We start from the raw sequence: 113,154 nt of genomic DNA, 5'->3' as shown, positions 1-113,154 counted from the left end.
CAAACTTAAACGACTCTATCCTGCCGTGGAGTCCACCCAAAACTTGGCCACGTCAGCCGAAGCTGAACCTATCAAAACTTTTGCGGCTGCCCACTAGATGCCTAACTAATGATTATATGGCTCTGTATAACTCTGATTTTAAAGAAGTTATACACAAAATTACTCTGATCATAATAGGCATCCAATCGCCTAAAACCTGCTTCAGAGAATATGCGGTTCACGCTCCTCCCGCTTTGCCCTTTCCCACAAGGCATCCATTTCTTCCAGCGTTGATTCCACCGGAGTTCGGCCCTGTTCCGCCAGCCAGTGTTCAATCTGCCGGAAGCGCCGCTCGAATTTGGCATTGGTGCCGCGCAAGGCCGCTTCCGGGTCAAGCTGAAGATGGCGGGCGAGGTTGGCGACTGCAAATAGCACATCGCCCAATTCATCGGCCAGCCGTTCTTTCGGCGCTTGGGTGATGATTTCATGGCGAATTTCGCCAATTTCTTCTTCAATCTTGGCCAAAATCGGTTCCAGCGCACCCCAGTCAAAACCCACTTTCGAGGCTTTCTTTTGTAGCTTGACTGCGCGAGTCAGCGCCGGTAAGGCCAGCGGGATGCCTGCCAATGTACCGGCGGGCGGTTCGGCTTTTTCAGCTGCTTTTAATCGCTCCCAGGCGGCGGTTTGTTCGGCGGCGTTGGCGTAATGAGCATCGGCGAATACATGCGGATGACGGCGGGTCATCTTCTCAGCAATCCCGCGCGCCACGTCATTGAAATCGAAACGGCCTTCCTCGCGGGCGATCTGGGCGTAAAACACTACCTGAAACAGCAAATCACCCAATTCATCGCGCAATTCCGGCCAGTCCTCACGAGCGATGGCGTCGGCGACCTCGTAGGCTTCTTCGATGGTATAGGGGACGATACTGGCGTAGCTCTGCTCCCGATCCCACGGACAGCCGGTTTGCGGGTCGCGCAACCGTGCCATCACCGCCAATAAGCTATCCAAAGGCGACTGATCACTCATGAGCGGACGATTTCGATGGGGTGGGAGCGATAGGGGCAGCAGGCGGCATCCCGAACACTAGACTGTTGCCGGATGATTGCCCCAATGATTGCACCAGCCGCAAGGGCAACAACTGCGGATTGGCTTCGATCAACTTGGCAGCATTGGCGAGATGGCGCAGCGCCGCCGTTTCCCCTCTGGCTTTTTCCAGAATCGCCAAGCCTTCCTTGCGGGCGGTCACCACCTGCGCGAACACCTCTTTCAGCTTGCCGGGAAAGGTGATGTCCTTGATCTGCGCTGAAATCAGTTTCAAGCCGAGCGCCTGCGCCTTGGCGTCGGTCAATTCCAGCAGCTTCCTGGAAAACTCGCCTCGGCTTTGCAATACGGTGTCGATATCGGCGGCGCTGACGATTTCCCGCAGCGCCAGTTGCAGTTCCAAATACAGCGCCTGCTCGAAACTCTGCGACTGGTGAGTGGCAGCGAGCAGATCGGCGATTTCATAACGGGCGGCGAGGCTGATCTTTAGCGTAACGCCGTCGGAACTCAGAATTTCCTGGCCGGTGATTGAGATAAAACGCGGTCGAATATCGACTTTATGAATCACCGTCGAAAGCGGGCTGTGCCAGTACAAGCCTGGTTCCAGCAGTTGGTTGAATCGGCCGTTGGTGTAGCGCAAGCCGCGTTCATAGTCGAGAATCGTGGTGCGGCGAATGCCATATTTGACCAGAGCATAGAGCAGCCCCAGCACGACGACGATGGAAATCAGCGTTTTCATGAGTAAGCCTTTGATAAAACGCCGCCTCGGCAAACCTTCAACCCATGGCGGGGATTTTGCGTCCGCAAAGCCACGGATTGACTGCGTGATGGCTGGCTCGCCGAGACGGCGCGGGTGCAAGGTGTTGTGCCTTATGGAAGGCGCACACGCCAGAGGAAGGGTAACGCGGAACTGGGATGAGCACGCTCTCCGGGCCGATGCCGTCTTCCTCTTAGCGCTATTTTAGAGCCTAACCCTTCCAGATGTGCTACTTTAGAAAACGAAACTGACCGCCATCCTCCTGTCATGTTGAGTTCCACAACCTGGTTTTATTGGGCTTTCTTGTCTGCGGTGTTCGCCGCCTTGACCGCGATTTTTGCCAAGATCGGCATTCAAGGGGTCGATTCCGACCTGGCGACATTGATCCGCACCGCCATCATCCTGCTCGTACTGATCGCCTTTGTTGGGTACGCGGATAAATGGCGCAATCCGTTCGAACTGTCGGCTAGGACTTGGTTATTTCTTAGCCTTTCCGCGCTGGCGACCGGTGCCTCGTGGGTCTGCTATTTCCGCGCATTGCAGATCGGTGAAGCGTCCAAGGTCGCCCCGGTAGATAAATTCAGCGTGGTGCTGGTGGCGATCTTTGCTTTTACCTTTCTGGGCGAGCGCCCGACGTTTCAAGAATGGGCCGGGATCAGCATGATCGCTGGCGGTGTCTTGCTCCTGGCCTTCAGGGCGTAATTCAGCACCACACCGGTTAAGATCAGCGTCGTGTCAGCGAGCCTCGGCCCCAGCAGGCAGATGTGAAGCGAAGGCTCGCTTGCCACTGTTATCAGAGAGTCGAGCATTAGGCCATGCCCACCATTCTGGTTGTCGATGACGACCCCCACATCCGCGATGTTATTTGCTTTGCCCTCAAAAAAGACGGGTTCAGTGCTATTGAGGCGGAAAACGGCGAGCACGCCTTACGATTGTTTCGCCAGGCCCCGCCCGATTTAGTGATTTTGGATATCGTCATGCCGGAGTTGGACGGTACTGAAGTCTGCAAGGTGCTGCGACGAAGCAGCATCGTGCCGATCATTTTCCTATCGTCGCGTGATGACGAAGTGGATCGCATCCTCGGTTTGGAACTAGGCGGCGACGATTACGTCACCAAACCGTTCAGCCCGCGTGAACTGGTGGCACGGGTACGAGCGATCCTGCGGCGCGGCAAGGAGGAGCGGCGCGAGACGCCCGGAGCGGATGGCCACTGGCTCGAACACGGGCGCTTGCGATTGGATTTGGATCGCTACGCCGCCTTCTGGCAGGGTCAGGAAGTGGTGTTGACCCTGACCGAATTCGGCATTTTGCGCACCCTGTTGAATTACCCCGGCAAGGTATGCAATCGCGATCAGTTGATGGACGGCGGCTATCAGGATTATCGGGTGGTCAGCGACCGCACCATCGACAGCCATGTGCGCCGGTTGCGCGCCAAATTCAAAGCTGTCGGTGCCGATCCCATCGAAACCCTGCACGGCATCGGTTATCGGCTGGGGCCGTGCTGAATGTCGCCAGTGGCCCGACCCCGGCTCAAGCTGCATTACCTGTTGCTGGCGGTCAATTTGACGGTGCTGTGGCTGCCGCTGCTGGGGTTGGAAGCCCTGCGGCTGTACGACAGCGCGCTGGTGCGCCAGACCGAATCGGAACTGCTCGCCCAAGCCGCATTCGTCACGGCGAGCTACCGGGCGACCCTGACCCGGCTGGCGCCGCAAACAGCGACCGATCCGGCTTACGGCTTACCGCTCCCGCCGGCTTGGCGGAAAAAATACCTGCGCGAAGACCGCTGGCGGCCGCGCCCGGCCCATTTGGATTTGGCTGAAGAGGTCATCCAGCCGCCACCGCCTGATACCATCGCGCCGGTCGTACCGCCCGATCCTTATGCACAGGCGGTCGGCCAGGAACTGCAAGCCTTGCTGGTCGATGCCCAGGTGATGACGCTGGCAGGAATCGCCATTGCCGATATGCAAGGAACGGTTATTGCCACTACCGGCCCCAGTCTGGGCCGTTCCCTCATGCCGTTTGCGGAGGTGCGCCGTGCGCTGGCTGGTGAGCCGGTCAGCCTCTTACGCCGCCGCATTCCCGACGCGCCACCGCCTGCTATCGATTCCATCAGTCGCGGTACTCTGTTGCGTGTCTTCGTCGCCGCGCCGATTCTCCAGGGGGAGCGCATTGTTGCTGTGGCGCTGCTATGGCGCACACCAGCCTCACTGTCCCAGGTATTGCACGGCAAACGTTATCATCTGTTAGCGGCGGTGGGCTTATTATTGGTGACGGTTATCGCGATGTCGGTGTTGACCTCATTCACGGTCGTGCAACCGCTGCGCAAATTGGTGCAACAGGCACAACGCGCCACCGCTGGCGAGAAGGGCGCAGTAACGCCGCTGGCGCGTCCCATCACGCGGGAAATCGCCGATTTATCCCACGCGGTGACGACGATGGCCGGTCATCTGGAGCAGCGCGCCGATTATATTCGGACCTTCGCCGCCCACGTTTCGCACGAGTTCAAGACGCCGCTGGCGGCAATCCGGGGGGCGGTGGAGCTGCTGCGCGATCATCTGGAGACCATGACCGCTGCCGAGCGGGAACGCTTTCTCGGTAATCTTGATGACGACGCCGCCCGCTTGGAACGCATGGTACGGCGGTTGCTTGATCTGGCGCGCGCCGATGTGCTCCAGGCTGCATCCAGCGACCGTGCCAGGGTCGATGAGGTGATTCGCCGCCTCGCTGCCCGTTACCGAGAACTCGGTTTGCCGGTGAGCGTCGTCGAGCCGCTGGTCGCTGGTATAGCTGCAATCAATGAAGATGTGCTGGAATCCATTTTGAGCAATCTGCTCGATAATGCCCGCCAGCACGGAGGGGCTGAGGTCACAGTGACCGTGGCGTGCGCCGATTTCGGCATCGGCGCCAAGGCGATGCTACGGATCAGCGTCAGCGACGATGGCCCTGGCGTTTCCGCTGCAAATGCCACTCGCGTCTTTGAACCGTTTTTCACCACCGCTCGCGCCCAGGGTGGTACCGGATTGGGTTTGGCGGTCGTCAAATCGCTGCTGGCCGCACATGGCGGCGCTATCGAATTGGTCGCTGGTGTAGGCGGGGCGCAATGGTTAGTCACCGTGCCGCTGAAGCCGCTAGAACCCTGACGAAAGGAGTGTCCGCGCTATGTCGGCTTTTGCCGCACCGATTCCGTTGAGCCTGTACATCCATATTCCGTGGTGTGTGCGCAAATGCCCCTATTGTGATTTCAATTCCCACGAAGCACGCGGAGCGGTGCCGGAACGGGCTTATGTTGATGCACTGCTGGCCGATCTGGAGCAGGATTTGCCACGGGTGTGGGGACGCCGGATCGACAGCGTTTTCTTTGGTGGGGGTACGCCCAGCCTGTTTTCAGCCGAGGCACTGGATCGCTTGCTGTCCGGGTTGCGGGCGCGGTTGCCCTTGCGCCCGGATGCAGAAATGACCTTGGAAGCGAATCCCGGCACGGTTGAGCGGGGCCACTTTGCCGAGTTTCGTGCAATCGGTATCAACCGCCTGTCGATTGGTGTCCAGAGTTTCCACGACGAACACCTGGCGCGGTTGGGCCGAATTCACGGTCGGCGCGATGCCTACGCCGCCGCCGAAGCGGCCCATGCGGCCGGGTTGGCTAATTTCAATCTGGATTTGATGTTCGGCTTGCCGCAGCAGACCGTCGAGCAAGGCTTAGCCGACATCGCCGATGCCATCGCGCTGCAACCGGCGCATCTATCGTATTACCAACTGACCATCGAGCCGAACACGGCATTTCACCATTCGCCACCCACTTTGCCGGCGGAGGAGACGACCGATAGCCTCCAGCAGCGCGCTCATTTGGAACTAACCCGACACGGCTACGCCCGCTATGAAGTGTCGGCTTATGCGCGCGAGGGGCGGCATTGCCGACATAATCTAAATTACTGGGAATTTGGCGATTATCTCGGTATCGGTGCAGGTGCGCACGGCAAGTTGACCGATCCCGCGAGTGGACAGATTCATCGGCTTTGGAAACTCAAGCATCCGCGTGATTATCTGGCGCACGCCGGCACACCGGCCGGTGTTGGCGGGGATGGAATGATCGAGAGACAAGATTTGCCGGTAGAATTTTTGCTGAACGCCTTACGCCTGGTCGATGGAGTACCGGCAGCGCTGTTTTACGAGCGTACCGGCTTACCGCTGGCTGCGCTGGAACCGGCGCTGACCCAAGCCCGTGAGCGGGAATGGCTGGAGGCCGACCCATCGCGCTTGCAGCCGACCGCTTTAGGGCTGCGTTTCTTGAACGATGTGCTGCAAGTCTTCATGCCGGGCTAGCTTCCCTCTCCCAGAGAGAGAGGGGTATTTTCGTATAGGCTCTCAGTCGAACAAGCCACCAACCGACAAGTAGCGCTCTCCGGTATCGTAGCAAAAGGTCAGGATGCGGCTATTGTCGGGAATTTCCGGCAATTTCTGGGCGATGGCGGCCAGCGAAGCTCCTGACGAAATCCCAATGAAGATGCCTTCTTCCTTGACGCAGCGCACGGCGAACTTGAATGCTGCTTCATGCGGGACTTGGACGATACCATCCAGAATCTTCACGTTCAGCACGCCCGGCACGAAACCGGCGCCGATCCCTTGAATCGGGTGTGGGCCGCGCTGGCCACCGCTCAATACCGGTGAGGCGGTGGGTTCGACCGCGAAGACTTTTAATTTTGGGAATTTTTCCTTCAACACTTCAGCACAACCGGTGATGTGGCCGCCAGTGCCGACGCCGGTGATCATGTAATCCAGGCCATCGGGGAAATCCGTAAGAATTTCCTGGGCCGTGGTGCGACGATGGATTTCGGTATTAGCAGGATTTTCAAACTGTTGTGGAATCCACGCATTCGGCGTCACCGCAGCCAATTCCTGCGCTTTTTCAATGGCACCCGGCATTCCCTTTTCCTTGGGCGTGAGTACCAGTTCCGCGCCCAGTGCCGCCAAATAGCGGCGCCGTTCCAGCGACATCGATTCCGGCATGGTCAGGATCAGGCGATAGCCTTTGGCGGCTGCCACCAACGCCAACGCGATACCGGTGTTGCCGGAGGTCGGTTCGATAATCACGGTGTCCGACTTGATGACGCCACGGCGCTCGGCGTCTTCGACCATCGCCAGTCCGATGCGGTCTTTGATGCTGCCGCCGGGATTGGTTCGTTCCTGTTTCATCCAAACTTCAACCCGGCGGTCTGCGAACAACCGGTTGATGCGTACATGCGGAGTATTACCGATGGTTTCGAGAATATTGTTCGCCTTCATGTCTGTTCGCTCGCTCGCTGTTGCAGGAGAAGATCCAAAATTTCGGACCTGTTGGTTATTAACAGTAGCAAAAAAACTTATGCGACAAGCATAATAAATCGGAGCTTGCAAATAACATTTTCTTATAAAACAAGTCTCATGCTGAGCGAATCCGCGAAGTTGTCTAGCCGCTAATGCGGGATGACCACCGCTTGTGCTATAGGCCCCGTCTGCTGGACAATCGGTCCGGCCACTACCGTTGTCACCGTGCCGCAGGAGAGCCAACCCCCATGTCAGAATCACGTTTTCGCGGGACCGAGCAGTACATCGCCACCGACGATCTGATGATGGCGGTGAATGCCGCCGTCACCTTGGGTCGGCCCTTGCTGGTGAAAGGCGAGCCGGGCACCGGTAAGACGCAACTGGCTGAGGAGGTCGCTCGATCTTTGAACCGGCCGTTCCTGCAATGGCATATCAAATCCACCACCAAGGCTCAGCAGGGGTTATACGAGTATGACGCGGTGTCTCGGCTGCGCGATTCGCAGTTGGGCGATGCGCGAGTACACGACATCGGCAATTACATCGTCAAGGGTAAGCTGTGGGAAGCGTTCACCATCGATGTCCAGCCGGTGTTGCTGATTGATGAGATCGACAAGGCCGACATCGAATTTCCCAACGACTTGCTGCACGAACTCGACCGCATGGAGTTCTTCGTTTACGAGACGCGGGAAGTGATCAAGGCCCATCATCGGCCGATCATCATCATCACCAGCAATAACGAGAAGGAATTGCCGGATGCGTTCCTGCGCCGCTGCTTTTTCCACTACATCCGTTTCCCCGATAAGGAAACCATGGAGCGGATTGTCAATGTCCATTACCCGAATTTGAAGAAGCGTCTGCTCAGCGAATCCCTGGAAGCGTTCTTCGAGATTCGCGACGTACCGGGCTTAAAGAAGCGGCCATCCACGTCCGAATTGCTCGACTGGATCAAGTTACTGGTTGCGGAGGATATCCCTCCAGAGGCGTTGCGTGGCGATCAGCACAAGATCGTCCCACCGCTCTATGGTGCGCTGCTCAAGAACGAACAGGATGTGCATCTGTTCGAGAGGCTTCTTTTTATGTCACGACGCAAAAAGGACTAAGCGCGGCGTTTTCGATCCTGTTGCACAGAACGGTTTGCAGGGGAGAGCCACCGATGATGACCGATTTCTTTCTAAAACTCCGTCAGGCCGGTATCCCGGTCACCCTGACCGAGTTTCTGACCTTGTTGGAGGCGTTGAGCCAGCGCGTAACCGCTCACAATGTCGAGGAATTTTACTATCTGGCACGGGCGGCGCTCGTAAAGGATGAGCGGCATTATGATCGCTTCGATCAAGTGTTCGGTAGTCATTTCAAAGGGTTGGAAACCTTGTTTGATCAGGTGATCGGTGCCAAGGTGCCGCTGGAGTGGTTGCATAAACTGGCGGAACTCACTCTAACCGATGAGGATAAGGCACTGATCGAATCGCTGGGTGGTTGGGAAAAGCTGATGGAAACCTTCGCCAAGCGGATGGCGGAGCAGGAAGGCCGCCATGAGGGTGGTAATAAATGGATCGGTACCGCCGGTCGCTCGCCCTTTGGCACTTACGGCTATAACCCGGAAGGCATCCGCATCGGTCAGCATGAGTCCCGCGAGCGGCGCGCGGTCAAGGTGTGGGATCGACGCGAATTTCGCAATCTGGATGATACGGTCGAACTCGGCACCCGCAATATCAAGGTGGCGCTGCGCCGTTTGCGTCGCTTTGCCCGTGAGGGAGCGGCTGAGGAGTTGGATTTGGACGATACCATCCGCTCCACGGCGCGTAATGCTGGTTATCTGGAGCTGAAAATGGTGCCGGAGCGCCATAATGCGGTGAAGGTATTGCTGTTTTTGGATATCGGCGGCTCGATGGATGATCATATCCGCGCGTGCGAGGAGTTATTTTCGGCGGCTCGGAGCGAATTTAAGCACCTGGAATATTTTTACTTCCATAACATGGTATATGAAGGCTTATGGAAGGATAACCGGCGGCGCTATACCGAAAAGACTGAGACCTTGACCGTGCTGAATACCTTCGGTCACGACTACAAGCTGATCCTGGTGGGTGATGCCACCATGAGTCCCTACGAGATCACCTACCCCGGCGGTAGTGTTGAGCACTTCAACCCGGAAGCGGGCGAGGTCTGGCTGGATCGGCTGTTGCGGACCTGGCCACGGGCCATTTGGTTGAACCCACAATCACAAAAGCGCTGGAGCTACGTGCCGTCCATCCAGATGGTGCGGGAGCTGATGGGTGAGCGGATGTATCCGCTGACCCTGGAGGGGTTGGGGCAGGGCATCCGGGCTTTGCAGCGAATCCGTTGAAAGCCTGTGATCCGTATCTACCGCCCTGTGAGGGAAAGGTCACTCACTTATCTTTCCTGAACAAACTCAACAACATAAGTCCAGTCCAGCGCCTTGATGTCGTTATAGACGATCCACACTTTCTGGCCATCCTGGTCAATTTCGCGGTAGCTGGATTTCCCTGCTTGCAGATCAGCAACGATGTCAGAATACGGATAAAGCACCGGTTTTTCGATGCTGCGCGCTTCGATTAAGTTAGGATCGTCATGCCGGTCGCTGGAGCGAACCACGATACGGCCTTCCCGATCCAGCAGAAAGCTTTCTCGCACCCGCTGGCCTGGGATGCTCATGAATTGCTCAATGACATAGTCGAGGGAGACGTCGATGCCCGCCACGCCCAGCAGTTGCCCCGCCCCATCCAGTAAAGGCATGCTGCAAGAAAGTAATACACCCTGCCCCAGCCGATCCCGATAGGGCCTGCCCCAGAATTTGCCGCTCTTCCCGGCCACATCCTGATACCAGGGATGCTGGAGGGGATCGTAATCGGCGGGCAGATCAGGACTGGCCTGACCGGGATACATCACTAGCAGGCCCTCGCGCAATGCAAAATAAGCCCATACGAGCGGCCCGCGCTGTTCACCGATGATCTGGTGAAGATCAGTCGTTGGTGATTGGGTAGCCAGCAGCGGGTTATGAAACCTGCGACTGAGCAGAAACATCCGCTGAAAATAGCGACGCACAGGGGCAAGGCGCTGCATGGTGTCCCGTAACCCCGGACTGGCCGCAGATACACCGGGGGCCATGATGAAAACGGGGTATTCCGTGCTGATCGGCCTACCGCCATAGCGACTGGCGGCGGCCAGATCAGACGGGGGCAGGCCCCGTGCCCGATAATCCTTGAGCAGATGGACCGATTCTTTGGAGGCCGCACCATTCAATCGCGCCTGCATCACGGCGCTGGACAGCCCCTCCAGAAGTTCCTCAAAAAACAGAAAATGGCGATCAATGGTGTGGCTGCTTTTGGCTACACTGGTCAGATAAACACTCAGCCGCTCCTTGTGTGCCTGGATTTCAGCAAGCGAGCGGAAGCGTTGATAAAAATCCCAGCCAATCGCACTCAGGGCCACCAGGAGCACCGCCATCAGCAGTTGCAAGGTAGTCTGTCGGTGCCGCCCAATCCAGCGCAGTATTCGCTGGGACCAGGTATCCGGTAACGCCGTAACCGGCTCGTCTCGAAGAAAGCGACGCAGGTCATCAGCCAGTTCAGTGACGGCCTGATACCGCGCCTGACGCCGGGTTTCGGTGGCTTTGGCGATGATCGCACGCAGTTCGCGAGGTATTTTCAACGCGGCTGAGGGGTCTTTTAAAGGCTGTTTGTCGCCGCGTTGCGCCATTTTAAGCGCTGTTTCAAGTGATGGTGCGTGCAAGGCCCGTTGCAGGCTGATCAGCTCAAAAAGAATGAGGCCCAACGCATAAAGATCACTTCGAGCGTCAAGGTTTGCGTGATCACCGCTAGCTTGTTCTGGCGACATATAGCTGGGAGTGCCCATGATATCGCCAAGACGGGTCTGGGTAGCGGTCGGATCGTTGCTTCTCAACGATATTGATTCCCTCGAGTCAGGTTCTAGCATCAAATCCGGCGCATGAATAACCCGAGCTAGTCCCCAGTCCATGACGTAAACTTCGCGAAACTGGCCGATCATGATGTTGGAGGGCTTGAGGTCACGATGCAGCACACCCCTCGCATGGGCATAGGACATCGCGTCGCAGACCTTAAGGAAATGATCAAGCAAAGTTACACGGCTCAGATCCGTTGGCAGAATTCGCCGTTCCTGAATGCAACGGTGTGCTTCCCGGAGAAGACTGGCCAGAGTCTGCCCCCTCACCAGTTTCATAGCATAGGCAAAACGTCCTTCTGCGATCTGCTCCAAGGCATAAACCGGGACTACATTCGGATGATCGAGTTGCGCCATGACCTGGGCTTCCAACAAAAACCGCTGCACTAGGCCTGGTCTGGTTTCTAAACCTGTTAGTAGTTGTTTGTAGGCTACCTTGCGGCGCAGGTCACGGTCCTTTGCCAGATGGATTTGGCCCATGGCGCCAGCATTGAGTCGGCCTAAGAGGCTATACTGGGACGCTGCGCGATCAAGCGTAGCGGTAGCCAGACCAAGGCCCTGGATCTGCTGGCGAGAGTCGGAACTTGAGGGGGGGGCAGCAACCTGTACAGTGCTTCCGGCGCTTTGTTGCAGTACAACGGTTGTGTCTGAAGAAGATTTTTTATTCGGACGAGCAACAGTAAGTTCGATTGTTTCATCAGAGCGATAGCGGCGCGCTGCCGCATCATCCAACAGCCCCTGAGCGCGCAGGCGTGCTAGAAACAGGTCAGGATCAACCATACCTTCAACCGTCGCAAGCACATCATAGAGACTACGAGCTGCGCTACGCCGATCAGGTGCGATCAGTTCCGAAAAGTCCTCAAAGTAAGCCACGGTTTAAGCCGCTGTTAGGTAGAGGTGTTTCACTTGTCTTCGACCGGTTTCTCTATTGGTAGGTTACCGTGATTTGCGGCACGATTTTAACGCCCGGTTGCTTGGCGAGAAAATCGTGCAGGAAGGCAGCTAAGCGCTTTTCGCAGAGCGCGACCACAGCCGGATCGGAGGCTAGCGCCTCGCCTTGCTGCTTGGCGGTTTGCGAGGCTTCTTCGTACAAACGCAGCACCGCACTTTGTTCGTCGGTGAACAAGCCGCCCGCAAGGATCTTGTAGCGCAGGTTGGTGACTGCGGGCGTTGCCACTAGGGCCGGTTTTTTGACGCGGATCTCGATTCCCGAATCGGTGGGCTGTACATCGTAGCTGTCGGGTTGCAGGTCAAAGCCGAACGAATATTCGACCGAATACCAGATGGCGACCGTGCCATTTGATGGCAGTCCCAGCAGCGATTTTTCGATAACCTGGGTGACGCTTTCCTCGCGCACCATGGTCGCGCTCAACAGCTTCATCTGTTCTGCGAGCGATTGCTTGCCGATGGTCAGATAGCTGGTGTACTTGGTGTATCCCAACAGCTCTGATTCTTTGCGCGAGACCTCTTTTTCCAGCGTCGAAACCATAGCGTAGGCATTGCTTAGGCGCCCGTTCATCAACGAATACGTCAGCCCGGTCGCAATGCCGCAGCCGAGCACAAAGAGGATCAGATAAAGGCGCATAGTGTGGCGTCTGCTCGGTCAGGATGGTGGTGCAGCGCTTAGAGTGGTAAACAGTGCGCCAAGTTGCCGAATCGATTAAATAACCCGGGAAAACCGTCGGTTGACCTGTTCTCGCAAGTATCGGTCGAACACCATGCAGATATTGCGGATCAGCAAGCGACCGGCTGGCAATACACGAATTCCGGTGCTATCGAGCGCCAACAAGCCATCGCTCGCCATATCGGCCAATTCCGCCAGCTCCACAACGAAATAATCGCTAAAGCCGATATCGTGCTTCGATTCAATAGTGGCGAAATTCAGGGCGAAGTGACAAATCAGCTCGGTGATGATGGCTCGCCGCAGTCGGTCATCGGCATCCAGCCGCACGCCGCGAAAGACCGCTAATCGATCCTGATCAATCCGCTCATAATACGCTTCCAGTCCTTTCAAATTTTGGCTATAGCTGTCCCCCACCATGCCGATAGAGGTCGTACCCAAGCCGATCAGGTCGCAGTCGGCGTGGGTGCTGTAGCCTTGAAAGTTGCGGTATAAGGTGCCGGCGCGCTGTGCCAGCGTCAGCTCATCATCGGGCTTGGCGAAATGATCCATGCCGATGTAGACATAACCGGCAGCGGTCAACCGCTCAATGGTCATCTTGAGAATATCCAATTTGACCGCTGGCGGGGGTAGGGCATCCGAATCAATCTGGCGCTGGGTTTTGAACAGGTCCGGCAGGTGTGCGTAATTGAAAACTGAAACCCGATCCGGGTTTTGCGCGATGATGTCGTCGGTGGTGCGGCCAAAACTGGCGACGCTTTGCAGCGGTAAGCCGTAGATTAAATCGACGCTGATCGATTTAAAGCCCTCGCGCCGCGCGGCGTCCATCACGTTGAGCGTAATCTCCCGCGACTGGAGCCGGTTAACGGCTTTTTGCACTATCGGCTCAAAATCCTGTACCCCCAAACTCAAACGATTAAAGCCCAATTCCCGCAGCAGCGCGATGGTGTGCTCGTCGGTTTCGCGTGGATCGACCTCAATGGAGTACTCGCCGCTGTCATCGTCAAGCAAATGAAAATGTTCGCCAGTAACCCGCATCAAGTCGCGCATTTCGCTGGGGCTGATGAACGTCGGTGTACCGCCACCCCAATGCAATTGCGTCACGGGCCGGGCTTGCGCAAACAGTGCGCCTTGCAGGGCAATTTCCCGGTGCAGATGATCAAGATAAGGACCGGCGTGGCGACGGTTCTTGGTGATGATCTTGTTACAGGCGCAATAGAAACACACCGTGTCGCAAAACGGGATATGCAGATACAGGGAGAGTGGTTTGCCAGTCGCGTTACCGGCCAGCGCCATGTCCCGATACTCGCTGTCAGTAAACCCCTCGTGGAATTGGACAGCGGTCGGATAAGAGGTATAGCGGGGACCGGCCTTGTCGTATTTGCCGATCAAAGCCGAATCGAAAACCAGGTCAGCATTCATACAGCGTTGCTCCATCTCAGCGGCCTACCAAAGGGTCTGGCGGGTTCGTCGCCCAGTAGTCGCGCAGTTGCGAGGCGTTTAGAAGAAAAACGCCCTGTCCCCCCCGTTCGAATTCCAGCCAGGTGAAAGGGATGTCAGGGAATGCTTCACACAGGGCGTATTGGGCATTGCCGACCTCCACGATCAGCAAGCCGTCGTCGCTAAGGTGGTTGGTGGCTTGATGGAGGATTGCCTCAACCACATCCAGCCCTTCCCGACCGGCCGCTAGCCCCAGTCGAGGTTCGTGTTGATACTCAGAAGGCAGGCTGTCAAGTTCCTCTGTCCCCACATACGGTGGATTGCTGATGATCAACTCATAGCTGCGACCTTGTAGCGCCGTGAACAGATCGGAGCGGATGGCGATGACTTGATCCTCCAAACCGTGCTCGCTGATATTGCGCCGCGCAACCTCCAGCGCCTCGGCGGAGATATCGACCAAATCCACTTCGGTATCGGGAAAGGCGTAAGCGCACGCGATGCCAATGCAACCGCTGCCAGTACCGAGATCCAGAATGCGTTCCACCTTGCGCGCATCATTGAGCCAGGGGGCAAAATGTCGCTCGATCAGTTCGGCTAAGGGCGAACGCGGCACCAGAACCCGTTCGTCCACATAGAAAGGCAGCCCCATGAACCAGGCTTGCTGGGTTAGGTAGGCGGCGGGTTTGCGCTCGGCAACCCGTCGCATCAGCAGATCAATCGCCGCCCGTTTTTCGGCTAGCGTCACGTTCGCTTGAAAATACTCGACATGCAAGTCCGGCGGCAGATGCAGCGTGTGTAAGACCAGAGCCGCCGCTTCGTCGAGGGCGTTGTCGGTGCCGTGACCGAAATGCAGACCGGCCTCGTTCATGCGGCTGGCACCCCAGCGGATCAAGTCGCGGAGGGTGTGCAGGTCGGATAGGGCGTCGTCGTGATCGGTCATCGAAGCCTCGGTTGGGAATGGCGATAGCTGAAGCGGTTAGACTGGGTTTAATGTCCGTTGATCCCGCCTGCTGCGGGGCTGAGGGTGTTTGAGTGGGATTCTACCGTTTCGTCGGCGGAGCGGGTATGCTCGCTAAACAATCCTGGCCGGTTGGCTTAAAAGGCCGGTCGTCTGTCATTGCGTTATTAAGGCGGAGGAATATGACCCAGCGGGCAACGATGATTGGTTTAGTCTTGGTCGGCGTTTTAGCGTTGGCTGGGGGCTGGGGGCTGGGGGTATGGCTGTTCGGCGAGCGCACCGCACCGGCACCGGAGATCAGCGGTATTTATCTACGGGATTTTCAGCCGCTTGATCAGTTCCGTTTGACCCATCACAGTGGTCAACCGTTTACCGGCGCTGATTTGCGCGGTCAATGGAGCTTTCTGTATTTTGGTTACAGCTTTTGTCCAGATGTCTGCCCGCTGACGCTGGCCGAGATGGATCGCTTGCAAAAGGTTCTGGCCGCGCAGGGCGCTGATCAAGAGACGGCTTACCTCTTTATCTCGGTGGACCCCCAACGCGATACTCCAGAGCGACTTAGCGAATACGTGCGCTTTTTTAATCCCAAGTTCCAGGGCGTGACCGGCCCGGATGGCGAACTGGAGCGCTTGGCCAAGCCTTTGCGGGTGTTTTATCAGCGCGGGTCAAATCCAGAAAAAACCAGCAACTATACGGTCGATCACACCTCGACGATCACCTTGATTGATCCGACCGGCCGTCCCCGCGCCATTTTCACCCCGCCGCAGAACCCAGAACAAATGGCGGCCGATTTCATCAAGATTCGCCAGGCTGCGCCTTAAAAGTCGGCCAAGCCTCAGCCGTATTTTCATCAAACTAAACTCTGGTTTGAAATCTCCCCCTTATGCTGTTGCGCCCGGTCACGGGCGTGGATTGAAACATGACCGGATTTCACTGTGATGCCTGATGTTACCGATCAACCTGCTGTTACCTTGGGCGACTATCTGCGCAATCTACCGCAATACCTATGGCCCCAGCGGTTACTAACGCGCTTAACGTATCGCTTGACTCGCGTCCGGCTGCCTTGGTTTAAGAATTGGCTGATCCGGGTTTTTATTCGGGGTTTTCAGGTCAATTTGGCCGAAGCACTCCAGCCTGATCCGCAGGCTTATGCGGATTTCAATGCATTTTTCACCCGCGCGCTTAAGCCGGGTGCGCGACCGATTGCAGCCGGTGCCGGGGTGGTGTGCTGTCCGGTGGATGGTGCAGTCAGCCAGATCGGCCTAGCCGCAAGCGAGGCCTTGTTGCAGGCCAAGGGGCAAACGTTTTCCCTGACGGCGCTGCTGGGCGGTGATGCCGAGCGGGCACGGCCATTTCGGGATGGGTCTTTCGTCACCCTCTATTTATCGCCGCGCGATTACCACCGCATCCACATGCCGCTGACCGGTCAATTGCGAACCATGATTCATGTGCCGGGCAAGCTGTTCAGCGTCTCGCCCCTGACTGCGCGCACCGTACCCAACCTGTTCGCCCGCAACGAACGAGTGGTGACCTTGTTCGAGACGCCAGCCGGCCCGATGGCGGTCGTGTTGGTGGGGGCGATCAATGTTGCGTCTATGGAAACGGTTTGGGCTGGCGCCATCACGCCGCCGCTGGGCACGACGATCCGAGCGTGGAGCTATCCATCGGATGGCCAGGACGCGGTGCGGCTGGAGCAGGGCGCTGAGCTGGGTCGCTTTAATATGGGTTCAACCGTGATCTTGCTGTTTGCTAAAGACGTGGTGCGCTGGGAATCAACGATGACTGCGGAGGCGACGGTGCGTATGGGGCAACAGATCGGGTCGTTGGCCGTACCGATTTGACCGCCCGCTTCAGGCGCGATCCAACGGAAAGGCCAGCACCGTAGCCAGTGAGTCGGTTCCTGCCGCCAGCATGACCAGGCGGTCGAAGCCAAGGGCTACACCGGCGCAATCCGGCAGGCCGGAGGCCAATGCCGCTAACAAGTTTTCGTCAAGCGGCATGACTGGCAGACCCAAAGCCTGGCGCTCAGCATTTTCCCGCTCGAATCGGCTGCGCTGTTCGGCAGCCTCACCCAGCTCGTGAAAACCGTTGGCCAGCTCAATTCCGTTCAGGTACAACTCGAAGCGCTCACCAACTGGCGGATCATCCGGTCGTAACCGCGCCAGCGCTGCCTGTGAGGCCGGGTAGTCGTACACGAACGTCAAGTGTCCTTGGCCGAGCTGTGGCTCGATGCAATGCGTCAGCAACAAATCCAACCAAGGATCAGGATCATCGACTGGCATCCCAGGGGGAATGGAAACCCCATGCGCAGTAGCACAAGCGGTCAGCTCGGCCACGCTAGCGCGATGCGGGTCGATCTGCAAATAGCGGTGGAATAGCGTGCGGTAGCTAGAGCACTCAACTTCCGTGGCCAAGGGCAAGCGGTCAGCCAGCAACTGAATGACCAGTTCCGCCACCTCCGCCATCAGTCGGTGGTGGTCGAATCCCAGCCGATACCATTCCAGCAGGGTAAATTCAGGATTATGGCGGCGCCCGGCCTCGCCGAGCCGAAAGACGGGGGCGATCTGATAAATGCAGCCGCTGCCAGCCGCCAGCAGCCGCTTCATCGAAAACTCCGGCGATGTGCGCAGATACAGCGTCTGGCCATCCAGAGGCCCCGGCCCGGAATAGCGCGTGCTGAAGCTGGCCAAATGAGGATCGGGGATCGCTGCCGCCGACAAGATGGGCGTCTCAACTTCCAAAACCCCGCGCGCCGCGAAAAAAGCCCGAATCTTCGCTAATAGTTCGGCCCGCAAGCGTAGGGTGCTTAATTCGGCCTGGGGTCGCCAGAGGTTTGCAGCCACGGATCGCGTTCGTGGCCCAGCGCGCTATTCTTTAACGCGGGAAACATACTCCCCGGTACGGGTGTCTACCTTGATGATTTCGCCACTTTGCACAAACAGCGGCACTCGAACGACGGCGCCGGTCTCCAGAGTGGCCGGTTTGCCACCGCCGCCCGACGTATCACCGCGCAGGCCCGGATCGGTTTCCACGATGGTCATGATGACGAAATTGGGAGCAGCGACACTCAACGGTATGCCGTTCCAGAGAGTCACCTGGCAGATCGCTTCTTCCTTGAGCCATTTGGCGGCATCGCCGACGGCGGCGGCATCGGCGGTGAGCTGTTCATAGCTTTGCTGATCCATGAAATGCCAATACTCGCCGTCGTTGTAAAGGTATTGCAGCTCGACATCCGCCACGTCGGCGCCTTCGGCGGTATCGCCCGACTTAAAGGTGCGCTCAATCGTCCGGCCGGTTTTCAGGTTGCGCACCTTGACGCGGTTGAACGCCTGGCCCTTGCCGGGCTTGACGAATTCGTTTTCGACGATGGTGTAGGGATCACCATCCAACATGATCTTCAGCCCGCTTTTGAATTCGTTGGTACTATACATCGCCATGCGGCAGTCCGCCTTAATGAAAGGGTTGAGTGAAAACAACGTATGATACCGGTAAACGCGCGTCGAAGGCAGGTGCCGTGCTGGCAACGAGAACTCGCCCAGGCGATCCGCGATCCGGCCGAATTGCTGCAAGAATTGGCGCTTGATTCGGCCCTGTTGCCGATAGTTTGGCCGACGCAGTTCCCTTTGCGAGTGCCGCGCGGCTTCGTGGCCAAGATGCGCAAGGGTGATCCTGATGATCCTCTGCTGCGGCAGGTCTGGCCGCTCGCAGCGGAATTGATCCCTGTACCGGGTTTTGTCACCGATCCGGTTGGCGATCAAGCCGCGCAAGCCGTGCCGGGGGTCCTGCACAAATACCAGGGTCGGGCGTTACTGATCGTCACGGGGGCTTGCGCAGTCCATTGCCGGTATTGTTTCCGCCGGGAATTTCCCTACGCCGAGGCACAGAGCGACCTAAGAGATTGGCGATCAGCGCTGGACTATCTGGCCGGCGACACCAGCATCCGAGAAGTGATTTTGAGCGGCGGTGATCCTTTGTCGCTGTCAAATCAGCGCTTGGGTACGCTGTTGGCAGGTTTGCAGCGAATTCCTCATCTGGTGCGTTTGCGCATTCACAGTCGCCTGCCGATTGTCTTACCGGAGCGGGTCGATGAGGGTTTGTTGGCGCTGCTGGCTTCGACGCGGTTGCAGCCCATCTTGGTGGTCCACGCCAACCACCCCCGAGAAATTGATGCTGCTGTCCGCACTGCTTTACAGCGATTTCGGGCAATTGGTGTTACACTATTGAATCAGTCGGTGCTGTTGCGAGGCGTCAACGATGAGGTCGAGCGGTTGGCTGAGCTGAGCGAAGCCCTATTCACCGCCGGCGTGCTGCCCTATTACTTGCATCTGCTCGACCGGGTGCGCGGTGCGGCCCATTATGAGGTGAACGAAACCGAGGCATCCGTTATCATGAAAGCATTGCGCGAACGGTTACCGGGCTATTTGCTGCCCCGCTTGGTGCGGGAACAACCGGGTCAACTGGCCAAGACACCGGTGTGGGAGTAGCACGAATCATGGCTTTCGGCCGGGATGCTGGCCATCAGTAGAGGTTGCAACGCGTGTCTGAACCTTCTGTCATTAATCTGCTGGTCGTGGATCGCGCCAAAGCGGATATCGAGCATATTGTCAAAACCCTGCGCGGGAATGACTACCAGGTCGAACTTACCGAAGCCGATGCGGGCGAAGCAGCCCGCAATGCCATTGATTATCAGCCGTTGGACCTGGTTCTGCTGCGGGTGGCCGAAGGGTTGCCAACGGTGGCCGAAATCCGGCTCATGGTGGCGGAATCGGGGCAGGCGATTCCACTGATTGCGCTGGTTGATGAGAGCGCGCAACAGCAACACAAACCCGCTCATCTTTTATTCGAAGGCGCCGATAATGTTGCGCCATTGGCTGACGCTGATCACTTGCTGGCGGTGATCCGCAAGGAACTGGAGCAGGCCCGGCTGCGGCGGATCGGCGAATCCTTTGAAACCCGTTTTAAGGAAAGCGAAAACCGCACCAAGGCGTTGCTGGAAAATACCCAAGAGGCCATCGCCTATATTCACGAAGGTCTGCACGCCTACGCCAACCCGGCTTATCTGCGGTTATTCGGCTATGAGGGTAAGGAAGATCTGGCCAATATCCAATTGCTGCACATGGTGCCGCCGACTTATCGGGATGCGCTAAAAAGTGTCCTGCGTCGCAGTATCCGCTCCGGCAAGGCGATTGAGCCGGTCGAACTACTTGGGGTGCGCAGCAATGGGACGATGTTTCCGATTTTTTTGGAGTGTGCGCCGACTCGGATGAACGATGAGCCTTGCACCCAGATCATCGTGCGAGATGCGACGCCGGACAAGCAAGCTCACAACCAGCAACTGGAAGATTTGCTCAAGTACGATGAGGTGACCGGACTCTACAGCCGTCGGTTTTTCCTAGAAACCCTGGAAATTGGCCACGATGGCAGCCTCCTGTATGTCTTGCTGGCTGATTATGCCACTGTCCGCTACAACATGGGATTTGAGGCGGTCGAGCAATTTGCGCGTGAAGCTGCCAACTTGATCAAAGGCTTACTGTCTTCTGAAGATATCGCTGCGCATTTCGCCAGCGGGGTGTTCACGATTTATATGCCCGCGAAATCTCCCGCCGATCCAAAAGATCTGGCTGAGCGCATCTGTGCAACCGTCGCCGCGCACACGTTCCAGATCCTCGGCAAAATGTTCAGCACCACCTGTTCCATCGGTATCTACAAGGCCAGATCTGGGGAGGAGACCACGATACAAATCCTCTCGCACGCGGATCGTGCTTGCGAGGCGGCTCGCCAGAAAGGTGGTAATCAGGTCGAGATTTACGTACCGCCCCCGTCCGATAAGAAAGGCTCAGTTAGCCCTCAGGATGAGGCCATCATCCGCATGATCCGGGAAGCGTTGACTAAGAAGGGCCATTTGAGCCTGCTTTATCAGCCGATTGTCAGCTTCGAAACTGCCGAAGAAGCGCGTTACAAAGCTTATTTGCAGATCACCGACGAAGAGGGCGGTAACCTGCAACCCATGGACAAGGTGGGTGCGGTCGCGGCGCGTTATGGCGCCATGGGTGCTCTGGATAAATGGACCATCATCCGAGGACTATCGGTACTGATGGAAACCCAGCAAGCCGGTACCAAGCCACCGATCCTATTCTTGAGGATTTCGTATAACTCTATACTAGATAAAGAATTTTTTGATTGGCTTAGTAAACGGGTCAAAGAAAGCCGATTGTCGGGACATCACTTGGTGCTGGAGATCAAGGAAGACAACGCCGAGGAGTATTTCGAGGAGGCGAAGGCGCTGCGCACCCGCTTACGAGAACTGGGGTGTGGGATTGCGTTGTCGCATTTCGGCGGTAAGCAGAATTCCGAGCGCCTGCTAAAGGAAATGCTGCCCGATTTCATCAAGCTCGATGGGAGCTTGATTGAGAAGCTGGCCAAAGCCAGAGATGAGCAAAGCCGCCGCTCTATGGCGACGTTGGCCGGACAAGCCCAGGAGTTGAATGTCCGGGTGGTCGCGGCCGGGGTGTCTACAGCACCACAGATGGCGAGCATCTGGCAATTCGGCGTGACCCTGGTGCAAGGCAATATGGTCGCAGAAGCCGGAGCAGAGCTGGATTTCGATTTCAAGCAATACGCAAGCTGACATCCTCGTCTCTTGCGGGGAACCGGGTGCCTTAGTGGGCCGGCTGCCGGTTCCCCTGGTGGCTATCAGGTTAACCTTGCCGACGCAGCGCCTCGATACGTTCTTCTAACGGTGGATGCGTCATCAACAACCTGCGCAATCCATCCCCCAGTCCACCGTTGATGCCGAATGCGGCCATCTGCGAAGGTAACTGTGACGGTTCGTGCAATTGCCGCAACCGCTCCAGCGCCGCGATCATCTTGCTACGCCCAGCCAATTTGGCCCCACCCGCGTCGGCGTGAAATTCCCGGTAGCGGCTAAACCACATCACGATCAGTGAAGCGATGAACCCAAACAGCAGTTCCAGCACCATGCTGGTCAGGTAATAGCCCATGCCGGAGCCTCGATGATCTTGGCCACGCGATAGCGCCTGATCTACCACAGAGCCAACTACCCGTGACAGGGCGATAACGAAGGTGTTGAGTATCCCTTGCAATAAAGCCAACGTCACCATGTCGCCGTTGGCAACATGGCTCACCTCATGGCCCAGCACCGCTTCCGCTTCCTCGGCCGACATCTGTTGCAACAGGCCAGTGCTCACGGCCACCAGTGCGGCATTGCGGTTGGCGCCGGTGGCGAACGCATTCGGTTCAGGTGAATCGTAAATGGCGACCTCCGGCATTCCGATGCCAGCAGCCTGCGCTTGGCGCTGGACGGTATCGACCAGCCAGCGCTCGGTTTGGCTGGTGGGTTGTGCAATCACCTGAGCGCCGACCGACATTTTGGCGATGGACTTGGACATCAGCAGGGAAATGAGCGAACCGCCCATGCCGAAAATCGTGGCAAAAACCAGCAAGCTGGTGAGATTAAGCCCCGATTCGTTTAGAAAGCGGTCCACGCCCAGCAGCCGGGCGATAATTCCCAAGAGTACGACAACCGCCAGGTTAGTGGCGACAAAGAGGAAAATGCGTTTCATAGCAAGCTCCAGCAGGGTAGTGCATGACAACCAACGATGCCGACAACTGTAGGGGCTAGCCAGCGGCAATTGCAACCGTGTCGGCGACGACTGGGTAATTGTGTCTTGGGGATTGGTTTAGTTGTGCGGCGCGCGAGTGATAAACATGGCATCACCGTAGCTAAAAAAACGATAACCTGCGGCCACCGCATGGCGGTAAGCCTCCAGGATCGCGGCCCGTCCGGCAAAAGCCGCCACCAGCATCAATAGCGTGGATTCGGGCAGATGAAAGTTGGTGATCAGCGCATCGACGCAGCGGAAGCGATAGCCGGGATAGATGAAAATGCGTGTTTCATCCGGCCCAGGTTGGGGGACACCTTGCTCGTCACTGGCTGTTTCTAACGCCCTGAGCGTGGTGGTGCCGACCGCAATCACCCGTCCGCCACGTTCCTGGGTAGCGCGGATCTGCTCGCACGTCTCCGGCGTAATTGCGAAGCGTTCGGCGTGCATGACGTGCTCGGTAATCTGTTCCATGCGGATCGGTTGGAAAGTGCCGGCGCCGACATGCAAGGTGATAAACGTGCTGGCGACGCCCATCTCACTGATCCGAGTGAGCAGGGCTTGGTCGAAATGCAGCCCGGCGGTGGGTGCTGCCACGGCGCCCGGTTGCCGGGCATAAACGGTTTGATAGCGTTCGGCGTCATGGGCGGTCGGTTCGCGGGTAATATAGGGCGGCAGGGGGAGCCGACCGTGTTGCTCCAGCCAGGTCGGTAGGGGCTGATCGATATCGACGCGGATTTCAAACAGATCCTGCTGCCGGTCAACGACGATAGCGGTGCCACCCGCATCAAATACCAACAGGCTACCTGGCTTGGGTGCTCGATTTGCCCGAATCTGTACTAAAGCCCGCTGCTCGTCCAAAACGCGCTCAACCAGCAGTTCAACCCGGCCACCGCTGGCTTTGCGGCCAGACAAGCGGGCCGGGATAACGCGAGTGTCATTAAAGACCAGCAAATCATCTGGCCGTAACAATTCCAGCAGATCGCTGAAGCGCTGGTCAGCGACCTGGCCGGTCGCACCATCCAGGGCCAATAACCGGCTATCACCGCGCTGTGCGGGGGGCTGTTGGGCAATCAATTCAGACGGTAGGTCGAAATAAAAATCTTGGCGCTGTAGCATGGGGGTCAATTTTGCCGGATGGGTCTAATCCAGTTTTGTAAATTTCAGCCGATCCTTCTGGAACCCAGACGGGTGTCGGCCCTCTCAATTCATTATTGTCGCTATCTATAAGGTATTGAAAGATGCGTAAGACCTTGCTGTTCGTCGCTGTTCTCTATGCTGTCGGTGCCTTGGCCGCCGATCCGACACCGCAAACGCCGCCCGCCGATCCCGCACCGGCGGCGACCGCCAAGCGACCCGATACCACCCATTTACAAACTGTTCTAAAGGGTGAGAAGCCTGACAGTATCACGCCGAGCGCCATTCCGGGACTCTATGAAGTCGTGCTGGGCGGGCAAGTGATTTATCTCAGTGAGGATGGCCAGTTCGCAGTCCAAGGCGAAATCGTCAATCTAACCTCGCTCGATAATCTCACGGAGAACCGGCGTGGCCAGTTACGCGGCAAGGCGATTGATGCCCTGGGTGAGCAAAATATGGTGATTTTTAGCCCCGAAGGCCCGGTTAAGCATACCGTGACGGTGTTTACCGACATCGATTGCGGTTACTGCCGCAAGCTACACACCCAGATGGAGGCTTACAACAAAGAGGGGATCAAGGTGCGTTACCTCTGGTTCCCCCGCGAGGGCATCGATTCGGAGTCATACAAGAAGGCGGTGGCGGTCTGGTGCGCCGATGATCGGCGCGCGGCAATGACCAAAGCCAAGCGTGGCGAGAATATCGAACTTAAAAGCTGTGATAATCCAGTGAAGCGAGAGTATGAGCTTGGGCAGAAATTGGGGGTACGGGGGACGCCGAGCATTATTTTAGAATCCGGCGATATGATCCCCGGCTATGTTTCGCCGACTCAACTGGCGGAGATGCTGGCGGAGGTCAAGAGCAAGACCGCCAAACCCCTTGGCCAGCCTTAGATAAAAATTGCGCTTTCTCGCAAAGCGTTTCGGGTTGCTAAGCTCAGGGCCACGCTATGTTTTTTGGCCAGAAAATTCATCCCCTCAATTTTGATCGTGCCGAGCGATTCCACCTTGATGGCGAGGCCGTAAAGCTAAGCGGCCCCGGCATGGCGTTGCGGGTCGGTTGCGAAACCGTCATGGATGGCTGTTGCCGCCTGCGCTTTGAAAATGGGCAGGTGGCCGATTCGACCCAGTATTCAGACGCAGTACGGCCCGCTTATCGGCGCGGTGCGGTTGCGACGCCCAGGCTAGAGGCCGACACGGCGCGGTTTGTAACCGCTATCGGCCAGATCGAACTTCAGCCCACCCGGCTGCGGGTAGCAATGACCGAGGTCATGCTGGAAACCGTCGCCGATGGGATCGGCTGTTGCGGTGAGGCGCTGTTGCTGAATTTTGCCCTGACCGGCGTCAACGGTTGTTACGGCCTGGGGGAACGGGCCGGGCCGCTCAACAAACTCGGCCAGACGGCTGATTTTTTGAACGTGGATGTAGTGGCGGTGTTTCGGCACACCTACGCCCGCGACGATTATGATCCCACCTATGTCGCCATTCCATTGGCGATTCTCAAAGTCGGCGAGCGCTTTTTAGGCGTGTTCTTCGATAATCCCCACCGCGTGGTGATGGATGTGGGCAAGACCCGGCCGGGGGAGTTTTGGTATCAAGCCTTCGGCGGCGTGACTGACCTCTATCTGTTGGCCGGGCCGACCTTGCGCGAGGTGACGCGCCGCTATGCCGCGCTAACTGGCCGTGCGCCCCTGCCGCCACTGTGGGCGCTGGGTTATCACCAGTGCCGCTGGGGCTATCGGCATGAGCGGGAATTTCGGGCGCTGGCCGAACAGTTCGCCGCCGCCGATGTGCCAGTCAGCGCCTTGTGGTACGACATCGACTACATGGACGAGTACCGGCTGTTTAGCTGGGATCGGCTGGATTTCCCCGACCCAGCGGGGTTGAACCGCGAACTGAAAGACGCTGGCATCCACGCCGTTACCATTGTCGATCCTGGCGTCAAACGCGAACCGGGCTATCCCGTCTACGACAGTGGCCGTGAGAAGGCGGTGTTCTGTCAGACCGCCAGCGGCCGTGAATATGTCGGCAAGGTATGGCCGGGTGATACGGTATTTCCCGATTTTAGCCTACCGGCCGCCCGCGCTTGGTGGGCAGCTTATCTGGCGGATTTTTTACGGGACAGCGCGGTGGATGGGGTCTGGCTGGATATGAACGATCCAGCCACTGGCTACAGCCGCACCGAGGAAATGTGCTTTCAACATGGTCAAGCGCCGCATGAGCGCTATCACAATCAGTACGCGCATTTTATGGCGTTGGCCAGCCGCGCGGCCTGTGAACAGCGCGATCCCGACGGTCGGCCGTTTCTGTTGACCCGCAGTGCGTGCGCTGGAACTCAGCGTTATACGGCGGTGTGGACCGGCGACAACGCCAGCAATTGGGATCATCTGCGGATGGCGCTGCCGTGCTCGCTGAACCTGAGCCTGTCCGGCATCGCCTTCAACGGCCCCGATGTCGGCGGGTTTATGGACGACACCAACGCCGAATTGCTGGTGCGCTGGCATCAAGCCTGCTGCCTGTTTCCGTTTTTCCGCAATCATTCCTCGCGGGATTCCCGCTTTCAGGAACCGTGGCAATTCGGCCCTGCCACCTTGGCGGCCATTCGGGGTGCGATTCGGCTGCGCTATCGCTTGCTGCCCTATCTTTACCAGTGCTTTTTTGCCCATTGGCGCGATGGCGACCCGGTGATCCGACCGCTGCTCTATCACTACGACCATCCCGAATATGCCCATTTGGGCGATCAGTATTTGGTTGGCGATGCGCTGCTGGTTGCGCCGATTCTGCACGGCGAGGGCCAGGGGCCGGAATCGATCCAGCGTGGTGTGAAATACCAGGAACGAAGGATCGCGTTGCCAGCGGGCTGGTGGTTCGACTTGAATCATGGCGTCTGGGTACAGGGCGGACGGGTGCTGCATTACGCGGCCGCCGCCGATGAATTGCCGCTGTTTGCCCGCGACGGCGCGGTGCTGCCGTATTACGCCGGGCCGTTGCGTAACAGTTTCATGCATTTAAGCGCCATCGAGCTGCATCTGTTCTGTCATGACCAGCCCGCACAGTTTGAGTACACGCTGGATGATCGGGAAACGCGCCGCTATGAGCAGGGCACTTGGGGCCTGGCCCAGGTGACGGCGGAAGTGCGGGAGGAGCGCACGACGGTCAAGATTGAGGAGAGCGGCGATTATCCGCGCGAAACCGTGCGCTTTACGCCGGTGGTTTATGGCCACCCGGAGGTACGGAAGCTGGAATTGACTGTCAACGGCCGGGCTGAAGAGCGGAAACTGCGAACCGAGCAACGCGAATGGCTGTGTCGGAATTTGATGGTGCAAGCTTGAAGTTTTCTAATCCGTTTATCGAATATTTTGAGTGAGTTATGAACAATAAGAATGTTGCAAAAATCTTTGTGGCGGCTATCGGGGCTGTTTTCGTAGTCGCAAGTACGATGACTTATGGGCAGGATTCCACCCGCACCAGCGTGGATTGGCACGGCTATTACACGGGGACGGTGCCTTGCGGCAGTTGCTCAGGGATCGACACCTGGCTGTATCTGAATGAATTTGATGGTAAAACGAAATATAACCTGGTCGAAACCTATCAGCAGGATAAACCGGAGACGTTCCGCGCTTCCGGCAGGGCCAAATGGCAAAAAGATGGTCCGACCCTGGCACTCAAGGGCAAGGATGAAAACCGGGTCCTGTTCGTCAGCGAGGGTTATGTCGAGTTTCTGGGCGAAGGCAGCAAGCCCTCCGGCGGTAAATCCGATTACACTTTATGGAAGCAGGATGCCTATGCGGGTCAGGGTCAACAGTTGCTAGTCAATCCGCGCAAGGTCAAAACCGAGGGTCAAAGCCAAGCCCAGCGCGTGAGCTTTACGGGCCTGATGAATTTTGAACACGTCACTGAGGGCGGGCATAAGTCGCTGCGCGCTCGTTATGTCATCGACTGCGGAAAAAAGACCTACGAAATGCCGGAAATCGCTTACTTTGCCAAGGATTTCGCCACCGGCAAGAAAATTCATGCGATGAAAAACAATGACAATCCACCGCAGCCATTCAGCGGCAAAGAGGATGTCATGGCTCAAGCAGCAGCAGCCTATTGCGGCCGGTGACGCCGGTTACGCCCTTGTTTTGTGGGTGATCGCTTTGCCGTGCGGTAACGTTGGATGATGCGCCTTTCGTTTCGTCAATCCCTAACCGTGCCCTATGTGGTGCTGGTGCTAGGGGTAGCCGCCTTGATCGGCTGGCTATCCTACCGCGCGGGCAGCCAAGCGGTGGATACGGTGGCCGATCATTTGCTGCGCGAAACCGTCGAGCGGATCAGCCAAGCGGTAGATCGTCATATCGTCGGTTCAAAGGCCGTGCTTGAGGCCGCCTTTCCCCCAGGGATGGTTGCGCCGGAGGCTATTGAAACTCATTTTGACGAGTTGCGCGCTCGATTCTGGATTGCTACGTCCTTGTATCTGGACCCGAACAATTACGTTTACTACGGTTCGCGGGAAGGCCAATTTTTTGGCTTGTGGCGACACTCGCTACAGGAAGGGGAGTTGCGCGTTAAAATCGATTCTGCCGCGCCACGTTCCTTCTATCGCTTCACCGGCATCCAGGGTCCTCTGTCTGCGCCGGTCGTGGAATCCAAGGTGCTCGATCCGCGTGAACGGCCCTGGTACAAGGTCGGTGAAACCCATCCTGGCTATGCCTGGACCCCGATTTATATCGATTTTAGTAGCAACGAACTGGTGGCGACCTCAGTTCGGCCGGTGCTCGACGTACAAGGCAGTTTGGCGGGCGTTGTCGCCTCGGATATTTCCCTGCGTCAGCTCAACGATTTTGTGCGCACGCTGAAAATCAGCGAACACTCGCTGGCGTTCATTATGGAAGTCGATGGCAAACTGATCGCTTCGTCCCGCACCAGCAATATCAAAAGATTGGCCGATGGCACCAGTCAGCGCCTCAGTGTTAGAGAGAGCGAAGATGCCTTTCAACTTGCGGCTTTCGAGCGCGTGCGGCGTGACCTCAATGGCTCAATGATCACGCCGTCACAAACTCTGCACTTTGATGCCGGTGGAGAAACAGTCGAACTGGCTTATAGCCGACTCAGCGACGCGGTGGGATTGGATTGGGTTATCGTGGTGGCGATGCCACGCGCTGATTTCATGCAGGGCGTCACCGAGAATGTGCGAAGAACGGCGATCATCGGCGGGGTGGCAGCGCTGTTGGTGGTGGGGATTGGCTTGAGTATCCTGAGCTGGGTCAGCCGAGATTTGAACAAATTAGCCGCCGCCGCCCGCGAAGTGGGACAAGGCCGACTCGATAGTCCGTTACCTGATCACCGGAACGATGAGATCGGCGATTTGGCCAACAGTTTTCGGCAGATGCAGCAGCGATTGCGAACCGATTCGCTGACCGAACTGGTCAATCGGGAAGGCATTCTGCGCAGTATTAACGACCGTATCCACCAACATCGGCGCCAAACGGACGATAGGCCGTTTGCGGTGTTCTTTATGGATTTGAATAACTTCAAACTCGTCAACGACCGCCTGGGACATGACGCGGGCGATCAAGTGCTGATCGAAATCAGCAAGCGCTTGCGTGGCTCGATTCGTTCCGGCGATTTGGTGGCACGTTACGCCGGAGATGAATTTGTTTTGCTGGCCAACGATATTCCCAATGCGGCTATTGCAGAGCAAATGCGTTCTTCTCTGGAGCGGCTGTTACGCGAGCCGATGAGCAGCATCACGACCGCCCAGCATTTAGTTAGCAGTGTGTTGGGCGGGTCGGTTGGTGTGGCCTGCTATCCAGGCGATGCAGAAACGGCCGACGAGCTAATCAAGCGGGCAGATGCCGATATGTATGCGCGTAAAGAGCGCAGTAAGGCGAATTTCTAAGCTGGAGTCAGCATCACGACCGCCCACCACCCAGCCGACACAGCGCCGTGCGCCACGACCCACCGCTTTGACGAGTGTTTCCCCTGCTGGATGAGTTAGCAAAAAACTTCATTCATGTCTGCGATTAAGCCGTACCAGTGGGTCGGCTTCGTGCGGAGGCCCGTTGGAATTTGTGCGATTTTATAAATAATTAGCATAAATTTATGGTGAAAAAATACTTTGTTTGCATATAGGCCGATGGTAAGGTCTCGTTTTGGCCGAACCCCAGCCCGCTTTGCCCGCAGCCCGATCACCGAATTTCCAGGCGAGGATTTACCCCGATGTATCAGTATGACCAATACGATCAAACCCTGGTGGATGAGCGCGTGGCGCAATATCGCGGTCAGGTCCGGCGCTATTTAGCCGGCGAACTGAGTGATGACGAATTTCGGCCCCTGCGGCTGATGAATGGGCTTTATCTCCAGCGCCACGCGCCCATGTTACGGGTGGCGATTCCCTATGGCTTGCTGTCATCACGACAACTCCGCGCTCTGGCTGATATTGCCCGCCGTTATGATAAAGGCTTTGGCCATTTCACCACGCGCCAGAATATCCAATACAACTGGCCTAAGCTGGAAGAAACACCGGATATTCTGGCTCAACTGGCCAGCGTACAGATGCACGCCATTCAAACCAGCGGCAACTGCATTCGCAATGTCACCGCCGACCATTTGGCTGGTGTGGCCAAAGATGAAATCGAAGACCCGCGCATTTATTGCGAGATCATCCGCCAGTGGTCCACCTTTCACCCGGAATTTTCCTACCTGCCGCGCAAGTTCAAAATTGCGGTGACCGGGGCTGCTCACGACCGGGCGGCTGCCCAGGTTCACGATATCGGTTTAAATTTATTGCGAGACGACCAGGGCAAAATCGGCTTTCGGGTGCTGGTGGGTGGCGGTTTAGGCCGGACCCCGCTGATTGGCCATGTCATCCGCGAATGGCTGTCGCAGCGCGATTTGCTGTCTTATCTGGAAGCCATCTTACGGGTCTACAACCAACACGGTCGGCGCGACAATCTGTTTAAAGCGCGCATCAAGATTCTGGTCAAAGCGCTCGGTCCGGAAAAATTCCGCCAGGATGTCGAGGCCGAATGGAGCCAGATCCGAGATACCGGTTTGGTGTTGGACCCGGCCGAAGTTGAGCGGGTCCGGCGCTTTTTTGCGCCGCCATCGTATGATCTTGAGGCTGCCCGCGATCTTAGTTTTGAACGATGGCTGAAAGAGGACAAAGATTTCGCTACCTGGGTGCGCCACAATGTCGCTGAGCACAAAGTGCCGGGCTATCGTAACGTCTATCTGGCACTCAAGCAGCCAGGAACCCCACCGGGCGATATCACTGCCGAGCAGATGGATGCAGTGGCGGATCTGGCCGACCGCTACAGTTTCGGCCAAATCCGCTCCACTCATCACCAAAATCTGTTGTTTGCCGATGTGTGCCAAGCCGATCTGCATCCGCTTTGGCAGGCCCTGGTCAGGCAACATCTGGCCGCGCCGGTCATCGGTACGCTGGCCGATATGATCTGCTGCCCTGGCTTGGATTATTGCAGCTTGGCAAACGCTAGCTCGATCTCAATAGCCCAGCAGATCAACGAAAAATTCGACCGCCTCGATTATCTGTACGATCTGGGTCGCCTCCAGCTCAATATGTCCGGGTGCATGAACGCTTGTGGTCATCACCATGTCGGCCATATCGGCATTCTGGGCGTCGATAAAAAGGGCGAGGAGTGGTATCAGATTTCGCTAGGCGGTTGTTCGGAGAACGATGTCTCATTAGGCGATATCCTGGGGCCGTCGGTGCCCAAGACGGAGGTCGCCAATACCCTGGAACGGATTCTTTGGGTGTATCTGGAACGGCGGGAAGATGGCGAGCGGTTTATCGATACCTTCCGCCGGATCGGCTTGGAGCCGTTCCGGCTGCGGGCCTATACGCCCGGTAGCAACGAAGCCAAACAGGAGCAGCAGCGCTATGCCGTCGGTTATTAAAAACCGGGAAATTATCGAAGATCATTGGCATCCTGCGGCCGATGAGGGCGATCTACCTGCCGGGCCGGTCATCGTCTCGCTGATCCGTTGGCAGCGGGAGCGGGATACGCTGTTAAAGCGCCAGGAACCGGTCGGTGTCCGGTTACCGAATACGGCGAATGTGGCCGATCTGGTGCAGGATTTGCCCAGCTTGGCCATAGTGGCGCTGGAGTTTCCCAAGTTTTCCGATGGTCGGGCTTATTCGCAGGCTCGGCTGCTGCGAGAGCGCTACGGCTACCGGGGTGAAATCCGCGCGGTGGGGGACGTGCTGCGCGATCAGCTCTTTTTCATGGCGCGTAGCGGATTCGACGCCTTCGCGCTGCGGTCAGATCGCGACCTGGAAGATGCCTTGCAAGCGTTCCAGGAGTTTACCGAAACCTATCAGCCAGCCGCCGATCAGCCACAACCCCTGTATCGGCGGGCGCGCTGACGCTGGCCTGAGCGATGCACGCGCTCATTGCAAGTACCAATCTGTCGGAATCGGATCGCTTGGGGTTTTAGCGTCCAGGGTGACCGCATCTGGATTTGCAGCGGCGATGTTGACGACGACGGTGGTCACGTTATCGTTGGCATCGCGCATCAGCGCAAGATGGATAAAGGCTTTGACCGCTTCCTGACAATTGTGGTTGCTTTGGGTTAGCAGGTGCGTGATCTCGTCGTCGCTGACCGTTTTATTCAGCCCATCGCTGCACAGCAAAAACATATCCCCCGTTTGTAACGGATAAACGGCCTCATCGACTAGCAATTCATCCGCCGAACCGACCGCGCGGGTAATGACATTGGCCAGCGGGTGGCGATGCGCCTCTTCCGGCGGGATCAAGCCTTGATCGACCAACTCTTGCACATGGCTGTGATCACGGGTCAACTGTTGTAACTGACCCTCGCGCAGCCGATAGATGCGGCTGTCGCCGACCCACAAGCAAGCACAGTGCGCTTCCCGCGCCAACAACACCACGACGGTGCTGCCAATGGTACGATTCTGGTAGCGCTGGGCCGATTCCTCGCGTAATCGCCGGTTGACCTTGCGCAACCCTTCCTGTACCGAACCTAGAAAAGCCTCCCAGTCATCCGGCGGTTCGATCTGCTGTAAGGTTTCGATGATCATTTGGCTGGCGATATCGCCGGCTTCGTGGCCACCCATGCCATCGGCGACCGCCCAAAGACCCAATTGAGGCAGCGACAGGCAGGCATCCTCGTTGATGACGCGGACCATGCCGACATGGCTGCGGCCGGCTGACGACCACAGGAAAGCTGGTTGTTGGCTCATGATGCACTCTCCTCGGCAGTGCCGGATTCTCCTACGTCAGGAGCGATAGTGATGCCGGCTAATTGTTTTTCTATCCAACCCCATTGTTGCCATCCGCCAGCCAGCAGTGCTACAAAACCGGCAACCGGTGGCAGGCCCTCGCAAACCAGCAGGCAGCGAGGGATGCGCTCGGAGCCTTCGGTCCACCACAGGCTTGACCGAGCTAAACTGCGATTTAACAGATCGCTCGCCAGCGTCGGCTCAATTGATGCCAGTCCCAGGCTTTCCGGCCAGACATAGTACCAAATGTTACCGACGGCACTGCCGATCTCGGTTTCTAGAGAGGTGTCTGGTGTGCCCAGGGCGGCGACTTGTCGGCTAAAATCGTCCAGATCCAGACTGTCGAGGTCGAGGCCCATGAGTGCCAACTGTTCGGCTTGAAGGAACCAAGGTTCAGCGGTTAACGGTAATGCGAACAAGGGTGATGCCGGCTCCAGGGGAATAGTGATGGCGAGGGGGTAGTAACGACCGACTCGGTCCACGCTTGGCATCAGGATGCCTGTATAACCCATCGGCCCACATGATCCGGGGCCGAGCGCGAAGCGCCAAATCGGGCTGGTGCAATAGTATTCACGCCACATCTCCGCCAACTGAGTTCGGCTTTGGGCGATGGCGGCTTGCAGCCAGGTATCCCAGGGATCGAGAAAGGATTTTGGCAAGTGGCGGCCAATAAAATCCCCCCGAGCTGGCAGCTTACCGAAAAAACCCGCCACGCGCTGGGCTATTGGTTCCGACATGGGGTATTTCCGGGCATTGAAAGCGGCTGTTTTTGGTGCGATCAAAATAACGGATCAGAAATTCATTATAGCTGTTCCGGGCAACGGAAATTTTCCAATTCCCGCAAACGAAACGGGTTATTAGCCCCCGCTGTGCGCAGGTCATAAACCGCTTGTCGGCCACCCAACTGAAAGGTAACCCGGAATTGACCGGTACTGAGCGGTTCCATCCGCGCCTTGTCGAGCAGCTTGAACCAAGCCCAAGGACCGGTTTCAGTGTATTGGGCCGGATTAGTGCCGGCCGATTGCATTTCCAGCTTGGCTTGACCAGCCGCACCGGTCCACTGGACGTTAACCGTTCGGGGTGCTTGGCCGGCCGTATAAGCGAGTGTCTGACCATCCGGGGCGATCACCACTTGCCCGGCATCGCCACCCATCTCCACCGGCGTGAGTTGAAAGCGGATAGTCGGCGTCTGCCCACCGCCGGCGAAAAGCGAGTCACGCACGGCGGCGGCCCGTTGGAAAATTTGCAAGATTTCCGGTGGCACACTCTGCTCGGGACCCGTCGGACCACGCCAGCGCCAAGCACCTTGGGAGGTATCGACGTAGGGCTGAAGATGCTGCTTGAAAAAGCCATCCAGCAAACCGTTGGGGCCAAAGAAGCGGCCAAATGCGGCCAGGGTAGCATCCGGCGGACCTTGCACCGTGGGTGGGCTGATCGTGGTGACGGTAGAGTCCATCGTCCACTTGATACTGTTGGGTGGCACGGCCGAACCGGTGCCGCCGCTGGGTCCACCGCCAGCCCAGCTAATTGAGCTACGCACCAAGGGATAACGGTTATTCAGGTTATCCTGAAAAAAAGCGGCAATCTGTGCCGCTTTCCATCCTGCGTTCAAACGGTCGCGCAAGCTGCGCACAATATCCGCGCTATCTTGGGCTAATTTGTTAAGCAGCAGATTAAACGGCGGTGGTTTGCGGGCGGCATCCGCCTGTAGCTGGCTGACCACAGTCCCAAACTGCGTTTTAAGGTTGTCTGGCACCTTGCCGTCGGGGCTGGATTCCCGCGCCCGGCCGATAGCGTTCATATGACCGTAGAGGTCGTTAACGGCGGATAGCGTTTTATCGAGCGCCGGGATCGTGCCTTCGGGGCCGGTGATTTCGCGGCCATACTGGGTGTTGAGGCCCACCAGGCGCGGCTCGATTCCACAGTTGAGCGGCTTGTTTTGCGCTGCCGGGTCTGGATTGTCGCCGAGAATGCCGGCGATCTTATCCGTCAGCGACCGGTCGGCGGGCGGTTTGCTGGCGTCCGGTGGGGCGGGCGCCGGTGGCCGATCCAAAGCGGTTTCACGGGCGATGGTTTGAAATAAGGTGCGCAAGGGCGAGGTCGGGCTTGAGAGGACTTGCAGGATGTCGAGCGCCGCTTCGGGGCTATCGAATTCCTTGATCTTGATATCGCTGAGCAAGTCTTGCCACAGCCGCACGTAATCGGCCCAGTAAAGCCGGCAAACGCCGTCGGCGATTTGCTGGCGGTCGGCCGGCGTGTTGGCTATCCGTGCTGCCGGTCCCAAGATCCAGCTTTCATCGGCCAGCCGTTCCACCAGCTTGGGGGTTTCGGTCAGAAAGAATTGATAGTAACCGTTGTAGGTGTAAAGGCCGGAAACGCCACCGTTAAGCGGCTGACCGCTTTTACGGTCGAAGACTCGTGGCGTATCCGGGCCGGCGGCGCTGGTGAGGCCGATTTCGGGCAAATTACCCGCAGTGCGTTGATTGTGTTTGACGCGCTCGTAAACCCGTTGGGCGAGCGGAACCTGGTTGAGCAGGGCGCGGACGCTTTGAATGAGGGTATTGTCCAGGGCGATGGGTGATTTCAGCGGCGCCTGTTCCAGCAGTGCGGCGAGGTGAGCGTTCAAATGGTCACGCTGTTCCCGGTCAACGGTCCTGGGCAAATTCGTTTGCCATTCCTGTTCTAGCCACGCTTTCACAGCGTTGGCATCGAAATGCTCGGTGTCATCCATCATCAGGTAGATCTTGAGCGTGTCGTACAAGTAGCCGGGATTATTGGTGTTTTGGCGCAAACGCTCTTCTAGGCGCAGGATGATGCGCGGCAAGAAAGCCTGACTCAGCAGGCGTTGATAAATCGCCAGTGCCTCCCCGCCCAGCTTATCGCCCTGATAGAGGCCAAATCCCATCAGCCACGGCTTGCCGGTGTCGCGTTCGCCGTAACCGCCGGGGATGGCGCGGGCGACATCCAACAGCGGCAAAGCGGCAGCCGGGTCGGTCTGGTCGGCAGACAGCGCCTGAATCTGCTTATTCACTTCCACCCGTTGTTTTTCGACTGCCCGCACATACATCTCGTTGCGCGCGTAACTGGTCAACCACAGCAGGGCGGCCGCTATGGTGATCAGTAAAGCACCGGCATAAGCGCCGCGCTGAATCCAGGCCCGCCAGCGCTCCACTCGCAGATTGGCACCGGCGATTTCGGCTTCAGGAAAGATCACATCGCGCAACAGGCGGGTGATGAAATAGCTGCGGCCTTTACCGGAGAATGTGCTGAGGGCTTGTCGCCGTAAGCCGAACGTCGTGGCCAAGGCGCTCATCAGCCGATCAATCGGCGTACCCTCCTGGGTGCCGCTGGTCAAATACACGCCCCGCAGGAGCACGCGCTCTTCAAAGCGGCTGGGCCGGAACACGGCCTGCAAAAACTGTTCAGCGACCTGTTTCAGTGAGCCGAATTGCTGGGGAAAGGTATAAATCAGATCGCGTCGTGGCGGATCACGCTCGTTCTGCAAGCGCTCCACCAGCCGGTCGTTGAGGCGCTGTTCCAGCAAGTCGAATTCGCCCCGGAAATACTGAATCACCCCATCAGTGTCGGCGGGGTCATCCATCGGGAAGGTCATACCCCAGACTTGATCGCGTTCTTCTTTGCCCAGATCGTTGAAAAATTCGATAAAGCCGGCGATCAAATCCGCCTTGGTGAACAGCACATAAATGGGGAAGCGGATGCCGAAATGCTCGTGCAATTCCTGGATACGCTGCTTGATGGCCAGCGCATCGGCCGCCCGCTCGTCTTCGCGCTTTTGCATCAGATCGGCAAGGCTGATCGCGACAAAGGCACCGTTGATCGGCCGGCGGCGGCGGTGCTTCTTGAGTAAATCGAGAAAACCGCGCCACGCGGCCCGGTCAACTTCCTCATGGCTGTCTTGCGTGGTGTAGCGGCCGGCGGTATCCAGCAAGACCGCCTCGTCAGTGAACCACCAATCGCAGTTGCGGGTGCCGCCCACGCCGCGCACCTTGCCGGCACCGAGCGGAAAGCGCAGGCCGGAATTGATCAGTGCGGTGGTTTTGCCAGAGCCGGGCGGGCCGATGATGATGTACCACGGTAGCTGGTAAAGATATTGCCCGCGTCCGGTTTTACCGCCCAGCCGGGTCTTTTTCAGCACGCCCAGGGCTTCATCGAGTCCTTGCTTGAGCGTGGAGATTTCTTCGGCCGAGGCGGCTTCTTGCTCTTTCTTTTTTTGCTGTTGTTCGCGGGCGGCGCTGTCGTCGGCCGATCCCGCACCGCCGCCACCTGATTGGCCAGCCTGACCGGCCTGACCGGCCAGATCCGCCAGCATGTCGCGGTTGCTGCGTAACGTTTGGACGTAGTAGACGACCTTGTAGATCGCCATCGAGCCGCCAAAGGCCAGGATGGTGGCGACACGGCCCAGATCGGTAGCCAGCGGCGAGCTGCCGGCTACTGAGATCAGCGGGCCTAGATACCAGATCAGCGCGCCGACGGCGAGAAAGCCGGTGATGCCGATCAGCCAAGGATTTTTGAGAAAATTCAGGATCTTCTTCATGGCCCTTGACCTAATTGACGCGCGCGAGCAGGACGATATCAACCCGCCGGTTGAGCGCTCGATTCTGCGGATTATCGTTGGCAACCACGGGTTGCGTGTCGGCACGACCTTCGCTGATGAAGCGGTTGGGGTTATTGCCGGCAGACGCCAGGATTTGCACCACGCTGTCGGCGCGGGCTTTTGATAGATGCCAGTTGGAGGGGAATTGCAGGGTGCGGATCGGCACATTATCGCTGTGACCCGTCACCAGAACCCGGCCTTGCACCTTGGCGAACTCAGCACCGATTTGTTGTAGCAACCCTTGTAAGGTGGCCTTGACCTCGGCTTTGCCGGATTCGAACAGCCCATCGCCACGGATGCGGATGGTGGTTTGCTGGGGTTCTTCGATCACTTTCACCAGCCCTTGCTGCACTTGAGGCTCTAGAAAAGCGCGTATTCGTTGGCTGGCCGCTGCAAAACCTGGATCGATTTTGACAGCAGCGGCGGTGGCAGTAACCCCGCCGCGCCGCACAGTGGCCATGGTTTGGCCACGGATGTCAGCGAGCGCGGCAAGCACCGGATCGGAGGCTTTGTTGAGCGACCAGTTAAACAGCGCGTAAGCCAACAGCAGCAAAGCGGCGGCGACGCCCGCCACCACCCAGAGTGGGACGTAGCGGATCAGCGGATTGCGTTGGTCGAGCACCCCGCGCCAGTGTGGCGATAAGTCGCGCTCGAACTCGCCGCGCGCGCTGCGGATGGCGTTATACGTGCGCTCCCGCTGCTCTTCCAGCCGGCCGCGACCGTTTTCTAGCAGCTTGTAGCGCCCCTGGATGCCGAAGGCTAGGCACAAATACATCAATTCCAGCAGATAGAGATTCTTGCGCGGGTCCTGGACGACGGAATCCAGCAACTCGAAAAACTTTTCACCGCCCCAGGCTTCATTATGGAAGGTGATCAGCAGGCTGTTTTCGCTCCACTGGCTGGCTCGGCCCCAGGGCGTGTTCAGAACCACTTCATCGAGCGTGGTGCAGAGCACATAGCGGGCGCGAAAGGTGGTTTTTTCATCAATACCCGCATTGCGGGCCTGGGCGGTAAAGGTTTTCAGTTCCTCAATCATCCGCTGGCGCAACTGCTCAGGATCGGGATGTGTGGAAGTGTTTTTCAGGCGTGTGATCAAGCTCAGGAGCGGCGCGGCGGCGGCTTCCAGTGGGTTCAAGCCAACGCCACCGGCGACGGTCACGTCTTCTGGCGCACTGACCGACGGTGGGCGCGGTGGCGGTGTACTGCGGCCAGGTCGGCGGCCACCCGGTGCTGGCCGGATGATCGTGCGGCTGGTATCTTCGTCAGACGTCGCAAACGGATCGTCGATGGTCACAGTCGGCTACTCTTTGATGGCCCAGAAAACCATTTCCAACCCAGGGAATTCACCGCCGACGAAAAAGGCGAAACCGCCCGAATTGAGCAGTTGTTTCCAAAATTCACTGTTGCGATCAAGCCGGAAATAGATGAAGTCCGCTCGATAAGGGATCTCGCGCGGCGCCACCGGCAGCGCGCTGACGCCGATACCGGGTAAATGATGGTTGATGAGTTTGGCAATCAGTTCGACCGGGCCAATCTTGAGTTGAGGGGGGAAACGAGAGCGCACCACCTCGGCGGCTAGGTCGGCCCGAACCGCCAGAATAAAGTTGGCCTTGGTGAGCAACGGTTTTTCCCGGTCGGTAATGATGCCGACACGGATACCAAACTGGCGTTCTTCCAGAGGGATCTGGATGGCGGCATCCACTTCCTCCAGGCTCAGTGAGCGTCGTAGCTCCTGCATGATCGGCGCAAAGGTTTTCTGCAAATCATCATGATCATAAGCCGGAAAGGGCGGCGGCCGACGTTTCACTTTATCTGTGAAAGTGGCCATCTCCCCAGCCATTTGCAGGGCGATTTGGTAAAACATTTCGGGGTGTAAACCCTGCATGATGGTTAGATGGGCGAAGAGCGGTTCGAAACGGTTAACGGCTTGCAGACGCATAAACTGGGCCAAGTCCAATGCCGCTGCGCGGGCGGTGCCGCCGCCGACCACTCGGTCAGCCAATGCGTCACCGCGTTGGTGCAGCAGGCCGAGCAACTCGGCGACGAAACCTTGCAAAACCGGCACGCCACGGCAGTCCAGGCAGGGCGGCAGGTAGTGCTCGTCAAGGACGATCTTCTGATCAGGCCGCTTTTCGACCACACGCGCGATACCGATACCGGTATATTCGCTCAAGTCCTTGCTATCGGGAAATAACCGCAAGCGGGGGTCGCCGGTTTCGACAAAGGCGCTGTTGTTGGCCGTGTCGATGTTGTTATCGCGCACTTCATGGGCGGTGGCGCGATAACGGGCCGCCGTATCGGCCTGCTCGCCACGCTCCACATCGGCCATGCCGGTGCGGCGCAAGGGTAGAGCCAATATGACCCGGACATCGCGGGCGGTCGCGTCGATGTCAAGCGGTACGGGTGGCGGGTCGTGGTCGGGAATGCTGAATGGGGTACCGTCCGGTAACAGGCCCTTGGCTGAGGTGATGGCGACTTTACCGAGGGCCAGCGTTTCCCGATCCAGCGCCAACTCAGTCACACCCCAACCGTAAGGGCGCAACGGGCTACAGGATTGCCGGACGAAGGCTTCCAGATAACGGTCCTGCTGCTGGAAATGCTGAGGTCGCAGGAACATGCCTTCCGACCATACCACTTTGCTGTACCAACTCATGGGCATCTTGCTCGTTTCAGCGCTGGGTTGACTGGGGAGTGACGGACATCGTTTAAGCCTAGCATTGAAATCGCCGGCCAAAAGCCGATGCCACACCCGGAGCGGCCACTAAAGGCGCAACTGGTTTTCGTAGGCACGAGCGAATTCATCGCCAAACAGCTTCTTGAAATCATCCTCGGCTTCGTGAGCGATGGCCTCATATTCGGTAGTGAATAAATCCCAATATTTCGCTTTCCGATTAGCGGGCCAGAGATTGTCGAGTACGCTTTGTTCAAGACGGGTTTCCAGGTTGTCCGGGTCAAAGCGTTGCAATAAACGGGTCAAAGCGGCCTGGATGCCGGCCACGACCGCCAGTTGGTGGGCTTTGATATCGTCGAAGCCTTCACGAACCGCTTGCACCGGTAACATGTAAGCATCTTTTTGGCCAACCAGCAGCAGCACCATCACTTCTTCCGGGCTTAATGGGGGGCGACCGGGCGGAGTTTTTAACGGGTTGTTATCGATAGGCCCCATGCTGGTGCGGTCCAACTGGAATTCACCCTTGATGTCGCTGCGGGCAAGCAGGATTTCCATCAAGCCTCGCACGGTTTCCCGCAGCATCCCGCCCAGGTTGACCATTATGCGGTGCATCTGCTCTTCGGTCAGCTTCAAGTGTGGCAAACCCGCTCCTTCGCAAAAGGCGCGCAACAAAATGTCCGCACGGGGTGTACTGGGTGCGACGGCAGCGGCCGAAGCCGGCAGGCTGGGCGGGGCTTGCTGCGGGGCTGCAACGGGAAGGGCCGGCGAGGGCTGGCTGGCTGGAGCGATCCTCGGTGGCGGTGATTGCGCTGGAATCGCGGACGGGGCGAGGGGCGGAATCGGTGTCGGGCTGAGCGGCGCAGCGGGCGGCTGACTCCACCAATCTTCGGGAATAAGGGGTTCGGATGTCGGTCTGGCCAGATCGGCCGGCGATTCGTGCGCTATGCCTTGCGCTATGTCTTGCACGCTTTCCGGTGGTATTAAGGGGGAAATGGCCGGTGGCTGGGCGCTGTTTGCGGCAGGCTCAGGCAGACTCAGGCTATCCGATGGCTTTTCAAACACCGAGGCGGGCACCGGGTCTGTCGGTGCGGCTTCGGGCAGCAAAGGGGGTCTGGGATGCTCTTTGCCGAGCTGCGGGCGAGAAATCAGCGAGGGCAGCTCGAAATTGACCCGCTCCGGCGCTGATAAATCCGGTGGCCGTGCAGTCGCGGCAGTACCGGGAACGGCTCTGGCCGAGTACTGAAATCCGCCGCCAACATGTTCTCCAGACAGAAGATCATTAAAAGGCACCGGATCGATAGGCGACGCACGCTCAACCCGGACCGGGGTTGGTTCATCGACTGGCGGAGTCGGCAGGCCGAACAAGTCAGAACCGGGTGGCAGGAGATCGGTGGACGGCCCTTCGGAACCGGTTTCTGAAAAACTGTCAGCCTCGTTTTGGAACGTAGCCGCGATTTCGTACTCGCCCAAGGTGAAACGGTCGCCATCGTTGATGCGGATGGCCTGATTCTTCGGCATCCGCTCGGCGTCGTCGTTGTGAAAAATACCGTTCTGGCTCCGGTCGGTGAGGAAATAGGCTCCCTCTTTATATTCCACGATGCCGTGCAGTTTGGACAGAATGCGTTCCGGGTCTTGCAGCACCCAATCGCTTTGAGCCGCGCGGCCGATGGTAAGCGACCCGCAATCCAGGGTTTTGCTGGCTTCCTGGTCGGGAGAGAGCCGCTGATAGCTAGTGATGGTTAATTTCAGAGGCATGGCCCACGTTCCGTTGGCAGATGAATTGCAACAACTATACCGGGCGGAGTCCGTCGGATTGGTTGCGACCGATTGTAACCGAGTCTGTGGCCAGCCGGGTAATAGCGCTCAGCGCCGCTATACTTGAAATCTTCAGGGTTTGCGAGGAAGGAGGCGACGATGAGTGTGCTGGATGTCGAGGCGCTGTTGAGCGAGATCGCGCCCGATGCGCTATGTGGTGATGATCTTGAATACGATCCTGAGTTCGTGGCGATGGAAAAGCTGGCGCAGGAGACCCCGGAGCGCCAATACGGCGATACCGTCATTCCCGCTGAGCCACCGGACTGGCGGAGTGTTCGGAAAAGTGCCTTGAGTCTACTGGAGCGCACCCGAGATTTGCGGGTGGCGGTCTATTTGGCTAGGGCATCCCTCCACACGGACGGTTTGCCGGGTTTCGCCGACGGCCTCAGCCTGGTACAGGGGTTACTGGAACGCTTTTGGGAGGGCGTTCACCCACGGCTTGATCCCGATGACGGCAACGATCCCATGCTGCGGGTCAATACCATTGTGGCGCTCTGCGATCCGGAAACCACCTTGCGCGGTTTGCGGGAGACGCCGCTGGTCAGCACCCGTGCCTTCGGACGGCTCAATCTGCGGGATATCCAGGTGGCCAGCGGCGCGCTGATCCCCGTGGGGTCTAACGATCAGGAAGGTGAACCGACCCGAGCTGCGGTCGATGGGGCGTTTCAGGAGGCCGATCTTGAAGCGCTGCAAGCCACCGCTGGCACTGTGACAGCGGCCATCGAGCGGACTCAGCGGATCGAAGTCGTTTTAACTGAGCAAGTCGGTGTCAGCCAGGCGCCCGATATGAGCGCTTTGACCGATGTCCTAAAGGAGATGCGGCAGGTATTGGCCGAACATTTGCAACGGCGGGGAGCTGGCCTGGTCAGTGACACTTCTGCCGCTGATGCGACTGAGGAAGGATCGCTGCTGTCCGGTTCAGCAACGTCTGGCGCCCAGCGTTTGGTCGTCGGCGAAATCGGCAGTCGAGAAGATGCAGTACGCATGCTGGATCGAATCGCCGATTATTTTGAGCGGCACGAACCGTCCAGTCCGGTACCGTTTTTGTTGAAACGGGCGAAGAGGTTAGTGGCCAAAGACTTTATGTCGATTCTAAACGACCTTGCGCCTGGCGGCGCCGAGCAGGCCATCCTGATTTTGGGTCTTCAGGATCAGGACAGTAGTAATTAACCGTGGGTCAGCTAGGCTTTCAGAGCCATGGCCAATCATTTTTCCAGCGATTGATGAGGTGATATTCCGATGGCGATGAGCAGTCAGAAATTTATTGCCCGCAACCGGGCACCGCGTGTACAGATCGAGTACGACGTGGAAGTGTACGGTTCCGAGAAAAAGGTCCAGTTACCGTTCGTGATGGGTGTGATGGCGGATTTGTCCGGTAAGCCGGTCGATCCCCTGGCGCCAGTGGCGGATCGGAAGTTTCTGGAAATTGATGTGGACAACTTCGATAGCCGCATGAAAGCGATGAAACCGCGTGCGGCATTTCGGGTTCCTAACACCTTGACCGGTGAAGGGGAACTAAGCGTGGATCTTACCTTTGAGAGCATGGATGATTTTTCCCCGGCGGCGGTCGCGCGCAAGGTCGATGCCTTGAACAAGCTGCTGCAAGCGCGCCAGCAACTGTCTAATCTGATGACCTACATGGACGGTAAGACGGGCGCCGAGGAATTGATGGCTAAGGTTCTCAACGATCCGACCTTGCTGCAATCGCTGGCGGCGGCCCCCAAGCCCCAGAGCAGCGAAAAACCCGCCGAGGAGTAATGAGCCATGGCCGAAACCAGTTCCAGTGATCAGGTTCAGTCCGCAGCGGCGGTCCAAACGCTTGAAACCGGCGACTTTGCCTCGCTTTTACAGCGCGAGTTCAAACCCAAGTCGGACCAGGCCAAGGAAGCGGTCGAGAATGCTGTCCGTACCCTGGCCGAACAAGCCTTGCAAGATACGACACTCATCTCGAAGGACGTGATCAAGTCCATCGAGTCAATGATTGCCGCTCTCGACCGCAAGTTGAGCGAGCAGCTCAACTTGATCATGCATAATCCGGATTTTCAACAGGTTGAGAGCGCTTGGCGTGGGTTGCACCATCTGGTCAACAACACCGAAACCGACGAGATGCTCAAGATTCGGGTGATGAACATCTCCAAAAAGGAATTGCACAAAACCTTGCGGAAGTACAAGGGTACGGCGTGGGATCAAAGCCCGATCTTCAAGAAAATCTACGAAGAAGAATATGGGCAATTCGGTGGCGAACCGTTCGGTTGTCTGGTCGGGGATTACTACTTCGATCATGGGCCAGCCGATGTCGAGCTGCTACAAGGCATGGCCCAGATTGGCGCTGCCGCGCATTGCCCGTTTCTGGCGGCCGCCTCGCCGACGACCATGCAGATGGATTCTTGGCAGGAGCTGAGCAATCCGCGCGATCTAACCAAGATCTTCCAGACACCGGAGTATGCCGCCTGGCGGTCTTTGCGTGAATCCGAGGACTCCCGTTATCTCGGACTGGCGATGCCCCGGTTCCTGGCGCGACGCCCTTATGGAGCGAAATCCGACCCGGTTGAAGAGTTCGATTTCGAAGAGGACGTGGAAGGAGCGGATCACAGCAAGTACACCTGGGCCAATTCGGCCTATGCCATGGCGACCAATATCAATATGGCCTTCAAGATGTATGGTTGGTGTACGCGGATTCGCGGCGTGGAATCCGGCGGGGCGGTGGAAAATCTCCCGACCCATACCTTCCCAACCGATGATGGCGGGGTGGATATGAAGTGTCCGACGGAGATCGCCATTAGCGACCGCCGCGAGGCGGAGCTGGCCAAAAATGGCTTCATGCCGTTGATCCATAAGAAAAACACCGACTTTGCCGCCTTTATCGGCGCCCAGTCGTTGCAAAAGCCGACGGAGTACAATGACCCCGACGCCACCGCCAACGCCAACCTGTCAGCCCGTTTGCCTTATCTGTTTGCGGTGTGTCGCTTTGCCCACTATTTGAAGTGCATGGTGCGGGACAAGATCGGCTCCTTCAAGGAACGTGATGAAATGCAGTCCTGGCTGAACTCGTGGATCAGGAACTATGTGGTCAGCAATCCGGAAGCGGTGGGTGAGGAGACCAAAGCGAAATATCCGCTGTCGGCGGCGGAGGTGGTGGTTTCGGAAGTGGAGGGCAATCCGGGCTATTACACCTCGAAATTCTTCCTACGGCCCCACTACCAGTTGGAAGGCTTGACCGTATCGCTACGGTTGGTTTCCAAGCTGCCTTCCGCCAAGGGCGGCGGTTAACCGATACCGGTTCGCTCGTTCGCGCCAAGACGAGTGAGCCGGTTCAGAGTGGTTTGCATCGGTTCATTTTGGCGTGAAGTGGGTGCTGAAGTGAGGTTAATCGTTGCAAATAAGTCTGGAAAAGGTGATTTCAATAGTGGCACGGATAGTGCAAATGAATACCTCGGAAGATGGTCACATTCAGCGGAAAACCCAAAGCGTGTTGATCCTTCAGCGAATGTGAGATGTTGACCGAATGTTAAGTTGTGACCGAGGGGACATCCGCCGGATGTTCATTAAACAGTGATCTGATTGAGGAGTAGAGCAAAATGGCCGTTGACATTTTCTTAGAGATCAAAGGTATCAAAGGTGAGTCGCGGGACGGTGAGCACAAGGGCAAAATCGATGTTCTGGCCTGGAGTTGGGGTTTGAGCCAGGCGGGTTCTGGCCATGTTGGTGGCGGTTCGGGGTCGGGCAAGGTGAACGTGCAGGATATGTCGCTCACCAAATATGTCGATAAAGCCTCACCGGACATCATGGGCCGCTGCTCAACCGGCAAGCACTATGAGGAAGCCACGCTGATTCTGCGCAAGGCGGGCGATAAGCCCATGACCTATATGACCATTAAGATGACCCAGGTGCTGATCACCTCGTATTCGACCGGTGGTTCGGGTGGCGAGGATCGGCTTACGGAAAACGTCAGCCTGAACTTTGCTAAGGTGGAAGTGAATTACACCGAGCAAAAGCCAGACGGTGGCGAGGGCGAAAAGCCGAAGTTCACCTTCGACATTGCAGAAAACGTCAAGAAGTAAGTTGGTTCAGGGGGATGGGAAAGGCTTTACCGCCTTCCTATCCCTCGCTGGCTTTCTTGGGTTGTAGCCCGCTGTTGGTCCGATGGAGAAACTTTAGCCATGCACGATGCTGCCCAGGCGCGTGAATTGCTGCGTCAAGGTCGCCCGCACGAGGCGTTGCAGTCCCTGCAAGCCGAGATCCGTAAGGCGCCCGCCGATGCCAAACTGCGGGTTTTTTTATTTCAACTACTGGCCGTGCTGGGCCAGTGGGAGCGCGCCCTCAATCAGTTGGGGGTATTGGCGGAGATGGACGCGACCACCCTGCCGATGGTGCGCACCTATCGCGAAGCCATTCAGTGCGAGCGGTTGCGGGCGGAGGTCTTCGCCGGTCGGCGCTCGCCGTTGATTTTCGGCGACCCTGAGCCGTGGGTCGCCTTATTGATTGAAGGACTGAGCTTAGACGCCGCCGGTCATCAGGCCGAGGCGCAAGCGGTGCGCGAACGCGCCTTCGCAGCGGCCATGGAGACCGCCGGGGTGGTTGATGAGCGCCCGTTTGGCTGGATCGCCGACGCCGATCCTCGGCTGGGACCGATGCTGGAAGCTATTGTTAACGGCCGTTATTATTGGATTCCTTTCCAGCGTATTCATATCGTTACGCTCGAACGGCCTGCTGACTTGCGTGATTACGTTTGGGCGCCGGTCCACTTTACTTGGGCCAATGGCGGCGAGACGGTTGGCTTGATCCCGGCGCGTTACCCTGCTTCTGAAAACAGTGCTGATCCGCTGGTGCAACTGGGCCGCAAGACCGAATGGCTAGCTGGTGAAGGTCATGCCCTTGGCCTCGGACAGCGTATGTTGGCGACCGACGTGGATGATTATCCGCTGCTGGATGTGCGCCGCATTGAATTGGTCGTCGATCAAGATCCCACCGACCAAATCGCTCCAGAGGTAGCCAGCGGCGATGGCTGAGCTGACCCCCAAGGAGCGTTTGCAGCCTTCGCTGCTGGATCGGCTGACCGATGATGAGCCTGAGCATCAGCAGGAATCCCGTGATAAGCGGGTACTGTCCACCAATCGGCTGCGAGAGTGTGTCTTGCGCGATCTCGGTTGGCTGTTGAACTCCAGTTGTATGCCCATGAGCGAGGAGATCGAACGCTATCCTTTCGCGGCCCGCTCCGTTGTGAATTTCGGCTTACCCGCTTTGGCGGGAATGATGGTTCACGGTTTGGATGTCGTTATGCTGGAGAAAACTTTGCGCCAGGTGCTGATTGATTTTGAGCCGCGCATCCTGCGCCAGTCCCTGCGCGTCCGTGCGTCTCTCGGGGAAACCATGGGCCGCAATGCGCTCAGCTTCGAGATCGAAGGTGATCTGTGGGCGCAGCCCTTGCCGTTGCAGTTGTATTTGCGCACCGAGATCGACCTGGAAAATGGCCAGGCCAAAATCGAGGAAGCCGGCCAAGCACGGCCGCATTAGCTCGTAAACTCTAGCCACTTCGACCATGAATCCGCGTCTGCTTGACTATTACAACCGCGAACTTCAGCACCTGCGCGAAATGGGCGGTGAGTTCGCTCGTGAATTTCCCAAAATCGCTGGTCGGCTCGGTTTAGAAGGGTTCGAGTGCGCGGACCCCTATGTTGAACGCTTGCTCGAAGGCTTCAGTTTCCTGGCAGCGCGCGTGCAACTTAAAATGGATGATGAGTTTCCGCGCTTTACCCAGCATTTGTTGGAGATTATCTACCCGCACTTTCTAGCGCCAACGCCTTCAATGCTGGTTGCGCAATTCCGCCCAGAGCCGACCGAAGGTTCGCTGGCACAAGGCTTCGTGGTGCCCAGGGGTAACGAGTTGCTTGGCTTGCTGGGTAAGGACGAGCAGACCCCATGTGAGTACCGGACAGCCCACGAGGTGACTCTGTGGCCGCTGGAAGTCACCGAAGCCCAGTATTTCGCCGGCAAGGAGCCGATTGCGCACCTGGATCTGCCGGATTTACCCAAGGTTCGTGCCGGTCTCCGGCTGCGGTTACGCACCACATTGCCGGGCCTGACATTCGACAAGCTGGGTCTGGAGCGTTTGCCAATTTTTCTGCACGGTAGCGACACGGTACCGGCCCGCCTCTACGAGCAACTGCTGGGTAACGCAGTCATGCTGGTAGCGAGACCAGGCCAGCGACCTGCCCCCTGGCACGAACTGATCGGAAAAGAACACCTGCGGCGTTTTGGTTTCGAGGACGAGCAGGCGTTGCTGCCCTGCACGGCGCCCTCGTTTCAGGGCTATCGGTTGTTGCACGAGTATTTTGCCTTTCCGCAGCGCTATCTGTTCGTCGAACTGAACGGCTTGACGCGGGCGACGCGCCGCTGTAGCGAGAACGAATTAGAATTGCTGATCCTGCTGAATCGAGCCGACCCCGCCTTAGAAAATGTGGTGGCGGCGGAGAATTTCGCCCTCTTTTGCACACCGGCCGTCAATCTATTTCCCAAGCGGGCTGATCGCATCCATCTGAGCGATCAGGTGGCGGAGCACCATGTCTTGCCGGATCGCACTCGACCGATGGATTTTGAGGTTTACCAGGTTACCAGCGTGACCGGGATCGGTGCAGAAGGGGAAGAACAGGAGTTTCTGCCGTTCTATGCCAGCTACGACCAAATCAGCCAACGACAGCAGCGAGCCTATTACACGGTTCACCGGTTACCGCGTTTACTATCCGGCCATCAACGGCGGGTTGGGCCGCGCTCTAGCTATGTCGGTAGTGAAATTTATCTGGCTCTGGTGGATGCCGATGAGGCTCCCTATCAAGCCAACTTGCGGCAATTGGCAGTATCGGCGATCTGCACCAATCGTGATTTGCCGCTGCACATGCCCATTGGCCGCGGCGCTACCGATTTTACCCTGGTCTCAGGGGCGCCGATCCGCGCTGTTCGCTGCCTGGCCGGGCCGACCCGGCCGCGCCCGTCTCACGCACACGGCGATACTGCCTGGCGCTTGATCAGCCATTTGGCGCTGAATTATCTCTCGATCACCGACACCGATTCGCAGCAAGGCGCTGTCGCACTGCGGCAACTGTTGGGACTTTATGGAGACATTGCGGAACTGGCCGTGCGCCGACAAATCGATGGGGTGACCTCGGTGCGGGCGACGCCGATTACCCGCCGCGCGCCGATTCCTGGGCCGATTGCGTTCGCCCGTGGTTTGGAGGTCAGCGTGACGCTGGATGAGGCCGCGTTCGAAGGGGTAGGTATCTTTCTGATGGGAGCGGTGTTGGAGCGGTTTTTTACCAAGTATGCCTCCATCAATTCATTGACTGAGACCGTGGTCAGATCGACCGAACGGGGTGAGATCATCCGATGGCCGGCTCAGAGCGGACGCAGGCATACGCTGTAGCCTTATTTGAAGCGCTGCGGCGCAAGCCGTATGCCTTTCATTTATTTCAGGCGCTGCGGCGCTTGGAATGCCTCTATCGTGAGCAACCCCGGTTGGGGAAGGCAACGCGCCTGACTGATGACCCGGTACGCCTGGCCCAGGAACCCTCCATGGCGTTTGCGCCGGCGACGTTGGCGGCGTTTGATCCAGGGGGCGATGGCCGACCCCCGCGCTTGTTCGAGTATTTTCTGGGGCTGTTTGGCCCGAACGGGCCGCTGCCGCTGCATTTGACTGAATACGCCCGCGAGCGGTCCCGCCATCACGGCGACCGCACCTTCGCTTGGTTTGCCGATCTTTTCCATCACCGAATGGTCGGTTTGTTTTATCGGGCCTGGGCCGATGCTCAGCCGACGGTGAGCTATGATCGACCGGAAACCGACCGGTTCAACGCCTATGTCGGGGCGCCGTTCGGCTTGGGGATGCCGGCGCTGTGGGAGCGTGATGAGGCGCCGGACCTGGCCAAGTTCCATTATGCGGGTCGGCTGGTGTGTCAGACCCGTAATCCCGAAGGGTTGGCGGCGATCCTGGGTGATTTTTTCAAGTTGCCGGTCCAGGTTGAAAGTTTTGTCGGCCACTGGCTGACCCTGGATGAATCCAGCCGCTGTCGCCTCGGTGAAACGCCTGCCACGGGGCTGCTCGGCCTGACGGCGGTCATCGGCGAGCGGGTTTGGGATTGCCAGTACAAGTTTCGCATTGTGGTTGGCCCGATGGGGCTTGCCGAGTTTCAGCGGTTTTTGCCCGGCAGTACTAGCTTGCGTCGGTTGGTTGCCTGGGTTCGCAACTACATCGGTGATGAGTTGCTGTGGGATGTGAATTTAATCCTCAAAAAGGAAGAGGTGCCGCCGCTGAGGCTGGGTGCTGGCTCGCAGTTGGGTTGGACCACTTGGCTCACCGGTCAACCCCTGGCCTGTGACGCCGACGATCTAAAATTAGATGCCATCACGTATTGCATCTGACTCTCTTCATTAACGAACGCCTCGCCACCGGAGTCTGTACCCATGGCCGAAATCAGCCGCGTCGCTCTATTTGGAAAATTAAACAGCGTCGGTTACAAAGCGATTGAAAGCGCCACCGTATTTTGCAAGTTGCGGGGCAATCCTTACGTCGAATTGGTGCATTGGTTCCATCAAATCCTGCAACTTCAAGATTCCGATTTGCACCGAATTATCCAGCATTTCGACCTGAATCCGAGCCGGGTCGCTAAGGATTTCACTGAAGCGCTGGACCGTTTGCCGCGTGGTGCAACGTCGATTTCCGATTTGTCTTCGCACGTCGATGCCGCCGTTAAAGAGGCATGGGTCTACGCCACCTTGTTATTTAACGATTCGCAAGTGCGTACCGGCCATCTGATGATCGGCTTGCTGAAAACGCCTGATCTGCGTAACGCGCTGCTCGCGATCTCCCGCGAGTTCGACAAGGTCAAGCTCGATACCCTCACCGAGCAGTTTGCTGCCATCGTAGCGGCGTCCCCGGAAGCTGGTTTGCGGGCGACCGACGGTTCGCAAGTCGGTGGCGGGGCGGCCCCTGGCGAAGCCAGCGACGCAATAGCACCGGCCCAGATGGGCAAACAAGAGGCGCTCCAGCGCTTTTCGGTGGATTTGACCGAACGGGCGCGCAAGGGTGAACTTGATCCCATCGTCGGCCGCGATGAGGAAATTCGCCAGATTGTCGATATTTTGATGCGCCGCCGCCAGAACAACCCGATCCTGACCGGTGAGGCCGGGGTCGGCAAGACGGCGGTGGTGGAAGGTTTCGCCCAGCGCATCGCCTCTGGCGATGTGCCGCCGCCTCTACAGGATGTGACGCTGCGGGTGTTGGATGTCGGCTTGTTGCAAGCCGGCGCCAGTATGAAAGGCGAATTCGAAAATCGGCTGCGGCAGGTGATCGATGAAGTGCAATCTTCCCCCAAGCCCATCATCTTATTTATCGACGAAGCCCATACGCTGGTCGGTGCCGGTGGTGCGGCCGGGACGGGCGATGCGGCCAACTTGCTCAAGCCAGCTTTAGCACGCGGCAAGCTGCGCACTATCGCCGCCACCACCTGGGCCGAATACAAGAAACATATCGAAAAAGATCCCGCCTTGACCCGTCGGTTTCAGGTCGTTCAGGTCGGTGAGCCGAGCGAAGAGAAAACCTTGCTGATGATGCGCGGCATGGCCTCGACCATGGAACAGCACCATCGGGTGCAGGTGCTTGATGAAGCATTGGAGGCAGCGGTTCGGCTGTCGCATCGCTATATTCCAGCCCGCCAATTGCCGGATAAGGCGGTGAGCCTGCTCGATACCGCCAGCGCCCGCGTGGCGATCAGTCTGCACGCAGTACCGGCTGAAGTAGAAGATTGTCGGCGGCGGATCGACGGTTTCAAAACGGAACTGGAGATCATTGGTCGTGAAACAGCCGTGGGGATCGACACTGCTCAGCGCACCGCCGCCGCCACGGAAAAATTGCAGACTGAGGAAATGAGGCTGGTGGCATTGGAGGCACGCTGGCAGGAAGAGAAGGGGCTGGTCGATCAGATTTTGGAGTTGCGTGCCAAATTGCGCGGTGTTGGCGGTACGGTTGAGACTGCGACTGCGACCGAAGTAGATCCCCAGCGAGCGGTTTGGCTGGAGGAGTTAAAGGGCTTGCAGGTTAAGCTGAACGAGTTGCAGGGAGAGTCACCACTGATTCTGCCCAGTGTGGATGCGCAGGCGGTTGCCGCCGTGGTCGCCGATTGGACCGGCATCCCGGTTGGGCGGATGGTGAAGAACGAAATCGAAACGGTGTTGAATCTGGCCAACATCCTCAATCGCCGTATCATCGGCCAGCGCCACGCCTTGGAAATGATCGCCCGCCGCATTCAGACGTCGCGCGCCGCGCTGGACAATCCCAATAAACCCATTGGGGTGTTCATGTTGGCCGGGCCGTCCGGGGTGGGCAAGACTGAAACCGCGCTGACTTTGGCAGAGGCTCTGTATGGCGGTGAGCAGAACGTCATCACCATTAATATGAGTGAGTTTCAGGAAGCGCATACCGTCTCCACCTTGAAAGGCGCACCGCCGGGTTATGTCGGGTACGGCGAGGGTGGGGTGTTGACCGAAGCGGTGCGCCGTCGGCCTTATAGTGTGGTGTTGCTGGATGAGGTGGAGAAAGCCCATCACGATGTGCATGAAATCTTCTTCCAGGTCTTTGATAAAGGCTGGATGGAAGACGGGGAAGGGCGCTTTATCGATTTCAAGAATACCCTGATTCTGTTAACTACCAATGTCGGTACCGATCTGATTGCCGGGATGTGCAAAGACCCGGAATTGCTACCCGATCCTGAAGGTTTAAGCAAAGCACTGCGAGAACCGTTGCTCAAGGTGTTCCCGCCCGCTCTATTGGGACGTTTGGTGACGATTCCCTATTATCCGCTCAGCGATGAAATGATCGGCGATATCGTCCGGCTGCAATTGGGTCGAATCGAGAAACGCATCAAGCAAAATCACAAAATCCCGTTCAGCTATGACGATGAGGTGGTGAAGTTGATCGTCAGCCGCTGTACTGAATTGGAGAGCGGCGGACGAATGGTCGATGCCATTCTGACCAATACCATGTTGCCGGCGATCAGCCAGGAATTCCTGAGCCGGATGGTCGAGGGCAAGACCATTGAGCGGGTACATGTGGCGGTACGAGAAGGCGAGTTTGGATATGATTTTTAATGCCATCCGCGCCTTGACTCTTGATTGAATTGAGTCAATGAGTCAATGAGTCAATAGGCTTAGAGCTTTACAGGTGTAAGAGTGGTAGTGCTATGAAAAAAGTGGTTCTTTTCAGCCTGCTCATTCTGTTATCGCTCATATCCTTTTACGTGAAGGGAGAGACTCCCCCACAGACACAAAATCTTTTTTTTCAGTCACTAACCTTGTTACCAGGGAGCTTGCTGAAACTCGATCTACCAGTGCCCATTACAGATAGAGAAGGTCATATAGGGATATTGGTAACGGCTGATGGAAAAATCACTTCACGATTTATTCATCAGCCGACCAAGAGGAGTCCTTCTAATGATAGAGATAATACGATTTTAAAGGTCGTTCTCTATACAGACAAGGGGCGCACTTTGCCCATGAAGCCAAAAGTACCAGACCCCAATGATATTTCAGATAAGGCTGTTTTTTTGTCTGGGATGCGTTTAAAAAAAAATGAATCTATTAATAAAATAGGTCTGGTAGCTAATAAGCAGATCACGCTATTAAAAATAGAGTGGTTTGAACACTTTGCTAAGTGACTTTAACTATCGTGATGTGGAGAAGCTGCTATGTCGATTACCAAAGAACCTACAATCAAGGCACCCTGGCCTCCAGTACGTACCAATGATACCCTTTATCGATACCCTCAACCTTATCAAGTAGGTTCTGATAAGAGCGAAAACTTTTTCACCATTGCCAAGAAACATGGAATGGGCGCTTCGGATCTGGTTTATTATAATTTTCTAACTAAAGATCCTAAAGAAATCAACTGGTATCTGGCAAATTATGTAGCTTGTCCAGCACCTAAAGCTGGTGAAAAATACTATGGTTTTTATGGGGCGACTTACAATCCAGCAAAAAATACCGGGGTAATCTTTATTCCAAAATTTGGTGAGCCAAGACGGAGTTATTTGAATAGACTCGGAGAAAAAATAGTGGATAATTATAATTTATCCACTAAAAAAAGACCCGGTGGTCTCTGTTATGAGGCTTGTTATGCACGGGTCAAAGAGGCAGCGAAACAGGTCGGCAGCCCTGTACCCGCTTTCGATAATAAAAGTGAATTTAGTCGCTTATGGGGTTCGCTGATTGCTCCTCAGAAAAGTTGGTTGACTTTTCCAGAGGAGTATCGGGGTAAAGGGGCACCCGGTGCAATGGCATCGGTTGGTTTGGGTTATTTGGTGGATTCTCAAGGTATATGGTCAGGGCGCTTAATACCGGGTGCGGTTATCCAGACTTGGCACGCTTTTGGTGATTTTGATCGGGTCAAGGAGGGTAAGTCAGTCACAGATGGCAGCTATGGTCATTCCTTTGTTTTTCTGAATTATGTTTATTCTGGATCAGCGATCTCTGGAATCGATATTGCTGACCAAGGCTATCAGGGGACTGATGAGAAAAATCGACCGCTAACGCAGGGTGATTACGGCTATTGGGTTGGCGCTAATCTAGGATTTGATTTTGGCTTCTAATATTTATTGGCTACCTACCAAATGCCTAACCCTCACTTTATCTTAGCGACATGAAATCGATCTATTTTTGGCAAGGGCGCTACGCCGGCTTTATTGTGAACGAATGGCTATTCGCGGCAGACGGTCGCTATCTCGGCTGGGTGGACTCGCGGCAGCAGGTTTGGAAGGCAGATGGTTATTTTTTAGGGGAGATCGTCGAACAGCATTATGTCCTGCGCCGAAGCAATGGGGTGGCGCCGGTGCGGCAAACGCCGCGTGTGCCCCCCGTACCCGCAGAGCCACCCAGTCCGCCAGCGGCGCGTACCAACCGGTTGCCCCGCCCCGGGTGGATTGATCCGCTAGAGGACTTATTGCGGCTACCGAATCAGGAAGAACTGATCGGAATTTGGCAACAGGATCATCAGCAGGTCGAGCTAAACGCAGATGGGGAGTTTGTCTGGACGGTTTCGCCGACCCAGAACATCACTGGCCGCTGGGAATTACGCGGGCCATTGCTATTTCTGCGGCGCTGGCAAAGCGAGGGAGCGCTGGAAGCCGTACCCGGCTACCGTATCATCGAATTCAATGGTGACGAGGTGCTCTTGCGTTGGTTGGCACCCGATCAACGCACGCTGCCGTTTTGGCTGCGTCGCGTCGGGCGCAATTCTGATGCCTTTTGATACTGCATCGTTTGCCACAAATCAGGCAGGCCAGGCGCAGTTTTTTCTTGCGATCTGACCAGCCAGCGGCGTAGGCTGGCTTCACGAAGGGCAAGTATCGCCCAGCCGACACCGCCTATGCCCAGTCGTGCTCTTTCCAGGCACATGCTCTCAAATCAAATCTTAGCTAACTGACCTAATCGGCTGGATTCTTGTCGGCGGCAACGCTATCTTGACAACCTCTACGCGCCGAGCGGTTTGATGGCCGCGCCAAGCGCTTTCCTTGGGGCTTCCTATTCCAGGAGATGGTTTTCGATGGCCGAATTCGACGATATACGGCAACTGATCGGCGAGTTGTTGCATTTGGGCGACCAGGTGAAAAAATGGCATCCCGATACGGCGCTGGTGGGCAGTATTCCAGAATTCGACTCGATGGCGGTGGTCGCCCTCATCCAGGCGCTTGAGGAACGGTTCGGCATTCAAATTAGCGATGATGAAATCAGCGCTGAAACATTTGAAACCATCGGGCGGGTCTACGAGCTGGTGCTCAGTAAGACAGGTGGCCCGGAACATCAAAAGTCGCCTGTTGGCTTCGGTCAGTCTTCCCAGCAAGAGGGTCAGAGATTGACGACGGCGAGTCTAATCTGTCCGTACTGTGGGAGCGACCACCTGATTAAATACGGCGTGACCCCCAACGGCAAACAACGCTATCGGTGCGGGAGATGTGGGCGACAGCACCGCGAGCATCGCAACGCTGCTTTCTCTGCGGCGGTCGAACACGAAGCCATCAAGTCGCTTGACCTGCCTTGATGGCCTTGCATTAGGGAATGGGGCGCGGAATACTGCGCCCCACTATCAGTGAAAAGACGATTCCGGCCGCTGTTTTAGGCGGCTGCTGGTTTCGACTCTTCCTCGGCGATCACGGGATCTGGGGTGTCTTTAACCGCAACGGGGGTCGTCGCTGCTGGAACAACCTCCACAACAGCTACGGCTTCTTCAGGTGCAATCTCTTCTTCCGCGCTTGCTGCGACAGACTCAGGTTGTGGCAACAGTTCCGGCTTCAAGACGATCCCGCTCAGCGGTGGCACGGTGACGCAGATGGAATAAGGATTGTCCATCCAGGGCCGTTCCTCGGCAATCAATTCAACATCTCCGTTACCGACACCGCTGCCGCCGTAATAGTGTGAATCGGAATTGAGCACTTCGGTATAACGGCCTTCGCGTGGTACCCCGATCCGATAACCGTGGCGCGGTACCGGTGTGAAATTGACGATGACGACCAAAAAGTCATCATCTTGCTTGCGAATGTAGCTGATGATCGATTGTTCGGCGTCGTGGCAATCGATCCACTGAAATCCCTGCCATTCGAATTCGAAGTGATACAACGCCGGACTATTGCAATAGAGCCGATTCAGATCTTTGACCAGCAATTGCATCCCTTGGTGGAAGCTGTATTCCAGAACGTACCAGTCGAGAGAGGATGCTTCATTCCATTCAGTCCCTTGGCCAAATTCCGTTCCCATGAACAGGAGTTTTTTGCCCGGATGCGTGAACATGTAGGTGTACAGCAGCCGCAAATTGGCAAAACGCTGCCATTCGTCGCCCGGCATCTTGTACAGCATCGACCCCTTACCGTGTACCACCTCATCGTGTGAGAACGGCAGCATGAAATTTTCAGTAAAGCAATAAAGCATACTGAAGGTCAGCAGGTCATGATGGTATTTGCGATGGATCGGATTCTGGGCTATGTAGCGTAGTGTGTCGTTCATCCAGCCCATGTTCCATTTTAAGCTGAAGCCCAGACCGCCAAGATAGGTGGGCCGGGTTACCTGTGGCCAGGAGGTCGATTCCTCGGCGATGACCATGGCGCCGTGGTGTTCGCTGTGGACGACGGTGTTCAGCTCGCGCAGGAAGTCGATGGCTTCCAGATTCTCGCGTCCGCCATATTGGTTGGGCACCCATTCCTTGCGCGAGTAATCGAGATACAGCATTGAAGCGACGGCATCCACCCGCAGGCCGTCGATGTGAAATTCCTCAAGCCAATATAGGGCGCTCGACAGCAGGAAGTTTTTCACTTCATAGCGGCCGTAATTGAAGATTAAGGTGCCCCAGTCGAGGTGTTCGCCCTTGCGCGAATCGGCGTGCTCGTAGAGAGGCTCGCCGTCGAACCGGGCTAACCCGTGAGCGTCCTTGGGAAAGTGGGCCGGTACCCAGTCCAGGATTACACCGATGTCCTGTTGATGGCAGTAATCCATGAAATAACGGAAATCGTCCGGTGTGCCAAAGCGGCTGGTTGGGGCGTAATAGCCGATGGTCTGATAGCCCCAAGACCCGTCGAATGGATGCTCGGTGATGGGCAGCAGCTCAATATGCGTAAAACCCATGTCCTTCACATAGTCCACGAGCTGGTGGGCGAGTTCTCGGTAATTGATGAATTCGCCTTCCCAGCCGCGGCGCCAGGAGCCAAGATGCACTTCGTAAACCGAAAGCGGTTGATGGAGCCAGTCGAAATTCTTCCGTTTCTCCAGCCATTCGCTATCGCCCCAGACGTAAGTATCGGCTTTGGGGACGATGGTCGAGGTACTGGGCCGCATTTCAAAATGCTGGCCGTAGGGGTCCGCTTTTAAGAACACGACACCGCTGTTGCGGTTACGCAATTCGAACTTGTAAAGATCGCCGGCGCAAAGACTGGGGATGAACAGCTCCCAGATGCCGCTGGCACCGCGACCGCGCATCGGATGACAGCGCCCATCCCAGCGATTGAAGTTGCCGACCACACTGACCCGTTCGGCATTGGGCGCCCAGACTCCAAACAGGACGCCGGAGACGCCATCGGCTACATGTGGGTGCGCGCCTAGAAAGCGGTAAGCATGCCAATGTTTGCCTTCGCCAAATAAATACAAGTCGAAATCGGCGATTTGTGGTGGGAAGCAATAGGGATCGTGTGCCGTAGACTCGTTACCGTTGGAATCCCGCCAGCGCAGTTGGTAGCGTTCGGGCACTTGGCTGGGTTTGCCATGCCACTCGAACAGATCAGTGTTTGGGATGCGCTCCAGCGGTTGATTGGCCTCAACGAGAACAACCTCTTCGGCGTAGGGAAAATGTGCTCGAACAACAACTTTTTTGTCTTGGGGGTGGCGGCCCAGCAAGGCGAAGGGATCGTGGTGTCGGGCTTCGATCAGACGTTGTAGTTCGGGATTGAGTTGCGGGCTCGTCACGTTGTTCATCCTGGTTATGTTAACAGTGGAAGTCGTGCCCGACGGCAGCTACTGCCCCAGATCGCAAATAGCCCGTTTTCAAGCTGTCACCGGCTTTGAGCAGTGCTGTTGCCGGTCAGTGGCGAACGTCTGGAGCCAGACGTCAAGCGGCGTGCGTGCTGCTAACCATTATACGCGAATCACTCCAAGGATAGGTTCCTATCATAAGGATAGTTTTTTATAAGGGAATTGGGGGCGAACGCTTGGATTAAAAAGACGACGGCGTGAGTAGGGTGGGGCGGCGATCACCGACATCGGCCCGAATTCAAGGATGGTTAGCGGACCCCATCGCTTGGGGCCTGCGGGTTTGCCGATGATTTATCAGATGGTGGTTTGAGGAAAGTCGAGCGAGTTTCATCGCGCCCATCTCCCCGTAGGACTGGAGTCTGTTAAGATGATAGCCGTATTCTCCGTGGTGATTAAAAACAACTCGTCTACAATAGCTACAAGGGACGATTCATGAACTCTCGTAAACTGCTTACATCCGCGTTGATTTTAGGGTTAGGTGTGTTGGTAGGCTGTTCCGGAGAACAGCCGGACAAGCTGGTAAGCTTCCAGAAAGATGTGCTTCCTGTTCTGAAGGCGAGCTGCGCGGAGTGCCATACGCCACCCAATGGAGAAGGCTATCAAAAGACTGGTCTATCGGTAGCCACCTATGACGATGTAATGAAAGGGACCAAGCTGGGTAAGGTCATCATCCCCGGCCAAAGCCTCAACAGTAGCCTCAATCGGTTGATCGAAGGGCGTCCTGGTGTGGACCCATCGATTCAGATGCCGCACGGCAAGGTGAAGTTGCCGGAGGCGCAACTGATTGTTCTGCGCAAATGGGTTGACCAAGGCGCCAAGAACAACTAAGCCGGTTCTCTTTCGTTTCCCGCCTTTGCCCGCCTCTCCCTGAGCAAGAGGCGGGCGACCATCGGCTGATCCAAGCAGCCCATCATTCTGAGGGCGCCTTCGTACTCTGCCCATTTCTTTGCTGAACGCCCGGCTAAAGTCATGTTATCCCGATGCTGATGCTTGTTAGGGGACGCTAATGGTCAGTTCCAGACAGAGCGCGCTGGCGGGCGCTGATTTCAATACATGGCTGGATACGTTACAGATCCCATGGTCGGCCGCGCAAATCGAGCTGGTCAGAAATGCCTATGTCCTAAGCGGTGAACCGGATTTGGCGGTCGCTGATTTGTTGGCCGATTTGGGCATGGCTTACGAAGTGATCGCTGCTGCCCTATTGCACGCCCCAGTCGCCAGCGGGCAAATCAAGCTGGAGCGGATCAAAACGGATTTTGGCCTTTCAGTCGCGGTTTTGGTGGATGGGATCATCAAGCTTGATGCCGTTGGCGAATTACACCAGAGCCACCAGCACATCGGCGCCCAGTTGGAAAGACTGCGCAAGATGTTGCTAGCCATGGCACAGGATGTACGGGTTGTCCTGATCAAGCTGGCGATGCGGTTACATACCTTGCGTCAACTTGGGCAAGCATCTGAAGACAGACGGCGACGCCTTGCGCGGGAAACGCTGGATATTTTCACCCCCTTGGCTAACCGATTGGGTATCGGTCGGATCAAGTGGGAGATGGAAGATCTGGCGCTGCGCTATCTGGACCCGGTGGTTTATAAACAGATCGCCGTTGCACTTGACGAGCGTCGCGCTGACCGAGAACGCTACATCGCCCGAGTGATGGAAGACTTGCGGGAGCAATTGCAACGGGCTGGTATCGGCGCCGAAGTCAGTGGTCGAGTCAAGCACATCTATAGCATCTGGCGGAAGATGCAGCGCAAAAGGCTCTCGTTCGAGCAAATTTTTGACGTGCGCGCTGTGCGGGTGTTGGTAGAGACAGTGAACGATTGCTACGCCGCGCTGGGCGTGGTGCATACGCACTGGAGCCATATTCACCAAGAGTTCGACGATTATATCGCCCATCCCAAGCCAAACGGCTATCAGTCGCTCCATACGGCAGTCATCGGTCCTGAAGGACGACCGTTGGAAGTGCAGATCCGCACGCGCGCCATGCATCAGAACGCCGAATTGGGTGTCGCCGCCCATTGGCACTACAAGGAAGGGGGCCAAGAGCCTAGCCAAGCGGCTGAACAGCAGATCGCCTGGTTGCGGCAGATGTTGGAATATCGTGACGAAGACGGCGACGATGGTGACGGCGGTGATTTGTTGGAGCGGTTGAAGGCCGAGGCATTTCAGGATCGGGTCTATGCGATTACCCCCAAAGGCGCCATCGTCGATCTTCCGCAAGGCGCCACACCGCTTGATTTCGCCTACCACATTCATACCGATATCGGCCATCGCTGTCGAGGCGCCAAGATCGATGGACGGATTGTGCCGCTCAGTTATGAACTGAAAAACGGCCAGCAAGTTGAAGTGCTGACTGCGAAGAGTGGCGGTCCCAGCCGAGACTGGCTCAGCCCACATTTAGGCTATATCAAAACCGGCCGGGCCAGAGCGAAAATCCGGCAATGGTTTTTACAGCAGGATCAAGAAAAAAATATTGCCGCTGGTCGAACGATCCTGGATCGGGAGTTCCAGCGGCTCGGTATCAAACATCTCAAGTTTGAAGAAGTCGCTGAGTGCTTGGGCTTTCTCAGAGTAGACGATTTGTGCGCGGCCATCGGCCATGGCACCTTGACCGCCGCTCAGGTCGTGACCCGGATTCAAGATCTTTTGCCCGCGCCGCCTGCGGCGGCGGCGGAAGAGGTACTAGCGGAAGAGATCATATCGATTGTGCGCAAAGGCAATATGGCCGGGCCGGGCAAGGATGATGTGCGCATTCGTGGAGTTGGCCGGCTGCTGACCCAAGCCGCGCGCTGCTGCCGGCCAGCCCCGTTCGAGCTAATCGCTGGCTACATCACCCAAGGGCGCGGGGTGACTATCCACCGCCAGGATTGCACCAATTTTCTGGGATTGGCTAACCGCCATCACGAGCGAGTCATTCAAGTCGAGTGGGGTAGCACACCGGCGACGTATCCCGTCGATATCATGGTGGTGGCGCGGGATCGTGCGGGCTTATTGCGCGATATCGCCTCGATTTTGGCTAACGATCAAGTCAATGTCCTGGCAGCGGCAACCCAGACTCGAAAAGAAACCGCCATCGCCCACATGGGCCTGACGTTGGAAATTACCGATGTCGTCCAACTGAGCCGGGTACTGAATAAGATCGGCCAATTGGCCAATGTGGTGGCAGCGTACCGCAAGCGTTGAGGTGAGCTAAGGGATATTGGCCAACAACACGCGGGTTTCCCGCAGGAGTGGATTGCGCCGCAACAGCAAGGTCAGTCGCGTGCCACCGCTTTGCCGCCACAGGGTCGCTGCCCGAACACCGGCCAACAACAATGCGCGAATCCGGTTGGCGTTTTCGGGATTGTTCAAGTGAACCTGGACGCCATTGACCATGATGCGCGGTGATAGGGTGCTGATATTTTTCAAATAAATATCAGCAAAGCGGGCGATGGTGTTGCTGTGATTGATCGGAAAATGGGGTAGATTCTGTACGATCTCCTCCAGACTGATGCCAATCGCTTTTAAAAGATCGGTGCGCTGCGAGAGTTTTCGCTCAAGACCCAGCAGCGCGATGGCATATCGAGTTAACTCCATATCGCTGGGGTTGCCGAGTTGTTTTTCCAGTAACTGTAAGCCGGAGCGTAGCTGGCGGATATCGCCGTAAATCTCGATGCTGCTGGCGGCATCGATCTTGAGCAAACTGTTCAGGCAAGTATCGACCTCTTCCGGGTTGGCCTGGCCTCGGCGAGCGATGCTACGTACCAGGTCGGCAGCTTGTAAGGTTCCAGCAAGGGCAATGGCGCGGTCATGGTCAGTCTGAGGCATGGGATAGATGCGTTGCGGTTGGATCAATCGTAGGCAGCGTCGATGATGCCACCGCCCAGGCATTCATCTTTCAAATAAAAGACGATGGCCTGACCGGGGGCAATAGCACGTTGCGGCTCATCGAAGCGTACTGTGGCGCCTGCCCTATCCAATGTTTCCAGGATACAGGGCTGATCGGCTTGCCGGTAGCGGATCTTCGCTTGGCAGCGCAGTGGGAGATCGGGTGGAGAACCGGCGATCCAGTGCAATTTTGCAGCTTGCAGGCAGCGGTGCATGAGGGCCGGATGATCATGGCCTTGAGCGACGATCAGCGTATTGTTGGCCAGATCCTTGCCGGCAACATACCAGGGTTCGCCGCTGCCGGTACGCCGGCCGCCGATGCCAAGTCCCTGCCGCTGGCCGATGGTATGGAACATCAGACCGGTGTGTTCGCCGAGCAGTTCGCCGTCGGTTGAGCGAATCGGGCCGGGCCGGGCGGGCAGATAACGCTGCAAGAATTCCCCAAATCGGCGTTCGCCGATAAAGCAAATCCCCGTACTGTCTTTTTTAGCATGGGTGACTAAACCAGCGGCGGCGGCTCGCTCTCGGACTTGCTCTTTACAGAGATCACCAACTGGAAAGAGCGCACTGGCCAGTTGAGCCTGATCAAGCCCATACAGAAAATAGCTCTGGTCCTTACCGGTATCCCGTCCTTTGAGGAGGCGCCAATGTCCCCCTACCTGCACAGTTTGCGCGTAATGGCCCGTGGCGATCCGATCCGCACCCATGCGCCGCGCATGTTCCAAGAACACCTTAAATTTGATTTCAGTGTTGCATAGGGTATCTGGATTCGGTGTACGACCGGCGCGGTACTCGTCGAGGAAATAGCGAAATACCCGTTGTTGGTATTCGGCGGTGAAATTCACTTGATGCAAGGGGATAGCAAGGGTTTCACAGATTAATCGGGCATCTTCCAAGTCATCGGCGGCGGAGCAATAGCCAGCTTCATAACTGTCCTCCCAATTCTTCATGAACACCCCATGCACATCAAATCCCTGCTCAACCAACAGCAGCGCAGCGACTGAAGAATCGACGCCGCCGGACAAACCGACGATGATTCGTGTGAGAGGCATCAGAAAGAGAAGCTCGGTACGTCGATGGTATGAGATTCAGGCGTGCAGTTACCTATAATAGCAGACACTTTTTGGATCGGGTTTGCAGGCGTGGAGTTGCCAATTTAGTGACCCTTAATGCGCCAATAATCCATAGAGAAATGGGGTTCATCACAATAAACTCTGGTTTGAAAGCTGCCTCTTCCGAGGAATCATCTGGCATGGGAGAGGACTAACCTCTGCCGTGCGGTTTCGCCTGGTCACGGGTGCGGATTACCGCATGGCCCATAAACAATTAGGCCGCCCTAGAGCAGGCGGCCCCTGTGAGGACTAAACCGAATAACTTACTTTGGCAGGCTTTCCTGGACCAGTTTGTCAAATTCGGTCTTAAACCGCGCCATCAAATCGGCTAATGCTTTAGTGTCACCCAAGAATTTCTGGTGCAAATTGCCAATTGATTGGGCCTGATCTGTGAGAAACGCTTGTAAACTAATCGGATCATTGATATCGGCGGCCGCTTTCATGCGACTCATCGCCAAATCGATGTAGGACTGTAAGGAATTCATCTGGAAATTGACTAAAGCTTCCAGGTTGGCCGCCGATAACTTATTGGCTTTGAGGACCGGGTTCAGGAAGTTTTGATATTGCTCGGTAATTTTGCTAGAGGCATCGTTCGCCATGCTGAATCTCCACAAAAACTATGTCGGTTAATGAGTTGACGGTCTCTATCGACCTTACCCATTAAGCTTAACGAATTTTTTGCTGCATTGCAATATAAACCCTTTTCGTTGTCGTGATGCAAAATAGTTTTTGAGGTGAGCCGCTTGGCGATTCTATGGCGGGTAGTCGATAATGCCGGCCCTTTCGACTTCCAAATTGCTCTCACATGTGGTTTAAAAATCTAACGTTATTTCGCACTGTTGAGCCGTTCTCCTCCTTGGGGGAAGCTTTGGCGGCGCGACTGGCACAAGACGTTTTTCAGCCTTGTCCGAGTTTCCAGCCGAGCGTCATTGGCTGGGTTCCGCCTCTGGGTCGCAAAGCGGTCGATCTGGTTCATGCCGTGGCGGGAAGGTCTTTGGTGTGCTTGCAGGCAGAAGAGAAAGTGTTGCCGGCTGGTGTGGTCAATCAGATGGTGGCCGAGCGGATCGCGGCTATCGAAGACCGAGAGCGGCGGTCAGTGCGCCGCAGAGAGCGGCAGGAATTGCGTGACCAGCTTCTCCAGGCATTAATGCCGACTGCTTTGGTCGCCGCGCGCCGCAGCTATGCTTATCTAGATCCGGCGGCAGGGTGGTTAGTGGTCGATAGCGCCAGCCCCCATCGAGTAGAGGAAATCACCGGCTTATTGCGTAAGGCATTGGCTGGTTTAGCCATCGCCCCGCCGAAAGTGAAGCAGTCTGTGACAGCCGCCATGACAGGTTGGTTGGCTGAGGGCCGGCCACCGGCGGGATTTGAGTTTGCTGATAGTTGCGAACTGCGAGAACCGGGCGAGGCAGGGGGCGTAGTCCGTTGTCGGGGTCAGGATTTGACTGGCGACGAGATACATAGCCATCTGGTCGCGGGCAAGCAAGTGGCTCAGTTGGGTTTGCGCTGGCGCGAACGGATTGAATTTGTTCTGGATGAAGCACTGGTGGTTCGTCGATTAAAATTTCTCGATGTGGTTCACGAATCCCTGGGCGAGAGTGCCACGGATTCGCCGGAAGCGATTTTTGACGCTGAATATGCGCTGATGACCGGTGAATTGACGCTGTTGTTACCGGATCTGTTGGCGTTGTTTGGTGGAGAGGCATAGCAGGTTGTCGGAGAGGCATTGTGATGATGGCAAATAGGCCGGGCGTCCATCTGCTAACGAGTCAAAAAAAGGTGTTATTGCTTGCGGTGCCGAGGCTATCTTTCACAATCGATCCGGGTCTTTTGGCAAGGCTTGGCAGTTTCTAGAGGCAGGCTATGAATGATTGGCAACTGACTGGGTTCTTCGTGTTAGCGGGTGTGGTGGGTTTGGTTTTGTTGGCCCTTTGGCTCGTGAAGCGTTTTAGCCAGGGCCGGTCGAATGAACAGTTGCAGTCGTTGGAAAAGACGCCGAAGCGGCTGACAGAGCGCGCAAATGCTCAAGGTAACCGGGTCGCGGAACGGGCGGCGGAACGGGCGGCGGAACGGGCGGCGGAACGGGCAGCAGCCGAAGCCGCCGCCGCTGAACGAGCGCTGATGGAGAAAGCGGCCTTAGAACAAACCATCGCCGAGTGGGCAGCGGCGGAGCAGGCTGAAAATGATCGGGCACAAGTGCGGCGAACCACCGAGGAACGTCGGGAAACCGACCAGTTAGAGGCACGGATGCGCGCCGTGGAGGATGCTATCTCCGAATGGCTCGACGCGGAACGGGATGGCAGTCACGTCGTCGCTATCGCGGCGCCAGATAGTGTTCCGACCAAAAAACATACCCGCGCCCAAGCAATCCATGAACAAGTGCGCCTGACGATGGAGAAAGTCGAGAAAGAAATGGCGGATCTCGATTTTATTAAGAATCGGATTGAAGCCGGGGTTGATTTCCTGCCGCTTGAATTCAAACTCACCATCGACCAATGGAAGCAAGGGCAAATCTTACGTCACAACACGTTTGACGATCTCAAGCTGAAATTTCGCTATAAAGCGTATTCGATTGAGGATGGGTACGAACTTTTATATCGCTATACCGATTGGTTGGCACAACAGCGCCAGAAGCTGCGGCTGTTTATTCGGCTGCTCGGTACCGAACCCGATCACACCGAAAGCATCCAGGCAAGCATCGAGCGGGCCGAGCACCGCGAGCGGCAAAAATATTTGGAAATGGATGTCGAAGTGATTTTTGCTTTGCGCGATATCCGTTCCATCTTGGAAAAACTGATCGAAATGGAAACGATCCTGAAACAATTGGAAGAAGTGTGCCGCAAGCGTTCGGAACAGATCATCGCACCGTCTTGGGAGTCAAAGGGATCTCTTTAATCTGTTGCCAGCCCCGATCCTGCTCGCTATGACAAAGCGAACCGCTGCGCGCGTAACCGCTGTGCCAGGGTGTAGCCCGCTGTAGCACGCTAGGACCGGTGGCGTTACACGGGTGAACACGGGCGCCACAATCGTACAAGTTGTGCTGATACAGCTATACTTCCTGCGGGTGACAGGATCAATGGCGTACCTATCATGACCTCTGTGACCGGTTGGAGCAGAAGCCTTGCTTTCTTTGGCCCGGCTCACTGTTTAGAAACCACGAAATCTAGCTCATCGTGATGAAATTTAGGGAGATACACATGCGAAAAGTATTGGCGCTAGCGATAGCCACTTGCTTGTTTTCTTTTGGCTTTACCGTTTCGGCTGCTGAGAAAACCTTGAAGCTGGGGGTGATCGCCGAATTGACCGGCGATATGCCCGCCGTAGGCGCTTCTTGTAAGAACGCCGCTGAAATGGCCGTCAAGGAAATCAACGCTGCCGGTGGTGTGCAAGTCGGCAAACAAAAGATGAAAGTGGAACTGGTGATTGAGGATAACGCCGGTAAAGCCGACCAATCCGCCGCTGCCGCGCAAAAACTCATTACCCAGGACGAAGTGCTGGCGATTGTTGGCCCTAACGCCAGCCGCTACGCGATTCCCGCCTCAGAAATCGCCGAAAGCTCTGAGACGGTGCTGATCACCCCGTGGTCAACCAATCCCAAGACGACGCTGGACACAACGACCAACAAGCCAAAGAAATATGTCTTCCGTGCGTGCTTCATCGATCCCTTCCAAGGCGGTGTGCTCGCCAAGTTTGCCTTGGAAAAGCTGAAAGCTAAAAATGCCGCAGTGCTGTACGACGTAGCGTCCGATTACAACAAAGGCATTGCCGAAGTCTTCAAAGCCAGTTATGAGAAGCAGGGCGGCAAGATCGTGGCCTTCGAGACCTATACCACCAACGACAAGGATTTCTCAGCGCAGTTGACCAAGATCAAGGACGCCAAGCCTGATGTGATTTTCCTGCCGAACTATTACAGCGAAGTGCCGCTGCAAGTGCAGCAAGCCAAACGCCTGGGCATCAATGTCCCGTTCATCGGCAGCGATTCCTGGGGTAGTAACGAACTGTTGACGCTGGGTGGGGCTGATCTGAATGGCTATTACTTCAGTACCCACTACGCAGCTGACAACGCCGCACCGGTGGCCAAAAAGTTTATCGAAGACTACGAAAAAACCTATGGCGCCAAGCCGGATGACGTAGCAGCCTTGACCTATGATGCGTTTGGCTTGCTGTTCGGCTCGATCAAGAGCGCGGGCAAGGCCGACCGTGAAGCCATTCGCGCCGCATTATCGACCTTACCCAGCTATAAGGGCGTGACGGGTGATATGAAGTTCCAGGCCGATTCGCGCGATCCGATCAAGAGCGCGGTGGTGTTACAGATCAAGGACGGCAAATTCACCTACTTCACCAACGCCAATCCTTAATCGATTGCGGATGAGGGTGTAAGCCAAGCCAAGGCGGCCCACTGGGCCGCCTTTCTTATTAATCAGTGCTAAGGTGGGTTAGCAACCGTGAGCGAAGGGATCGTTTACTGGCTTCAGCAGCTCCTGAACGCCTTGCAATTGGGCAGTATCTACGGCCTGATTGCCTTGGGTTATACGATGGTCTACGGCATCTTGACCATGATCAATTTCGCCCACGGCGACGTGTTCATGATCGGTGCCTTCTTTTGCTTTCTGGCAGCGGTGTATTTGGGCTTGCCCTTTGCGCCGGTGTTGTTGCTGACCATGATCGGCACCGCGCTGTTAGGGGTGGCAATTGAGCGGCTGGCCTACAAGCCGTTACGCCACGCGCCGCGCGTGTCCGCCATCATCACCGCGCTGGGCGTCGGTATTTTCCTGGAGAATTTCACGCTGGCCCTCGCGCCGTATCCCAAGCATATTCCGGCGCTGTTGGAAAACACCAACTGGAATCTGGGCGGTGTTTCGGTCTCCTCATTGCAGATCATCATTATTTGCCTGTCGTTGGGACTGATGTTCCTGCTCGATTACGTGGTACATCGCACGCCGGTCGGCATGGCGATGCGGGCGATTTCGTGGGACAAAACCTTCGTGCCGCTGATGGGCGTGCCGGTGGATTTGGTGATTTCCGTGACCTTCGCCATTGGCGCGGGCCTGGCGGGCGCGGCGGGCACCATGTATGGCCTGGCCTATCCGGTGATCGATCCCTACATGGGGATTATGGTGGGCTGGAAAGCATTTATCTCGGCCGTCGTTGGCGGTATCGGCAATATTCGCGGCGCGATGATCGGCGCTTTCATTCTCGGTGGCGTGGAAATCTTCGTCGCGGCTTTCTTGCCGTCAACCTATCGGGATTTCGTGGCCTTCGCTTTATTGCTGGTGTTGTTGATCGTCCGGCCTTACGGCATCCTGGGTTCGCCGCGGATACAAAAAGTATGAAAAGCAGCGCATTGATTGAAACCAAGGAGTGGCTGGCGGCCCAACGCTGGTTGTTGCCGATCCTGATCCTGATCGGCTTTGGTCTGGCCTTTGCGATTCCCGAATACGGCTTGTTTAACAAATATGTGCAGTTGGTGATGATGTATGTCGGTATCAACATCATCCTGGCCGCCAGCTTGAATCTGGTCAACGGCTACATGGGCGAGTTTTCGCTGGCCCATGCCGGGTTTATGGCGCTTGGGGCCTATACCTCCGCACTGCTGACCATGAAAGTGTTACCGGTTGCCGAGTATCCGGGGCTATTTCCGCTGGCGGTGTTGGCCGGTGGTTTGGTGGCGGCGCTATTCGGGCTGATTGTGGCGGTGCCCTCGTTCAAGACACGCGGCGATTATCTGGCGTTGATTACCCTGGCTTTTCTGATGATCGTCAAATCGCTGATTGAGAACATTGATGTCATCGGCGGGCCACGGGGTATTCCCGGTATCCGTAAACTGACCACTTTGCCGTGGGTGTTTTTCTGGACTGTGCTGTCGCTGTGGGTGATCCGAAATTTTGTCTATTCCAAATACGGCCGAGGCGTGCTGTCGATCCGCGAGGACGAAATTGCCAGTGAGTTGATGAGCGTCAATACCCGCCGTGTTAAATTTCTCGCCTTCACGTTATCCTCGTTTTTCGCCGGTATCGCCGGCGGTTTATTCGCCCATCTGCTGCAATTCATCAGTCCGCGCGTATTCGACATTATTAAAAGCACGGATGTTTTGATCATGGTGTATCTGGGCGGCATCGCCTCGCTTGGCGGTTCCATTCTTGGGGCCACGGTCTATACCGTCTTACTGGAATTGCTGCGACCTTCGACCGTCGGTGCGCTGTTGTCCTGGCTGCCCGATATGCTATTCGATCCGCTGAATGAGTATTTCATCCGCCATCTGGGCGTCTGGCGCATGGTGATTATGCCGTTGGCGCTGGTATTGGTCATGATTTTCTGGCCGCGCGGCATTATGGGCTTGCGGGAATTTCGCTGGTTTGTCCCCAAGCGCGATCTGGACGCCCACCAACACCAACATCACGCCGAGCGCGAGAATCCACATGACGCTTCTCACCGCCAGTAAGGTCAAGCATTACTTCGGCGGCCTGTGCGCGGTCTCCGAATTCAATCTGGAACTGCAAGCCGGTGAATTGATGGGGATCATCGGCCCAAACGGCGCGGGCAAGACCACGATCTTCAATCTCATCACCGGGGTTTATCGTGCCTCTGAAGGCAGCATCCAGTTCAGGGGTACGGAACTGGTCGGCAAGACCCCGCATCAGATCACCGCATTACGGATCGGGCGAACCTTTCAAAATATCCGTTTATTTCGGGATTTATCGGTTTTGGATAACGTGCGGATCGCGCATTATGCGCAAGGTGAGTACAGCCCGTTAGAAGCGTTATTGCAGATTGGCCGCTATCAACGGGAAGAGCGCCGCATCATCGACAACTCCCGGCGCTTGCTGGCGATTTTCCATCTGGAAGCGATGGCTGCAGAAACCGCCAAGAACCTGCCGTATGGCTTGCAGCGGCGGCTGGAGATCGCACGCGCCTTGGCTATCGGCCCGGAATTGCTGTTGCTGGATGAACCAGCCGCCGGAATGAATCCCAATGAGATTGATCTGCTGATGGAATTCATCCAATGGATTCGGAAAGAATTTCATCTCACTATTTTATTGATCGAGCACCAGATGAAATTGGTGATGGGCATTTGCGAGCGGCTGAAAGTCCTGGATTTTGGCGAAACCATCGCCGATGGCACCCCGGAGCAAATCCAGAATAATCCCAAGGTGCTGGAAGCTTATCTGGGGGAGGGGCCGGTCGGATGAGTGCTGAAACAACAGGTTCTAATCAAACGCTGCTCGATGTGCGTGATCTGGTGGTAAGCTACGATGGTATCAAGGCGCTGCAAGGGGTTTCCTTTGCGGTGGAGCAAGGCAAAATCGTCACGTTGATCGGCGCCAATGGCGCCGGAAAAACCTCGATTCTGCGCGCCGTGTCCGGTTTGGTGAGTTATAACGGCGCCATCCGTTTTGAAGGGCAGGACTTAAAACGGATTCCCGCCCATCGCATCGTGGCTTTAGGGATTGCGCAAGTTCCAGAAGGCCGGGGTATCTTCGGCAATCTGACCGTATTGGAAAATCTGCGGTTGGCGACTTGGCAGCGCACGGATAAGGCCGAAATTGAAACGGATTACGAGCGGGTGTTTCAGACGTTTCCGCGTCTCAAAGAACGGCAACATCAAGCCAGCGGTACCTTATCCGGCGGTGAGCAACAAATGCTGGCTGTGGGTCGGGCGCTGATGAGCCGGGGACGATTGATGCTGCTGGATGAGCCGTCGATGGGTTTGTCACCGCGCTTGGTGCAAGATATCTTTCGGATTATTCAAGACATCAATCAAGCCGGTATCACAATCTTATTGGTGGAGCAAAACGCCAATATGGCCTTGCGCATTGCATCCCGCGCTTATGTGTTGGAGACCGGCTCCATTACATTGTCTGGAACTGGTGCAGAGTTATTGGGCGATCCGCGCATTAAAGAAGCCTATTTAGGAGCTTAATAGTAAACTAATGGCATATTTTGTGTTATTAGAGGTTCGATAAGCTCATATTGAGCTTGAAGGCTAATGGGTTTTATGCTTTTATAGCTTGTGAGGCATAGCCTGTGCTTAAGGAAAACCACACAGTTTGTATCCTTAAAGCGGTCGGGATCCCAGTGGGTACTGCTAATGCTCAATTAGTTTATGATCAAACGGCTATTGCAGAAGAATAAAAATAAGTTTCTTACAGGATTACACGAAATCTCACCAAAGGCTATCGTCATGCGTGATAAAAAAGTTGTTCTTGCCGTTATTGTTTTAACCGCAGGTATTGGTATCAATCTCGTGAATGCTCAAGGCGGAGCAGGCCAAATTACTATTGCCGGCGGCTTTACGCCCGCTCCCTTAATGCTAAAGGCTGGAGAGAAGCTTGTTAGCAAGGCTCCCCAATATAAGCCTCCACAGTTTCTGAATAATGATACCACCACGGGTTTTAAGCTCTTTTGTTCGGGTGCTGGCCCTGAAACGCCTAGCCTTAATGCAGGCACCCGTGATATTCGGCCCTCGGAACTGGAACTGTGCGATAAAAATGGTGTGAAAGGCGTGGTACAACTCCATCTGGGGCGTGATGCGCTGGTAGCCGCTCAAGCTTCAGGTGGTCGGTTGAAAACGATCAGCCGAAAAGATTTTTTTCTGGCCGTTGCCAAGGATGTCCCTGATCCGAAAGACAGCACCAAACTGATTCCAAATCCGCACAAAACTTGGAAGAGCATCAATCCGGATTTGCCCGACAGTAAGATTCAAGTATTGGCGCCAGAGGCGACTGTCGGCCTTTATCAAACTTATATGAATTCCTTGATTATGGTTGGCTGCCGGCAGGTTGAGTCTTTGAAGGCTTTGGAGGCGAGCGATCCAAAAGCCTTTGACGCCGCTTGTAAAACTTTTCGAAAGGACGGCAGCTATACTGAGTTTACCAAAGTTCCTGATGCGATACAGGAGCTAAAAGCCAGTGTAGACACGGTTGGCGTTGTTGCCCTAACGATGGTATTGAAAAATAATTTAACAGCTTTGGTTTTAGATGGCATGGAACCCAATGTTGTTAAAGTTTCTCGCAATGAATATGAGCTTACCTTTTCCATGCAGGTCTTTTTGAAAAGATCCCATATTGGGGTTATTCCTGGCCTGAAGGAATATTTGACTGAATTAACTTCAGAAGAAGCAACCGGGTTAGTGGGCTATTTTTATGACATGGGGGTCATTCCATTGCCGGCGAATGATCGCAAGAAAGTAAGGGCTGAAGTTACAGCGCTGTAAACAGCCCTTGCGGCGGGTCCATACCAAAAGCCATACCCGCTTAACAAACTGAGTTACTCAAAGATAATTCATTAAACTGAGCGGATGTCTTATTCCAGAGCGGTAATCCTCCAGACAGCGCAGTACCATCGGACTGCGCAGTTTCGGCCCCAAGGCGACGATTTCTTCCCAGGTTAACCATAGCGCCCGCTGGATGCCATCATCCAGCGGTTGGCCGGGATGATGCTGCAAAGCGGTACCGGCGAAACAGGTGCGGATGAACGTGTGGCCCTTGGGATGGGTCCAGTAATAGACGCCGACGATGGCGTCCACTTGCACCTCCCAAGCGGTTTCCTCCAGCGTCTCTCGAATGGCTGCGGCCGCCAGCGTTTCATGCTCGTCCAGGTGTCCGGCGGGTTGGTTGTAGACCAGTTCCTCACCGTCGGCATATTCCTCCACCAGCAGGAAACGGCCGTCCCGCTCGATGATGGTGGCGACGGTGAGCCGAGGTAGCCATTGTGAGGATTCCATGCAGTCTCCTAGGGCAGGGGTTTGGATAGCGTAAATGCGCCGCGTAGTTCACCTTCTTTGTAACCGCGTGCTTTATCCTCTGGATACAGCTCTTTCAGTTTAGTTTCCACGTCCGAATCAATCGTTTCACCGTGGCATTTCAGGCAGGGCGAAGCGGTGGGGATCGCTTTCATATAGCGGAACGTTTTCTGCCCTTGATCGTCATCAATGACTGCAAAATATTCCAGCTTCTCGGCGGGTTCGCCCTGTGCGTGACGCGCATCGAATTGTTTCAGTACGGCCAGCTCCCAGTTATCTGGAGCGTTGTTAGCGTTGCGGAGTTTAAGACTGGTTCGGCCCACGATCATATCCGCTTCAGCAGACAGGTCCGTGGCGATTTGACCCGCTTTGTCATGGCAGACCGCGATGCCGTTGACCGGGCCGCCAGTTTCCATCGCTTGGTGCAGTGCCGCCTGCAACGTTTCACTAAATTTCTGTACGATAGCACGGCTGCTGTGGATTTCTTTGGTTGGGATAGCATCGGCTGGGTCAGCAGGTGGTTGTTTCTGGCGGGACAGGGCGACACCGCTGACCAGTATCGCTCCCAGCGCGAGAATTAGAGCATAGCGCACGAGGATTCTCCCATTCGTTCAAGATTAAGGATTTTTTGGCAGTCTAGATAAACTGGTTTCTCTACTGATTTTGCTAAAAATTTAACCGTTCTGACTCAACACCAAAGCAATCGCTCAGTCAATACGCTAAGGCCGCAACCACTCCCCTGAATGCCGGATTGGTAGCCGTAATGACCCAGGTCGGAATCTTTGTGAGATAATCGCTGAATCGGCCTTTGGCCTCAAACCGGCTTCGGAACGGTGAGCGATCAAAGAAATCGCCCAGCTTGGGTACGATACCACCGCCGATATAAACCCCTCCTAAAGCACCCAGTGTCATGGCCAAATTACCCGCCGCCGTACCTAATGCGCCGCAGAATAGTTCCAGCACCTCGACGCAGTGAAGGCAGCTTCCCGCCATGGCCCGATTGGTGATGTCAGCCGGCGTCAGCTTTTCGGCCTGCCAGCCTTGGATTTCGGCCAACGCGGTGTAGACGTTGACCAGTCCTGGTCCAGACAAAAGGCGTTCGGGGGAGACATGGCCAAAGCGCTGCTGCAAGACTTGATAGACAGCCCATTCCCGCTCATCGGTGGCCGAGAAGGTGGCATGACCGCCTTCGGCTTCTAGTGGAATCCAGTGGCTTTTCGACCAGACCAGTCCCGAAACTCCTAAGCCGGTTCCTGCGCCCAGTAAAGCAATAGGGGCTTTATCGACTGCATCCCCACCACCGACCGCTCGGCGTTCGTGTGAATCCAGCAACGGGAGTGCCAACGCCAAGGCGGTGAAATCATTGATAATGACTAAATCTTCCAATGCCAACGCTTGGCGAGCGGCCTCCTGCGAGAAAGACCAGGAACTGTTGGTGAATTGAACCCAATCTCCGGTGACCGGTGTGGCGACCGCGACGGCGGCGCGGCGTGGCCGGGGGTGAGGACTATCACGCAGATAAGCGGTGGCGGCCTGGATCAGATCAGGGTAATCCGCACCGCTCAGAATCCGCTCAGCCTGGATACGCCCGTCGGCGGTTGCCAGTGCAAAACGGGCATTGGTTCCGCCGATATCGGCGATCAAATCGGGAATTTCGGTAGGATTTTGGGTCATTGCGGGAATTCCTGCTGAATGGAAAAGGCGCGGCGTTTCAATGCCTGGCCGTCTTGGCCGAACAATGTTGTAAAATGTTGCATAGCGGCATTAAAATGACCACAATTTCTCGATGTGCCCTTAATTTTACGATGAAAATGATTGGGGGCCTTGCGAAATGATAAACAGGTCTTGAGCACCTATCACGTAAACCCCCAAGAGGATAAAAAATGTCATTTCTAAGCGTTGAACAACTGAAAAAAGATTGGGCCGAGAATCCCCGCTGGAAAGGCATCAAGCGCGGCTATACCGCTGAAGACGTGGTGCGGCTGCGCGGCAATCTGCCGGTTGAATACAGTCTGGCGCAACGGGGCGCTGAGAAGCTGTGGGACCTGGTTAACAATACTCCTTATGTGAACTGCTTGGGTGCGCTGACCGGCGGTCAGGCGATGCAGCAAGCCAAGGCCGGCGTCAAGGCCATTTACCTGTCCGGCTGGCAGGTCGCCGCCGACAACAATAGCTACATGTCGATGTATCCCGACCAATCGCTGTATCCGGTGGACTCCGTGCCGGTGGTGGTCGAGCGCATCAATAATACCTTTAAGCGCGCCGACGAAATTCAGTGCTCTCGCGGTATTGGCCCCGGCCATAAGGATTTCATCGACTACTTCCTGCCCATCGTTGGCGATGCCGAAGCCGGTTTCGGTGGCGTGCTCAACGCCCATGAGCTGATGAAGCGGATGATTCGCGCCGGGGCGGCGGGCGTCCATTTTGAGGATCAACTGGCCTCGGTCAAGAAGTGCGGCCACATGGGCGGTAAGGTGCTGGTGCCCAGCCAGGAAGCGGTGCAGAAATTGATCGCCGCCCGCCTGGCGGCTGACGTGTACGGCGTGCCGACCATTCTGCTGGCCCGTACCGATGCCGAAGCGGCCGACCTGTTGACCAGCGATTGCGACGAGAACGACAAGCCGTTCTGCACCGGCGAGCGTACTGTGGAAGGCTTCTACAAGACCCGCAAGGGCGTGGATCAGGCCATTTCACGCGGTCTGGCCTATGCGCCGTATGCCGATATGGTGTGGTGCGAGACCGGTACCCCCGATCTGAACTTTGCCAAGAAATTTGCCGACGCGATTCGTGACAAGTTCCCCGGCAAGCTGCTGGCCTACAACTGCTCGCCGTCGTTTAACTGGAAGAAGAATCTGGACGATGCCACCATCGCCAAGTTCCAGCGCGAGCTGGGCGCGATGGGCTACAAGTACCAGTTCATCACCCTAGCCGGTATTCACAACATGTGGTACCACATGTTTGATCTGGCGCAGGATTATGTGAAGCGCGGCATGTCGGCCTACGTTGAGAAGGTGCAGGAGCCAGAATTCGCTGCCCGCGACCGTGGCTATACCTTCGTCAGTCACCAGCAGGAAGTCGGCACGGGTTATTTCGACGAGGTGACCACCGTGATTCAGGGCGGTGTGTCGTCCGTCACGGCGCTGACCGGTTCGACCGAGGAAGAGCAATTCCACTAAGCCTGCAATTTCGCCGCCTGCACTGTCGTATCGGCAGGCGGCGTTGAGGTCTACGCGAACCCGGAGAATCCCTCCGGGTTTTTGCCATTGGAAACCGCTAAAATAATTTCTGCCGCTTTTGAACGAACCTCTCTCTAAAGGAGCCGCCGTGAGCCTCAAGTTACCTGCTGGCGTGCAAGTCAACGCCCCGCTGCATCCCCGTTTTGATGAAATTCTGACCCATGACGCACTGAGCCTGGTGGCGAAGTTGCACCGGGCGTTTGAGCCGCGCCGTCAGGAATTGCTGAAGAAGCGCGTTGAACGTCAAGCGCGTATCGATGCCGGTGAAATGCCGGATTTTCTGCCGGAAACCAAAGCCGTCCGCGACGGTGACTGGAAAATCGCGCCGCTGCCGAAAGCTTTGGAGCGTCGTCGCACCGAAATCACCGGCCCGGTCGAAGCGAAAATGATCATCAACGCCTATAACTCCGGCGCTGATTCCTACATGACCGATTTCGAGGATTCCAACAGTCCCAACTGGTTCAACCAGATTCAGGGCCAGGTGAATCTGAAAGACGCCATCCGTCGCAAGCTCAGCTTTGTCAATGAAGTCGGCAAGGAATACAAGCTCAACGACAATATCGCCACCTTGCAGATTCGTCCGCGTGGCTGGCATCTGGACGAAAAGCACGTCTTGGTGGATGGCCAGCGCGTTTCCGGCGGTATCTTCGATTTTGGCCTAGTGTTCTTCCACAACGCCCAGGAGCAAATCGCCCGTGGCGCCGGGCCGTTCTATTATCTGCCGAAGATGGAGAGCCATCTGGAAGCGCGGTTGTGGAACGAGATTTTCTGCATGGCGCAGGATGAACTCGGCATTCCACGCGGCACCATCAAGGCCACCGTGCTGATCGAAACCATTCTCGCCACCTTCGAGATGGAAGAAATCCTCTACGAACTGCGCGAACACAGCGCCGGGCTGAATGCCGGACGCTGGGATTACATCTTTAGCTGCATCAAGAAATTCAAGAAGAACAAGGATTTCTGTCTGGCCAATCGCGGCGCGATTACTATGGAAGTGCCGTTTATGCGCTCTTACGCGCTGCAACTGGTCAAGGTCTGCCACAAGCGCGGCGCCCCCGCGATGGGCGGCATGTCGGCACTGATTCCGATTAAGGATGATCCGGTTGCCAATGAAAAGGCGCTGGCCGGTATCCGCCATGACAAGACCCGCGACGCCAATGACGGTTTCGACGGCGGCTGGGTGGCCCATCCCGGTCTGGTGCCGATTGCTCACGAGGAATTTGTTAAGGTCTTGGGTGACAAGCCGAATCAGTGGCAGAAGCAGCGTACCGAGGTGTTTGCGGGTAAGGATTTCCTCAACTTTCAGCCGGAAACGCCGATTACTGAAGTGGGCTTGCGCAATAACATCAACGTCGGCATCCACTATCTGGGTTCGTGGCTGGCGGGCAATGGGTGCGTGCCGATTCACAATTTGATGGAAGACGCCGCCACGGCGGAAATTTCCCGCTCACAGGTCTGGCAGTGGGTGGTCAGCCCGAAGGGCATACTGGACGATGGTCGCAAAGTCACCGCTGATCTGGTGCGCAGCCTGATCCCCGAAGAACTGGCGAAGGTGAAAAAGACCGTCAGCGCTCAGGGTGAGGACACCGCGACCTACGATCAGGCGGCGGGTATCTTTGAGAAAATGTCGCTGGATCCGAATTATCCAGAGTTTCTGACCCTGCCGTTGTATGAAGCGATGGATTAATCGGGAGGGCTTTGTTTTATAAATAAAAACGGCGTGTTTAGCGCCGTTTTTATTTTGGCTTACAATGAGCTACATGAACGCCACCGCAACGGACCAGATCAATTTATCGGCCAGTGAAACCGCAGAGTCGGAGCTTGAGGCGCGTGTTTTTGCCGAGCGGATCGCTGCGCTTTATCGGCTTACCCCGTTCAATTTGGTGGCGGCTACCGTTTTTTCGACCATCATGGTCGGCGTGTTAATTGAGGGTGGCAATTGGCAAGCCCTTTTGTTGTGGTGGATAGCCACCAATAGCGTAGTGATCTGGCGTTACCAATTAATCCGCGCTTATCGTAGGGCCGATGATGCCCTGACCCACGCCAAACAATGGGAGCGTCGTTTTGTCCTGCGAACCGCACTCGCAGGGTTGCTGTGGGGGCTTTTAGGGAGTGTTTTTTATCCCCCACCAGGTAACCCCAACCAAACCGTTGCTCTCATGGCAATTACTGGAATTGCGGCGGTTAGCGTTTTTTCGATGTCGGGATCGGCAAAATCGTATACCGCTATGGTGATACCGATGTTGGTGCCTGCCGCGATCTATCTGATTCTGTTTGGAGGTCGTAGCGAGCAGATCATAGGAATTGGTGGCTTTCTGGTGATGTTCATCCCACTGGCTTTAGTCAGCGTCCGGCGTTTGGAGCGAAACGCCGTCGAAGTCTTGCGCCTGCGATTTCAATTGGTGGATGCGCTTGAGAAGGCTAAACAGGCTAAGGAAGCCGCTGAGGCCGCCAATTCCGCCAAGAGCCAATTTCTGGCCAATATGAGCCATGAAATTCGCACCCCTCTCAATGCACCCGATTACCCACATCTTTTTTGTCTTTATACTCAATATGTTACGCGGAATTTAGTATTGCTTTGAGTTTATATTTTATAAATCAACATATTACCGGCCATCATCGGATTGATGTTGAAGCGATTCCATGTGCCCCAGAGCAGATCAAGACATTGAAAACCAGTAAACCCTTTAGGAACGCCAGCACGAGCGTGGATTCTTAGCGGCTGACAGTCATATCAGATCATCATAACCGATTGATTGTAAAATATAAAAAGATGTGGGTAATCGGGTGCCTCTCAATGGGGTATTGGGCATGACGCAGTTGTTGATGAATCTACCGTTCGACCAGCAGCACCAACATTTTTTAGCGACGCTGAAGCATTCCGGTGAGCATTTGCTGGCCCTGGTCAATCAAATCCTGGATTTTTCTCGGATTGAGGCTGGCCGCCTGCAACTGTCGCCTGAAGATTTCTCCTTACGCAAAACCATTAACGATATCGTTGATTTACTCGGTGGTCGCGCTAAGGAAAAGCATTTGGATCTGCTGGTATCGATTGATCCGAATGCACCAGATCGCCTGCATAGCGACGTGGGCCGCTTGCGGCAGGTTTTAGTCAATTTAGTGGGCAATGCGCTGAAATTTACCGAGCATGGCCAGATCAAGGTGGTGGTGAGATATCTTGAAACTGATGCAGATGGGTCTTTAATTATACAGTTTCAAGTGCACGATACCGGAATCGGCATTCCGAAGGAAAAACAGTCGATTATTTTCGAGTCCTTCTCTCAGGCCGATGATTCCCACACCCGCCGTTATGGTGGTTCTGGACTGGGATTGGCGATCAGCCAGCAGTTAGTGAGGCTGTTGGGAGGCAAGCTGGAGTTACAGAGTGAACTGGGGGTTGGCTCTTGTTTTAGTTTTAGTGGCCGGTTTTTCCTAGCAAAAGAAGAACAGACGGTAACGTCTGTTCGGTCTAAACCGGTGGTCGAAGCTTGTTGGAGCGGTGTTGCGCTACTGGTAGATGACAATCCAGTGAATGTTTTGGTGGCAGAAAATTTTCTCAACTATTGCGGCCTTACGGTCGAAACTGCGCAAAATGGAGTGATAGCTGTGCAGATGGCGCATGCACATAGATATGATCTGGTTTTGATGGACTGTCAGATGCCGGATGTGGATGGTTATGAAGCAACTCGCCGGATTCGCGCCTTGGAATTGGTTGAAGGTCGGGAGCGGATGCCGATTATCGCCTTGACGGCCAGCGCACTACCGGGTGATCGCGAACGCTGTTTGGCCGCTGGAATGGATGACTATCTAAAAAAACCTTTTTTCCTGGAAGATCTTAAGCAAACAATCTCACATTGGCTGTCGCCGGTCGCGTAAGCGCTAACGGCAGCAACGCTACAAGCACGTTTAGCGATGGATCGCTCTTTGGCAATCTTACCAACTGCATATTATCCAATGACTCATCGATAACAACCTGATGAGAGCGTGGAAAGAGAGGGCTAGGTTAGCCACCTCTTCTATGGAATAATCGCCAAAACAACCGGTTCTGCCCGGTTAACCGCTTATCTCACCCGGAGGGGAACAAGCAGGATGGATGACAACAAGAAAAAAGCCCTGGCCGGGGCACTGGTGCAGATCGAACGGCAATTCGGCAAAGGAGCGGTGATGCGGCTAGGGGATACCAGCGTAGCGCGGGATATCACCACAGTCTCCACCGGTTCCTTGGGGCTGGACATCGCGCTGGGAATCGGTGGGTTGCCGCGTGGGCGGGTGACCGAAATCTATGGCCCTGAATCTTCAGGGAAAACCACGCTCGCCTTACAGGTCATCGCCGAGACGCAGCGCCAAGGAGGCTGCGCGGCGTTTATCGATGCCGAACATGCGCTCGATCCCATTTATGCCGCTAAGCTAGGGGTCAATGTCGATGACCTTTTGGTCTCTCAACCCGATACCGGAGAGCAAGCGCTGGAGATCGCCGATATGTTGGTGCGATCTAGCGCGGTCGATACCGTGGTGGTTGACTCGGTGGCGGCGCTGACCCCTAAAGCCGAAATCGAAGGGGATATGGGCGATTCACACGTCGGGTTGCACGCCCGGCTGATGAGTCAGGCGCTACGCAAGCTCACGGCCAACATCAAACGCTCCAATACCCTCGTCATCTTCATCAATCAGATCCGAATGAAGATCGGCGTCATGTTCGGCTCGCCGGAAACGACCACCGGCGGTAACGCGCTCAAGTTTTACGCCTCTGTGCGGCTGGATATCCGGCGAATCGGCTCGATCAAAAAAGGCGATGATGTGATCGGCAGCGAAACGCGGGTCAAAGTGGTCAAAAACAAGGTTGCCCCACCGTTTAAGCAAGCCGAGTTCGAGATTCTCTATGGCGAGGGCACTTCACGGCTGGGCGAGATCATCGATCTGGGGGTTAAGCTTGCCTTGATTGACAAGTCCGGCGCTTGGTATAGCTGTAATGGAGTACGCATCGGTCAAGGCAAGGAGAATGCCCGCTCATATCTCAAGGAAAATCCCGAATTGGCACGCGAGCTGGAGGAGAAAATCCGTACCCATTTCCTGTCCCGCCCCGAGGCAGTCCCCGCCGTTGATGCCAATGGTCCTATCGAGGATGAAGCCAGCCTTTCCGGTAGTGATGAACTGGACACGGACGCCTGAGCAAACCTCGGCGGAGCCGGCCGTTATCCGCGCCAAAGCGCTGGAGTTGTTGGCGCGACGTGAGCATTCTCGCCTGGAATTGCGCCAAAAACTGCTCCAGCGTGGTTTCCCGGCCGAGCCGATTGGCCTTGTGCTGGAGCAGTTAGCGGCGGAACGCTTGCTGGATGAAGGTCGCTATGCGGAGTTATACGCCTGTTCGCGCGCGGATAAGGGGTATGGGCCGCTGCGGATCGCGCGTGAACTGCGTGAGCGCGGAGTACCTGAAGAGATAGTGACCGCAACGCTGGCGATGTTGGAGGACAGTTGGCCCGCTAAGCTGCGCGACTTGCATCACAAACGCTTCAAATCTCACTACCCCGCCGATGTCGCTGGACGAATGCAGCAAACTCGCGTATTGCGCCAGCATGGGTTTACCCTGGATCAAATCAAGCAGTTGTTTGCAACGGACTAAATTTTTCTTATCGCCATCAAGAAACCTGACCATGACCAGCAGCGCCGAACTTCGTAAGCTCTTTTTGGATTACTTCCGTGATCGTGGCCATGAAGTGGTCGCCAGCAGCCCGTTGGTGCCGATCAACGACAGTACGCTGCTGTTCACCAACGCGGGCATGGTGCAATTCAAGGATGTGTTTACTGGCCGTGATCGCCGTCCCTATCACCGTGCGGCCACCGCGCAGCGCTGTGTGCGGGCCGGCGGTAAGCACAATGATCTGGAAAATGTCGGTTATACCGCCCGCCATCACACCTTTTTCGAGATGCTGGGTAATTTCAGCTTCGGCGACTATTTCAAGCGCGATGCCATCCATTTTGCCTGGGAGTTTCTAACCGGTGTTCTGAAACTACCGGCAGATAAGCTGTGGGTGACGGTCTATGAGACTGACGATGAGGCTTATCAGGTCTGGGCTGATGAGGTGAAAGTACCCGCCGAACGGATCGCCCGCATCGGCGACAAGCCCGGTGGCAAACGCTACGAAAGCGATAATTTCTGGGCGATGGGCGACACCGGCCCCTGCGGCCCCTGTTCCGAGATCTTCTATGACCATGGTCCAGACATCGCCGGGGGTCCGCCCGGTACGCCGGATGCCGACGGAGATCGTTACATCGAAATCTGGAATCTGGTGTTCATGCAGTTTGACCGCAGCGCTGATGGTGTGCTGACGCCACTGCCGAAACCCTCAGTCGATACCGGCATGGGGCTGGAGCGGTTGGCGGCGGTCATGCAGGGCGTCCATAGCAATTACGAGATCGATCTTTTCCAAAACCTGATCAAAGCCGCTGCCGATGTGACTGGCGCGGCTGATTTGCAGTCCAGTTCGCTGCGGGTCATTGCCGATCATATCCGGGCCACGGCTTTTCTTATCACCGACGGCGTACTGCCGTCTAACGAAGGGCGCGGCTACGTGCTGCGCCGGATCATGCGCCGTGCGATCCGCCACGGTTATAAACTTGGTGTTGAAGGCAGTTTTTTCTACAAGCTGGTCGCGCCGCTGGCGGCGGAAATGGGTGCCGCCTATCCTGAACTGCTCAGTGCGCAGGCTCAGGTTACCCGCGTCATCCATCAGGAAGAAGAACGTTTTGCTGAAACCCTGAATCACGGGATGCGCTTATTGGAGGAGGGCATTGCCGGGTTGTCTAGCGCGGTTATTCCGGGTGAGACGATATTCAAGCTGTACGATACTTATGGTTTCCCAGTCGATCTAACCGCCGATATTGCCCGTGAGCGTGGCTTGCAGGTAGATAGCGCAGGGTTCGAGCGCGAGATGGAAGCACAGCGGGAACGGGCGCGGGCGGCGAGTCGCTTCGGTATCTTAGATGACGCCAAAGTCCAGGTAACGGGTACGGTTGGCACCATGTTTCACGGCTATGACCGGCTGGAGGAAAACGCCACCGTCGTCGCTCTGTTCCATGCGCAACAACCGGTTGAGGCGCTTAATGCCGGTGATGAGGGCCTGGTGGTTTTAAATCAGACGCCGTTTTATGCAGAATCCGGTGGTCAGGTCGGTGATACCGGCTGGTTGCGCGCGAGCGATGCGGAGTTCGAGGTCCACGATACCCAGAAACAGGGTGAAGGTGTTTTCACCCATATCGGTGTTTTGCGGCAGGGCCGATTGCGGCGTGGTGATACTGTATTGGCGCAAGTCGATGGTGCCAAACGCCAAGCCACTGCCTTGCATCACTCCGCTACCCATCTGTTGCACGCCGCCTTACGCCGGATTCTGGGAACGCACGTCACGCAGAAAGGCTCGCTGGTTGATTCGCAGCGGTTGCGCTTCGATTTCTCTCATTTCGAGCCGATTAGCCCTGAGCAACTGGAGACCATTGAACGGCTGGTCAATGCGCAGATCCGGGATAATGCCGCTGTTGAAACCACCATTATGGCACCCGATGAGGCGATTGCTGCTGGCGCGATGGCTCTGTTCGGTGAGAAGTATGGTGATAAAGTTCGGGTGCTGCGAATGGGTGAATTTTCGACCGAGTTATGCGGTGGGACTCACGTTCGCCGCGCGGGCGATATCGGCTTACTCAAAATCGTGTCGGAAAGCGGCATCGCCGCCGGCGTGCGACGGATTGAAGCGGTGACCGGTGAGCGTGCCTTGGATCATATCGGTGCCTTACAACATCGTGCTCGCCAAGTCGCTCACTTGGTGAAGGGGGATCGCGATAATTTTCCCGACAAGGTTCAGCATCTGGTCGATAGAACCCGCCAGTTGGAAAAGGAAGTCGAGCAGTTGAAAAGTCGCTTAGCCAGCGGCCAAGGTTCCGACTTGCTGAGTCAGGCAGTTGAGGTCAACGGCGTCAAGGTGTTGGCCGCTCACCTGGAGGGTGTTGATGCCAAGACCTTGCGGGAAGCGGTAGATCGTTGCAAGGATCAACTCAAGGCGGCAGCGGTGGTATTGGCTACCGTCGAAGAGGGTAAGGTACGCTTGGTCGCCGGGGTGACGCCTGCGGAAACCCAGCGGATCAAGGCCGGCGAGTTGGTCAATTTCGTGGCTCAACAGGTTGGTGGCAAAGGGGGAGGGCGTCCGGATTTGGCTCAAGCCGGCGGTACTGACCCCGGCAAGCTGGATGAGGCCCTCCGCGCCGTCCCGCAGTGGATTCGTAGCCAATTGTAATGGCGGGTTTTCTCTTTTTCGGCAAACCGTCGAGCACTACCGATTGAGTTGTCCAGAAGCCGGCGTTGCCGCAATGCGACACGGATATTTTTGGGAGATCGCCGATCTTTCGTTATACTTGCACGTCCGCTGACCCCGAAGGCTATGATGGGGTAGATTCGATTTAGATTGGAGTCGGTAAGGGCGTCATGTCACTGATTGTACAAAAATATGGTGGTACCTCAGTCGGGACTGTTGAGCGTATCGAAAAAGTTTCAGAAAAGCTTATTGGCTGGCGCGAGCGCGGCCATAAGATTGTCGTAGTTGTCTCAGCCATGAGTGGTGAGACGGATCGTCTACTCAACTTGGCTAAAGCGATTAGTCCACGTCCAGATCCCCGCGAGTTGGATGTACTGCTGGCCACTGGTGAGCAAGTCACCATCGGGCTATTGTGTATCGCTTTGGAAAAACGCGGTTGTCCAGCACGTTCCTACACCGGTGGCCAAGCCCGGATTCTGACCGATAGTGCCTTCAATAAGGCTCGCATCCAAGACATCCAAGCCGATGCCATACGTGCCGATCTGGATGCTGGGCGGGTTGTGGTCGTCGCCGGATTTCAGGGTGTGGATGAGAGCGGTAATATCACCACGCTGGGACGGGGCGGCTCGGATACCACCGGTGTCGCGTTGGCCGCCGCGCTCAAGGCGGATGAATGCCAGATCTACACGGATGTCGATGGGGTATATACCACTGATCCCCGGATCGTGCCTACCGCACGTCGTCTCGACCGCATCACCTTTGAGGAGATGCTGGAGATGGCCAGCCTGGGTTCCAAAGTCTTGCAAATCCGCTCTGTGGAATTTGCGGGCAAACATAATGTCCCATTACGTGTGCTATCGACCTTTCAGGAAGGTCCGGGCACGCTGATTACCTTCGAGGAAGTGCTAGAGGCCGAATCTATGGAGAAAGTGCTGATTTCCGGCATCGCGTTCAACCGTGACGAAGCCAAGGTCACTGTCCTCGGTGTGCCCGACCGGCCAGGGATCGCGTTTAGCATCTTGGGGCCGGTATCGGATGCTAATATTGAAGTCGATATGATCGTGCAGAATGTCGGCCGTGATAGCACCGCTGATTTTACCTTTACCGTGCATCGCAATGATTACGAGCGCACCCTAGAGATTCTGCGCGAACAAACTGTACGCTTGGGTGCGCGCGAGGTATCCGGCGACAATAAGATTGCTAAGCTTTCTCTTGTCGGTATCGGTATGCGCTCGCACGCTGGCGTTGCCAGCCGCATGTTTCAAGCTCTAGCTAAGGAAGGGATCAATATTCGTATGATCACGACGTCTGAGATTAAGATTTCGGTTGTCGTCGATGAGAAATACTTAGAGCTTGGTGTTCGTGCTTTGCACGAGGTTTTTGAACTGGACCAAGTTTCCTGAGCGCTTCGGATTTGCATCGGTTAAAGCAGCCGACGCGATTTTCGATTAACTCAATAACAAGCGCGGGAAATGAACAACCGCGATATGACCTGATGCTTTTGATGGAGAACACGGAGTAGCTTGCTATGTTGATTCTGACGCGCAGAGTTGGAGAAACGTTGATGATCGGTGATGAGGTAACCGTCACCGTGCTCGGCGTAAAGGGCAATCAGGTCCGCATTGGAGTCAATGCGCCTAAAGATATTGCGGTGCATCGCGAGGAAATCTACGAACGGATCAAACGCGAGCAAGACCATGCGGCCGCAGGTAACAACCCCCAACCCGAAACTTGACGACTGAGGCTTTACCTCAGCGACTTGAGGCGTTATCCTTGATAAGTTAAATGGCTTAACGGTACTGTTACCGTCTAGCGTTCACCGGAGAGATGGCCGAGCGGCTGAAGGCGCTCCCCTGCTAAGGGAGTATGGGGGCATAAAACTCCATCGAGGGTTCGAATCCCTCTCTCTCCGCCACTTATCGCGAAGATGTGCGGAATTGACAATACCTGGCCCAGTTTGCATAATCCGCCTCCCACAACAATGCGCCCGTAGCTCAGTTGGATAGAGTACCTGGCTACGAACTAGGGGGTCGGGAGTTCGAATCTCTCCGGGCGCGCCAATCAATCAGCCCAGGAATTTATCCCTGGGCTTTTTTGTGTACGCAGCTAGGCTATTTGGAGCGGGCACCATGTCCTCTATCGTTAGCGTAGGCTCGCCGTCGAACCGATCCGCGTTTGCCCACCAAATCAGCCGGCTGTGCGCAATGCTGTTGCTGTATGGCGCGTTGCTATTCGGCGCGGCCATGGCCTTGTTGCCGTTGTTGTGGATGGTGGCGGCTTCTTTCATGCCTGCGGGCGAAGCCAACAGTTACCCCCCCTCGCTGTGGCCCAGCACCATCACCTTCGAACATTACAGGGCATTGTTCACCCGCCTTGATCTTGCCCGTTATCTGTTTAACAGCACCCTGCTTGCCGGCACCGTGACCCTGATCGCGCTCTTGGTCAATTCGATGGCAGGCTACGCTTTCGCGAAATTTCGCTTTCGCTACCGGGAGGGGATATTTCGGGCATTGCTGGCGGCTATGGTGATTCCGGCCCAGGTGGCGATGTTGCCTTTGTTTCTCTTGTTGAAACAGTTGGGTTTGATTAATACCTACTGGGGAGTGATTATCCCTGGCATGGCCAGCATCTTTGGTATTTTCCTGATCCGCCAATACTTGCTCGCCATCCCTGACAGTTTACTTGAAGCCGCGCGCATGGATGGGGCCGGTGAGTTCCGGATTTATTGGTCCCTGATATTGCCATTGTGCCGACCCATTCTCGTAACCTTGGCCATTTTTACCTTCCTCGGTGCCTGGAACGATTTTATGTGGCCACTGATCGTCTTAACCGATAGCGCACACCATACGCTACCTGTCGCATTGGCAAATCTATTGGGAGAACATGTGCAGGATACCGAGTTGATGATGGCCAGCTCGGTTCTGACTGTGTTACCAGTCATGGTGCTGTTTGTCGTTTTACAAAAGTACTACATCGCCGGAATTATGCTCGGTGGCATGAAGGGTTAATTCAAGCCGGGCGCTTCGGAAGAAGTCGCGCTTAGCTCAATGTGCAGCATCGGAATGCCTATTAATCCCTGATGGACGCTGCTGGCATGGGATTTGAAAATCAGCGCATCATCGCGCCAGCAATGAATCACATGGTCTTGTTGGGTTCCGGAGGCGGCTGCGACATCCACCGAGTAATCGCCGACCGGTAAGACCGGCATCCGAAAGGTAAATAGAGCCAGCAAATCTTGACCGGCAACTGCTGAATAGGGGGTGGTGGAATAAGTTAGATAAGTATTTTCCCCAAACAGGTTTTGACCCAATCGATCCTTGACGAAAAATCCGATAATAGGACTCTCAAGATCAGCCAGGACGGTGGTTTTAATAATGAGAGTGACCAATTCCCCGCCAACGATCCACTGCAAAATGGCTCCCTGTTGATCCTGAAAATAAACATCAACTATTTGGATCGCTCCAGTACCGTAACCGGCAACATCTCGTTGGAATGTGAACAGTTCCAAATCATTGCGAAAGCGAGTTTGATTAAGGAACTGTAAGCGCTGGTCGGTCGTCTCGGCCGGAGCGCGCGGAGTGTTAGAGGCGGATTTATCTTGGGGCGTTTCTGAGACAACTTGCCCTGGTGCTTCCCGCAGGGTTGCCAGGTAATGCGCGCAAACTTCCTTGGCTGGCCCCATGTCTTTGAGTTGTCCACGCTCCAGCCACAAGACTCTATCGCACAGGTTGACCACCGTGCCGGTGTCGTGGCTGACGAAAAACAGCGTACCCTGCGTTTGGAATTTACGCAGAAAACGCATACATTTCTGGACGAAAAATACATCTCCGACCGATAGCGCTTCGTCGATGATCAATATATCGGCACAGACATGGGCGGCGACTGCGAACGCCAGACGTACCGCCATCCCGCTGGAATACGTTTTTACCGGCTGATCGATAAATTCGCCAATATCGGCGAACGCCAAAATGTCCGGTAAATAGCGCTCAATCTCCGCATCGTCCAGGCCGAGAATGGCGGCGTTGAGATAGACGTTTTCTCGTCCGGTAAATTCGGGGTTGAAGCCGGTGCCAAGCTCCAGCAACGCCGCAACCCGGCCGCGTACCGCCAAAGTTCCGGTCGTCGGCGCCAATGTCGCACACAACATTTTAAGCAGGGTGGATTTGCCAGAGCCGTTGCGGCCGATCAAACCCACTGTCTCACCTCGCTGGACTGAAAAAGACAGATCCTGTAACGCCCAAAATTCGCGATAGTAACGCCGCCGCCCGCGCCACAGCATCTGTTTCAGGCGATCCTGTGGCCGCTCGTAGATTTGATAGCACTTTCCGACGTTCCTGACCTCAATGACCGTCTCGTCCGGCTGGGACAGTGTGGCGACCGGCTCAGAGGACATCAGCGAAACCTTTACGGGTGCGAGCAAACCAATAGGCTCCCAAGAGAGCTAACAGTAAAGAAGCGGCTAAGGCGAATAGATAGGGTATCCAGGCCGGTGGCTGGGCGAACAGGATAATGCCGCGCGCTTGTTCAATGACGAGCGCGAGTGGGTTGTATTCCAGCCAGGGACGCACCTCTGATGGCAGGGCGCTGGCCGGGTAAAAGACCGGGCTTAAAAACATCAGCAACTGCACGAGGGGTACAACCAATTGCTGGGTATCGCGGATAAAGACGCCGAGCGCGCTCAAAAACCAGCTCAGCCCAAGTGCCGACAGCACGAGCGGTAGGACGATAACCGGTAACAACAGCACCGTTGTCGTCAGTTCGCCGACTAGCGCTTGTAGCAATAGAATAACTGCTAGCGTGACCCCTAACATCAGTAAAGCAGAGGTCACCATGACGGCGGGCAGCATGTCCAGAGGAAAGACGACATTCTTGACGTAGCTTTGATGAGCCAGAATCAAGCCCGGTGCACGGCAGAGGCATTCGGCGAGAAAGTTGTACAGCGCCATGCCGATGAACAGGATGAGCGCCAAATTATGCAGCGAGTCGCCGCTAGGTGCAGCAGGCCAACGGATCTTGAAAATAACGCCAAAGAAGAAGGTAAATACCGTGAGCGAAAGCAGCGGCAACAGCACCGCCCAAACTGCCCCTAAGTACGAGCCACGGTAACGCTCGGCAAAATCGCGCCGCAGCAGCTTCAGAAACAGTTGGCGCTGCAACCAGGATTGGCGCAGCACTTGGCAAAGGGTCCAGGTTGTGCCGGGAACTTCGCTCAGATCAGTGACCCGCATCGGTTCAGGCGTCGGAGGGTAGGGGGGTAACCCGTAACAGCGTCGGCGGCAAGCCTCGCGCATGGCGATCCCACATCAGGCGGTAGGCTTCCTCCAAATGGCGGGTAAAGCGGGAGGTATCGAAAAGGGGCATTCGGGTGCGGTTATAGGCCAGTTTTGTCCGTAGGCTACGCAGTTCGGCCGGTGTCGTAGCGAGATGAATAGCCTGCGCTTGGTATTCTTCCAGGGAATGGGTAATCAATTCCGGTAAGCCGACCGCTTGGAGCAGACTGGCCGCGACCCGGCTTGGAAAGGTGTTACCGAGGCACGTCAGAACCGGCAAACCAGCCCATAAGGCGTCGCTGGCTGTGGTGTGGGCATTATAGAGGCGAGTATCCAAAAATAGATCAGCTAGCCGGTGGCGTTCCAAATGTTGGGATTTGGGTAATCTTTGGGCAAAGATAAGGCGCTCACCGGTGATCCCCTGAGCTTCCGCTTCGTTCCGTAGATGCGTGGTGATCTCATCATTCGCTGCCAGTAGCCATAACACGCTGCTGGGTACCTGCGCCAAAATCTGCATCCAAACCGCGAAGAGGACCGGATCGATCTTGGCGGGTTTATTGAAACAGCAAAAAACAAAGCCCGTTTCTGGCAAACCGACATCGCGTCGCTGTATTCCGGTCGCTGCAATTTCCTGCGAATCGTCATTGACCTGATAGCATTCGGGTAGATAGACCGGTTTCTCGGTGAAATACGGTCGGAGTGGCTCAGGAAGTACGACGTTATCGGCCAGGATATAGGGGATAAAAGGAGCACCCAAAGTCCCCGGATAGCCAAGATAACTCACTTGGATCGGCGCCGGCTGCAACGCGAAAATTTCGCTACGGGCATAGCCTGTATAGCCCATCAAATCTACCAAAATATGAATGCCGTCGGCATGAATCCGTGTGGCGGCTTCAGCGTTGCTCAGTGCAGTCAAATCCACAAACTGATCGGCATCCGTTTTAATGCGCTGGTAATAGTCACTGCCGTCATCCTTGCAAAGTGCGTAGACGAAAATTTCGAACTGTTGCCGGTCATGGCGGGAAAAGAGACCTCGCATCAAATGCGCGGTCGGATGTTCGCGGAAATCCGCTGAGACATAGCCAATTTTGAGCCGATCCGTTATGGCGTTGGGATAACTGAATGCTAATGCTTGACGGGGAGCCGCCATACCATTGTTGAGGAAGGTTCCCCGGCTTTGGGCCATTGCCCTCGTCAACTCAGGGGAAAGCGGTAGCGATAGGGCTTTGAAGGGCGGTAATGGCGTCAGTTGTCCCTGCGCAAGGTTTTCCTCAATCAAAGCGGTTGCTCGCGCCAAAACCGCTTCACAGCTACGCCAGTAGCAGTGTTCTAACTTTGCTACCTTAAATGCCAGAAACTCTGCGTAGGGATCAATATCGGGCAGCAGGGCATCGGATGCGATCCCATAGACCTCTTGACGCCAGCGGAAGGCACGAAACGCTTTTTGATCCAACGCCTCCGCCGTGGCAAATGCTTGGCGGGCATCTGCAAAACGTTCTGATCCCGCCAGGGCCGCGCCCTGATTTGCATAGAGTTGCCAATCGGGTGTTTGCTGAGCGATCAGGGTCTGTCCAGCGGCCAGAGCTTCAGTAAAGCGCTGTAGGCTATTCAAAGCGGCCATTTGGTTGACGGTCGCCTGAAGATGGTTAGGGTCTAGCGCTAGAGCACGCTCTGTGGCGGTTAACGCCTCCGTATAACGTTCTTTGCTGAGCAGTAGCGCCGACTGAGCAACCCATAATTGAGCTTGGTCTGGATGTTGAACCAGCGCTGCCTTAATCAGTGTAGCGGCGGTTTCCCATTCATTGCGGCCAACCAAGAGATCGGCTTTGAGTGATGCCGCTTCAGGATGATGGGGGATGGCAGCCAAAATCACGTCTACGGTCGATATTGCTACGCTAGACGAGCCTAACCCGACCAGCGCTTTCGCCAAACTTAACTTTACGACGATCCGGTCAGGATGTTTAGCTAAGATTCTTTGACAATCAGCCTGTGCTTCCGCAAAACGATTCAAGCCCAATAACGCTTGAATCTTCAATCCCAACAGATCGGGATTGTAAGAATCAAACGTCAGCGCGTTCAGCGCCGTGGCAAGTGCTTCCGGGAAATTGCCCAGATCCAGCAATGCAATAATCTTGTTGATCAGGCCCTTGCCATGACGGGAATTGAGGCGCAGCAGGCGTTCTGAGACGGTCAATGCCTCACGCGGTCGCTTTAAGGCCAGCAATGCTGCTGTCTTGTTGAGCAGCGCAATTAACGCATCGGGTTGCATTGCCAAGGCGGCATCCGCAGCCTGGAGCGCTTCTTGCGGACGAGCCAAAGTGACTAAGACAGAACTGCGATTCATCAAGGCACTGGCGTGGTCAGGCTTGATCTCCAGCAAACGGTCGAAGGCGGTGAGCGCTTCGTCGGATCGCCCCAAACCCTGCAACACAATCCCTAAGTTGAGGTAGCCTTCTAGGTGGGTCGGTTCGCTGTTTAGGAGATTCTCAACCAGTGGCAGAGCATCTGTATAACGACGTTGCGCTAGGAGTATTCCGACTTTGCTATTAATGACCCGTGGATCACCTGGTGCCAAATTCAAAGCGGTATCAATAGCTTGACTGGCTTCAGCATAACGACCGAGGCCCCTAAGTGCCGCAGCAGCGATGAGTTGTAGGCGAACTTTCTGTGATTCTCCTGCTGTCATGATCTGGGCGACAGCTTGCAGAGACTGTTCGTAGCGCTGTTGCCGCAGGTAGATTGCAGCGAGTTCAATCCAGGGATCAGAGAGATCAGGGCTAAGTTGACAAGCACTTAGGCATCGACTTACAGCCTCATCATACCGATTTTCGGTGATTAGCTGTTTGGCGTCGGCCAGCAAAGTAGCCACTGCACTTCGATTTTGCGTCACGATGGCCGACCTTACATAGCTCAACACACACGATAACGGAGAGCTTCACTCCGCTTTAACCGTTTGATGATACCATTCGCCATTCACCAGCACCCATTGCTCTTCGAGAGTTTGGGGCATCCAGCCTAAACTGCCTACGGCAACCCGGCCCTCGATCTTGACTTGGGCGCTCTCACCTTCAATTTTTTTTTCCAGTATTTTCACATCCCGTACCGGCAGCCCTCCCAAGCGTTTGTATTGGTCTGGAGTTAACCAGCCACCGGGCAGCGCCGCTGATTCCAGACGATAAACAGTATGCCAGTCGTTGACTGTGCGAGCGGTCCAATAGTTCTGGACTCGCTGCTCCAGCGGCTCGCCGGCTAGGACGGCGCCAGATAAAAAGAGCGCGATCAGGCAGCCACCAAACCGCAAGAATCGATAGCGTAAAGAACTATTTTTGCTTGGTGGGATTTGCATTTTCTAATCCTTTTTCCAGCACCGTAACCCCAAACTGTTCGGCGAGCGCCCTGATATAGCGATCGCGGGCTTGTTGTTGCTGCTCGGTTTGCCAGCGGACACCAACTTTGGTTTTTACTGCCGCATACTCAGCTAACAATGCGGGGCGCGCATCGGTTAACAATAGAATCTCGTATCCGGTTGGCGAAGATACGATGCTGGTGCGCTGACCAGGTTGCAAGCCCTGCACAGCATCTCGTAACCACGCTACGGCATTGCGCGCAACGAATCCACGATCCGACCCTGCCTCTGCCGCGCGAGGGTTTTCTGTAAGCTCCTGGGCGACCTTCATGAAGTCTTCACCTGCTTCGATCCGCTGTAACGCTCGTTCGGCCCGTTGTCGGGCGGTAGGCCCTCCAGCTTGATCACGATCATTGCGAAACTGGATCTGGATGAGGCGAATAGTTTCTGGGATGCCAAATTCCTCCTTATTGGCATCATAGTAAACTCTAAGCGCAGATTCATCTGGCAAAGGCGGCAACGGAAAATGCGCTTCTTCCAGGGATTGCACAGCCTTAGTATAAGTTTCTGGGGATGGAGACTCACCAGCAGGCTGTTGCATCTGGATTGCTTTTTCGAACAGTTTCTGCGCAATAAGCAAGCGCAGCAGCTTGGTTTGGCCAGCTTGTGTACGTGATTCGTCACCAAGACCCGATTGCAAGGTGAATTTGCGGAATTCCTCCAAAGTGATTTCGCGATCACCGACACGGGCTAATACGTGAGAGGGTTCGTATGCGCTTTCTAGCTTTGGCGGTTGTGGGCTTAGTTGGCCGGCAGAGTTGGGATCTTGCTCTTTTGCCAATCGCTGCCACAGAGGTCCATAGAGAATTTGTAACGAATCCTTAACCCTGTTCAGGGTGAAAACTAGATCCGGCTCACCATCACCATCCATATCACGAAGCAGTAACACTTGATTAACCGGTGTTTCCAATGGTAATTCAACAGTCTTGAAACGATATGGATTACCCTTTTCAATTCGGTAAACGACCAGCGATTTTTCAGTGGTAGCCACTAATAGTAGAGAACCGTCACGGTTTTCAGAAATGGCCAATCGCTGCGGCGCCCAGGTATTCGTCGGAACCGGCAATTCCTCACCGGGAGCCAAGTGACCTTTACCATCATTGATTAGAACCGCGATTCTGCGCTCCGATTCTAGGGGTAACAAAATATCTAAAGCCTTATCTCCATTGATATCGGCAACCACTAAATGGCGGGGCGCTCCGACCGGCGCTTTCCAAATCGGTACGGCTTGGGGAGTCTGATTATCGTTGGGATAACTGATTTGCCACAATGTTCGTGATCTTCGAGTGGTATAAAGCAGTTCAGGAATGCCGTCCCCATTGATATCCGCTACAGTTACTTCGCCCGGAACAGGGTGTTCGGATTTCCCTAGATTGAATTCTTTTTCTGCTTGGGCGGTATTTGGGTCAAAATTACGAAATAAGGACAGCGTAGAACCTTCATAGGGAGCCACTACCAAAGATGTTCCCCAACCCGGCCAATTAAAGCCTGTACTGGCGAACGCGCCTTCATGAGGACGGTTTGCGATTTCCTTAATGCCACCCTGCTCATCCAAGCCAAGTACTTTCAATGCCGCATCCCCCTCGGCGCTCAGCACATAGCGCCGCTCGCTACCGGGAAAGCGGGTTAAACCATTAGGGTGAAAACCTAGAATCTTTGCTTCTGGACCAGCCTCAAATTTACGGAGGCTTTTCTGATAAAGAACCTGGGTTATGCCTTGAGTACGATCAGTGGTCAGAATATCCAGTAGGCCATTGCCATCGATATCGTCTACTACGGCGGCAAAGACCTTGTAGTTAGCTGGAAGCGATTGGAGTAAGTCAGCATGTTGTGGAACCGTAGGGGTTGCTTCCATCGCAGCAAGAGTCATGCTGCTGCTGATAGCGGCCATCGCTAGCAGTAACCGAACGTGACGAGAGTCTACTTTCGCCATAAAAAACGGTCCTCAAGGAGAAAATCCTTGCTTAAGAAGGTCTCCATCAGAAAAAGTTCATCTCGTTATTTAGTGGGAAAAAAATCGGCGCCCTAAGGCGCCGATTTTTAAAACAACAAACCGAATCGCTTAGAATAGGAAGTAGTCTTGCCCTTCTGTTGCCATTTCAGTCTGAATCTGCACTGAATCCGTTCCAGCAGGGGCCAAGCCCAGCATGTTAAAGGATACACCCGAAGAAGAGAAAGATACGCTGCTCTTGAACTCCGGAACCCCAAAGCGAACGATACCGGTGTTAACTACATCGAATTTATCGCCGTAGGTTTCCTTTTCAGTGTGAATCATCCCAGGAAAAGCGGGCGCAGTCGGAGTGCTAGTGACCACGTTCAACTCATCCGGCAGCGGATATGAGAACGATGCGAGATAGTTCTGCTCACTATCGTAAGTTTCACCGGCTACCGACTTGCGAGCGTCATCATTGGCGTTGAACCAAAATACCATGCTGTTCGACCGGGCCAGGGTCGGATCCAGGTAGTAACGCATATACACATCGCGCTGCCTTAGACCGGTAGAGCCAGCCGTGCTAACAATATCGGTATAGTCAGTACCAGCGACCAGGCGACGGAAGGCCGGATAGCCATTACGCTTGGTGACGTTACTGATGAAATTAGCACTATCGTAGGTCGGTGTGGCCGGGCCTACATAGGTGTGAGACGGATTCGCGATCACAGGGATGAACGCTTGCGTAGCCCAGTTACCCGCGATTTGGTAGCTGTGGCCATACAGAGCGAACGACGGGATGACGAAGGCACCAGCTGGAGCACGGTCAACCACATTATCAGTAAAAATCATATAACCAGGGGTTTTGCCCTGGCCATAATCGGTCAGTTTGTTCAAAGACCGTAAGGTACTGCACCAGTCGAACCGCACGAAGTCGTTATCGGTGACGGGAATGATACCATCCAGCAGGTGCTCACTCCGGCTGTTGTAAAAATACCAGTGCAGAACGCGGGTCGTGGTACCCCGGGTAACTGACGGTAACGAAGCAGAAGAGACTAGAGAATTTCCTGAGGCTAACCCTAGCGGTGCCGGCCAGTAGACAGGGGCCGCAGCGGTGCCAGCTGCTAAGCCGAGCCGCTCCTTATAGAAGGTAATCAACCCAACCATGGTGTTGACACTTTTGGTCGTGTCGCAAACGACATACGGCACCAATACCACATCGCCGGGTGCGGACAGCTGAACTGTCGCCTGGCTGCTCATCGACGCAGTGGCCAGCAGAGCGCCCGTCAGCGCTGCGGCAACACCAGTTTTCTTAAATTCACGTACCATCTTGAAGCTCCTTATAAGGTAGCAAGGGATTCGCAACGTTCGAAGGGAGTCTTTAACTACAGCACAAACTGTACGTTGAAACCCCCCACAAGTCAACCAAACAACATCAGATGGCGAAAAAACAACAATCCCTCGCTCCGCCACCGCTGAAAATCTAATCACGATCATAGCCTAAAGGATAATCGTTTTTCCTGTCAACTATACAACAAAAAAATGCTAAAAAACAACAAAAAGTTCCTAATGCACCACAATTTTACTCAATTCCACCTAGCTTGCCGGAACCAAAGGCGCAATTTGTTTCATCTTACGTTTGATTTCGTCGGTCACTTGGATGGCCTCCTGAGTATTCTCCACTACGCGGGGAGTGATCAGCACGATCAGTTCGCTCCGATCTGTTGATTGGGTTGTAGTGCCGAAGAGCGAACCGAGCACGGGAATTTTATACAGCACCGGCAGGCCGCGCTGACGGTCAATACGATTGTCTCGAATCAAACCGCCGAGTATCAGCGTTTGGCCGCTCTGGACGGCCACCTTGCTGGCAACACTTCGTTGCAAGAACGCACGCTGTTTAGTCGCATCATCAATATCCCCCACATCAATCACTTCCTGCTTAATCTCCATATTCACCAAGCCACCAGAGTTGACCCGAGGTAAAACTTCTAGAAGAACCCCAGTATCTTTGTAATCTACCCCTCCTGAAGTCGTTACACCACTGGTTGTGGTGGTTACACCGGTGGGGATGGGTTGCTGATTGCCTACGCGAATCACTGCCTTCTGGTTATCTAAAACCATGATTTGTGGCGAAGATAACACCTTTATTTTGGAATCACTCGCCAGTGTTTTAAGCAGAGTGCGCACTTGACCCGCAGCATCCGCGATTGCATAGGAAAACGTATCCAACGAACTACCAGCCAGCACATTATTAACGGTTAGATTATTTGCCGAGATACCCAGGGAACCGGTACCCGTGAAATTCTGACCGTGATTAGAGCCGACTCCATTCTCGAAAAACCATTGCATTCCATATTGTAGATTACCGGTTAATGTTACTTCGGCAATCGTCGCCTCGATCAATACCTGGCGAGGCGTGATATCCATCTTCTGCAAGGTGCTGATGATACGCTCATAGTTCTGGTTGGATGCCCAGATCAGTAAGGAATTATTTTCAACATCCGCCACGATACGGACCTCTTCCATGCCTGCGCTTGGCCCACCGGAACCCAGGCTGCTGATTCCACCCGCGCCACCGGTTGCTCCGCTCGTGTGCCCACCGCCAAGGGTACCCGTCGTACCTGATGAGCCACCGAGGGTCGATGAACCTAACGAAGACGAACCACCCGCTGAAGTCGTTCCTCTGGATGCAGAGGATGATCTGGAACTCGATCCTAGACTGGAGCCGCTCGATAATCCTCCGCTAGAGCCGAGGCTACCGGTGCTGCTGCCGTATCCACCCAATTGGGCCGGTTTTAAACCGGGCGCCAGTTCACCACCCCGGCTACTGCTCCCACCACCGCCCAAATTAAATAGGCTGTTCAGCAAATCAGCCACGTAGTCCGCCCGGCTATTTTGTACTTGATAGACATATAGGCGTTCACCGCCGACACCATCCAAGCGCTCGATCCAAACTGCAACTTCTTTAAGATATTCAGCCTGCGGTGTGACCACGATCACCGCATTAAGCTTACTTAGTGGTACAAACCGTAACAAGCCCGCAACCGGGGTTTTGGATTCCTCACCCAGCAGTTGATTGAGGTTGGTCGCCATGGCCTGGCTGTCCACGTTACGCAGCCGGAACATGCCAATGGACATGCCTTTAAGCCAGTTCACATCAAATGTATCAATCGTATCCTGAACGGTAGCTAACTCTGGTCCAGTACCGGCTAGAATCAGCAAATTACGAATAGGATCAGCCCGTAGAATGCTGCCCTCAGGTAGGAACGGCGCAATAATGGTCTGCATTTCCACTGCACTGACGTAGCGCAGTGGGACGATCCGCACCCCGTAACCGACCTTACCACCTCCTAGCCGTGGGCTGAGCTTGCCTTTCTGTACGGCACCCGCTGCCGGAATAATCCGGTTGGTGCCGCCTTCCCGGATGAGCACAGCGTTACTCATCCGTAGCAGAGTTTCCAGCGTCGGCAGCAATTGGTTTTTCGCCAAGGGCCGCGTGGTTTGCACGGTCGCTTCACCTTGTACTTGTGGATCGACCGTGTAGTTTTCCTTGAGGGTTTCAAAGACAACTTTAATCACATCACGAATATCAGCCCCTTCAAAATTGAGGGTTACTTCACCGGCTGCGGTTTGTGTGGTCGTCTTTGCTGGTGGAGTCGCTGCATTAGGATTAATAAAATTGCCTGTGCCCGGCAAGATCAGCGGAGGCTTGGCAGTCACCGTTGCGCCGGTGTCGCGCCCACTTCCGACTCTGGGTAGGGGCTTTGCACTCAGTTGGGGGCTAGCGGGGGCTGGGCTGTCGAGGGAACTGGGATCGGCAACGCTTTCGTCGGGTGGCGTTGTCGCGCACGCGCCCAGCAATATGGTGAGCAGCGTGCTGGATATGGACAGGTACAAAACTTTCATCATGAATGCATTATCCACATTTTTTTATTGCGGTGGCGGTACCGGCGGTGGTGCGCTGGCGGCAGGTGCTGATTCCGGCGATCCGGGCATGCCTCCGAATACAGGAGCAGGTACCTGGGGTGGTCTGGCACCCGCACGCGCTCCTCGGATTCCCGCAGGCTTTTTCAGGTGTGTCAGCGGTAATTCTTGCGTGATCTGATCCTTTCTCAGAATAACCCGATTGGGAAAGATCGCCTCCAGTCGCCACTCACCCAATAGTTCACCTTGCTTGACTCGCACCGTTTTAGCGTTTGGCTCTTGCGGCCGCAAGAGTGCTGCTTGGAGACCAGGCGCAATCAGTATCCCCAGCAGCGTGAATTTTTGCTCGGGCGCGGGTGGCGGTTTTGGTGCTTGTTCTTCCTCAGGTGGCGGCGGTGGCTCAGGGCGGCGCGCGGGGATGAACACTGGACGATTGATAATGTCACCGTAGAACTGGCGCACCGGCAAACGAAATGGCTGAACCGGCGTTACCGATGGCAATTCAAGCGGTCGTTTGGCTGTTTGATTGGTGATAGGCGCTTGTGGCGGATGGCGCAGCTCCCAATAGATAGCTGCCCCCGCTAACGCTGCAACAAACAACCAGAACAGAATACCCGCCGTCTTGGCTGACACTTAATTCCCTACCTTACGCAAGTAACCTGAAACCTCTAACTGCACGGTAAGCTGGATTCGAGAGTAGTTAGCGACTCGACCATTAGTGAGTCGCGGCCGGTTTTCCCGCGCGGTAACATCCAGATTATCCACTAAGAGGAGCGGAGTTTGAGCTTCCAACTCGTGCAAGATCTTTTGCAAGGTTTCCGTATCGCCTGTCAGATTCACACTAACGGTTACTTTAATCGTGTTGCCTTCGTCGGCGGGTGGCAACGCCTGAGTACTGCGCAAAGTACCACCCGCAGCTTCCACCACCGCTTTAACCCGTTGTTGCAATTCAGCGCCTGCGACTGCGGGTGTGGCTTGGGGTAAATACTGGACGATGGCATTACGGTCTTGGTTGATGCCGGTAATGAGTTGCTGGATCGGTTCCCGACTGGCAGCCATCCGTTCCAGCTGTTCTAAGCGACTTTGTTGCTGTGCGAAACGGTCCTGATAAAAGTTGTAGCGGGCAACCAATCCCTGATTCACTAGAAAATAGACTATGCCGATTCCTAGGATTAGCAGCAAGATTAAGGCGCCCAGCCGCTGTCTCCAACCCACTGGATTTGGAGTGATCATCAAGGTTCTCTCCGAATCCGTGCGCCCAACACGAAACGTTCCTTGCTGGTTCTAGGATCGGTGGTCACCGGTGACATGAACCCCGCGCTGTTGAACAGGCGCGAAGCTTCGATGATGCCGACCAGCGCTGAAGCTTTGGCGGATTGACCGATAATTTGTAGAGTATCTCCCTTGACCTGCAAGCGCTCCAACCAGGTGTCCTCGGGAAGAATGGCAGTTAGCTCTTGTAGCACATTAAGACTGGGGGGGAATCCCTGTTTCTTCTCCGGCAGCATCCGCGAAGATTCCAACGTCCGATCCAATTGATCGCGTAGCATAAGAGCTTGGTCAGCGGCTTGCTTAAGTTGCTCGGTTTTCTTGATAGCGCTGAGTAGCATCTGACGCTGCTGCCAGATTGGCAGAACGGCAGCAATCCCTACCAATGCCAGAGCGCCTACTATCAGTGCCGTGAGCAGCCGCTGTTCCGACAAACCGCGCCGTGCAGGTCGCTGCTCTGGGGGCAATAGATTTTGTGCAGGGCTACCACCGACGATGTTCAAAACATCAGGCCGCAAACTCCACTGTTGCATGTCGGTGAGAACCAGATCGATTCCGGTGCGTGGTAACGCAGTCAGTTCGACCCGTAAGCGGCGTTGTTCGATCTGGCGCTCCAACACGTTGATATCGTAATAAACTTGTGCAGCGCTAAATGGGGTCAGCCGATCCATTTCAAAGCCGGCGACTTGGCGGGGATTCTTTTCCGCAGCCAATGGCAACGATAGGATTTTCGTCAGCCCCTGGCTGGCGGGAAATCGCAAAACCATCTGGTGCGGTTTCTCTGCTTTGAACCAGTCAGTAACTGCTTTCCAGTCGGGAGTTAGCCGGTCGAACCGTGCCAATTCTTGGCCCTGGTCGGCATCCTCGCGTAGCAGGGCAAGCTGGTTATCTTCGACGGACACAACGAGCCGCCGTGTCGAACCGGTCAGCCAGCGGCGGATACCTAACGGCAACCACGCGAGTAAGCCATCTCGCCACCAGCGCCAAAAAGCATTCCAGCTACTTCGGGGAGTGATTCTCAAGGACTGTAAACTTGACGACACGGCTTATCCGGCCTCTACTTCTTGCTGGTTGTTATCTTCCATCACGCCAAGACAGCAAGCGCATCGTTTGCCCCGATGGGATGGCCCGAGGATCGACGACCACACGGAGGGTAGCGGTTGTGCCGGTCTCTGCCTCTGCTGTGGTCGCGATATGATAAACCTTCATAGTTCCACCGGCCGAAAAAAAGGATTGTTTGTCAATTCCGGGCAGCGGTGGCGTATCAGCGCCATCGGCCGCAGCCCGCGCCCGTGCCACGATATAGTCGGCAACGGTTCGCTCATCAAAGCCTAGAGCCTGCAATAAATCTGCGGACGCCAGTTCGGGATTGACGCCCTGATGATTTGAAAACGTCGTGAGTACAGCGGCAATCCGGTGATAGATTTCCGGGGTGATTCCGGCAATTTTCTGTAATTCTTCAACGCTTGCAAAGCGAACGCTGTTCAGGCTAGAACCTCCTAGGAAGCCAGTGGGGCCAAAGCCGGTATTAGACTGCATCCCGGACTGGCCTAATTGACGCGACTCCAAGATCGCTTCCGCTAAGCGCTCCTGTTGGCCGGGTTCGACCCCGGCCCCCGCGAATAAGGTTTTCAACAACTCCGCATCGGCGGTGTTGAGATTGACCAGGCCAAAAACGTCGGACACTCGAATTTGCACTTGTCCGCCGCCAAAAGCCCAGAGGTGGGGATCACCGTTGGGGGGCCAAGACGTGCGGCTCGCCTCGTGATCCAGTTGCCAGGCTACGGCGTAAACCATGCCGGCCTCGGCCAACGCCCGCGCTTGCGCTCGCTCGACCGTACTGCTCGCCAGACGGGTTTCGATTCGCATGGCATAAGCGAAAGTACCGGCGAGCACCGCCAGCAACGTGACGATCCAGAGGACGATGACCAGGATCATGCCTCGTTGGGTGCTTGGCGAAACACAACCGGCGGTCATGGGATGATGGTTCATCGTGGAGGCCCATCGACCAAGGCAACGACGAGATCCGGCCAGGTTTGCTGGCCTTGTAGGTTCAACCGCACCAAAGACGGTCGCCGTTGGGGGCTGGACCATTCAGTATGCCAGCGGGGTGGTTCCGGATCATCGTCTCGCTCCGAGCCAAAATAGGCCCATTCTATCTTCGATACACCCTCCAACAGCACTTTTTGCTGTTCCGCACCGGCGTTGGGATCATCCGGCTGATAGGGCCGCCAGCGCACCTGTAATCGCCCGTCGGCAAGGCCGACCCTCACCCGATATAGACCGCCTTGACCTAATTGGGTCAGCATCGGCGCTACAAAGTCGATGCTGTTGGGTTGGCCGGCAAACACCACCACCTGTTCTTTTTGATCATTTGCTTGGTAAACGGTCATCGACTGAGCCAGTTGGCGCCGTAAGAATTCCTGGACCAGCCGCAAACGGTCGGTGGACTCCGCGCGCTGCTCGCCGCTTTCCGAGCCGTTTAACCCCAGCCGCAGGCCGCTGTATAACACAACCAGGATCAATCCCATCAAGGTGATCGCAATCACCAGCTCCAGCAATGTAAAGCCGGCTTGACCAGCGCGTGAGCCGAGAAGGGGTGCGGCCATCAATTTCTCTGACCGTTGGCAGGTTCGAGCGGAGCCAAGCGTAATGTGGCCAGCTTGACCGAGCGGCTTTTCGCCGGCTCACCCCAAAGTACCTCAACATCAACCCGATAGGCCCTTGCCCGGATTTTTTCAGGGTCCGGCAAACCTTCCGTATAGGCGCTGATCGCGCTGCGCCACGAGAACCGATCATTAATCGGGCCAGAATGATTGCCTTCCTTGAGCGGAGTTTCCCGGCCAATGGCCGACAGGATCGATTCCGCATACAACGTGGCCTGGGTATAGTCTTCGGAGGCTCCCGCATTGCGCAGTCCAGTGGCGAAGGTTTGCAGCAAGACGCCTAGCGAAATGCCGAGGATGGCGAAAGCCACCAGCACTTCGAGCAACGAAAAGCCCCGCTGTTGGGCAAGAGCCGGGTGTGGATCAACTGCGCCAAAAACGAGCAGACCCTTCACCGTGGCTTATCCTCTTCGACGATGGCGATAGCACCAGTCAACCAATCGACATTGACGCGATACGCTAGCTTTGGGCCACTGACCGTGACCGCTCCGCCCGTAGAACTGCCGTCGGGGAAAAACCGGATGCTGCCGGTTGTCTGATCCCGTAACTCCGACTGTGCGGTATAAAGGTGCAGAGCCAAGCTTTCCGGCAATGTGACCTCGCGCGGATCACCGCTGATGGCGAAGCGTCGTTGCGCCAGATCCAGGCTCATCACTGCTTCGGCTTGATGGGTGATGGCCAGGTTGCGCGCTAAGCGCAAACCGGCAGCGATTTGCCGCGCCGCGCCGCGCAATTCAGTGGCTCCGCTCATGGCACTTAACAGCGGTGGTGCCACCGAAACTAGGAGCACAGCAATCACCAGCACCACCAACAGTTCCAGCAGGGTAAACCCGCGCTGTTGGGGATACGAGCGCGTGATTCGGCTCACCCGAAGTTCCTTAATGCCAACCTAATACGTCCTGGTTTTCCCCATCGCCGCCCTCGGCGTTATCGGCGCCCAGCGAATACAAATCGAACGCGCCACCGCTGCGCTGACCGGGTGCCCGATACTGGTAATCGTTGCCCCAAGGATCTTTGGGAACGAGGTTTTTGCGCAAGTAAGGACCATTCCAGCGGTTAGTTCCACCCGGTGCCGTGACCAGGGCCTGCAAACCTTCATTGCTGGATGGATAGCGCCCCATGTCGAGTCGGAACGCATCAAGGGCCGTGCTGAAGTCTTCGATTTGCAATTTAGCGGTTTTGGTATTGGCGCCGCCGAGGTATTTCATGACTTGCGGTCCGACCAAGCCGGCCAATAATCCCAGAATGACCAGCACGACGAGCAATTCGATCAGGGTAAAGCCCGACCGACGTTGAAAGCGTTGATATTTCATCGATTACACACCTAAAAAAGTGACTTGTCGGCCGGTGAGCAAAGGATCAGCCGGCTTAGAAAAATGCTCAAAAAGCCAGTTCATTCAAACTGAGGATTGCCACCAGAATAGACATGATGATCCCGGCGATGATGACGCCCAGCCCCAGAATTAAAGCCGGCTCCAGGAGCATCAACAGCCGCTTGACGGCGGTTTGCACCTCATTGTCATAGGTGTCGGCAACCTGAAGCAGCATCTCTTGTAGCTGGCCAGTCTCTTCACCGACGCGGATCATCTGCACCGCCAGCTTGGGGAAATTGCCGGTTTCCAGCAACGGTTCGGCCAAGCCACGCCCGGTTTTGGTGTGTTCAGAAACCTCGCCCAGCGCATTTGCTAAAACCCGATTGCTCAGCGTCTCGCGCACGATGGTCAACGCATTCAATAAGGAGACCCCATTGCCCAGCAATGTTCCCAAAGTGCGGGATAAGCGTGCGGTTTCAACCTTGGCAATCAGATCGCCTAACAGAGGGATGCGCAGTAACCGGCGATCCCAACGCAGTCGGTTCTCCGGCTGGCTCAAACGCTGACGGGCCACCGTCACGATCAATCCGATCACGATCAAACCCACCCACCAATAATGCCGGAAGCCATCGCCAACGGCGATAACGATCTGGGTCGCCAGCGGCAATGCCTTGCCGGCGTCGGCGAACAAGCGTTGAAATTGTGGTACTACAAAAGTGAGCAGAATAATCACCGATAACGCCGCCACCGACAGCAAGATGATCGGATAGATCAGCGCTGAGGTGACGGTTTCCCGCAAAGCTTGTGAGCGCTCCAGAAATTCGGTCAAACGCTTCAATACCGTTTCTAAAGCGCCGCCGGCTTCACCGGCGCGAACCATGTTCAGATAAAAACGCGAAAAGACACCTTGTGCTTCCAAAGCATCAGCCAGCGTTGAGCCGCCGCGTACCTTTTCCTGCACCCGTTCCAGCAGAGGCTTGGTGTGCTCGTCTTCGGAAACACTGATCAGGATCGTCAGCGCCCGATCCAGCGGCATTCCAGCGCTCAGCAGGCTGGCCAGTTGTTGGGTGATCAGGGTGACAGCCTTGCGGGATAGTGCGCGGCGCTTGCTGAACAGCGGCTGACCAAGCGCGCCACGCAGAAAGCCGCCTTTCGCTTCGGCAACCGACAGTGGCAGCAACCCCCCGTCGCGCAGTTGTGCGATCACCGCCTCTTGGCTGGGCGCTTCCATCTCATCACGCAGCACCTCGCCGCTGGCGTCCACTGCCTCATAGCGATAACGGGGCATCTTAGGCTTCTTGCTCCTGTAGAGTCGTTACCCGCAACACTTCCTCAATGGTGGTCAGCCCCGCAACCGCTTTACGCAGGCCATCCTCATACATGGTGTCCATGCCTTCTTTTTGGGCTTCGGTTTGCAGTACCGTCGCATCGGTATGTTTCAACACCAAACGGCGTAGCGGGTCGCTCATCACCAAAAACTCCATGATCGCGGCTCGCCCCCGATAGCCACTGCCGCCGCACTGCTCGCAACCGACCGCTTTATAGAGGGTGATAGGGTCGCTAGTGCTGAAACGGTGCAGCCGCATTTCCTCGGACAATTCCGGCAAGACCGGATACGGCTCACGGCAGCGGGTACAGAGCAGCCGCACCAAACGCTGGGCAAGGATGCCGTTAATGGTTGAGGTCAGCAGATAATCGTCCACGCCCATGTCCAGTAAACGGGTCACACTGCCAGCCGCATCGTTAGTATGCAGGGTTGAGAGCACCAAATGGCCGGTCAAGGCCGACTGCACTGCGATACCGGCCGTTTCCAAATCGCGCATTTCGCCGATCATGATGACATCCGGGTCCTGGCGGACAATGGAGCGCAGAGCGTTGGCGAAGGTGAGATTAATTTGTGGTTTGACTTGGATCTGGTTGATCCCTTCCAGTTGATATTCGACCGGATCTTCAACCGTCAGGATCTTGCGTTCCGGCGTGTTGAGGGTTTGCAAGGCGGTGTAAAGGGTGGTGGTTTTACCGGAGCCGGTCGGGCCAGTGACCAGAATGATGCCATGCGGCAGATGCAAAATCTCCAGGAAGCGCTTGAGAGTACGCGGACTGAACCCCAAAGTCTCGAAATCCAGCACCACGCTGGCTTTATCGAGAATACGCATCACCACGCTTTCGCCCCACAGCGTGGGCACGGTGGAGACGCGCAGATCGATTTCCTTGCCTTGGGCGCGCAATTGAATTCGCCCATCTTGCGGTAAACGCCGCTCGGCGATGTTCAGCTTGGCCATGATCTTGATGCGCGAGATCACCGCCGCCGACAGCCGGGATGGGGGTGATTCAACTTCGCGCAACACACCGTCCACCCGGTAGCGGACTTTAAGGCGATTTTCGAATGGCTCGATGTGAATATCGGAGGCGCGTGATTCAACGGCGCGGGCGATCATGAGATTGACCAACCGAATGACCGGCGCCTCGCTGGCCAAATCCTTGAGATGCTGGATCTGATCCTCATCGGTCAGATCATCAGCCAGGCCAATCGAATCGACGATCTGGCCCATCGCCGAACGGCCGCTGCCGTAGAGCCGCTCGAATGCGATTTCCAGCTCTGAAGGAATACCGACGCGCGGCAAGATCGGCTTACCCGTTGCGAGATGCAATGCCGACAAAACGTAATGATCGGTGGGATTGGCCATCGCCACCGCTAAGCCACGCTCGTCCTCAAAGAGCGGGATCGCACGCGATTCCTTAAGGAACCGTGCCGAAATCGCACCATTGGTGACTGGGATTTCTGGATAGTCGGCGGGTTTGATCAGCGGCAAATCCAATCGCGTGGCGACCGCTTCGGCCAAATCGCGTTCCGACACCAGGCCCAGCTTGACCAGCAGGGTATCAAGCGCTTCGCCAGTGCTGTCCTGAACACGCCGGGCGCGCTGTAGATCGGCATCGGCCAGTTTCTGGTGTTCGACCAGCAATTCGCCAAGATCAACGCTCATAAAGGGCGCTCAACAGGGTGGAAAGATCGCTTTGCCAAGCGCTCGGGTGAATTCCGAAGCGGTCGGTCAGGCGTGAGCCATCAAGCACGGAATTGACTGGACGCGCGGCAGGCGTCGGATATTCCGCAGTCGTGATGGCCATTACTTTGTCGGCCTTCAAGGGTTCGTAGTGCCGGGCTTGCTCGACGATGGCACTGGCGAAGCCGTGCCAGGTCGTGGCCGGAGCACCACAATAATGATAAGTGCCCCACAGGTTGCCGGTTTCGATTTCCCGAAGCCGCCCTACGAGATTGAGTAGGATATCGGCAATCGCGCCGGCATAGGTCGGACACCCGTGCTGGTCAACCACCACGCGCAATTCCGCCCGCTCACGCGCTAGCCGCAAGATAGTCTTAACGAAGTTTTGGCCCTCCATCCCAAATACCCAACTGACCCGTAAAATCAGGTGCTGGGGCAGCAAGCGCTGCACCGCCTGATCACCTGCCCATTTGCTTTGGCCATACACGCCCAGCGGTGCGGCCGGATCGTCCTCAGTATAAGGACCGGATTTCGAACCATCGAACACATAGTCAGTGGAAATATGCAGCAGCGGAATGTTCATCTGGGCGCAGGAGAAAGCGAGATGGGCTGGGCCATCACGGTTGACCGCAAACGCCCGCTCCGGTTCTTGCTCCGCCCGGTCAACGGCCGTATAGGCCGCCGCGTTGATCACGGCCTGCACGCCGCTGGTCGCTAATGCCTGATCTACGGCGGCGGGTTGGGTGATGTCCAATTCTGCAACATCCCAAGCGAGCACCTCATGCCCCAAGGCTAGAGCGCGACGCTGCAATTCCCAACCGACCTGGCCCTTCGCACCGATGATCGCCAATCGCACCGTTTAACCCTCGTAAGCTGGCAGCTTTTCGGCAAGCTGCGCCGCTAGTCGCGGATTGGCCTGATCTTTGGCCGATAACCCAACGTCCCGCAGGGGCCATGCAATACCAATGTCTGGATCGTCCCAGGCGATCCCGCACTCAGAGGCAGGATGGTAATAATCAGTGCATTTATAAAAGAAATCGGCTTCCTCAGAGATGACGCAGAAACCGTGGGCAAAGCCCGGCGGAATATAGAGCTGACGATGATCCTGATCGTCGAGAATGCAGCCATACCAGCGGCCGAAAGTGGGCGAACCACGCCGGATGTCCACCGCTACATCGAACACTGCACCGCGCGTTACCCAGACCAATTTGCCTTGCGGCTGAACCATTTGATAATGCAAACCACGCAACACGCCGCGTTGTGAACGCGAATGGTTATCCTGGACGAAGCGCTCCGGCATACCGGCCTCACGATAGCGTGCCGCCTGCCAGGTCTCCATGAAAAAACCACGCGCGTCACCGAACACTTTCGGTTCCAAAAGCAAGACGCCGGGCAGTCCTGTGGCAATCACGTTCATGGCGCTTGTTTCCGCTCAAGCAGTTCCAGCAGATATTGGCCATAACCGCTCTTGGCGAGTGGCTCCGCCAATCGTGCCAGTTGGCTGTCGTCGATAAACTTCATCCGCCAAGCGACTTCTTCGGGGCAAGCCACTTTCAAGCCTTGCCGCTGCTCAACAACCTGGACGAAATGGGCGGCAGCTAAGAGTGATTCGTGGGTGCCAGTATCCAGCCAGGCATAACCGCGTCCCAACAGCTCGACGTTGAGTTCGCCGCGATCCAGATAAACTCGGTTCACATCGGTGATTTCCAGCTCACCACGCGGAGAAGGGCTGATGTTCTTGGCGACGTTCACCACGTCGTTATCATAAAAATACAGGCCGGTCACCGCATAATTGGATTTGGGGATTTTCGGCTTTTCCTCAATGGCGACTGCTCGACCCTGGGAATCAAAACTGACCACACCGTACCGTTCAGGATCGCGCACGTAGTAGCCAAACACGGTTGCGCCGTGCTCGCGGGCAGTCGCACGGCGCAGCACCGCCGACAAGCCCTGGCCATAATAAATGTTGTCACCGAGAATCAGACAGACCCGATCTGTGCCAATAAATTGCTCACCGATTAAGAAAGCTTGGGCCAGCCCGTCGGGACTGGGTTGGCTCGCGTAGTGAAACGCTATCCCCCATTGGCTGCCATCGCCGAGCAAGACCTGATAAGCCTCTTGGTCGCGAGGAGTCGTGATGATGAGGATATCGCGGATGCCAGCCAGCAGCAGCGTGGCGACCGGATAGTAAATCATCGGCTTGTCATAGATCGGCATGAGCTGCTTGCTAACCGAAACGGTCAGCGGATGCAGGCGCGTACCGGAACCGCCGGCGAGAATGATCCCTTTGTGTGCCATGAAAGGTTATGTGTGATTGCGATGATAGTGGGCTGGAAAAGACGTTAACGTTATTCGACCGTGACCGATTTGGCCAAGTTGCGCGGCTGATCGACATCGGTACCCTTGAGGATGGCAACATGATAGGCGAGTAGCTGTAGGGGTACGGTGAAGACGATGGGCGCAATGGATTCCGGGACGGCTCCCAAGGACAGGACATGTGTGCTGACGCCGCTGAGATGGGTGTCCACTTCGCTGTCGGCGAACAGGAACAACTCGCCGCCGCGTGCCCGTACTTCCTGAAGGTTGGACAACACTTTTTCCAGCAGGCCATCCTTGGGTAACACGCAGACCACGGGCATGTCGGCATCGACTAAGGCAAGCGGTCCATGCTTCAACTCCCCCGCCGGGTACGCTTCCGCATGGATATAGGAGATTTCCTTGAGCTTCAGCGCGCCTTCCATTGCGATTGGATATTGAGGGCCACGCCCCAGGAACAGGGCATGATGTTTCTCTGCGAAAGATTCCGCCATTCGCTCAATGGCCTCATGCAACGCCAGCGCTCTTTCCAATGCTTTGGGTAATAACTCCAAATCCCGTGCCAGCGCTGTTTCATCGCTTTCACTGAGGCCATGGCAGCGACCAAGCAGTAGCGCCAGCAAGCGTAAAGCGACCAGTTGTGTGGTGAACGCCTTGGTGGAGGCGACCCCGATTTCCCGACCGGCGCGCGTTAACAGCGTCAAGGCCGATTCGCGTACCAGCGAACTTTCAGCGACGTTGCAAATGGCCAGCGTGGTTAGATAGCCGCGCTCCTTTGCCGCACGCAAGGCTGCCAAGGTATCGGCAGTTTCGCCGGATTGGGAGATGGTAACGAACAGCGTATTGGGCGGGGTCACGCTACGGCGATAGCGGTACTCGCTGGCAACTTCAACCGTACAGGGGATTCCCAGATTTTCCAACCAGTAACGGGCGACTAGACCAGCGTGATAACTGGTGCCGCAGGCGACGATATGCACGCCTTGTACTTGATCAAACAGCGGCCCGGCTTCGGGGCCGAAGCTGTCCTCCAACAAACGACCTTGATGCACGCGCCCTTCCAGGGTCTCGGCAACTACGGTCGGCTGCTCGAAGATTTCCTTGAGCATGAAATGGCGGTAGCCGCTTTTACCCGCTGTGCCGCCCATCTGGCCGGCGTAGGATAGGGGTCGTTCGACCGCGTTGCCGTCCCGATCATAAATGGTAAAACGTTCCCGTTGAACTTCGGCGATATCCCCTTCTTCGAGAAAGACGAAGCTCTGCGTGACTGGCACGAGGGCGAAAACATCCGAGGCGATGAAATGCTCTTCGATACCGATTCCCAGTACCAACGGGCTGCCGGCGCGCGCGGCGATCAAGCGATCTGGATCATCCCGGCACATCACCCCCAAACTGTAGGCGCCAGTCAATTGCGCTGCGGTTTGGCGGACTGCCGCCAGCAAATCGCCGCCGTTTTGCCGCAGGTGCTGATCGGTCAGATGGGCGACCACTTCCGTATCGGTATCGGAGACAAATTGATAACCGGCGGCGGTGAGTTTGGTCTTGAGTTCCTGGTAGTTTTCGATGATCCCGTTATGCACCACCGCGATGGAATTATTGCTCAGGTGGGGGTGAGCGTTGCGCTCGGATGGTTCGCCATGGGTAGCCCAGCGCGTGTGAGCGAGGCCCAGTGACCCGCGTGCCGGTTCCTGCTGCAAGCGTTCTGCCAGAGTTTGTACCTTGCCGACTGTTCGGACCCGGTGCAGTTGGTTATCCCGCTGATCAAGAGTGACGATACCTGCCGAGTCATAGCCGCGATATTCCAGCCGCCGCAGCCCTTCGAGCAGGATAGGGGTCATATTGCGCTCGCCGATAGCGCCAACGATTCCACACATAACGGTTTCTGGTCGTTCAATAAGTTTGGGAAGATTAATTAATCAGAGTAACGGCTTGCTGGGTGGGACACAAGCCGCAATACGCCAAGCTGTCCTGAAATAAGAGTACAGTGGTTCGGGTGCAAGAAATCTGACCGCACGGCCAGATTCGTCCCGATCCAGGGTTTCCGTCCACGCGCGGCACGGGCTGTTAGCAGCATCCTACCCATTCAAAATGGCCGTTGAAACGGGCAGTCAGGAATTCGATGAACGCGCGGACTTTAGCGGATAGATACTTGCGGTGCGGGTAGATGATGTACAAGCCGTATTCCAACGCTTGATAATCTTGCAGCAGCACCCGCAACCGACCGTCGCGCACCGCGTCGGCGATGGCGTAAGCCGGGCACAGACCGATTCCGGCTCCCGCCAACACTAATTCGCGCGCCACCCGCGCGTTGTTGGTGCGACAGACGGTTCCCACCTCAATGTTCCGGCGTTCTCCGTCGATCACATAAGGCCAACGCCCGGAACCGTCGATGTTGCTGTCCACCACACAGGGATGGTTTCGCAATTCGCGCGGATGCGCCGGCGCGGCCCGGCGCTCCAGATAATGCGATGCGGCGCAGGTGACGACGCGGATGGCGGTTAAACGACGCGCGATCAAGCTGGAATCGGCTATTTCACAGATGCGGATGCCCAGGTCGAAACCTTCTTCCAGCAAATGAGCGAAACGATCCGTCAGATTGATCTCGACGGTGACTTGCGGGCATCGCTCCAAAAAGTCGGCGATGACTTGAGTGAGATACATCTCGCCGAAGGTTTGCGGCGCGGTGATCGTCAAGTGGCCTCGTGGAGAATCCTGGCGATCCTGAATCGCCGCCTCAAGTTCATCGACGGCTTCCAGCAGCGCTTGGCAGCGGTCGTAGTAGATTTGACCCGCTTCGGTCAGATGCAGGTGGCGGGTGGTGCGATTGAGCAAGCGCACGCCAAGCTTTTTTTCTAATTCGTTTAAATACTTGCTGGCTAGTGCCTTAGAAATCCCCAAGCGGTTCGCCGCTGCGGTGAAAGAGCCGGTTTTTACGACGGTGGCGAATGTCCGCATCCCGATGAACGTATCCATGGTCGCACCCATAACTGTCAACGTGTCGAATACAGTTAATCAATTAGGAGTTACGCAGTTGGTTGATAAAGAGCGATAAGGAAGGTTATGAACCCACCGAAAGTCACAGATGAAGACTACATCCAGTTTCTGATAGCGAC

General features: G+C 56.0%; 94 protein-coding genes, 2 tRNA genes and 1 pseudogene. 51 read left to right on the top strand and 46 right to left on the bottom strand.

Annotated features, from left to right (window positions below; all coding sequences use genetic code 11):
- Positions 1-201 precede the first annotated feature (201 nt).
- A complete protein-coding gene (gene mazG / locus BN873_RS09315; protein ID WP_048673176.1) occupies positions 202-1,005 on the bottom strand; it encodes a nucleoside triphosphate pyrophosphohydrolase in 804 nt (267 codons plus the stop codon).
- On the bottom strand, positions 998-1,759 hold the full coding sequence (locus tag BN873_RS09310) for a slipin family protein (RefSeq protein WP_139031681.1): 762 nt from the start codon (positions 1,757-1,759) through the stop codon (positions 998-1,000). The genes mazG and BN873_RS09310 overlap by 8 nt, the downstream gene beginning before the upstream one ends.
- 285 nt (positions 1,760-2,044) lie before the next feature.
- On the opposite strand from BN873_RS09310, the gene BN873_RS09305 reads away from it, so the two are divergent.
- From BN873_RS09305 to hemW, 4 genes are all read left to right on the top strand, one after another.
- Complete coding sequence (locus BN873_RS09305) at positions 2,045-2,479, top strand: EamA family transporter (protein ID WP_048673171.1); 435 nt, start codon at positions 2,045-2,047, stop codon at positions 2,477-2,479.
- Between the two features lie 113 nt (positions 2,480-2,592).
- Complete coding sequence (locus tag BN873_RS09300; RefSeq protein WP_048673170.1) at positions 2,593-3,282, top strand: response regulator; 690 nt, start codon at positions 2,593-2,595, stop codon at positions 3,280-3,282.
- Entirely contained in the window at positions 3,283-4,917 is a 1,635-nt protein-coding gene (locus BN873_RS09295) for a sensor histidine kinase (protein WP_048673168.1), read from the top strand.
- A gap of 19 nt (positions 4,918-4,936) precedes the next feature.
- Complete coding sequence (hemW, locus tag BN873_RS09290) at positions 4,937-6,097, top strand: radical SAM family heme chaperone HemW (protein ID WP_048673166.1); 1,161 nt, start codon at positions 4,937-4,939, stop codon at positions 6,095-6,097.
- Positions 6,098-6,139: 42 nt separating this feature from the next.
- Here hemW and cysK read toward each other — a convergent pair whose 3' ends face one another.
- Positions 6,140-7,057: a cysteine synthase A gene (gene cysK, locus BN873_RS09285; RefSeq protein WP_048673164.1), complete on the bottom strand. Its 918-nt coding sequence runs from the start codon at positions 7,055-7,057 to the stop codon at positions 6,140-6,142.
- Between the two features lie 269 nt (positions 7,058-7,326).
- Here cysK and BN873_RS09280 point away from each other — a divergent pair, with 269 nt between their 5' ends.
- The gene (locus BN873_RS09280) at positions 7,327-8,178 is read left to right on the top strand and encodes an AAA family ATPase (protein WP_048673162.1); all 852 of its coding nucleotides are present in this window, start codon (positions 7,327-7,329) and stop codon (positions 8,176-8,178) included.
- A 53-nt stretch (positions 8,179-8,231) separates the two neighbouring features.
- On the top strand, positions 8,232-9,419 hold the full coding sequence (locus BN873_RS09275) for a vWA domain-containing protein (RefSeq protein WP_048673160.1): 1,188 nt from the start codon (positions 8,232-8,234) through the stop codon (positions 9,417-9,419).
- Positions 9,420-9,466: 47 nt separating this feature from the next.
- On the opposite strand, the gene BN873_RS09270 is transcribed toward BN873_RS09275, so the two are convergent.
- The 4 genes from BN873_RS09270 to prmB form a co-directional block, all read right to left on the bottom strand.
- On the bottom strand, positions 9,467-11,794 hold the full coding sequence (locus BN873_RS09270) for a serine/threonine protein kinase (protein WP_171820446.1): 2,328 nt from the start codon (positions 11,792-11,794) through the stop codon (positions 9,467-9,469).
- 145 nt (positions 11,795-11,939) lie between these two features.
- Positions 11,940-12,599, bottom strand: a complete 660-nt coding sequence (locus BN873_RS09265) for a hypothetical protein (RefSeq protein WP_053085287.1) — start codon at positions 12,597-12,599, stop codon at positions 11,940-11,942.
- 75 nt (positions 12,600-12,674) lie between these two features.
- Entirely contained in the window at positions 12,675-14,057 is a 1,383-nt protein-coding gene (gene hemN, locus BN873_RS09260; RefSeq protein ID WP_048673156.1) for an oxygen-independent coproporphyrinogen III oxidase, read from the bottom strand.
- A 16-nt stretch (positions 14,058-14,073) separates the two neighbouring features.
- Positions 14,074-15,015, bottom strand: coding sequence for a 50S ribosomal protein L3 N(5)-glutamine methyltransferase (prmB, locus tag BN873_RS09255; RefSeq protein ID WP_048673154.1), 942 nt, complete (start codon positions 15,013-15,015; stop codon positions 14,074-14,076).
- A gap of 200 nt (positions 15,016-15,215) precedes the next feature.
- On the opposite strand from prmB, the gene BN873_RS09250 reads away from it, so the two are divergent.
- Positions 15,216-15,854 (top strand): SCO family protein, encoded by a 639-nt coding sequence (locus BN873_RS09250; protein ID WP_048673152.1) that lies wholly within the window; start codon positions 15,216-15,218, stop codon positions 15,852-15,854.
- Positions 15,855-15,971: 117 nt separating this feature from the next.
- A complete protein-coding gene (asd, locus tag BN873_RS09245; RefSeq protein ID WP_102047020.1) occupies positions 15,972-16,874 on the top strand; it encodes an archaetidylserine decarboxylase in 903 nt (300 codons plus the stop codon).
- Positions 16,875-16,883: 9 nt separating this feature from the next.
- Here the strand turns inward: asd and epmA are convergent, their stop codons facing one another.
- Positions 16,884-17,876: an EF-P lysine aminoacylase EpmA gene (gene epmA, locus BN873_RS09240; RefSeq protein WP_048673150.1), complete on the bottom strand. Its 993-nt coding sequence runs from the start codon at positions 17,874-17,876 to the stop codon at positions 16,884-16,886.
- A gap of 24 nt (positions 17,877-17,900) precedes the next feature.
- Positions 17,901-18,470, bottom strand: coding sequence for an elongation factor P (efp, locus tag BN873_RS09235; protein ID WP_048673148.1), 570 nt, complete (start codon positions 18,468-18,470; stop codon positions 17,901-17,903).
- Positions 18,471-18,512: 42 nt separating this feature from the next.
- On the opposite strand from efp, the gene epmB reads away from it, so the two are divergent.
- Positions 18,513-19,517: an EF-P beta-lysylation protein EpmB gene (gene epmB / locus BN873_RS09230; protein WP_048673146.1), complete on the top strand. Its 1,005-nt coding sequence runs from the start codon at positions 18,513-18,515 to the stop codon at positions 19,515-19,517.
- 53 nt (positions 19,518-19,570) lie between these two features.
- On the top strand, positions 19,571-21,661 hold the full coding sequence (locus tag BN873_RS09225; protein WP_048673144.1) for a GGDEF/EAL domain-containing response regulator: 2,091 nt from the start codon (positions 19,571-19,573) through the stop codon (positions 21,659-21,661).
- A gap of 70 nt (positions 21,662-21,731) precedes the next feature.
- Here BN873_RS09225 and htpX read toward each other — a convergent pair whose 3' ends face one another.
- Together htpX and queA are read right to left on the bottom strand one after the other, a co-directional pair.
- Complete coding sequence (gene htpX / locus BN873_RS09220) at positions 21,732-22,616, bottom strand: protease HtpX (RefSeq protein WP_048673142.1); 885 nt, start codon at positions 22,614-22,616, stop codon at positions 21,732-21,734.
- A 117-nt stretch (positions 22,617-22,733) separates the two neighbouring features.
- On the bottom strand, positions 22,734-23,774 hold the full coding sequence (queA, locus tag BN873_RS09215) for a tRNA preQ1(34) S-adenosylmethionine ribosyltransferase-isomerase QueA (RefSeq protein WP_048673140.1): 1,041 nt from the start codon (positions 23,772-23,774) through the stop codon (positions 22,734-22,736).
- A 122-nt stretch (positions 23,775-23,896) separates the two neighbouring features.
- Here queA and BN873_RS09210 point away from each other — a divergent pair, with 122 nt between their 5' ends.
- The 6 genes from BN873_RS09210 (at position 23,897) to BN873_RS09185 (ending at position 32,159) form a co-directional block, all read left to right on the top strand.
- The gene (locus tag BN873_RS09210; protein ID WP_053085286.1) at positions 23,897-24,682 is read left to right on the top strand and encodes a DsbC family protein; all 786 of its coding nucleotides are present in this window, start codon (positions 23,897-23,899) and stop codon (positions 24,680-24,682) included.
- A 56-nt stretch (positions 24,683-24,738) separates the two neighbouring features.
- Entirely contained in the window at positions 24,739-27,120 is a 2,382-nt protein-coding gene (locus BN873_RS09205; RefSeq protein ID WP_048673138.1) for a glycoside hydrolase family 31 protein, read from the top strand.
- Between the two features lie 38 nt (positions 27,121-27,158).
- The gene (locus BN873_RS09200) at positions 27,159-27,893 is read left to right on the top strand and encodes a copper resistance protein NlpE (protein WP_048673135.1); all 735 of its coding nucleotides are present in this window, start codon (positions 27,159-27,161) and stop codon (positions 27,891-27,893) included.
- Positions 27,894-27,947: 54 nt separating this feature from the next.
- On the top strand, positions 27,948-29,669 hold the full coding sequence (locus BN873_RS09195) for a sensor domain-containing diguanylate cyclase (RefSeq protein WP_048673133.1): 1,722 nt from the start codon (positions 27,948-27,950) through the stop codon (positions 29,667-29,669).
- Between the two features lie 320 nt (positions 29,670-29,989).
- On the top strand, positions 29,990-31,690 hold the full coding sequence (locus BN873_RS09190) for a nitrite/sulfite reductase (RefSeq protein WP_048673131.1): 1,701 nt from the start codon (positions 29,990-29,992) through the stop codon (positions 31,688-31,690).
- Positions 31,674-32,159, top strand: coding sequence for a DUF934 domain-containing protein (locus BN873_RS09185; protein ID WP_048673130.1), 486 nt, complete (start codon positions 31,674-31,676; stop codon positions 32,157-32,159). Before BN873_RS09190 ends, BN873_RS09185 begins: the two co-directional genes overlap by 17 nt.
- A gap of 24 nt (positions 32,160-32,183) precedes the next feature.
- On the opposite strand, the gene BN873_RS09180 is transcribed toward BN873_RS09185, so the two are convergent.
- The 6 genes from BN873_RS09180 to tagH all read right to left on the bottom strand — a co-directional run bounded on the left by BN873_RS09180 (position 32,184) and on the right by tagH (position 42,076).
- Positions 32,184-32,996: a PP2C family protein-serine/threonine phosphatase gene (locus BN873_RS09180; protein WP_048673128.1), complete on the bottom strand. Its 813-nt coding sequence runs from the start codon at positions 32,994-32,996 to the stop codon at positions 32,184-32,186.
- Positions 32,993-33,772: a type VI secretion system-associated protein TagF gene (gene tagF, locus BN873_RS09175; protein ID WP_048673126.1), complete on the bottom strand. Its 780-nt coding sequence runs from the start codon at positions 33,770-33,772 to the stop codon at positions 32,993-32,995. Before tagF ends, BN873_RS09180 begins: the two co-directional genes overlap by 4 nt.
- Before the next feature lie 65 nt (positions 33,773-33,837).
- A complete protein-coding gene (tssM, locus tag BN873_RS09170) occupies positions 33,838-37,590 on the bottom strand; it encodes a type VI secretion system membrane subunit TssM (RefSeq protein ID WP_048673123.1) in 3,753 nt (1,250 codons plus the stop codon).
- Between the two features lie 10 nt (positions 37,591-37,600).
- Positions 37,601-38,944 carry a type IVB secretion system protein IcmH/DotU gene (gene icmH / locus BN873_RS09165; protein WP_048673121.1) on the bottom strand — a complete coding sequence of 448 codons (1,344 nt, stop codon included), beginning with the start codon at positions 38,942-38,944 and terminating at the stop codon, positions 37,601-37,603.
- A gap of 6 nt (positions 38,945-38,950) precedes the next feature.
- Positions 38,951-40,303: a type VI secretion system baseplate subunit TssK gene (tssK, locus tag BN873_RS09160; RefSeq protein WP_048673119.1), complete on the bottom strand. Its 1,353-nt coding sequence runs from the start codon at positions 40,301-40,303 to the stop codon at positions 38,951-38,953.
- 108 nt (positions 40,304-40,411) lie between these two features.
- On the bottom strand, positions 40,412-42,076 hold the full coding sequence (tagH, locus tag BN873_RS09155; protein WP_048673115.1) for a type VI secretion system-associated FHA domain protein TagH: 1,665 nt from the start codon (positions 42,074-42,076) through the stop codon (positions 40,412-40,414).
- A gap of 159 nt (positions 42,077-42,235) precedes the next feature.
- Here tagH and tssA point away from each other — a divergent pair, with 159 nt between their 5' ends.
- From tssA to BN873_RS21325, 13 genes and pseudogenes are all read left to right on the top strand, one after another.
- Positions 42,236-43,306 (top strand): type VI secretion system protein TssA, encoded by a 1,071-nt coding sequence (gene tssA / locus BN873_RS09150; protein WP_048673113.1) that lies wholly within the window; start codon positions 42,236-42,238, stop codon positions 43,304-43,306.
- A 69-nt stretch (positions 43,307-43,375) separates the two neighbouring features.
- On the top strand, positions 43,376-43,894 hold the full coding sequence (tssB, locus tag BN873_RS09145) for a type VI secretion system contractile sheath small subunit (protein ID WP_048673111.1): 519 nt from the start codon (positions 43,376-43,378) through the stop codon (positions 43,892-43,894).
- Positions 43,895-43,900: 6 nt separating this feature from the next.
- On the top strand, positions 43,901-45,406 hold the full coding sequence (tssC, locus tag BN873_RS09140) for a type VI secretion system contractile sheath large subunit (protein WP_048673109.1): 1,506 nt from the start codon (positions 43,901-43,903) through the stop codon (positions 45,404-45,406).
- Between the two features lie 308 nt (positions 45,407-45,714).
- Entirely contained in the window at positions 45,715-46,197 is a 483-nt protein-coding gene (locus BN873_RS09135) for an Hcp family type VI secretion system effector (protein ID WP_048673107.1), read from the top strand.
- Positions 46,198-46,296: 99 nt separating this feature from the next.
- Positions 46,297-47,145 carry a type VI secretion system accessory protein TagJ gene (locus tag BN873_RS09130; protein WP_048673105.1) on the top strand — a complete coding sequence of 283 codons (849 nt, stop codon included), beginning with the start codon at positions 46,297-46,299 and terminating at the stop codon, positions 47,143-47,145.
- Positions 47,138-47,650 carry a type VI secretion system baseplate subunit TssE gene (tssE, locus tag BN873_RS09125; protein ID WP_048673102.1) on the top strand — a complete coding sequence of 171 codons (513 nt, stop codon included), beginning with the start codon at positions 47,138-47,140 and terminating at the stop codon, positions 47,648-47,650. Before BN873_RS09130 ends, tssE begins: the two co-directional genes overlap by 8 nt.
- 25 nt (positions 47,651-47,675) lie before the next feature.
- Complete coding sequence (tssF, locus tag BN873_RS09120) at positions 47,676-49,553, top strand: type VI secretion system baseplate subunit TssF (protein WP_048673100.1); 1,878 nt, start codon at positions 47,676-47,678, stop codon at positions 49,551-49,553.
- Entirely contained in the window at positions 49,517-50,548 is a 1,032-nt protein-coding gene (gene tssG / locus BN873_RS09115; protein ID WP_053085285.1) for a type VI secretion system baseplate subunit TssG, read from the top strand. The genes tssF and tssG overlap by 37 nt, the downstream gene beginning before the upstream one ends.
- 42 nt (positions 50,549-50,590) lie before the next feature.
- Complete coding sequence (gene tssH / locus BN873_RS09110; protein WP_048673098.1) at positions 50,591-53,272, top strand: type VI secretion system ATPase TssH; 2,682 nt, start codon at positions 50,591-50,593, stop codon at positions 53,270-53,272.
- Between the two features lie 92 nt (positions 53,273-53,364).
- On the top strand, positions 53,365-53,838 hold the full coding sequence (locus tag BN873_RS09105) for a hypothetical protein (RefSeq protein ID WP_048673095.1): 474 nt from the start codon (positions 53,365-53,367) through the stop codon (positions 53,836-53,838).
- A 30-nt stretch (positions 53,839-53,868) separates the two neighbouring features.
- Positions 53,869-54,768, top strand: a complete 900-nt coding sequence (locus tag BN873_RS09100) for a hypothetical protein (RefSeq protein WP_048673092.1) — start codon at positions 53,869-53,871, stop codon at positions 54,766-54,768.
- A gap of 47 nt (positions 54,769-54,815) precedes the next feature.
- Positions 54,816-55,427, top strand: a pseudogene (locus BN873_RS09095) (4-fold beta flower protein); the annotation flags it as partial.
- A 294-nt stretch (positions 55,428-55,721) separates the two neighbouring features.
- The gene (locus BN873_RS21325; protein ID WP_071244099.1) at positions 55,722-56,216 is read left to right on the top strand and encodes an acyl carrier protein; all 495 of its coding nucleotides are present in this window, start codon (positions 55,722-55,724) and stop codon (positions 56,214-56,216) included.
- Between the two features lie 74 nt (positions 56,217-56,290).
- Here BN873_RS21325 and glgB read toward each other — a convergent pair whose 3' ends face one another.
- Positions 56,291-58,633 carry a 1,4-alpha-glucan branching protein GlgB gene (glgB, locus tag BN873_RS09085; protein WP_082161191.1) on the bottom strand — a complete coding sequence of 781 codons (2,343 nt, stop codon included), beginning with the start codon at positions 58,631-58,633 and terminating at the stop codon, positions 56,291-56,293.
- 489 nt (positions 58,634-59,122) lie between these two features.
- Between glgB and BN873_RS09080 the strand changes: the two genes are divergently transcribed.
- Positions 59,123-59,518 (top strand): c-type cytochrome domain-containing protein, encoded by a 396-nt coding sequence (locus tag BN873_RS09080; protein WP_071244095.1) that lies wholly within the window; start codon positions 59,123-59,125, stop codon positions 59,516-59,518.
- Between the two features lie 178 nt (positions 59,519-59,696).
- A complete protein-coding gene (relA, locus tag BN873_RS09075) occupies positions 59,697-61,871 on the top strand; it encodes a GTP diphosphokinase (protein ID WP_053085284.1) in 2,175 nt (724 codons plus the stop codon).
- 6 nt (positions 61,872-61,877) lie between these two features.
- Here relA and hflD read toward each other — a convergent pair whose 3' ends face one another.
- From hflD to BN873_RS09060, 3 genes are all read right to left on the bottom strand, one after another.
- Complete coding sequence (hflD, locus tag BN873_RS09070; RefSeq protein WP_071244105.1) at positions 61,878-62,495, bottom strand: high frequency lysogenization protein HflD; 618 nt, start codon at positions 62,493-62,495, stop codon at positions 61,878-61,880.
- 23 nt (positions 62,496-62,518) lie between these two features.
- The gene (mnmA, locus tag BN873_RS09065) at positions 62,519-63,607 is read right to left on the bottom strand and encodes a tRNA 2-thiouridine(34) synthase MnmA (RefSeq protein ID WP_048673084.1); all 1,089 of its coding nucleotides are present in this window, start codon (positions 63,605-63,607) and stop codon (positions 62,519-62,521) included.
- Positions 63,608-63,930: 323 nt separating this feature from the next.
- Positions 63,931-64,266: a phasin family protein gene (locus BN873_RS09060; RefSeq protein WP_048673082.1), complete on the bottom strand. Its 336-nt coding sequence runs from the start codon at positions 64,264-64,266 to the stop codon at positions 63,931-63,933.
- Between the two features lie 206 nt (positions 64,267-64,472).
- Here BN873_RS09060 and BN873_RS09055 point away from each other — a divergent pair, with 206 nt between their 5' ends.
- From BN873_RS09055 to BN873_RS09020, 8 genes are all read left to right on the top strand, one after another.
- A complete protein-coding gene (locus BN873_RS09055) occupies positions 64,473-65,375 on the top strand; it encodes a recombination-associated protein RdgC (RefSeq protein WP_048673080.1) in 903 nt (300 codons plus the stop codon).
- A 155-nt stretch (positions 65,376-65,530) separates the two neighbouring features.
- Complete coding sequence (locus BN873_RS09050; RefSeq protein WP_048673078.1) at positions 65,531-66,562, top strand: hypothetical protein; 1,032 nt, start codon at positions 65,531-65,533, stop codon at positions 66,560-66,562.
- 302 nt (positions 66,563-66,864) lie between these two features.
- The gene (locus BN873_RS09045; RefSeq protein WP_048673076.1) at positions 66,865-68,025 is read left to right on the top strand and encodes an ABC transporter substrate-binding protein; all 1,161 of its coding nucleotides are present in this window, start codon (positions 66,865-66,867) and stop codon (positions 68,023-68,025) included.
- Between the two features lie 87 nt (positions 68,026-68,112).
- Positions 68,113-69,000, top strand: a complete 888-nt coding sequence (locus tag BN873_RS09040; protein WP_102047019.1) for a branched-chain amino acid ABC transporter permease — start codon at positions 68,113-68,115, stop codon at positions 68,998-69,000.
- On the top strand, positions 68,997-70,109 hold the full coding sequence (locus BN873_RS09035; protein ID WP_053085283.1) for a branched-chain amino acid ABC transporter permease: 1,113 nt from the start codon (positions 68,997-68,999) through the stop codon (positions 70,107-70,109). The genes BN873_RS09040 and BN873_RS09035 overlap by 4 nt, the downstream gene beginning before the upstream one ends.
- On the top strand, positions 70,087-70,857 hold the full coding sequence (locus BN873_RS09030; protein WP_048673074.1) for an ABC transporter ATP-binding protein: 771 nt from the start codon (positions 70,087-70,089) through the stop codon (positions 70,855-70,857). The genes BN873_RS09035 and BN873_RS09030 overlap by 23 nt, the downstream gene beginning before the upstream one ends.
- Entirely contained in the window at positions 70,854-71,588 is a 735-nt protein-coding gene (locus BN873_RS09025; protein ID WP_048673072.1) for an ABC transporter ATP-binding protein, read from the top strand. Before BN873_RS09030 ends, BN873_RS09025 begins: the two co-directional genes overlap by 4 nt.
- A gap of 183 nt (positions 71,589-71,771) precedes the next feature.
- Positions 71,772-72,881, top strand: coding sequence for a PstS family phosphate ABC transporter substrate-binding protein (locus tag BN873_RS09020; protein ID WP_048673070.1), 1,110 nt, complete (start codon positions 71,772-71,774; stop codon positions 72,879-72,881).
- Between the two features lie 57 nt (positions 72,882-72,938).
- On the opposite strand, the gene BN873_RS09015 is transcribed toward BN873_RS09020, so the two are convergent.
- The 3 genes from BN873_RS09015 to BN873_RS09005 all read right to left on the bottom strand — a co-directional run bounded on the left by BN873_RS09015 (position 72,939) and on the right by BN873_RS09005 (position 75,083).
- The gene (locus BN873_RS09015) at positions 72,939-73,391 is read right to left on the bottom strand and encodes an NUDIX hydrolase (RefSeq protein WP_048673068.1); all 453 of its coding nucleotides are present in this window, start codon (positions 73,389-73,391) and stop codon (positions 72,939-72,941) included.
- Positions 73,392-73,399: 8 nt separating this feature from the next.
- A complete protein-coding gene (locus tag BN873_RS09010; RefSeq protein ID WP_242434402.1) occupies positions 73,400-74,002 on the bottom strand; it encodes a Tll0287-like domain-containing protein in 603 nt (200 codons plus the stop codon).
- A gap of 118 nt (positions 74,003-74,120) precedes the next feature.
- Entirely contained in the window at positions 74,121-75,083 is a 963-nt protein-coding gene (locus BN873_RS09005; protein WP_048673066.1) for a glucokinase, read from the bottom strand.
- 209 nt (positions 75,084-75,292) lie between these two features.
- Here BN873_RS09005 and aceA point away from each other — a divergent pair, with 209 nt between their 5' ends.
- From aceA to BN873_RS08945, 12 genes are all read left to right on the top strand, one after another.
- The gene (gene aceA, locus BN873_RS09000) at positions 75,293-76,585 is read left to right on the top strand and encodes an isocitrate lyase (protein ID WP_048673064.1); all 1,293 of its coding nucleotides are present in this window, start codon (positions 75,293-75,295) and stop codon (positions 76,583-76,585) included.
- 148 nt (positions 76,586-76,733) lie between these two features.
- The gene (gene aceB / locus BN873_RS08995) at positions 76,734-78,332 is read left to right on the top strand and encodes a malate synthase A (RefSeq protein WP_048673061.1); all 1,599 of its coding nucleotides are present in this window, start codon (positions 76,734-76,736) and stop codon (positions 78,330-78,332) included.
- A gap of 73 nt (positions 78,333-78,405) precedes the next feature.
- Complete coding sequence (locus BN873_RS08990) at positions 78,406-79,227, top strand: histidine kinase dimerization/phospho-acceptor domain-containing protein (RefSeq protein ID WP_048673060.1); 822 nt, start codon at positions 78,406-78,408, stop codon at positions 79,225-79,227.
- Between the two features lie 193 nt (positions 79,228-79,420).
- The gene (locus BN873_RS08985; RefSeq protein ID WP_320411707.1) at positions 79,421-80,521 is read left to right on the top strand and encodes a response regulator; all 1,101 of its coding nucleotides are present in this window, start codon (positions 79,421-79,423) and stop codon (positions 80,519-80,521) included.
- Positions 80,522-80,734: 213 nt separating this feature from the next.
- Complete coding sequence (gene recA, locus BN873_RS08980; RefSeq protein WP_048673056.1) at positions 80,735-81,814, top strand: recombinase RecA; 1,080 nt, start codon at positions 80,735-80,737, stop codon at positions 81,812-81,814.
- The gene (locus BN873_RS08975) at positions 81,792-82,265 is read left to right on the top strand and encodes a regulatory protein RecX (protein WP_048673054.1); all 474 of its coding nucleotides are present in this window, start codon (positions 81,792-81,794) and stop codon (positions 82,263-82,265) included. Before recA ends, BN873_RS08975 begins: the two co-directional genes overlap by 23 nt.
- A gap of 31 nt (positions 82,266-82,296) precedes the next feature.
- Complete coding sequence (gene alaS / locus BN873_RS08970) at positions 82,297-84,927, top strand: alanine--tRNA ligase (protein WP_048673051.1); 2,631 nt, start codon at positions 82,297-82,299, stop codon at positions 84,925-84,927.
- A 188-nt stretch (positions 84,928-85,115) separates the two neighbouring features.
- On the top strand, positions 85,116-86,348 hold the full coding sequence (locus BN873_RS08965) for an aspartate kinase (protein WP_048673049.1): 1,233 nt from the start codon (positions 85,116-85,118) through the stop codon (positions 86,346-86,348).
- A 125-nt stretch (positions 86,349-86,473) separates the two neighbouring features.
- Positions 86,474-86,680: a carbon storage regulator CsrA gene (gene csrA / locus BN873_RS08960; RefSeq protein WP_048673046.1), complete on the top strand. Its 207-nt coding sequence runs from the start codon at positions 86,474-86,476 to the stop codon at positions 86,678-86,680.
- Positions 86,681-86,766: 86 nt separating this feature from the next.
- Positions 86,767-86,860, top strand: a tRNA-Ser gene (locus BN873_RS08955).
- Between the two features lie 68 nt (positions 86,861-86,928).
- Positions 86,929-87,005, top strand: a tRNA-Arg gene (locus tag BN873_RS08950).
- 144 nt (positions 87,006-87,149) lie between these two features.
- Positions 87,150-87,953, top strand: a complete 804-nt coding sequence (locus BN873_RS08945; RefSeq protein ID WP_102047017.1) for a carbohydrate ABC transporter permease — start codon at positions 87,150-87,152, stop codon at positions 87,951-87,953.
- Here BN873_RS08945 and BN873_RS08940 read toward each other — a convergent pair.
- From BN873_RS08940 to BN873_RS08835, 22 genes are all read right to left on the bottom strand, one after another.
- Positions 87,950-89,338 carry an ABC transporter ATP-binding protein gene (locus BN873_RS08940; protein ID WP_048673041.1) on the bottom strand — a complete coding sequence of 463 codons (1,389 nt, stop codon included), beginning with the start codon at positions 89,336-89,338 and terminating at the stop codon, positions 87,950-87,952. The two genes, BN873_RS08945 and BN873_RS08940, sit on opposite strands and share 4 nt — an antisense overlap.
- Positions 89,328-90,173, bottom strand: coding sequence for an ABC transporter permease (locus BN873_RS08935; RefSeq protein ID WP_071244089.1), 846 nt, complete (start codon positions 90,171-90,173; stop codon positions 89,328-89,330). The genes BN873_RS08940 and BN873_RS08935 overlap by 11 nt, the downstream gene beginning before the upstream one ends.
- Positions 90,174-90,177: 4 nt before the next feature.
- Entirely contained in the window at positions 90,178-93,105 is a 2,928-nt protein-coding gene (locus tag BN873_RS19415) for an O-linked N-acetylglucosamine transferase family protein (protein ID WP_171820445.1), read from the bottom strand.
- A 45-nt stretch (positions 93,106-93,150) separates the two neighbouring features.
- A complete protein-coding gene (locus BN873_RS08925) occupies positions 93,151-93,561 on the bottom strand; it encodes a hypothetical protein (protein WP_048673039.1) in 411 nt (136 codons plus the stop codon).
- The gene (locus BN873_RS08920; protein WP_048673036.1) at positions 93,536-95,512 is read right to left on the bottom strand and encodes an FG-GAP-like repeat-containing protein; all 1,977 of its coding nucleotides are present in this window, start codon (positions 95,510-95,512) and stop codon (positions 93,536-93,538) included. The genes BN873_RS08925 and BN873_RS08920 overlap by 26 nt, the downstream gene beginning before the upstream one ends.
- 171 nt (positions 95,513-95,683) lie before the next feature.
- A complete protein-coding gene (locus BN873_RS08915; protein WP_048673034.1) occupies positions 95,684-96,880 on the bottom strand; it encodes a hypothetical protein in 1,197 nt (398 codons plus the stop codon).
- Positions 96,881-97,147: 267 nt separating this feature from the next.
- Positions 97,148-99,460 (bottom strand): type II secretion system secretin GspD, encoded by a 2,313-nt coding sequence (gene gspD / locus BN873_RS08910; RefSeq protein WP_082161185.1) that lies wholly within the window; start codon positions 99,458-99,460, stop codon positions 97,148-97,150.
- Positions 99,461-99,481: 21 nt separating this feature from the next.
- Positions 99,482-100,108, bottom strand: coding sequence for a hypothetical protein (locus BN873_RS08905; protein ID WP_048673029.1), 627 nt, complete (start codon positions 100,106-100,108; stop codon positions 99,482-99,484).
- A complete protein-coding gene (gene gspM / locus BN873_RS08900; protein ID WP_048673027.1) occupies positions 100,109-100,708 on the bottom strand; it encodes a type II secretion system protein GspM in 600 nt (199 codons plus the stop codon). It lies immediately after the preceding gene.
- Complete coding sequence (locus BN873_RS08895; RefSeq protein WP_139031679.1) at positions 100,708-101,787, bottom strand: PilN domain-containing protein; 1,080 nt, start codon at positions 101,785-101,787, stop codon at positions 100,708-100,710. Before BN873_RS08895 ends, gspM begins: the two co-directional genes overlap by 1 nt.
- A 31-nt stretch (positions 101,788-101,818) precedes the next feature.
- Positions 101,819-102,736 (bottom strand): type II secretion system minor pseudopilin, encoded by a 918-nt coding sequence (locus tag BN873_RS08890; protein ID WP_048673023.1) that lies wholly within the window; start codon positions 102,734-102,736, stop codon positions 101,819-101,821.
- Positions 102,733-103,353, bottom strand: coding sequence for a type II secretion system protein GspJ (locus BN873_RS08885; RefSeq protein WP_048673021.1), 621 nt, complete (start codon positions 103,351-103,353; stop codon positions 102,733-102,735). The genes BN873_RS08890 and BN873_RS08885 overlap by 4 nt, the downstream gene beginning before the upstream one ends.
- Positions 103,353-103,805 carry a type IV pilus modification PilV family protein gene (locus BN873_RS18775; protein ID WP_053085282.1) on the bottom strand — a complete coding sequence of 151 codons (453 nt, stop codon included), beginning with the start codon at positions 103,803-103,805 and terminating at the stop codon, positions 103,353-103,355. The genes BN873_RS08885 and BN873_RS18775 overlap by 1 nt, the downstream gene beginning before the upstream one ends.
- Complete coding sequence (locus tag BN873_RS08875; protein ID WP_053085281.1) at positions 103,802-104,278, bottom strand: GspH/FimT family protein; 477 nt, start codon at positions 104,276-104,278, stop codon at positions 103,802-103,804. The genes BN873_RS18775 and BN873_RS08875 overlap by 4 nt, the downstream gene beginning before the upstream one ends.
- A gap of 10 nt (positions 104,279-104,288) precedes the next feature.
- Positions 104,289-104,723, bottom strand: a complete 435-nt coding sequence (gene gspG, locus BN873_RS08870) for a type II secretion system major pseudopilin GspG (RefSeq protein ID WP_048673017.1) — start codon at positions 104,721-104,723, stop codon at positions 104,289-104,291.
- A gap of 67 nt (positions 104,724-104,790) precedes the next feature.
- Positions 104,791-106,011 (bottom strand): type II secretion system F family protein, encoded by a 1,221-nt coding sequence (locus BN873_RS08865; protein ID WP_048673015.1) that lies wholly within the window; start codon positions 106,009-106,011, stop codon positions 104,791-104,793.
- A 1-nt stretch (position 106,012) separates the two neighbouring features.
- Entirely contained in the window at positions 106,013-107,710 is a 1,698-nt protein-coding gene (gene gspE, locus BN873_RS08860) for a type II secretion system ATPase GspE (protein WP_048673013.1), read from the bottom strand.
- Positions 107,700-108,584 carry a dTDP-4-dehydrorhamnose reductase gene (gene rfbD / locus BN873_RS08855; protein WP_048673012.1) on the bottom strand — a complete coding sequence of 295 codons (885 nt, stop codon included), beginning with the start codon at positions 108,582-108,584 and terminating at the stop codon, positions 107,700-107,702. The genes gspE and rfbD overlap by 11 nt, the downstream gene beginning before the upstream one ends.
- Positions 108,585-108,587: 3 nt before the next feature.
- Positions 108,588-109,145: a dTDP-4-dehydrorhamnose 3,5-epimerase gene (gene rfbC, locus BN873_RS08850; RefSeq protein ID WP_048673010.1), complete on the bottom strand. Its 558-nt coding sequence runs from the start codon at positions 109,143-109,145 to the stop codon at positions 108,588-108,590.
- A complete protein-coding gene (gene rfbA / locus BN873_RS08845) occupies positions 109,142-110,026 on the bottom strand; it encodes a glucose-1-phosphate thymidylyltransferase RfbA (protein WP_048673007.1) in 885 nt (294 codons plus the stop codon). The genes rfbC and rfbA overlap by 4 nt, the downstream gene beginning before the upstream one ends.
- A gap of 50 nt (positions 110,027-110,076) precedes the next feature.
- Complete coding sequence (gene glmS / locus BN873_RS08840) at positions 110,077-111,915, bottom strand: glutamine--fructose-6-phosphate transaminase (isomerizing) (protein WP_048673005.1); 1,839 nt, start codon at positions 111,913-111,915, stop codon at positions 110,077-110,079.
- Between the two features lie 190 nt (positions 111,916-112,105).
- Positions 112,106-113,014, bottom strand: coding sequence for a LysR family transcriptional regulator (locus BN873_RS08835; RefSeq protein ID WP_071244101.1), 909 nt, complete (start codon positions 113,012-113,014; stop codon positions 112,106-112,108).
- Positions 113,015-113,154 lie beyond the last annotated feature (140 nt).

The sequence above is a fragment of the Candidatus Competibacter denitrificans Run_A_D11 genome (assembly GCF_001051235.1).
GTDB classification, from domain to species: domain Bacteria; phylum Pseudomonadota; class Gammaproteobacteria; order Competibacterales; family Competibacteraceae; genus Competibacter_A; species Competibacter_A denitrificans.
Note: the sequence above shows the minus strand (reverse complement) of the source record. Positions and strands in the feature narration are given on the sequence as shown.

Bases quoted from the DNA above. Each gene is read 5' to 3' on its own strand.
- BN873_RS08990 (WP_048673060.1), top strand. From the start codon at position 78,406: ATGAACGCCACCGCAACGGACCAGATCAATTTATCGGCCAGTGAAACC.
- BN873_RS09300 (WP_048673170.1), top strand. From the start codon at position 2,593: ATGCCCACCATTCTGGTTGTCGATGACGACCCCCACATCCGCGATGTT.
- BN873_RS09100 (WP_048673092.1), top strand. From the start codon at position 53,869: ATGTCGATTACCAAAGAACCTACAATCAAGGCACCCTGGCCTCCAGTA.
- epmB (WP_048673146.1), top strand. From the start codon at position 18,513: ATGATACCGGTAAACGCGCGTCGAAGGCAGGTGCCGTGCTGGCAACGA.
- BN873_RS09310 (WP_139031681.1), bottom strand. From the start codon at position 1,759: ATGAAAACGCTGATTTCCATCGTCGTCGTGCTGGGGCTGCTCTATGCT.
- BN873_RS09020 (WP_048673070.1), top strand. From the start codon at position 71,772: ATGATCAAACGGCTATTGCAGAAGAATAAAAATAAGTTTCTTACAGGA.
- BN873_RS09135 (WP_048673107.1), top strand. From the start codon at position 45,715: ATGGCCGTTGACATTTTCTTAGAGATCAAAGGTATCAAAGGTGAGTCG.
- tssF (WP_048673100.1), top strand. From the start codon at position 47,676: ATGAATCCGCGTCTGCTTGACTATTACAACCGCGAACTTCAGCACCTG.
- BN873_RS09195 (WP_048673133.1), top strand. From the start codon at position 27,948: ATGATGCGCCTTTCGTTTCGTCAATCCCTAACCGTGCCCTATGTGGTG.
- BN873_RS09045 (WP_048673076.1), top strand. From the start codon at position 66,865: ATGCGAAAAGTATTGGCGCTAGCGATAGCCACTTGCTTGTTTTCTTTT.
- BN873_RS08925 (WP_048673039.1), bottom strand. From the start codon at position 93,561: ATGCAAATCCCACCAAGCAAAAATAGTTCTTTACGCTATCGATTCTTG.
- BN873_RS08935 (WP_071244089.1), bottom strand. From the start codon at position 90,173: ATGCGGGTCACTGATCTGAGCGAAGTTCCCGGCACAACCTGGACCCTT.
- BN873_RS09280 (WP_048673162.1), top strand. From the start codon at position 7,327: ATGTCAGAATCACGTTTTCGCGGGACCGAGCAGTACATCGCCACCGAC.
- htpX (WP_048673142.1), bottom strand. From the start codon at position 22,616: ATGAAACGCATTTTCCTCTTTGTCGCCACTAACCTGGCGGTTGTCGTA.
- hemW (WP_048673166.1), top strand. From the start codon at position 4,937: ATGTCGGCTTTTGCCGCACCGATTCCGTTGAGCCTGTACATCCATATT.
- BN873_RS09015 (WP_048673068.1), bottom strand. From the start codon at position 73,391: ATGGAATCCTCACAATGGCTACCTCGGCTCACCGTCGCCACCATCATC.
- efp (WP_048673148.1), bottom strand. From the start codon at position 18,470: ATGGCGATGTATAGTACCAACGAATTCAAAAGCGGGCTGAAGATCATG.
- BN873_RS09250 (WP_048673152.1), top strand. From the start codon at position 15,216: ATGACCCAGCGGGCAACGATGATTGGTTTAGTCTTGGTCGGCGTTTTA.
- cysK (WP_048673164.1), bottom strand. From the start codon at position 7,057: ATGAAGGCGAACAATATTCTCGAAACCATCGGTAATACTCCGCATGTA.
- gspE (WP_048673013.1), bottom strand. From the start codon at position 107,710: ATGAGCGTTGATCTTGGCGAATTGCTGGTCGAACACCAGAAACTGGCC.
- BN873_RS08890 (WP_048673023.1), bottom strand. From the start codon at position 102,736: ATGAACCATCATCCCATGACCGCCGGTTGTGTTTCGCCAAGCACCCAA.
- tssE (WP_048673102.1), top strand. From the start codon at position 47,138: ATGGCTGAGCTGACCCCCAAGGAGCGTTTGCAGCCTTCGCTGCTGGAT.
- recA (WP_048673056.1), top strand. From the start codon at position 80,735: ATGGATGACAACAAGAAAAAAGCCCTGGCCGGGGCACTGGTGCAGATC.
- tssC (WP_048673109.1), top strand. From the start codon at position 43,901: ATGGCCGAAACCAGTTCCAGTGATCAGGTTCAGTCCGCAGCGGCGGTC.
- tssM (WP_048673123.1), bottom strand. From the start codon at position 37,590: ATGAAGAAGATCCTGAATTTTCTCAAAAATCCTTGGCTGATCGGCATC.
- BN873_RS09025 (WP_048673072.1), top strand. From the start codon at position 70,854: ATGAGTGCTGAAACAACAGGTTCTAATCAAACGCTGCTCGATGTGCGT.
- prmB (WP_048673154.1), bottom strand. From the start codon at position 15,015: ATGACCGATCACGACGACGCCCTATCCGACCTGCACACCCTCCGCGAC.
- relA (WP_053085284.1), top strand. From the start codon at position 59,697: ATGGTCAGTTCCAGACAGAGCGCGCTGGCGGGCGCTGATTTCAATACA.
- gspG (WP_048673017.1), bottom strand. From the start codon at position 104,723: ATGAAATATCAACGCTTTCAACGTCGGTCGGGCTTTACCCTGATCGAA.
- csrA (WP_048673046.1), top strand. From the start codon at position 86,474: ATGTTGATTCTGACGCGCAGAGTTGGAGAAACGTTGATGATCGGTGAT.
- BN873_RS08920 (WP_048673036.1), bottom strand. From the start codon at position 95,512: ATGGCCGCTATCAGCAGCAGCATGACTCTTGCTGCGATGGAAGCAACC.
- BN873_RS09185 (WP_048673130.1), top strand. From the start codon at position 31,674: ATGCCGTCGGTTATTAAAAACCGGGAAATTATCGAAGATCATTGGCAT.
- BN873_RS08975 (WP_048673054.1), top strand. From the start codon at position 81,792: ATGAACTGGACACGGACGCCTGAGCAAACCTCGGCGGAGCCGGCCGTT.
- BN873_RS08885 (WP_048673021.1), bottom strand. From the start codon at position 103,353: ATGGCCGCACCCCTTCTCGGCTCACGCGCTGGTCAAGCCGGCTTTACA.
- BN873_RS09190 (WP_048673131.1), top strand. From the start codon at position 29,990: ATGTATCAGTATGACCAATACGATCAAACCCTGGTGGATGAGCGCGTG.
- BN873_RS09080 (WP_071244095.1), top strand. From the start codon at position 59,123: ATGAACTCTCGTAAACTGCTTACATCCGCGTTGATTTTAGGGTTAGGT.
- BN873_RS09105 (WP_048673095.1), top strand. From the start codon at position 53,365: ATGAAAAAAGTGGTTCTTTTCAGCCTGCTCATTCTGTTATCGCTCATA.
- tagF (WP_048673126.1), bottom strand. From the start codon at position 33,772: ATGTCGGAACCAATAGCCCAGCGCGTGGCGGGTTTTTTCGGTAAGCTG.
- rfbC (WP_048673010.1), bottom strand. From the start codon at position 109,145: ATGAACGTGATTGCCACAGGACTGCCCGGCGTCTTGCTTTTGGAACCG.
- BN873_RS09265 (WP_053085287.1), bottom strand. From the start codon at position 12,599: ATGCGCCTTTATCTGATCCTCTTTGTGCTCGGCTGCGGCATTGCGACC.
- BN873_RS09205 (WP_048673138.1), top strand. From the start codon at position 24,739: ATGTTTTTTGGCCAGAAAATTCATCCCCTCAATTTTGATCGTGCCGAG.
- mazG (WP_048673176.1), bottom strand. From the start codon at position 1,005: ATGAGTGATCAGTCGCCTTTGGATAGCTTATTGGCGGTGATGGCACGG.
- BN873_RS09055 (WP_048673080.1), top strand. From the start codon at position 64,473: ATGTGGTTTAAAAATCTAACGTTATTTCGCACTGTTGAGCCGTTCTCC.
- BN873_RS09030 (WP_048673074.1), top strand. From the start codon at position 70,087: ATGACGCTTCTCACCGCCAGTAAGGTCAAGCATTACTTCGGCGGCCTG.
- alaS (WP_048673051.1), top strand. From the start codon at position 82,297: ATGACCAGCAGCGCCGAACTTCGTAAGCTCTTTTTGGATTACTTCCGT.
- aceA (WP_048673064.1), top strand. From the start codon at position 75,293: ATGTCATTTCTAAGCGTTGAACAACTGAAAAAAGATTGGGCCGAGAAT.
- asd (WP_102047020.1), top strand. From the start codon at position 15,972: ATGCCTGATGTTACCGATCAACCTGCTGTTACCTTGGGCGACTATCTG.
- BN873_RS21325 (WP_071244099.1), top strand. From the start codon at position 55,722: ATGGCCGAATTCGACGATATACGGCAACTGATCGGCGAGTTGTTGCAT.
- BN873_RS08945 (WP_102047017.1), top strand. From the start codon at position 87,150: ATGCTGTTGCTGTATGGCGCGTTGCTATTCGGCGCGGCCATGGCCTTG.
- BN873_RS09275 (WP_048673160.1), top strand. From the start codon at position 8,232: ATGATGACCGATTTCTTTCTAAAACTCCGTCAGGCCGGTATCCCGGTC.
- tssH (WP_048673098.1), top strand. From the start codon at position 50,591: ATGGCCGAAATCAGCCGCGTCGCTCTATTTGGAAAATTAAACAGCGTC.
- tagH (WP_048673115.1), bottom strand. From the start codon at position 42,076: ATGCCTCTGAAATTAACCATCACTAGCTATCAGCGGCTCTCTCCCGAC.
- glmS (WP_048673005.1), bottom strand. From the start codon at position 111,915: ATGTGTGGAATCGTTGGCGCTATCGGCGAGCGCAATATGACCCCTATC.
- hemN (WP_048673156.1), bottom strand. From the start codon at position 14,057: ATGAATGCTGACCTGGTTTTCGATTCGGCTTTGATCGGCAAATACGAC.
- glgB (WP_082161191.1), bottom strand. From the start codon at position 58,633: ATGAACAACGTGACGAGCCCGCAACTCAATCCCGAACTACAACGTCTG.
- queA (WP_048673140.1), bottom strand. From the start codon at position 23,774: ATGCTACAGCGCCAAGATTTTTATTTCGACCTACCGTCTGAATTGATT.
- mnmA (WP_048673084.1), bottom strand. From the start codon at position 63,607: ATGCCTCTCACACGAATCATCGTCGGTTTGTCCGGCGGCGTCGATTCT.
- BN873_RS09200 (WP_048673135.1), top strand. From the start codon at position 27,159: ATGAACAATAAGAATGTTGCAAAAATCTTTGTGGCGGCTATCGGGGCT.
- BN873_RS09210 (WP_053085286.1), top strand. From the start codon at position 23,897: ATGCGTAAGACCTTGCTGTTCGTCGCTGTTCTCTATGCTGTCGGTGCC.
- BN873_RS09060 (WP_048673082.1), bottom strand. From the start codon at position 64,266: ATGGCGAACGATGCCTCTAGCAAAATTACCGAGCAATATCAAAACTTC.
- BN873_RS08865 (WP_048673015.1), bottom strand. From the start codon at position 106,011: ATGCCCCGTTATCGCTATGAGGCAGTGGACGCCAGCGGCGAGGTGCTG.
- tssA (WP_048673113.1), top strand. From the start codon at position 42,236: ATGAGTGTGCTGGATGTCGAGGCGCTGTTGAGCGAGATCGCGCCCGAT.
- BN873_RS09050 (WP_048673078.1), top strand. From the start codon at position 65,531: ATGAATGATTGGCAACTGACTGGGTTCTTCGTGTTAGCGGGTGTGGTG.
- BN873_RS08965 (WP_048673049.1), top strand. From the start codon at position 85,116: ATGTCACTGATTGTACAAAAATATGGTGGTACCTCAGTCGGGACTGTT.
- BN873_RS09295 (WP_048673168.1), top strand. From the start codon at position 3,283: ATGTCGCCAGTGGCCCGACCCCGGCTCAAGCTGCATTACCTGTTGCTG.
- BN873_RS09270 (WP_171820446.1), bottom strand. From the start codon at position 11,794: ATGGTTGATCCTGACCTGTTTCTAGCACGCCTGCGCGCTCAGGGGCTG.
- rfbA (WP_048673007.1), bottom strand. From the start codon at position 110,026: ATGGCACACAAAGGGATCATTCTCGCCGGCGGTTCCGGTACGCGCCTG.
- hflD (WP_071244105.1), bottom strand. From the start codon at position 62,495: ATGCCTCAGACTGACCATGACCGCGCCATTGCCCTTGCTGGAACCTTA.
- BN873_RS08915 (WP_048673034.1), bottom strand. From the start codon at position 96,880: ATGGTACGTGAATTTAAGAAAACTGGTGTTGCCGCAGCGCTGACGGGC.
- tssB (WP_048673111.1), top strand. From the start codon at position 43,376: ATGGCGATGAGCAGTCAGAAATTTATTGCCCGCAACCGGGCACCGCGT.
- tssK (WP_048673119.1), bottom strand. From the start codon at position 40,303: ATGAGTTGGTACAGCAAAGTGGTATGGTCGGAAGGCATGTTCCTGCGA.
- BN873_RS09035 (WP_053085283.1), top strand. From the start codon at position 68,997: ATGAAAAGCAGCGCATTGATTGAAACCAAGGAGTGGCTGGCGGCCCAA.
- BN873_RS08940 (WP_048673041.1), bottom strand. From the start codon at position 89,338: ATGTCCTCTGAGCCGGTCGCCACACTGTCCCAGCCGGACGAGACGGTC.
- gspM (WP_048673027.1), bottom strand. From the start codon at position 100,708: ATGATCACTCCAAATCCAGTGGGTTGGAGACAGCGGCTGGGCGCCTTA.
- gspD (WP_082161185.1), bottom strand. From the start codon at position 99,460: ATGATGAAAGTTTTGTACCTGTCCATATCCAGCACGCTGCTCACCATA.
- BN873_RS09180 (WP_048673128.1), bottom strand. From the start codon at position 32,996: ATGAGCCAACAACCAGCTTTCCTGTGGTCGTCAGCCGGCCGCAGCCAT.
- tssG (WP_053085285.1), top strand. From the start codon at position 49,517: ATGGCCGGCTCAGAGCGGACGCAGGCATACGCTGTAGCCTTATTTGAA.
- BN873_RS09005 (WP_048673066.1), bottom strand. From the start codon at position 75,083: ATGACCCAAAATCCTACCGAAATTCCCGATTTGATCGCCGATATCGGC.
- BN873_RS08835 (WP_071244101.1), bottom strand. From the start codon at position 113,014: ATGGATACGTTCATCGGGATGCGGACATTCGCCACCGTCGTAAAAACC.
- BN873_RS09130 (WP_048673105.1), top strand. From the start codon at position 46,297: ATGCACGATGCTGCCCAGGCGCGTGAATTGCTGCGTCAAGGTCGCCCG.
- BN873_RS09305 (WP_048673171.1), top strand. From the start codon at position 2,045: ATGTTGAGTTCCACAACCTGGTTTTATTGGGCTTTCTTGTCTGCGGTG.